Annotated in this window: 84 protein-coding genes and 1 pseudogene (1 of these 85 only partly in view); 49 read left to right on the top strand and 36 right to left on the bottom strand. The window is 65.5% G+C overall.

Annotated features, from left to right (window positions below; all coding sequences use genetic code 11):
- The 5 genes and pseudogenes from TL10_RS31955 to abc-f all read left to right on the top strand — a co-directional run.
- On the top strand, nt 1–129 hold a 129-nt coding region (locus TL10_RS31955; protein WP_043986381.1), incomplete at its 5' end, for a DUF3237 family protein.
- A 49-nt stretch (nt 130–178) separates the two neighbouring features.
- Nucleotides 179–1,111 carry an alpha/beta hydrolase gene (locus TL10_RS10255; RefSeq protein WP_043985564.1) on the top strand — a complete coding sequence of 311 codons (933 nt, stop codon included), beginning with the start codon at nt 179–181 and terminating at the stop codon, nt 1,109–1,111.
- Nucleotides 1,112–1,479: 368 nt separating this feature from the next.
- Nucleotides 1,480–2,043: pseudogene (locus tag TL10_RS10250) on the top strand (class I SAM-dependent methyltransferase); the annotation flags it as partial.
- 18 nt (nt 2,044–2,061) lie between these two features.
- Complete coding sequence (locus TL10_RS10245; protein WP_043985563.1) at nt 2,062–2,460, top strand: VOC family protein; 399 nt, start codon at nt 2,062–2,064, stop codon at nt 2,458–2,460.
- Between the two features lie 15 nt (nt 2,461–2,475).
- Nucleotides 2,476–4,122, top strand: coding sequence for a ribosomal protection-like ABC-F family protein (gene abc-f / locus TL10_RS10240; RefSeq protein WP_043985562.1), 1,647 nt, complete (start codon nt 2,476–2,478; stop codon nt 4,120–4,122).
- Nucleotides 4,123–4,136: 14 nt separating this feature from the next.
- On the opposite strand, the gene TL10_RS10235 is transcribed toward abc-f, so the two are convergent.
- Nucleotides 4,137–4,934, bottom strand: coding sequence for a DUF1906 domain-containing protein (locus TL10_RS10235; RefSeq protein ID WP_043985561.1), 798 nt, complete (start codon nt 4,932–4,934; stop codon nt 4,137–4,139).
- Between the two features lie 180 nt (nt 4,935–5,114).
- On the opposite strand from TL10_RS10235, the gene TL10_RS10230 reads away from it, so the two are divergent.
- On the top strand, nt 5,115–5,633 hold the full coding sequence (locus tag TL10_RS10230; protein ID WP_043985559.1) for a winged helix-turn-helix domain-containing protein: 519 nt from the start codon (nt 5,115–5,117) through the stop codon (nt 5,631–5,633).
- Nucleotides 5,634–5,636: 3 nt separating this feature from the next.
- On the opposite strand, the gene TL10_RS10225 is transcribed toward TL10_RS10230, so the two are convergent.
- Nucleotides 5,637–6,383: a MetQ/NlpA family ABC transporter substrate-binding protein gene (locus TL10_RS10225; protein ID WP_043985558.1), complete on the bottom strand. Its 747-nt coding sequence runs from the start codon at nt 6,381–6,383 to the stop codon at nt 5,637–5,639.
- A 192-nt stretch (nt 6,384–6,575) separates the two neighbouring features.
- Here TL10_RS10225 and TL10_RS10220 point away from each other — a divergent pair, with 192 nt between their 5' ends.
- From TL10_RS10220 to TL10_RS30105, 5 genes are read left to right on the top strand one after another with little or no spacing between them, the layout of a single operon-like run.
- On the top strand, nt 6,576–8,027 hold the full coding sequence (locus TL10_RS10220; protein ID WP_043985556.1) for an APC family permease: 1,452 nt from the start codon (nt 6,576–6,578) through the stop codon (nt 8,025–8,027).
- Between the two features lies 1 nt (nt 8,028).
- Nucleotides 8,029–9,366, top strand: a complete 1,338-nt coding sequence (locus tag TL10_RS10215; RefSeq protein WP_043985554.1) for a glutamine synthetase family protein — start codon at nt 8,029–8,031, stop codon at nt 9,364–9,366.
- Complete coding sequence (locus tag TL10_RS10210) at nt 9,363–10,400, top strand: LLM class flavin-dependent oxidoreductase (RefSeq protein WP_052506369.1); 1,038 nt, start codon at nt 9,363–9,365, stop codon at nt 10,398–10,400. The genes TL10_RS10215 and TL10_RS10210 overlap by 4 nt, the downstream gene beginning before the upstream one ends.
- Before the next feature lie 17 nt (nt 10,401–10,417).
- Nucleotides 10,418–11,617, top strand: a complete 1,200-nt coding sequence (locus TL10_RS10205) for an acyl-CoA dehydrogenase family protein (protein WP_043985553.1) — start codon at nt 10,418–10,420, stop codon at nt 11,615–11,617.
- 4 nt (nt 11,618–11,621) lie between these two features.
- The gene (locus tag TL10_RS30105; protein WP_157850367.1) at nt 11,622–12,467 is read left to right on the top strand and encodes a gamma-glutamyl-gamma-aminobutyrate hydrolase family protein; all 846 of its coding nucleotides are present in this window, start codon (nt 11,622–11,624) and stop codon (nt 12,465–12,467) included.
- Here TL10_RS30105 and kdpA read toward each other — a convergent pair.
- The gene (gene kdpA, locus TL10_RS10195) at nt 12,362–14,023 is read right to left on the bottom strand and encodes a potassium-transporting ATPase subunit KdpA (RefSeq protein ID WP_043985551.1); all 1,662 of its coding nucleotides are present in this window, start codon (nt 14,021–14,023) and stop codon (nt 12,362–12,364) included. The two genes, TL10_RS30105 and kdpA, sit on opposite strands and share 106 nt — an antisense overlap.
- A 186-nt stretch (nt 14,024–14,209) precedes the next feature.
- Here kdpA and TL10_RS10190 point away from each other — a divergent pair, with 186 nt between their 5' ends.
- On the top strand, nt 14,210–14,797 hold the full coding sequence (locus TL10_RS10190) for a DUF6611 family protein (RefSeq protein WP_052506368.1): 588 nt from the start codon (nt 14,210–14,212) through the stop codon (nt 14,795–14,797).
- Between the two features lie 502 nt (nt 14,798–15,299).
- On the opposite strand, the gene TL10_RS10185 is transcribed toward TL10_RS10190, so the two are convergent.
- Nucleotides 15,300–16,097, bottom strand: a complete 798-nt coding sequence (locus tag TL10_RS10185) for a peptidoglycan recognition protein family protein (RefSeq protein ID WP_043985583.1) — start codon at nt 16,095–16,097, stop codon at nt 15,300–15,302.
- 79 nt (nt 16,098–16,176) lie between these two features.
- Between TL10_RS10185 and TL10_RS30100 the strand changes: the two genes are divergently transcribed.
- Entirely contained in the window at nt 16,177–17,706 is a 1,530-nt protein-coding gene (locus TL10_RS30100; RefSeq protein ID WP_082067907.1) for a serine/threonine-protein kinase, read from the top strand.
- 39 nt (nt 17,707–17,745) lie between these two features.
- Entirely contained in the window at nt 17,746–18,549 is an 804-nt protein-coding gene (locus TL10_RS10175; protein ID WP_043985549.1) for an isocitrate lyase/PEP mutase family protein, read from the top strand.
- An 8-nt stretch (nt 18,550–18,557) separates the two neighbouring features.
- Here the strand turns inward: TL10_RS10175 and TL10_RS10170 are convergent, their stop codons facing one another.
- Together TL10_RS10170 and TL10_RS10165 are read right to left on the bottom strand one after the other, a co-directional pair.
- Complete coding sequence (locus TL10_RS10170; protein WP_043985548.1) at nt 18,558–19,715, bottom strand: fatty acid desaturase family protein; 1,158 nt, start codon at nt 19,713–19,715, stop codon at nt 18,558–18,560.
- A 32-nt stretch (nt 19,716–19,747) separates the two neighbouring features.
- Nucleotides 19,748–20,839, bottom strand: a complete 1,092-nt coding sequence (locus TL10_RS10165; protein ID WP_082067906.1) for a ferredoxin reductase — start codon at nt 20,837–20,839, stop codon at nt 19,748–19,750.
- An 85-nt stretch (nt 20,840–20,924) separates the two neighbouring features.
- Between TL10_RS10165 and TL10_RS10160 the strand changes: the two genes are divergently transcribed.
- Nucleotides 20,925–22,181, top strand: coding sequence for a PucR family transcriptional regulator (locus TL10_RS10160; RefSeq protein WP_043985547.1), 1,257 nt, complete (start codon nt 20,925–20,927; stop codon nt 22,179–22,181).
- Here the strand turns inward: TL10_RS10160 and TL10_RS10155 are convergent.
- From TL10_RS10155 to TL10_RS10130, 6 genes are all read right to left on the bottom strand, one after another.
- Nucleotides 22,161–22,643 (bottom strand): M15 family metallopeptidase, encoded by a 483-nt coding sequence (locus TL10_RS10155; protein WP_082067905.1) that lies wholly within the window; start codon nt 22,641–22,643, stop codon nt 22,161–22,163. The two genes, TL10_RS10160 and TL10_RS10155, sit on opposite strands and share 21 nt — an antisense overlap.
- Before the next feature lie 11 nt (nt 22,644–22,654).
- Nucleotides 22,655–23,869: an adenosylmethionine decarboxylase gene (speD, locus tag TL10_RS10150; protein WP_043985546.1), complete on the bottom strand. Its 1,215-nt coding sequence runs from the start codon at nt 23,867–23,869 to the stop codon at nt 22,655–22,657.
- Entirely contained in the window at nt 23,850–24,941 is a 1,092-nt protein-coding gene (locus tag TL10_RS10145) for a type III PLP-dependent enzyme (RefSeq protein WP_052506373.1), read from the bottom strand. The genes speD and TL10_RS10145 overlap by 20 nt, the downstream gene beginning before the upstream one ends.
- 83 nt (nt 24,942–25,024) lie before the next feature.
- On the bottom strand, nt 25,025–25,663 hold the full coding sequence (locus TL10_RS10140; protein WP_043985545.1) for a DUF1345 domain-containing protein: 639 nt from the start codon (nt 25,661–25,663) through the stop codon (nt 25,025–25,027).
- A gap of 41 nt (nt 25,664–25,704) precedes the next feature.
- A complete protein-coding gene (locus tag TL10_RS10135; protein ID WP_043985579.1) occupies nt 25,705–27,063 on the bottom strand; it encodes a serine hydrolase domain-containing protein in 1,359 nt (452 codons plus the stop codon).
- 148 nt (nt 27,064–27,211) lie between these two features.
- On the bottom strand, nt 27,212–28,591 hold the full coding sequence (locus TL10_RS10130) for an amino acid permease (protein WP_052506372.1): 1,380 nt from the start codon (nt 28,589–28,591) through the stop codon (nt 27,212–27,214).
- A 101-nt stretch (nt 28,592–28,692) separates the two neighbouring features.
- Here TL10_RS10130 and TL10_RS10125 point away from each other — a divergent pair, with 101 nt between their 5' ends.
- Entirely contained in the window at nt 28,693–29,223 is a 531-nt protein-coding gene (locus TL10_RS10125; protein ID WP_043985544.1) for a DinB family protein, read from the top strand.
- Here TL10_RS10125 and TL10_RS10120 read toward each other — a convergent pair whose 3' ends face one another.
- Nucleotides 29,224–29,691: an SRPBCC family protein gene (locus TL10_RS10120; RefSeq protein WP_043985543.1), complete on the bottom strand. Its 468-nt coding sequence runs from the start codon at nt 29,689–29,691 to the stop codon at nt 29,224–29,226.
- Between the two features lie 99 nt (nt 29,692–29,790).
- Here TL10_RS10120 and TL10_RS10115 point away from each other — a divergent pair, with 99 nt between their 5' ends.
- From TL10_RS10115 to TL10_RS10105, 3 genes are all read left to right on the top strand, one after another.
- A complete protein-coding gene (locus tag TL10_RS10115) occupies nt 29,791–30,393 on the top strand; it encodes a TetR/AcrR family transcriptional regulator (protein WP_043985542.1) in 603 nt (200 codons plus the stop codon).
- 82 nt (nt 30,394–30,475) lie between these two features.
- Nucleotides 30,476–30,751, top strand: a complete 276-nt coding sequence (locus TL10_RS10110; RefSeq protein WP_043985541.1) for a hypothetical protein — start codon at nt 30,476–30,478, stop codon at nt 30,749–30,751.
- A 110-nt stretch (nt 30,752–30,861) separates the two neighbouring features.
- Nucleotides 30,862–32,229 (top strand): flavin monoamine oxidase family protein, encoded by a 1,368-nt coding sequence (locus TL10_RS10105; protein WP_043985540.1) that lies wholly within the window; start codon nt 30,862–30,864, stop codon nt 32,227–32,229.
- A gap of 1 nt (nt 32,230) precedes the next feature.
- Here the strand turns inward: TL10_RS10105 and TL10_RS10100 are convergent, their stop codons facing one another.
- Genes TL10_RS10100 through TL10_RS10090 form a run of 3 tightly spaced genes read right to left on the bottom strand, consistent with a single transcriptional unit; the run spans nt 32,231 to nt 34,771 of the window.
- Nucleotides 32,231–33,595 carry an ABC1 kinase family protein gene (locus tag TL10_RS10100; protein ID WP_043985539.1) on the bottom strand — a complete coding sequence of 455 codons (1,365 nt, stop codon included), beginning with the start codon at nt 33,593–33,595 and terminating at the stop codon, nt 32,231–32,233.
- 50 nt (nt 33,596–33,645) lie between these two features.
- A complete protein-coding gene (locus tag TL10_RS10095; RefSeq protein WP_043985538.1) occupies nt 33,646–34,542 on the bottom strand; it encodes a hypothetical protein in 897 nt (298 codons plus the stop codon).
- A gap of 7 nt (nt 34,543–34,549) precedes the next feature.
- Nucleotides 34,550–34,771, bottom strand: coding sequence for a hypothetical protein (locus TL10_RS10090; protein WP_131630714.1), 222 nt, complete (start codon nt 34,769–34,771; stop codon nt 34,550–34,552).
- Between the two features lie 141 nt (nt 34,772–34,912).
- On the opposite strand from TL10_RS10090, the gene TL10_RS10085 reads away from it, so the two are divergent.
- Nucleotides 34,913–35,542 (top strand): TetR/AcrR family transcriptional regulator, encoded by a 630-nt coding sequence (locus TL10_RS10085; protein ID WP_043391994.1) that lies wholly within the window; start codon nt 34,913–34,915, stop codon nt 35,540–35,542.
- Here TL10_RS10085 and TL10_RS10080 read toward each other — a convergent pair.
- Together TL10_RS10080 and TL10_RS10075 are read right to left on the bottom strand one after the other, a co-directional pair.
- Complete coding sequence (locus TL10_RS10080) at nt 35,539–36,093, bottom strand: peroxiredoxin-like family protein (RefSeq protein WP_043985537.1); 555 nt, start codon at nt 36,091–36,093, stop codon at nt 35,539–35,541. The two genes, TL10_RS10085 and TL10_RS10080, sit on opposite strands and share 4 nt — an antisense overlap.
- On the bottom strand, nt 36,090–37,196 hold the full coding sequence (locus TL10_RS10075) for an oxygenase MpaB family protein (RefSeq protein ID WP_043985536.1): 1,107 nt from the start codon (nt 37,194–37,196) through the stop codon (nt 36,090–36,092). Before TL10_RS10075 ends, TL10_RS10080 begins: the two co-directional genes overlap by 4 nt.
- Nucleotides 37,197–37,362: 166 nt before the next feature.
- Here TL10_RS10075 and TL10_RS10070 point away from each other — a divergent pair, with 166 nt between their 5' ends.
- The gene (locus TL10_RS10070) at nt 37,363–37,677 is read left to right on the top strand and encodes a nuclear transport factor 2 family protein (RefSeq protein WP_234711418.1); all 315 of its coding nucleotides are present in this window, start codon (nt 37,363–37,365) and stop codon (nt 37,675–37,677) included.
- 15 nt (nt 37,678–37,692) lie between these two features.
- On the opposite strand, the gene TL10_RS10065 is transcribed toward TL10_RS10070, so the two are convergent.
- Nucleotides 37,693–38,715: a fused (3R)-hydroxyacyl-ACP dehydratase subunits HadA/HadB gene (locus TL10_RS10065; RefSeq protein WP_043985535.1), complete on the bottom strand. Its 1,023-nt coding sequence runs from the start codon at nt 38,713–38,715 to the stop codon at nt 37,693–37,695.
- 193 nt (nt 38,716–38,908) lie between these two features.
- Between TL10_RS10065 and TL10_RS10060 the strand changes: the two genes are divergently transcribed.
- A complete protein-coding gene (locus TL10_RS10060) occupies nt 38,909–39,796 on the top strand; it encodes an SCO6745 family protein (RefSeq protein WP_043391692.1) in 888 nt (295 codons plus the stop codon).
- On the opposite strand, the gene TL10_RS10055 is transcribed toward TL10_RS10060, so the two are convergent.
- Genes TL10_RS10055 through TL10_RS10040 form a run of 4 tightly spaced genes read right to left on the bottom strand, consistent with a single transcriptional unit; the run spans nt 39,793 to nt 43,547 of the window.
- Nucleotides 39,793–40,890 carry an LLM class flavin-dependent oxidoreductase gene (locus TL10_RS10055; RefSeq protein WP_043391695.1) on the bottom strand — a complete coding sequence of 366 codons (1,098 nt, stop codon included), beginning with the start codon at nt 40,888–40,890 and terminating at the stop codon, nt 39,793–39,795. The two genes, TL10_RS10060 and TL10_RS10055, sit on opposite strands and share 4 nt — an antisense overlap.
- Nucleotides 40,891–40,900: 10 nt before the next feature.
- On the bottom strand, nt 40,901–41,926 hold the full coding sequence (locus TL10_RS10050; RefSeq protein ID WP_043985534.1) for an ABC transporter substrate-binding protein: 1,026 nt from the start codon (nt 41,924–41,926) through the stop codon (nt 40,901–40,903).
- Between the two features lie 12 nt (nt 41,927–41,938).
- Nucleotides 41,939–42,691: an ABC transporter ATP-binding protein gene (locus TL10_RS10045; RefSeq protein WP_043985533.1), complete on the bottom strand. Its 753-nt coding sequence runs from the start codon at nt 42,689–42,691 to the stop codon at nt 41,939–41,941.
- Nucleotides 42,692–42,701: 10 nt separating this feature from the next.
- A complete protein-coding gene (locus tag TL10_RS10040) occupies nt 42,702–43,547 on the bottom strand; it encodes an ABC transporter permease (RefSeq protein WP_043985532.1) in 846 nt (281 codons plus the stop codon).
- Between the two features lie 416 nt (nt 43,548–43,963).
- On the opposite strand from TL10_RS10040, the gene TL10_RS10035 reads away from it, so the two are divergent.
- Together TL10_RS10035 and TL10_RS10030 are read left to right on the top strand one after the other, a co-directional pair.
- A complete protein-coding gene (locus TL10_RS10035; RefSeq protein ID WP_043391705.1) occupies nt 43,964–44,713 on the top strand; it encodes an SDR family oxidoreductase in 750 nt (249 codons plus the stop codon).
- A 22-nt stretch (nt 44,714–44,735) separates the two neighbouring features.
- A complete protein-coding gene (locus tag TL10_RS10030) occupies nt 44,736–45,647 on the top strand; it encodes an AraC family transcriptional regulator (protein WP_043985577.1) in 912 nt (303 codons plus the stop codon).
- Between the two features lie 387 nt (nt 45,648–46,034).
- On the opposite strand, the gene TL10_RS10025 is transcribed toward TL10_RS10030, so the two are convergent.
- Nucleotides 46,035–46,562, bottom strand: coding sequence for a TetR family transcriptional regulator (locus tag TL10_RS10025; protein ID WP_157850366.1), 528 nt, complete (start codon nt 46,560–46,562; stop codon nt 46,035–46,037).
- A 110-nt stretch (nt 46,563–46,672) separates the two neighbouring features.
- On the opposite strand from TL10_RS10025, the gene TL10_RS10020 reads away from it, so the two are divergent.
- From TL10_RS10020 to TL10_RS09990, 7 genes are all read left to right on the top strand, one after another.
- Complete coding sequence (locus TL10_RS10020; protein ID WP_019344575.1) at nt 46,673–47,986, top strand: IS256 family transposase; 1,314 nt, start codon at nt 46,673–46,675, stop codon at nt 47,984–47,986.
- Nucleotides 47,987–48,326: 340 nt separating this feature from the next.
- Nucleotides 48,327–48,977, top strand: coding sequence for a hypothetical protein (locus TL10_RS10015; RefSeq protein ID WP_234711417.1), 651 nt, complete (start codon nt 48,327–48,329; stop codon nt 48,975–48,977).
- A 57-nt stretch (nt 48,978–49,034) separates the two neighbouring features.
- The gene (locus tag TL10_RS10010; RefSeq protein ID WP_043985529.1) at nt 49,035–50,843 is read left to right on the top strand and encodes a peroxidase family protein; all 1,809 of its coding nucleotides are present in this window, start codon (nt 49,035–49,037) and stop codon (nt 50,841–50,843) included.
- A 6-nt stretch (nt 50,844–50,849) separates the two neighbouring features.
- Complete coding sequence (locus TL10_RS10005) at nt 50,850–52,160, top strand: cytochrome P450 (protein ID WP_043985528.1); 1,311 nt, start codon at nt 50,850–50,852, stop codon at nt 52,158–52,160.
- A 47-nt stretch (nt 52,161–52,207) separates the two neighbouring features.
- Entirely contained in the window at nt 52,208–54,127 is a 1,920-nt protein-coding gene (locus TL10_RS10000; protein WP_043391714.1) for an acyl-CoA dehydrogenase family protein, read from the top strand.
- A 108-nt stretch (nt 54,128–54,235) separates the two neighbouring features.
- On the top strand, nt 54,236–54,670 hold the full coding sequence (locus TL10_RS29530) for a DUF4189 domain-containing protein (protein WP_051954577.1): 435 nt from the start codon (nt 54,236–54,238) through the stop codon (nt 54,668–54,670).
- A gap of 75 nt (nt 54,671–54,745) precedes the next feature.
- On the top strand, nt 54,746–55,015 hold the full coding sequence (locus TL10_RS09990; protein ID WP_043985527.1) for a hypothetical protein: 270 nt from the start codon (nt 54,746–54,748) through the stop codon (nt 55,013–55,015).
- Between the two features lie 126 nt (nt 55,016–55,141).
- On the opposite strand, the gene TL10_RS09985 is transcribed toward TL10_RS09990, so the two are convergent.
- Entirely contained in the window at nt 55,142–55,663 is a 522-nt protein-coding gene (locus TL10_RS09985) for a DUF302 domain-containing protein (RefSeq protein WP_043391719.1), read from the bottom strand.
- A 170-nt stretch (nt 55,664–55,833) separates the two neighbouring features.
- On the opposite strand from TL10_RS09985, the gene TL10_RS09980 reads away from it, so the two are divergent.
- From TL10_RS09980 to TL10_RS09970, 3 genes are read left to right on the top strand one after another with little or no spacing between them, the layout of a single operon-like run.
- Nucleotides 55,834–56,862: a glycoside hydrolase family 6 protein gene (locus TL10_RS09980; RefSeq protein ID WP_231575502.1), complete on the top strand. Its 1,029-nt coding sequence runs from the start codon at nt 55,834–55,836 to the stop codon at nt 56,860–56,862.
- Nucleotides 56,863–56,912: 50 nt separating this feature from the next.
- Nucleotides 56,913–58,016, top strand: coding sequence for an MBL fold metallo-hydrolase (locus TL10_RS09975; RefSeq protein WP_043985526.1), 1,104 nt, complete (start codon nt 56,913–56,915; stop codon nt 58,014–58,016).
- A gap of 14 nt (nt 58,017–58,030) precedes the next feature.
- On the top strand, nt 58,031–59,011 hold the full coding sequence (locus TL10_RS09970) for an amidohydrolase family protein (RefSeq protein WP_043391723.1): 981 nt from the start codon (nt 58,031–58,033) through the stop codon (nt 59,009–59,011).
- On the opposite strand, the gene TL10_RS09965 is transcribed toward TL10_RS09970, so the two are convergent.
- The 5 genes from TL10_RS09965 to TL10_RS09945 all read right to left on the bottom strand — a co-directional run bounded on the left by TL10_RS09965 (nt 59,008) and on the right by TL10_RS09945 (nt 64,440).
- Entirely contained in the window at nt 59,008–59,859 is an 852-nt protein-coding gene (locus tag TL10_RS09965; protein WP_043985525.1) for a hypothetical protein, read from the bottom strand. The genes TL10_RS09970 and TL10_RS09965 overlap by 4 nt on opposite strands.
- Before the next feature lie 114 nt (nt 59,860–59,973).
- A complete protein-coding gene (locus TL10_RS09960; protein WP_043391728.1) occupies nt 59,974–60,747 on the bottom strand; it encodes a glucose 1-dehydrogenase in 774 nt (257 codons plus the stop codon).
- Between the two features lie 74 nt (nt 60,748–60,821).
- Entirely contained in the window at nt 60,822–61,274 is a 453-nt protein-coding gene (locus tag TL10_RS09955; RefSeq protein ID WP_192830206.1) for a WS/DGAT domain-containing protein, read from the bottom strand.
- 302 nt (nt 61,275–61,576) lie between these two features.
- Complete coding sequence (locus tag TL10_RS09950) at nt 61,577–62,962, bottom strand: FAD-binding oxidoreductase (protein WP_043391734.1); 1,386 nt, start codon at nt 62,960–62,962, stop codon at nt 61,577–61,579.
- Nucleotides 62,959–64,440: an APC family permease gene (locus TL10_RS09945; RefSeq protein WP_043985523.1), complete on the bottom strand. Its 1,482-nt coding sequence runs from the start codon at nt 64,438–64,440 to the stop codon at nt 62,959–62,961. The genes TL10_RS09950 and TL10_RS09945 overlap by 4 nt, the downstream gene beginning before the upstream one ends.
- A 272-nt stretch (nt 64,441–64,712) precedes the next feature.
- Between TL10_RS09945 and TL10_RS09940 the strand changes: the two genes are divergently transcribed.
- Complete coding sequence (locus TL10_RS09940; protein ID WP_043391739.1) at nt 64,713–65,510, top strand: L,D-transpeptidase; 798 nt, start codon at nt 64,713–64,715, stop codon at nt 65,508–65,510.
- A gap of 324 nt (nt 65,511–65,834) precedes the next feature.
- On the opposite strand, the gene TL10_RS09935 is transcribed toward TL10_RS09940, so the two are convergent.
- Nucleotides 65,835–66,257, bottom strand: a complete 423-nt coding sequence (locus TL10_RS09935; protein WP_423136062.1) for a hypothetical protein — start codon at nt 66,255–66,257, stop codon at nt 65,835–65,837.
- A gap of 318 nt (nt 66,258–66,575) precedes the next feature.
- Nucleotides 66,576–66,794 (bottom strand): three-helix bundle dimerization domain-containing protein, encoded by a 219-nt coding sequence (locus tag TL10_RS09930; RefSeq protein ID WP_043391743.1) that lies wholly within the window; start codon nt 66,792–66,794, stop codon nt 66,576–66,578.
- Nucleotides 66,795–66,977: 183 nt separating this feature from the next.
- Here TL10_RS09930 and TL10_RS09925 point away from each other — a divergent pair, with 183 nt between their 5' ends.
- Nucleotides 66,978–67,445 carry a DUF1348 family protein gene (locus tag TL10_RS09925; protein WP_192830207.1) on the top strand — a complete coding sequence of 156 codons (468 nt, stop codon included), beginning with the start codon at nt 66,978–66,980 and terminating at the stop codon, nt 67,443–67,445.
- Here the strand turns inward: TL10_RS09925 and TL10_RS09920 are convergent, their stop codons facing one another.
- Nucleotides 67,446–68,048: a TetR/AcrR family transcriptional regulator gene (locus tag TL10_RS09920; RefSeq protein ID WP_043985521.1), complete on the bottom strand. Its 603-nt coding sequence runs from the start codon at nt 68,046–68,048 to the stop codon at nt 67,446–67,448.
- Nucleotides 68,049–68,073: 25 nt separating this feature from the next.
- On the opposite strand from TL10_RS09920, the gene TL10_RS09915 reads away from it, so the two are divergent.
- A complete protein-coding gene (locus tag TL10_RS09915; protein ID WP_043985520.1) occupies nt 68,074–68,838 on the top strand; it encodes an SDR family NAD(P)-dependent oxidoreductase in 765 nt (254 codons plus the stop codon).
- Between the two features lie 189 nt (nt 68,839–69,027).
- Nucleotides 69,028–70,020: an alpha/beta fold hydrolase gene (locus TL10_RS09910; protein WP_043985519.1), complete on the top strand. Its 993-nt coding sequence runs from the start codon at nt 69,028–69,030 to the stop codon at nt 70,018–70,020.
- Between the two features lie 12 nt (nt 70,021–70,032).
- On the opposite strand, the gene TL10_RS09905 is transcribed toward TL10_RS09910, so the two are convergent.
- The gene (locus tag TL10_RS09905) at nt 70,033–71,172 is read right to left on the bottom strand and encodes an acyl-CoA dehydrogenase family protein (protein WP_043985576.1); all 1,140 of its coding nucleotides are present in this window, start codon (nt 71,170–71,172) and stop codon (nt 70,033–70,035) included.
- A gap of 94 nt (nt 71,173–71,266) precedes the next feature.
- Here TL10_RS09905 and TL10_RS09900 point away from each other — a divergent pair, with 94 nt between their 5' ends.
- The gene (locus TL10_RS09900) at nt 71,267–71,851 is read left to right on the top strand and encodes a TetR/AcrR family transcriptional regulator (RefSeq protein ID WP_043985517.1); all 585 of its coding nucleotides are present in this window, start codon (nt 71,267–71,269) and stop codon (nt 71,849–71,851) included.
- Nucleotides 71,852–71,998: 147 nt separating this feature from the next.
- Entirely contained in the window at nt 71,999–73,090 is a 1,092-nt protein-coding gene (locus TL10_RS09895) for a cellulase family glycosylhydrolase (protein WP_423136063.1), read from the top strand.
- A 64-nt stretch (nt 73,091–73,154) separates the two neighbouring features.
- Here TL10_RS09895 and TL10_RS09890 read toward each other — a convergent pair whose 3' ends face one another.
- Complete coding sequence (locus tag TL10_RS09890; RefSeq protein WP_052506371.1) at nt 73,155–74,378, bottom strand: DUF445 domain-containing protein; 1,224 nt, start codon at nt 74,376–74,378, stop codon at nt 73,155–73,157.
- Between the two features lie 242 nt (nt 74,379–74,620).
- Nucleotides 74,621–76,651 carry a PecA family PE domain-processing aspartic protease gene (locus TL10_RS31235; RefSeq protein WP_052506366.1) on the bottom strand — a complete coding sequence of 677 codons (2,031 nt, stop codon included), beginning with the start codon at nt 76,649–76,651 and terminating at the stop codon, nt 74,621–74,623.
- Nucleotides 76,652–77,061: 410 nt separating this feature from the next.
- Here TL10_RS31235 and TL10_RS29520 point away from each other — a divergent pair, with 410 nt between their 5' ends.
- The 9 genes from TL10_RS29520 to TL10_RS09835 all read left to right on the top strand — a co-directional run.
- Nucleotides 77,062–79,008 (top strand): hypothetical protein, encoded by a 1,947-nt coding sequence (locus TL10_RS29520; RefSeq protein ID WP_131630713.1) that lies wholly within the window; start codon nt 77,062–77,064, stop codon nt 79,006–79,008.
- Between the two features lie 301 nt (nt 79,009–79,309).
- Entirely contained in the window at nt 79,310–79,996 is a 687-nt protein-coding gene (locus TL10_RS09870) for an MlaE family ABC transporter permease (RefSeq protein WP_234884465.1), read from the top strand.
- Entirely contained in the window at nt 79,993–80,847 is an 855-nt protein-coding gene (locus TL10_RS09865) for an ABC transporter permease (RefSeq protein WP_043985513.1), read from the top strand. Before TL10_RS09870 ends, TL10_RS09865 begins: the two co-directional genes overlap by 4 nt.
- Nucleotides 80,848–80,852: 5 nt before the next feature.
- Complete coding sequence (locus TL10_RS09860; protein WP_043985512.1) at nt 80,853–82,163, top strand: MCE family protein; 1,311 nt, start codon at nt 80,853–80,855, stop codon at nt 82,161–82,163.
- The gene (locus TL10_RS09855; protein ID WP_043391770.1) at nt 82,160–83,188 is read left to right on the top strand and encodes an MCE family protein; all 1,029 of its coding nucleotides are present in this window, start codon (nt 82,160–82,162) and stop codon (nt 83,186–83,188) included. The genes TL10_RS09860 and TL10_RS09855 overlap by 4 nt, the downstream gene beginning before the upstream one ends.
- Nucleotides 83,189–83,205: 17 nt before the next feature.
- Entirely contained in the window at nt 83,206–84,546 is a 1,341-nt protein-coding gene (locus TL10_RS09850) for an MCE family protein (protein WP_043985573.1), read from the top strand.
- Between the two features lie 2 nt (nt 84,547–84,548).
- Nucleotides 84,549–85,871: an MCE family protein gene (locus TL10_RS09845; RefSeq protein WP_043985511.1), complete on the top strand. Its 1,323-nt coding sequence runs from the start codon at nt 84,549–84,551 to the stop codon at nt 85,869–85,871.
- A complete protein-coding gene (locus TL10_RS09840) occupies nt 85,868–86,989 on the top strand; it encodes a virulence factor Mce family protein (protein ID WP_043985510.1) in 1,122 nt (373 codons plus the stop codon). Before TL10_RS09845 ends, TL10_RS09840 begins: the two co-directional genes overlap by 4 nt.
- Nucleotide 86,990: 1 nt before the next feature.
- On the top strand, nt 86,991–87,806 hold the 5' portion of the coding sequence (locus tag TL10_RS09835) for an MCE family protein (RefSeq protein ID WP_043391785.1). Its footprint extends 654 nt past the window's final position; 816 of the gene's 1,470 nt are visible here — the first part of the coding sequence; the start codon lies at nt 86,991–86,993; its stop codon lies off the right edge, out of view.

Here is an 87,806-nt window from a genome sequence, read left to right as displayed (position 1 = left end):
GTCACCACCCCGCGCCTGGAATGCGGAGACCCCAAGTACGCCTGGGTAAACCAGACGATCTTCGTCGGACAGGGACGGATCCAACCCGGACCTGTCGTCGAATTCCAGGTCTTCCGAGTCACGCTGTGACACCGACTGACGGCGCCACCAGATTTCGGCTCGGGAGGTGAAGTCGCCTATGAGTGTGCTCCATCCGCAGGCCCAACGGCTTGTCGATTCGCTATCCGCGCACGCTGCCGTACCACCGTGGGAAATGTCGGTTTCGGACTACAGAGTCTCCGGCGAGAGGTTGATTGGCTTGGCCGGTGATATTGATCAGCGTTGCACAGTATGCGATTTCACGATCCCTGTGCGTCACGGGTTTGTCACGGCCCGCAGTTACCACCCGCTAGGTGCAGGTTCCGCGCTGCCGGGTGTTGTTTATCTGCATGGCGGGGCATTTGTCCGAGGCAGCCTGGACACGCACGATCGGCTTTGCCGAAAGCTGTGTGTCCGGGGTGAACTCATCGTGATTTCCGTTGCATACGGTCTAGCACCAGAAGGCAGGTTTCCCCGGGCTCACCATGACGCGGCCGACGCCACTTCCTGGGTGAGTGAGTACGGTGATCTCCTCGGCATCGACGTCGAATCGCTTGCGGTCGCGGGCGATTCTTCGGGGGGGTCACTGGCGGCAAGCGTTGCGCTCGCCTCGCGCGAACAGAGCACGCCGATGAAGGCACAAGGCCTGCTGTGTCCCGCACTCGACGCGACCATGAGTAGTGACTCCGTCGAACGGCACCAAGACGGCCCGTTCCTCACCCGTGCTGCACTTGAATGGGCCTACGACATGTACGTGCCTGATATCGACGACCGCCGTTCGAGCCTTGCCTCACCGCTGCTGACCGAAGATCTCAAGGGCGCCCCGCCTGCGGTGATCGTCAGCGCTCAGGTTGACCCCGTTGCCGATGACGCAGACCGTTACGGCAAAAGACTCGCTATCGCAGGTGTTAAGGTTCGCGCCCACGAATACGAGGGCATGCCACACGCCTTTCCCTTACTAGCCGGCGTGCTCGACGCCGGCGATCACGCCATCACTGTCTTCGCCCGAGAACTCGCGGCATTGCTTAGATAAAGACCCCGTACGACTTCGCCGAAGGTCGTCGGCTGATCAAAAGCGCACCGCCACAGAGCTTTTACGGTACCCGTGGTGCTATCCCCGCCCCCAAAGGGTGCGGCGTCACCATCGAGCGGAGTCCGTCGAAACCTGGTTGGAACTGTTTGCATTCAAATGTCGAATTCGACGTCATTTTTCTTGCGCCGCTACTGTTACTGTCCGGCGAACGTCGAACTCCGGATTCAAGAGCGCGTGTGGAGCTGGGCCTGAGCGTCGTAGCGGTTACTTAGGTAATCTCAGCTCTTTGCATTGCGGGTGGCGGATACGCCAAACTCCGCCATCTCGGAATGCAATCCGCCACGGAGAAATGCGACCTACAGGAATCCGCCGAGCGCGACGGGCTGGCCCTGACGTGGCAGCAGGGCGACGCCGAGGCACTTCCATACGGAGACAGCGAGTTTGATGTCGTCATGTCCTGCCTTGGCGTGATGTTCGCCCCGCACCACCAGGCCGGCGCCCTTGAGCTGGTCCGCGTGTGTCGCCCCGGCGGCACCATCGGCCTGATCAACTGGACGCCGGAGGGCTTCATCGGCCAAATGTTCGCCACCATGAAGCCGTACGCACCGTCTCCGCCTCCCGGCGCGCAGCCGCCTCCGCTGTGGGGCAGCGAAGAGCATGTCCGTGCATTGTTCGGCGAGAACGTGACGGACCTGAAGGTCCAACGACAGACGGTCACCGTCGACCACTTCGCCCGGCCCGAAGACTTTCGGGATTACTTCAAAGCCCGCCACGGGCCGACGATCTCCGTCTACCGCAACATCGCCGACGATGCCGACCGCACCGCCGCGCTCGATGCCGACCTCACCGCGCTGGCCCGAAAATTCAACCGGGGCACCGACACCGCCGTGCTCGATTGGGAGTTCCTCCTCATCACCGCGCGAAAGCTCTGAGATCACAAAGGAACTGATATGACGTCATTCACCCCGCTGACCCATGTCGCGGTGACCGTCCGCGATCTCGCGGTCAGCGTCCCGTGGTACCGCGCGCTCTTCGGGACCGAACCGGTGCTGGACGAAGACACCGACGCAGGCTTCCGCCATGCCGTCTTCGCGCTTGGCGACAGCACGCTGTTCGGCCTGCATCAGCACGCCGGAGACGTGTCGGGAGAACGGTTCAGCGAGTTTCGCGTCGGCCTGGACCACGTGGCATTCGGTTGTGCCGACCGCGACGCCCTTGAGGGACGTGCGCGCCACCTCGACGCATTGGGCATCACCCACGGCGGCGTCGTCGACGCCCACTACGGCTCGGGCGTCAGCTTCCGTGACCCCGACGGCATCGCCCCGGAGTTCTTCGCGCCGCCGCCATAATGCGACGATTAGGCCATGACCGCAACGCTTGTCACGAACAATCTGGCCGGCGGATTTGCCCACCGCACGCTCTTCGAGCGGCTCGACCTGACGGTGGCGCCCGGCGACGTGATCGGTGTGGTGGGCTCCAACGGTGCAGGTAAGAGCACGCTGCTGCGGATTCTGGCGGGGGAACTCGCACCGCTCGATGGGGTGGTCAGCCTGGCGCCGGCCGACGCGTTCGTCGGCTGGCTGCCGCAGGAGCACGAGCGGGTGCCGGGGGAGACCGTGGCCGCGTACGTCGCGCGGCGCACCGGATGCGCCGCGGCGACGCTGGCGATGGACGCGGCGGCTGAGGCGCTCGCGGATTCGGCAGCGGACGCCGATAGCTACTCACACGCGCTGGATCACTGGCTCGCGACCGGCGCGGCGGACCTCGATGAGCGACTGCCGGCGGTGCTGGCCGATCTGGGGCTCGATTCCGACGCGGTGCGGCCGGAATCGACCCTGATGACTGCATTGTCGGGCGGCCAGGCCGCGCGCGTGGGGCTGGCGGCGCTGATGCTGTCCCGGTTCGACATCGTCCTGCTCGACGAGCCGACCAACGACCTCGACCTCGACGGACTTACCCGGCTGGAAGAGATCGTCGGCAACCTGCGTGGTGGGGTCGTGCTGGTCAGTCATGACCGAGAGTTTCTGGCCCGCACCGTAACCCGCGTCCTTGAACTCGATTTGGCGCAGAACAGGACCACCATCTTCGGCGGCGGTTACGACAGCTATCTGGAAGAACGCGAGGTCGCCCGTCGGCACCGTCGCGAACAGTACGACGAATTCGCTGATAAGAAGGCCGATCTCGTGGCGCGTGCACGCACGCAGCGGGAGTGGTCCAGTCAGGGTGTGCGCAATGCGATGCGCAAGGCGCCCGACAACGACAAGAACCGGCGCAGCGCACAAACCGAGTCCAGCGAGAAGCAGGCGCAGAAGGTGCGGCAGATGGAGAGCCGGATCGCCCGCCTCGAGGAAGTCGAGGAGCCTCGCAAGGAATGGACGCTCCAGTTCACCATCGGTGCCGCACCGCGGTCGAGTTCCGTTGTCGCGACACTGGACAACGCCGTTGTGCGCCAAGGCGATTACGTGCTGGGGCCCGTGTCTCTGCAGGTCGACGCCGGCGAGCGGATCGGCATCACCGGTCCCAATGGGGCGGGAAAGTCGACCCTGCTGCGGCTACTGCTCGGCCGGCAGCAGCCCGATGAGGGCCGGGCGAGCCTGGGCGCGAACGTCGCCGTCGGCGAAATCGACCAGGCGCGTGCAGATTTCACCGGTGCCAGCCGGCTCGTCGATCGCTTCGAGCAATTCGTACCGTCCTGGACGACCGCGGATGTGCGCACCTTGCTCGCCAAATTCGGGCTGCGCGCCGACCACGTGGAACGCACCGTCGACGAGCTGTCTCCCGGTGAACGAACCCGCGCAGGCCTCGCCTTGTTGCAGGCACGCGGGACGAACGTGTTGGTGCTCGATGAGCCGACCAACCATCTCGATCTGGCGGCCATCGAGCAGCTCGAGGAAGCGCTCGAGAGTTATGACGGGGCACTGCTGCTGGTGACCCATGATCGCCGGATGCTGCAGAACGTTCGGCTGGATCGCTCGTGGCTGGTCGACAACGGGCGTGCTGCAGAGCTATAGCTGGTGCTATCGCCTCAGGGATGCAGGTTCCACTGCCCGACGTCGGAGGCCAGGGCGTCGCTGACGTCCACTTCGAGCCCGCCCACGACCGGGCCCGGGTTCGACGCGGTGCTCACGATGCGTTGGTACATCACGGCGGCCGGGTAGATCTTTCCGCCGGACCAGGATCGGGTCTGCCACGCCCACACGTGACCGGGCGTGGTCGAGCGGCCGATGACACCGTCGGCCGCGGCCCACTGGCAGGTGTTGATGCCGCCGTAGACGCCGGTGCGCTGCGCGCCGATCACCGAGTTGATGCCCCGAAACCAGGGCAACGCAACGTTGTTCCACGTTTCGCGGTTGATGTCGTCGTCGACGGAGAAGAAGATCGGCGCGCTCTGGCCGCCGCCCGCCGCGGTGTGCAGCTGCCAGGCGGTGCGCGCATCGGCGACGCCGCCCGCATATCCACGGGTGAAGTCCGACGGCGCAGTCCCACCCGGCTTGCCGTATTGATAGTTGCTCACGATCGCCAGTCCCGCCGCGGCCAGCGACTTGGCGTAGGGCAGGGTGATCGGCTTGGCGCCCATGGTCGAGCCGGGGCGCGACGTCGAGACGTAGTTGACGACGCCGGCGTGGCCTGCGGCCCGAATATCTTGCGCCGGAATCTGCTTCATGGCGAAGTCGATCAGCGTGGGAGCGGCGGCTGACGCCGTCGGCATGCCGAGCCCTGCTGCGCCGAGGCCGGCCAGCGCCGATGCGGCGCCGGCATAGCGCAGCGCGTCACGTCGCGAGAACGGGCGCCGAAGGCCGGTGGTCTCCGGGAAGTCCTGCATCTCGAGATGTTAACAATGCGACAGATGTGAAAGTTGTGGCCGGTCCTTGCTGAGTTCAGATCGTGACCGGACTGTTTCATCGGTCAACGCGACGGCTCGCTTCGATTCAGAGTGACGCTAACGATGTCGATGGCGACCTTCCTCGCGGACACTTGAGTCCGGATCGACAAGGGAGAGTGGATGTATCAGGGCCGCACTGTCCGGGCATCGCAGCTGGTGCTGACGGTGGAGCTTGCCACCGCGTCCGGCGATGCGCTGGCACAGGTGACGGCCCTGATGGACGAGTTCAGCGCGTATCTCGCGTACCGGGTGCCTGGCGCCCGGGTCGAGAAGTCGGCCGTCGCCGCGGGCCCGGCTCGTAGCGCTCCACCGGCGCCGATAGGTGGATTGGTCATTGACCGAACTACCCGGCAGGTCAGCGCCGACGGTCGCCTGATCGCGATGGCGTACAAAGAGTTCGAACTGCTGGCATATCTGGCGCAACATCCCCGGCGGATCGTCTCGCGAGAAGAGCTGATCGAAAACGTGTGGGACGCGGGGTTCGCCTCGATGCGGACCATCGATACCCATGTGCGACGGCTCCGGGTGAAGCTGGGTGTCCATGCTCTGACGTTGACGACTGTCCGGGGCAAGGGCTATCGCTTTGATCCGCAGCCTTCGACGCGGTTCCGGGATCAGTGTCCGATCCGGTCTGCCTGATCGTCAGAACGCAGGCACGACGAGGTCTCCGTACGACCGGGCGATGAACGAGCGTACGGAATCTGATTGCAAGGCTTGGGCCAACATTCTGATTGGTTCGCTCTCGTGGTTGTCCGGTCGCGCGACCAGGTATTCGGCATAGCCGCGATTCGCGCGATCGCAGTAGAGAGCTGACTGCAGGTCGATCTGGCGGTCCATGGCGTAGTTGCCGAAGAGGAAAACCAGATCGAAGTCCGCGAGGACATCGGCCAGATGAGCACTGGCGATTTCCTTGAACAGCAACTGCTTTGGGTTCTCGACGATCGAGTCGACGCCGGGGGTGGACAGCTCGTCATCACGCAGAGTCACCAGCCCCAGGTCATGAAGGATGCGCAAGGCCCGCCCCACGTTCGCGGGATCGCCGGGCAGCGCGACCTGCGCGTACTGCGGTACCTCGCCAACGGCGGCAATCGATTCTGAATAGAGCGCGAACGGTTCGATGTGTACCGGTGCGACAGCGACCAGCCGCTGGGCCGCCGAGGCATTGAACTCGTCGAGGAATGGCAGGTACTGAAAGAAGTTGGCGTCGACCGCGCCGGCGACCAGGTGCTGGTTCGGTTCGTCGAAGGTATCGAACACTTCGATGTGGAGGTCGATTCCGGCGAGCGCCAGGGCGGGGCGGACGTGCTCGAGGATTTCGGCGTGCGGCACCGGGGTCGCGCCCACGCGTAGGACGCGGCCCGCGCGATGTATCGATCGAATGGTCCCCACGGACAACCCCTTTGGCTATGCGCACACGGCGCTGTGTCACGAAGACTACCGACCCGCTCCCGAATCTGACGTGCCGAGTGTTACCGCATGTGACGCATTGTCAGCGCCGGTGTCCCGCCGGCTGGAGCGGGACGGGTGTGGCCAATAGCTTTTGCATACAACAATATTCGCCGAATAGTGAGGGGTCCGGCCATGTCGGTCGAAGATACTGCGGTGCGTACCGGCGGTGGGCCTCCTGCCGTCGCTCAGCGCCTACGCGGGAATTTGGGCATTCCGGCCATCGTCTTCATGGTGCTGGCCGCGGCGGCACCGCTGGGCGTCATCGGGGGACCGGTGCCGTTGGGCATCGCCACCGGCAACGGACCGGGGTTCCCGGCCACCTTCGTCATTGCCACCGTCGTGCTGCTGCTGTTCGCCATCGGCTTCACCGCGATGACGCCTTTCGTCCGCGAGGCCGGCGCGTTCTTTTCGTATGTGCAGCAGGGCTTTGGGGTTACTGCTGCCATCGGCGCCGCCTTCGTGGCGATCCTCACGTACGCCTCGATGGAGGCTGCGGTCTACGGCTTGTTGGGGCCGCAGCTCGGTGGATTGTTGAGCTTGGTCGGTGTGCCGCAGTTGCCGTGGCCGGTGTGGGCGTTGGCAGGGCTGGCGGTGATCACCTACCTCGGCTATCGCAACATCGAGCTCTCCAGTCGAGTGCTCGCGGTTCTGCTCGTCGCCGAGATCGCCATCGTCGTTGTCCTCGACGCGGTCATCATCGGCCGCGGTGGCGACCATGGACTGTCAACGGGATTGCTCAACCCGGCGCAGATCGCCTCGGGGGCACCAGGAATTGGGCTGCTCTTCGCGATCATCTCGTTCCTCGGATTCGAGGCGACAGCCATCTTCCGGGATGAGGCTCGCGATCCGGACCGCACCATTCCCTATGCGACCTACCTCGCGCTGGCCGTGATCGGCATCTTCTACACGGTGTCGAGCTGGGCACTGATCTCGGCGTGGGGTGATCACGAAGCCGTTGAGCGCGCGACGAATTCGGGTGGCACCATGCTCGTGGACACCGCACAGCGCTACCTGGGTGTGGTGGGAGCCGACGTCATTCAAGTCTTGTTCGTCACCAGCCTCTTCGCTTGCATCTTGTCCTTCCACAACGTGGTATCCCGCTACCTCTTCGCGTTGTCTGGACGTGGCGTGCTGCCCGCTGCCTTCGGTCGGCCGCACACCCGCCACGGCTCGCCGCACGTCGCATCGCTGGCTCTGTCCGCACTGATCCTCGCGGTCATCGGCGTCGCGACGGTGACTCAGCTGGACCCGAGCACGGAGTTCTACACCTGGCTGTCCGGGATCACCACGGTCGGTGTGCTGGTTTTGATGGTCCTCACCAGTGCGGCGGTCCTGACATTCTTCGCGAAGGACCGACGGCATCATTCGGTGTGGCGTGTCCGGGTTGCCCCGGCCCTCGGCTTGGTCGGCCTGGTGGCGTTCCTGGGACTGATCCTGGTGAATCTCAAGGACCTGGTCGGCGGCTCGTCGGGTCTGGCGTTGGCCGTAATCCTGGTTCTCGTAGTGGGTTTCGTGGGCGGTGCCGTGCTGGGCTACCGCCGCGCCCGAACTGAGTCGCTGACGCCGGCCGGAGAGGAGGGCTGAGATGTCTGTGACCACCGAAGCCGCAACGGACCAGCGGCACAGGAGCGTTGTCGATCTGCTCGACTCCGGAGTCATCACCGAGGTCGAGGTGGCGTGGAGTGATCAGTTCGGCCACGCGCTGGGCAAGCGGGTGCCCGCCGACCAGTTCCGCAGTCGCGCCGAAACATCCGGGTTCGGCTTCTGCGATGGCGCGCTCGCGTGGAACTCCAACGCGCGAGTCATCGAAAGCCTCCGGTCGACCAACTGGAACACCGGCTACCCCGACGCTTTCGCGGTTCCCGACCTGAGCACCTTCCGGGAGTTGCCGTGGCGGCCGGGCGTGGGACACGTCATCTCCGACATCGTCAGCCACGACCGGACGCCGTCACCGCTCGATCCCCGCGGTGTCTTGCGGCGCGTCATCGAGCGTCTCGAGGCGCTCGGATACACGGCCAAGGTCGGCGCCGAATTCGAGTTCTACCTGCTCAACCCCGACGGATCGATCTTCCAGAACGACGTCCATGCCTACTCGCTGCAGAACGCCAACACTCTCGAACCCTTACTGAGCGAGCTCTATTCGGTGTTGCGCTCGTTCACCTCCTTGGAGGGCCTGCTCACCGAATACGGTCCCGGACAGGTCGAAGCAAACCTGGTCTACAGCGACGCACTCGATGCCGCCGACAACAGTGCTCGGCTCAAGTACGCGGTCAAGGAGATCGCCCGGCGCAACGGCAAGCTGGCGACGTTCATGCCCAAACCGTTCTCCGAGCACTCTGGAAGCTCTGCGCACCTGCACATCTCGTTGTGGCGAGACGGCGAGCCGGTCCTCGCCGGCGCCGACGGTACCGAGAGCCAGGTCAGCCTCCATGCCATCGGTGGCCTGCTCGAACACCTGCCGTCGATCACGCTGTTCGGGGCCCACTCGGTCAACGCGTACCGCAGGTACGTTCCCGGATCGTTCGCCCCGGCAACCCTGACCTGGAGTCGGGACAACCGCACGTCCGCGGTTCGGTCCCTTCTGGAGTCGACGCCGCAGGCCACCCGAATCGAGCTGCGCACGGGCGCGTCCGACGCAAACCCGTACTGGCTCATCGCATCCGCTTTGGCTGCTGTCGTGGCGGGCCTGGAGGCCAGACGCAATCCGCCCGAACCACTGACCGGCAACCTCTACGACGTGGGGGTGCGGCTACCTGAATCGCTTGGCGTCGCCATCGCGCTGGCGCGTAGCGATGACGCCATCGTGGACATCTTGGGCGGGGACTCCGTGCACGACTTCGCCGAGATCGCACAGAGCGAGTGGGATGAGTATTCCAGTGCGGTCACTGACTGGGAGTTCCGGCGCTACCTGGAGAATTCATGACTGCCACACTGACCGCGCCCCGGTTCGGGGTGTGGGCGCCCGTTTACGGAACTTGGGGCGCCAGAACGCATCCCACCGAGATCCCCGACGCCAGCTACCAGCGGACGCGCGATCTCATCGTCAGGGCCGAGGAGCTGGGCTTCGATTCAACGTTGGTGGCCCAACACGTGCTCCATCCTGGTGGCGCTGAACACGATGTGCTGGAAACCTGGTCGACGCTGGCCGGGCTTGCCGAGGCCACCAGCCGTGTCGAATTGATCGGCGCGATCAAGCCGTTGCTGTTCAATCCGCTGGTCTTCGCGAAAACCGTTGCCAACATTGAACAGATCGCCGCCGACCGATTGGCCATCAACCTCGTCAGCGGTTGGTTCCTCCCCGAGTTGGAGGCGATCGGCCTCGGGGACGTCACCCACGGCGACCGCTACGAATACTCCCGTGAATGGCTCGACGTCGTGGGCCGGCTGTGGCGTGGCGATGCCATCGAGTCGGGACTGGATGGGGCCGTGGCGGCGGGTGCTCAGTTGCGGCCGGCGCTCGAACGCACACCCCGGGTGTACCTCGGCGGCGAATCCGAAGCGGCGCGCGCCTTGGCGGCAGCGCAGGCCGACGTCTTCTTCCTGAACGGACGCCCGCCACAGGACGCCGCAGACCTCATCGATGACATGCGGCGTCGTGAACGGAACAAGCCGGAGCCCTTGCAGTTTGGCTTGTCTGCATTTGTGATCGCCCGAGAGTCGGCGGAGGAGGCGGAGCACGAGTTCCGGTACTTGCAAAGTCTCGTCGGCGGAGAGGGGCAACGGGACCGCACCGCGGGAGCCGATCCCGCCACCGCGATGTTCAAGGTGCATGAGGGTGTCGCGCGGGTGGGCACCAACGGCGGCACCTTGGCCGGTCTCATCGGCAGTTATGAGCAAGTAGCCGAACGGATCACGATCTTCGCCAATCTCGGTATCGACCTGTTCATGCTGCAGTTCCAGCCTCTGGAAACCGAGATGGAACGTTTCGCGACCCACATCCTGCCCCTGTTTCGATGAGCTGAGAAGGAAACCCCATGACCGTTACGGCGTTGGCCGCAGGCTCCGTCGCTGACCGGCGGGCGCTATTGGCGTCCGTCGTCAAAACGCTCGGCGACGACGACGCCCACCATGAACTGAACCGCACCCTGCACCACGAGTCGACTCGGGCGATCGCCGACACCGGCATACTGGCACTGCGGATCCCACCGGAGTACGGTGGCCCAGGCGGTTCCATCGTCGACGTCGTCGAGACGGTGATCGACATTGCGCAGGCCAGCTCCAACGTCGCCCAAGCGCTCCGTGCCCATTTCGGATTCGTGGAACGGCTCCTGGGCAACCGGGGCGATGAAGGTCTGCGTGCCCAGTGGTTTCCTGAAGTCCTCAGCGGAAAGATCGTCGGCAACGCGATCACCGAAGCGGTGGGCGCGTCCCCGGCGGCAGTCGGCACCACATTGCGTTCCACCGGTGACGGTCGATATCGGTTGGACGGCAAGAAGTTCTACTCGACCGGAACCCTGTACGCGGATCTGATCGCGGTCTCCGCCGAACGGGAAGACGGTCGCGAAGTGCACGCGATCATTCCCGTCGACCGGCAAGGCGTGACGCTGTACGACGACTGGGACGGCTTCGGACAGCGACTGACCGCCAGCGGTGCAACAACATTCGATGCCGTGCCGGTCTACGACGATGAGGTCTCGCTGGTCCCTGAGGACCACCGGCTCGCCCACAGCCAGACTTTCCTGCAGCTGTACCTGACTGCGGTGGCAGTGGGAATTGCCAACGGCGTCCTACGCGATGCCATCTGGTTCGTCCAGAACAAGGCGCGCCCTGCGGCACACGCGCTCAGCCCCACAGCGACGCAGGATCCGTTCATCCTGCAGGCAGTTGGGGAGATCGCGGCCTGGACGTCGGCGGCCACGGCGGTCACCCTCCACGCCGCGGAGGCACTGGATCGCGTGGTGGACGCCGGCCAGATCGACGATCAGCGCGCCATCGGTGAGGCCGCGATCGAGGTGGCGAAGGCCCAACTCGTCGCGGAACGACTCACCCTCGACGCCGCGCAGCGGCTGTTCGACACCGGCGGTGCGTCGGCCACCGCGCGAACACTGAACCTGGACCGGCACTGGCGCAATGCGCGAACCATCGCAAGCCACAACCCGCTCGCGTACAAGTCCTGGGCGACTGGAGATTTCGTTGTCAACGGCGCGCTTCCGCCCAACTCCGGATACTTCTGAACCCGTGGCGACAGGAGTGGCCTCGCCCGTTGTTGTCGTGCCGCGCCGGTTCTCACTGGGAGACGACCCACGAGTCGTCGCGGCGAATGAGCTCTTCGACCGGATTGTCGATCTGGTCGCCGATGCCGGACTTACCCCGCTGGTGGTCGACGACCCGTTCGTCGCACTGTCCGGCGTCAGTGGACTCGTGCTGCCCGGTGGCGGCGATATCAACCCGCAACGGTACGGACAGGCCACTACCGATGCGGTGTACGACGTCAACGACGAGCAGGACGAACTCGACTTCACCTTGGCGGCGCGGGCACAGGACGCCGGCTTGCCGGTGCTCGGCATCTGTCGTGGAGCGCAGGTACTGAACGTACTTCGGGGTGGCGATCTCCAGATCGACCTGGTACCAAGCGAAGTCCCGCACCGGAGCGTGACGGCCGGCGAGCTGTTCGGTTGGCACTCGGTTGCCCTGACAGCAGATAGCCGAGTCCACGCCGCACATGACTCTGGCCGGATCGTCGTGGCGTCGGCGCACCACCAGGGCATCGCATCGCTGGGCGCCGGGCTGGTGGCGACGGGCTACGCGGCCGACGGCCTGATCGAGTCGTTCGAGGCCGTCGACGGTTGGGTGCTTGCGGTGCAGTGGCATCCGGAGGCACCGGGCACCAGTGACGCGGTTCAGCGCGCGCCATTCGTGGCGTTGGCGCGGAGGATCGAATCAGCTGCAACGCCCGACCGCAGCGCACCGACAGCCTGCTACGACAGCCGTTCGACGATGGGGCCCAACGCGAGTGCCGGGAGGTACTCCAGTCCGACCACGATCAGGGCTGCGCCGATCATCAGTCCCACGAACGATGGTTGATGAGTGCGCAGAGTGCCGTCGGTGACTGCCCCGGAACTCTGCCTGGCGAAGCTGGCGGCCAGGGCGAGCACCAGCATCATCGGCACGAACCGACCGATGATCATTGCCGCTGCCAGACCGATGTTGAATCCTGTTGTATTTCCGCTGAATCCGCCAAACGCGCTGCCGTTACCCGCGACACAACTGGTGAACGCATACAGCACTTCGGACAGCCCGTGTGGGCCGGCATTGGTCGTGGCGTTGGCGCCGGCCGGCAGCGCCATCGAGATCGCGACACCGGTCAGTACCGTCACCGGCGGGGTGAGCACTGCCAGGCTGACCAACTTCATCTCCCGGGCGCTGACCCGCTTGCCCAGATACTCCGGCGTGCGGCCGATCATCAGACCGCCGAGGAACACGGCGAGCAGCGCGATGACGACCAAACCGTACAGCCCACTGCCCGTGCCGCCAGGGCTGATCTCGCCCAGCATCATGTTGGCCATCAGCACGCCGCCACCAACGCTGGTGAAACTGTCGTACGACGAGTTGGCCGCGCCGTCCGCGGTAGCGGTGGCCACCTGGCCGAACTGCGCACTACCGGGCATTCCGAAGCGAATCTCCTTGCCTTCCAGCGCAGTACCGACCGCACTGGCGACGGTGCCGTGCGGCATCGCTTCCGACATCCCGACGGCTGCGGTGCCCAATCCGAACAGCGTGACAACTACGGCCAGCAAGGCCCAGCCCTGACGCCGGTCGCCGACCATGACACCGTAGGTGCGGACCAGCGATACCGGGATGACGGCCATGGTCACGATCTCGATGACGTTGGTCAGCGGTGTCGGGTTCTCGAACGGGTGCGCGCTGTTGGCGTTGAAGGCACCACCGCCGTCGCCGGACATCAGTTTGATGGACTCCCACGACGCAACCGGCGCGGACGGCAAGGTCTGCGAGCCGCCGGCCAGGCTGCCGATCGCCTGTGCCGGACCGAAGGTCTCCATCACACCGAGTGCGGTGAGCAGAACCGCAATGATCAGCGCCATCGGGATCAGGATCCGGATGATGCCGCGCACCAGGTCCACCCAGAAGTTGCCGAGTTCGAATGTCTGGCGACGCACGATGCCGCGCATCAGCGCGATGGCCACGGCGATGCCGACAGCGGAGCTGGCGAAGGCCTGCACGCCCAGGCCGACGGTCAGTCCGAAATGACCGAGCGTCGACTCGCCTGCATAGTTCTGCCAACTGGTGTTGGTGACGAAGCTGACGGCAGTATTCAGCGCGAGCAACGGCGTCATTCCTGGTGCGCCCCAAGGTGCGGGCAGCTGGGTCTGCAGCATCAGCAGACTGAACAGCGCGGCCACGCTGACCACCGAGAACGCGACCACTGATGCCGCGTACCAGACCCAATGCTGTTCGCGATCCGGCTGCACTCCAACTATTCGATAGATCAATCGCTCAGCGCGCCAATGCCTTTCGCTGGAATAGACCGATGCGATGTAGTTGCCCAACGGCACGTGCAGCAGTGCCAGGATCGCGACGATCGTGATGAGTTGCAGCCACGCCGCCGGTCCCCAATGCATCACTGCCCCTCCTGAGTCAGCCTGCGGCATGCCACGCGCCGCGGGGGCCGACGTTAGACCCGCATCCGAGGAATATGACCTGGTCTTGACGCGATCTGAACACCCGCTGTAAAGATCGCCGCCAGCTGCGTAAGGATTCCGTACACATCCCGTCCGCCCCGCCGGCGAGCGAGTAGACCGACATACATGGAGAACCCGCACCACTGGGTCGGCGGTGATCGCTGGCCCCAGCCGCTGCCCAGTTGGGCGCCTGCCTCCAGGCGGTGGTGGACTCGCCTGCTGGACGGTGACCACGTGTGGGGTTCGTTGAGCGTCTCACCCACCCGCTACGGCGTCACACGCTATTGGCTGGTCGTGTACCCACCTGGCATCGACAATGTCGAGCGCCGTTGGCTGCGCGCGTGGCGGGCGTGGCCGACGTGGGGCACCGTCCTGTGGTTGTTTTCCCTTCTGCTGCTTGGCGCCGCAACATCGTGGATGCAGTTCGCCGTTCCCACCGTCGTGTGGCTGGGAGTTGGGGTCGCGCTCTTCGCCCGGGTCGCACGCTCGCACGCTCAGATTCGGACACGGTGCGTCACACGGTTCGCCGGCCGAACAGACGAACAATTCGAAGCGGAGTACGCCGAGCTGAAAGTACTGGTGGGCAAGCTCCGGGCCGCGGACATGTTGCGTGATCACGGCCGATTGTCGGTAAGCGCTCACGAAGCGATCTGGTGGCAGGTCTACGACCGGCTCGGAGCAGCCCAAACCGCCAACGAACATCACTGTCCCTGAACGGTTTTCACTCGATCTAAGAGACGGCTGTTCCACCTCACATCAAGGAGATTCTCAATGGTCATGGTTGCACGCCACCACCACGCAATGACGACTTCGCTGCCAGCAACGTGGATTGCATTGGCTCGTCAGGGATTTCGACGGCTGTGGGCCCGACGGAACCTGACCCTCCAAGAACGGGCCAACTTGTTCGCCTCCTACACGCCGCCGGCCCTGATCACGGCGTCGCTGGGCGGGCACATCCGCTGATCTGCGGCGGGCCGTCCAAGGGCACATGGCCTGCAACTCAAGGCGCGGTGACGACGCTGCTTCCTGAAGGCGCTTGCGCCGCGGATTGCGGTCACATAGTGACTGCGATCCGCGGCATAGGCGTCGGTAACCGGCCCGCACTCAGCGCGAGCGTGAGGTATGGCGACCTTCGATGCCGAAGATCGGGCTCTCGCCATCCGTGGCCGCGAATTTCGAGTAGTTGATGGACGTCGCCAGCCGCCCGAAGACCATCTCAGCGTTGACCAGATTCGATAGCAGCGACGATTTCTCCGGCCTCCGGTCCGCACACTCGATGTAGGTCAACACCGCCAGCAGTGACGAGATCGTTGATCCGCCGCATTAGATCGCCGGAGGCTAGGTGCGTGTAGAGGTTCGCGCCCGGACATGCGGTCGACGCGAGGTCGCGATGTCCCGCCAAGGTGCTCGGAGCAGCGCCGAATGTCTGTGCGGCCCATGCGAACGCCATTGCAGTGCTGGCGATCTGGGCCTCGGCGAGAGGTTCTTTGTCGAAGTCACCCTCGCAGACAACCAGGAAGTGTCCGGTCGTGTCGTAGTCGGTCGCAGTGTCGCCCGCGAGCTGCGGCGCCCGAAGCTCGTAGATGTGTCCGTTGCGGTCGACGCTAACGTGGTACGCGATGTCGATCCAGCCGTGGCTGTCCTGGTGGTAGCGCTGGTGTTGACGCAGGCGCGACGGTGCATGGGTGTTATCGCCTAGAACGACGCCGCTGTGATGAAGTGTCAGCCGGCTCACGGTATGCGGCAGGCCGCCAGGTCGCGCAGGTCGAGCTCCCCACGAATCGCGACACAGCCACGCCGCGGGCGTCGGCTTCACTACCGGTCCGCCTGGCGAAACTGATGCAGGTGGTAGCGCTTGCGTACTCGCGGCAGAGGACGCGGTTGTCCCGGTGACCACTGTTGGGTTGTTGCCGCAAGCATCGAGTGTGGCAGCGAGTCCTGCACTACCGATCCAACGAAGCGCCTGCCTGCGGGTCACACTGCCGCCGACTGCATCGGCGGTCGGCAGGTTCATGTCGCACACCCTACGTAGGCCCGACGGTGCCGACATCAATTTCGCGAATGGTCGGGGACTCGCTCGATAGGATGCCGGCATGCCGGTCGCTGAGGGGGAAGTATTCGCTGGCTACACGATCGTCCGACTCCTGGGGTCGGGCGGAATGGGCGAGGTGTATCTCGCCCAGCATCCCCGGTTGCCCCGGCGCGAAGCGTTGAAAGTTCTTCCTGTCGCAGTCAGTGTTGATGACGAATACCGGCAGCGCTTCGCCCGCGAGGCTGACATCGCCGCGTCCTTGTGGCATTCGCATATCGTCGCCGTCCACGATCGAGGTGAACAGGACGGTCAGCTGTGGATTGCGATGGATTACGTCGACGGCACTGACGCGGCGCAATTGTTGCGAGAACGCTATCCCCACGGGATGCCACCAAAAGAGGTGGTGGACATCGTGTCTGCGATCGCAGATGCCCTCGACTACGCCCATGAGCGGTACCTGCTGCATCGTGACGTAAAGCCCTCCAACATCTTGATGACCGACCCTCGGGCGGCAGACCGACGAATTTTGCTGGCCGACTTTGGCATCGCTAGAGGTATTCATGACACTGGTGGACTCACCGCAACGAATATGACTGTCGGCTCTGTGGACTACGCGGCCCCTGAGCAGCTCACCGGTGGCGCAGTGGACGGCCGGTCCGATCAATATGCGCTGGCGTGCACGGCATTCCATCTTTTGACCGGTGCGCCGCCGTTTGTTCATTCCAACCCGGCCGTCGTAATTGGCAGCCATCTGTCTTCCGTTCCACCGTCCTTGACGTCGGTGCGCCCCGACCTGGTCGGCATGGAAGAAGCCCTGGTGAAGGCGATGTCGAAGGAACCGGGTCAGCGGTTTGGTACATGCAGGGAATTCGCGACGGCGTTCGCTCGCTCAAGTGTGGGCACAGTTAGTTCGTCCGCTGCAACCCAACTCGCGACACCGGTGTCAGCCTCCTCGATTGGGGCGCAACAGAATCAGGCCACGGCATCACGCCAAAGCGCGAACCGCCGGACGGCGCTGTTCGCCGGCGCGGCTGCACTTCTCGTTGCCGTCGGGTTGGTCGCGTTCTTTGGTGCTCGGTTAGGGGGCACCTCGTCTAGCCCGCCGTCAACGTCGACAACTAGTGCGGCTTCAGGCGCGGCCGACGAGCGAACCATGGCTGAGACGGTGACTATGACAGCGCCTGCTGTGACCGTGACGCAACCCGGTCTACCGCCCGCAACTAGCGCACCGCAATTACCGCGCTCCCAGCCGGTTCCCACTGGTGATCTCGGTTTGGCGACGCCGATGACTTCACCACGGTGCAACGGTCAGGCCATCGTGATTCTGGGTTCGGTGACTACTCCAGGTGAATACGAACAAGGCGTGCAGCGGCTTCTGGATGCCAATCCAGGTGCGGGCTACCTGCGAACAGATATGTCGTGCCCATCTCTTCGACAGGCGACTGACGCTGGGAATCCGATCTACGCCGTGTACGCACCTGGCGGGACTACACAAAGTCAGGTGTGTGCCCGGGTGCGCGCCGTGGGCGGAATTGCTTATGGAAAGTGGCTGGATTCGGCCACCGACCCGGGTTACATCATTCCGTGCTGACTTAGCGGACGGTCATTTGGTGGCTGGCACGATGGACCCATGGACCAGTCTGCCGTCGTCGCGGCCAGCTCTCTGCCGCTGGCTGTGCAGTTCAAGGACCTGCACCACGCCGACGAACCCCTCCTGCTGCCGAACGCGTGGGACTTCGCTTCTGCGGCGGCGTTCGTCCACGCCGGCTTCCGGGCGGTCGGCACAACGAGTCTCGGCGTCGCCGCTTCCCACGGGCTCCCCGATGCGGCCGGCGTCACGGGGCCGGAAACCCTGGCCCTGGCAAGAACATTGGCTCGCCTTCCGGTTCCGGTGACGGTCGATATCGAGGCCGGCTTCGGCATGGACCCGGCAGAGTTGGCCGCGGAGTTGACCGCGATCGGCATCGCGGGGGTCAACATCGAGGACGCCCGCGGCGATCACCTCGCCGCCATCGACGAGCAGTGCGCGCTGATCGCGGCATTCCGGGCGGCCACGCCGGAGCTGTTCATCAATGCCCGCGTCGACACGTACTGGCTCCATCTCCCGACGGACGACACCACCCGACGGGCATTGGCCTACGTCGACGCCGGCGCCGACGGCGTATTCGTGCCGGGTATCGGCGACGAGCGCCAAATAGAGCAGCTCGTCGCCACCCTCGGACGAACTCCGCTCAACCTCCTGGCCCAGCTCCCATTCCAGCGGCTCCGGGAACTGGGCGTGCGACGCGTGAGCACCGGGTCACTGCCGTTCCGCGTCGCCATCACGGCGGCCGCGTCAGCGGCGACGGCATACGCCACCGGCGCCCCGACTCCCGCCGCGATGTCCTACGAGGAAGCCCAGGCGCTCACTGGTGACGTGAATCGCTCACGGTAACAACAGAATTACGCGGCTGCTGCCAGCTCCGGCGTGGCTGCCGGTGCCCGCCGCAACCGGAGGCGCGGCAAGCGCATCGTCGCGTATCGGTTGGGCAGGGAGAGCCGGAACACCTTCCACCACGCCGACGCGACCTGTCGCGGCAGTGAGCCGCTGGTGTAGGTCAACCCGTAGCGTTCGAAGAGTTCGGCGACCTGCGGCGCGATCTCCTGGTAGCGATTACTGGGCAGATCGGGGAACAGGTGGTGCTCGATCTGGAACGACAGGTTGCCGGTCATGAAGTGCATCCACCGCCCGCCGGAGATGTTGGCCGAGCCGAGCATCTGCCGCAGGTACCACTCGCCGCGGGTCTCGCCCTCGATGGACGCCTTCTCGAACGTCTCGACGCCTTCGGGGAAGTGTCCGCACATGATGACCGAGTGGGTCCACCAATTGCGGATGAAGTTCGCCGTCAGATTCGCGGTGAGCGTGGTCAGCGCCGACGGTCCCGACAGAAGCGGGTGCAGGACATAGTCTTTCAGCGCTTGGCGGCCGGTCTTGGCCAGCACTTCCTTGCCCTGACGGCGGAACTCTTCCTTGTCGGTCTTGCCCTTGAGGTAGCGGCCGATCTGCAGGTCGTACGCGGCGATGCCGTATTGGAAGAAGCAGGCGTTGATGAAGTTGGTCAGCGGCTGCATCAGGTAGAAGGGACTCCACCGCTGATCTTCGTCGACGCGCATGATGCCGTAGCCGAGGTCATGGTCCTTGCCGAGCACGTTGGTGTACGTGTGGTGCAGCTCGTTGTGCGAGTGCTTCCACATCGCGGCGGGCGACGCGCTGTCCCATTCCCACGTCGTGGAGTGAATCTTCGGGTCGCGCATCCAGTCCCACTGGCCGTGCATCACGTTGTGGCCGATTTCCATGTTGTCGATGATCTTCGACACGGCGAGCCCGGCGGTGCCGGCGATCCATGCCGGCGGGAACAGCGAGAACAACAACACGGCGCGGCTGGTCAGCTCGAGCTTGCGCTGGCCGGCGATGACCTTGCGGATGTAGGCGGCGTCTTGTTCGCCGCGGCTGGCGATGACATTGGCGCGGATCGCGTCGAGCTCGATGCCGATGTTCTCGATATCGGCCTCAGAGAGGTGCGCGACGGGGTTGTTGAGTTTGCGTTGCAGGGCAGTCATGGCGTAACTCCTTGTGTGAAGGCAGTTTTCGATCAGATGTCGATATCGCAGGCGCCGGCGGCTGCGCTGATGCAGGTTTGGATTACGACGCCGTCGCCTTCGACGGCGGTGGTGAGGTCGCCCGAGCGCACGTCGCGCACTGCTCCGCGGCGGAGGGGGACGACGCAGCCGAAGCACACGCCCATCCGGCAGCCCGAGGGCATCAGGACGCCGGCGGCCTCTCCGGTGTCGAGCAGCGTCTGATCGCCGGCGGCCTCGGTGGTGGTGCCGCTCTTGCTGAATGTCACGGTGCCGCCGTCGCCGGTGGCGAGGATTTCGGCGCGGAAGCGTTCGGTGTGCAACCGGTCGACCATGCCGGCCGCAGTCCAATGCTGTTGCAGCGCATCGAGTAGTCCGGCGGGTCCGCACGCCCAGGTGTGGCGTCCGGTGAGGTCGCCGACCAGTTCCTGCAGGCGCGTCACGTCGAGCCGACCGTCGGTGGCGGTGTGGACCTCGATGAGACGGACCCGGCCGCGCGCAGCCAGTTCGCGCAGCTCCCCGGCGAAGATCATGTCGTCGGGCGTCGGCGCGCAGTGCACGACCACCGCGTCGGTGTCCGTGCTGTCGGCGAGGTTGCGCAGGATGCCCATGATCGGGGTGATGCCGCTGCCGGCGGCGACGAACAGCAGCTTGTCCGGCGCAGCGGCGGGAAGGACGAAGTCGCCGGCGGCCTGGTCGAGGTGCACCAGCGTGCCGACAGTGGCGCGATGCACCAGGTAGTTGCTGACCGTTCCGTCCACGACGGCTTTGACGGTGATCGCGATGTGCCCATCGGGGCGATCGGTGTGCGAGGTCAGCGAGTAGGTGCGCCACTGGCGTACCCCGTCGACATCGATCCCGATGCGGGCGTACTGGCCGGGGATGTGCGATTGCCATCCGCTGCCGGGCTTGATCGTCACGGTGACGCAGTCGCGCGTCTCGGGATGTACAGCGGTGATCCGGCCGCGCAGCGGGGCTCCGGAACGCAGGGGTGCGACGAGGTCGAGGTAGTCGCCGGGCAGCAGTGGGGTGGTGATCCGCTCGGCCAGCTCGAGCACACGCCGGCGCAATCCTGCAGCGGTCGGGCGAACTGATGTCGTGGTCATGCTCTTAGCTTCCATGAGCAAGCGGTACAAAGTCCTATGCTGGGAGGGTGATAGATCCGGAGCAATTTGTTCGGAAAGAACAGTTATGACGGATCCCGCTGCCCGATTCAGTGGCCTGGACCTCGATGAGGAGATAGTCCGGGCCCTGGAAGGGGTGTTGCCTCAGATGGCCGAGCGGACCGTCGCGGCGGTCACGGCCGAGGTGCCGAGCTACACCGACGCGTTCAGCGGACCGATGGGGCAGACCATCGAGAACGCGGTACAGCTGGCGCTGGGCGCGTTCCTGCGTCTGACCACCCGGTCCCATGACACCGATCCGGGGCCGAGGCTGTCTCCGGCGCTCGACGGCGCCTACGACCTGGGTCGGGGTGAGGCCCGCACCGGCCGGTCGATCGATGCCCTGCTGTCGGCCTACCGGGTCGGCGCTCGAGTGTCGTGGCGAGAGCTCTCGGCCACTGCGGTCGCGGCCGGACTCTCGGCGGCGACCACCGCGAGGTTCGCCGAAATGGTGTTCGCGTTCATCGACGAACTGTCGGCGGCCAGCGTGTCGGGCCACGCAGATGAACTCGCCGCCGCCGGCCGGGTCCGGCAACGCCACCTCGACCGGCTCGCCGCGGAACTGTTGGCGGGCGCGCCCATGAACCAGCTGCTCGCCACTGCCGAGCAGGCCGACTGGAAGCCGCCGAAGACGCTGAGCGCCGTGCTGCTGCCGGAGGTTGACACCCGCAAGCTGTCAGTCCTTTTCGCCCAGGAAACCCTCCACACCAGTCTTGACGTGTCCGAGGTGGACGCCGGTGAATCGCTGGCCGTGGTGCTCGTCCCCGACGCCGACGGTCAGCAGCGTCAGCGGGTCCTCGACGCCATGACGGGCAGCCGCGTGATTGTCGGACCCTCGCGTCAATGGTGGCAGGTGAAATCCTCCTACCTGCGCGCGTTGCGCACTCGCGCCTTGGTGGCAGGTGGCTCCGGTGTCGTCGACACCGAAGAACACCTCGTCGACCTGGTGCTCAGTGCCGACCACGACGCCGTCGACGACCTGCGTCGGCGCGTGTTGGCGCCGCTCGCCGGGCTGCGACCGAGCACAGCCGAACGGCTCGAGGAAACGCTACGGGCCTGGGTCCTGCACCTCGGCCGCCGAGATGCCGTCGCCGAGTCGCTGTTCGTGCACCCGCAGACGGTGCGTTACCGCATGACCCAGCTGCGCGACTTCTACGGCGAGCGGCTCGACGATCCAGACGCGGTATTGGAAATCACTGTGGCACTTGGCCTTACCGGCGTGCGGGCACCTGCAGCCACCACGACGCCGGAATCGAGCAGCGGATCAGCTGGCGGCGTTGGGTAGCAACGGAGGGCAGTCCCCGTGGGCATCGGTGGCCAGCTCGAAATGCCAGAGTTCGTTGGCGTAGATCCGACACAAGCCGAAGCGCCCACCATTGGCGATCAGCCACTTGTCGGCGCTCTGGCCGCCGATGTCGACGGCCTGGCCGCTGACATGTTTGGACTGCTGCGGCGTCTGGACGTACTGCCGCGCGGCGTTGTAACTGCCGTAGGTCTGGATCGCGTCGTCGAGCAATTGCTGCTGGAACTCTGGAGAGCGCCAGCCGGAGGTGATCGTCATGGGGATTCCCTCGGCAGCCGCCGCGGTCGTCGCATGCTGGACCGCTGCCAACAAGGCCGGATCAAGCCGGCCGACCGCCGGATCAGAAACATCGAAGGGGCTCGCCGCATCGGCGGACGCGGATGGCATCGGTCCGAGCAGCGTGAGCGCACCTGCCAAGGCCAACGTGGTTGCAGCGAGTCGCATGGGAGCCAACACTACCCGGCCGCGCCGATCCTATTCTCCCGCAGCGAGATCGGCGGCGTAACGGCGGCTGCGAGCGATTGCGCGTCGATCGTCTGACACCGGTACGGGAGTGTCTCCAGCCGTGCCGTCATCGTGCCGAGCGGATCCTCGAGCACCCCGGTGGTTCCCGACAGGAACGCCCACTCGTGCTCGTCGCTGCCGAAATAGACCACGGTGGCGAAGGTTTCGCCGAAGCGCTCCCACGATCGGATGAGCGTCTCGTTGCGCCAGAGCGTGGGGCAGCCCGCCTGGCCGACCACGATGGCGCCGATGTCGCCGCACAGCTTCATGAAATCGGCGCCGTAGAGGCGGTTGTGTTGGGCGGGCTCGGGTCGTTCGTCCGGCAGGTCGATGACGACGACGTCGTAGCGGGGGCCGGTGTGGTTGGCGACGAACTCGTATCCGTCGGTGTAATGCACCGTGACGGGGCCGAGTCCGGCTTCTGCGCTTGCCAATTCAGCGGGGGTGTAACCGTAGGGCAGATGTTCGGCACAGAGCCGGACGGCGTCGCGGTCGATGTCGACGTGATCGACGTGGGTGGCGCCGGCAGCGACCGCCATCTGGCTGGCCACGCCCTCACCGGAGCCGATGATCAGTACCCGATCGACCGCCTCGGCCAGCAGCATCGCCGGCACCATCAGAGCTTCGTGATAGACGAGCTGGCTCAATTCGGTGCTCTGCCGGTCCGAGTCGCTGAACAGTGAAATGCCCTGCTCCGTCTGGCCGATCACCAGATGCTGGAACTCGGTGTGGACGTCACACAGCACGTCGGTCAGCTGCCAGGTGCGGACGATGCCGGGTGCCATCGGCTCGACGATCTGCTTACCGGCGCCGCGAAACACGGTGTGGACGTGAGCATCTGCTGCGCCGACAGCGTGGCGCAGCAGCCGGACGGCCTCCTCGGCGTCGGCGGACTCGCCGCAGGTGAAGACGTCGACGAACATGGCGCCGCGCTCCGGGTAACTGTGGATCGAGGCGTGCGACTCAGCGAGCAACGCCAGCACCGTCACGCCGTGCGGTTCGAAGCGCTTGTCCACCATGTCGCACACAGTGGCTCCGGCGCGTTCGACCGCGGTGCGCAGTAGGTGGCGCAGCCGCACGCGATCGTTGGCCAGTTCGCGATCGACGCCAGTGAATTCGGCCAGCACGTGACAGCCCGCGAAGCTGCTACCCGGTTGTGACTGCATCATCGACCTCCACGAATTCTGTTGCCAAAAAAGCAAATCCATTGAATGACGACGAATAGCTCGTCGTATACGCGCCGGCCGATTCGATCTCGGCCAGATCGCCCGGACGTAGCGTCACCGGCAGCGGATACCGCCGATACAGCACGTCGTCGCCGTCGCACGTGGGGCCGGCGACGACGGCGTCGTCGACAGGATCACCATCGCGGCTGGTGCGCAGCCGGTACCGGATGTATTCGTTCTCGGTTTCGGCGAGCCCGCCATAGCGCCCGATGTCCAGGTACACCCAGCGGCGGCCGTCGGTACCGGTGCGCACCGACACCACTTCGCAGTAGAGCGTGCCCGCAGACCCGACGATCGCGCGGCCCGGTTCGATGACGATGTGGGGGAGCATCGGGAAATGGCGCTCGAATGCGTCGGCGATGGCGTCGCCCACGACCTGGACGCTGGGCACGCGCGATTCGTACGAGACCGGGATGCCGCCGCCCAGGTTGAGCGTGGCCATGCCGGGTACGGCATCGAAAACACCACGTGCGCAACGGATGCCGATCTCCCACGCTCCCGGGTCGAGCTGCTGTGAGCCGACATGGAAGGCCAGCCCGTCCCCCCGCAGACCCAACCGCGCAGCCTGGCTCAGCAGCCCCACCGCCTCGTCCGGTGCACAGCCGAACTTGTGCCCGAACGGTGTCACCGACGACGGGAACGCCGGTGCGATCCGGCATTCGACGCTCGACCCAGGTGCGTTCTCGGCGATCGCCTCCAAGCCGGCCGCGGTGTCGAACGTGAATCGCCGCACGCCCCGCGCAAACGCGTACGCGACCTCGGCGGGCTTCTTGAGCGGGTTCCCGAATGTCATTAGGGCGCCGTCGACCCCGGCTGCCGCGCACAGGTCGATCTCGCCGACGGACGCGACGTCAAACGTGCAGTCAAGGTCGGCGAGGAGCCGGAGGACGGGTTCTGCCGGATTGGCCTTCACCGCGTACCGAATCTCGGCCGTGGGCAGCGCACCGCGCAACGCAGCAACGTTCCTGCGCACCGTCGCGAGGTCGATCCTCAGGTAGGGCCTACTGGGCACAGGCGGCAGACTACTGAACGGATCCATCGGTCGCGCGGTGATGGGCAGTCGCGCTGACACACCGCCAAGATTCACCAACGGACTCAGCCGACGAGGTTGATGACCAGATTGATGGTGCACGCGATGATCACCGTGCCGTAGATGTAACTGAACAGGCAATGCCGAAGAACTTCGGACCGAATCACCGAGGTGGTGACGTTGGTATCGGACACCTGGTAGGTCATTCCGAGGTTGAACGAGAAGTAGAAGAAGTCGCTGTACTGCGGATCGAAATCATGGGTGTTGAAGTCGATGCCGCCCGGGTCGCCGTCGTAGTACAGACGGGCATAGCGCGCCGTGTACATGGTGTGGAGCATTGCCCACGTCGCGAGGATTGCGGCAAGCGACATGCCCGCGTATGAGACTTTGTCCGCGTCGTTGGCGGACCGTAGGAGTATGCCGATGGAGGCAAGGCTGGCGGTCACGATGAGGAGCAGGACGAGATCACCGATCTCGTCGTCGACGTCGGCTTCACTTGCGTGCGCGTTCGTCCGCTCGGGGTCCATTCGCCACAGCACGGCGACCGCCCACACGACGTAGGTCGTGGCGGTGATGATGACGACCGCCAGCAGGCCGACGGGCCAACGATGGGACAGCACCCCAGTTGCGGCGCCGCCGACGAGGCCCGCTGCCAAGCTGACTCGGAATCTGTTGGCGCCTGAGAGTGTCGTCACCCCATGCATTCTCCTGCGGCGACGGTGATTTCGGCGCGCTTCTGGCGGCGTCAGTTCCCGTAGAGCCGCAGGGCTCGGGCGGCCTCCGTGGCGATGTCGCCGCTCAGCCGCGCGATGGGCGGACCGCCGCGTTGGTGGATCACGTTCGCCAGCACCACCACGTAGGTGTCGGATCCAGGGTCGATCCAGAGGGTGACGCCGGTGAAGCCGGTATGGCCGAAGCTGCCGACGGGAAACACCATGCCGCGCGGTCGCGAATGCTCGGTGTCGATGTCCCAGCCGAAGCTGCGCAGTTCCTGTCCCGGGATGGCCGGGTAGCTCGGTGCCAGCAGCGGATCCGTTGTGTTGGGGTGCTTTTCGATGGCATACCGACTTGCGGCATTCGCCGCCTCAGCTTGAGACTCCGTGTGCCCGGGCTGTTGCGGAGTCGCCATCAATGCCGCGGTCGACTGCTGGAGTGGGAACGGGCTCGGGCGGCCGGCGAGACGGTCGAGCAGAGCCTGCGCGTAGCGGCCGATGTCGGCGACCGTCGAGAACACGCCCGCGCTCCCTCCGGTGCCGCCCATGCGTCGGGCCGTCGGGTCGTGCACCGTCCCGCGGATCAGGTGATCGAAGTCAGGGTTGATGCCCGGGGTGTCATCGTCATGCGCCGTCGGCGCGACGCGCGCCAACAGGCCGGTGCTCCACGTCCCCGCCGGGCACGGACCGGAGGGAACGCCCTCGAAAACGATTGCCGTACCGCGCACTTGGTGCGGACCACAGGCCTTGGTGGCCGGGAGGTAGCGGGTATCGGCAAGCCCGAGCGGCGCAAAGACATTGTCCTGCACGTAGTTGTCCAGAGATTCGCCGGTGATCTTCTCGATCAGCGCGCCGAGAATGATGAAGTTGAGGTCGGAGTAGTGGAATCCCTCGCCGGGGCCGAACTCCAAAGGCGCGGTGAGCGCACGACGAATACCCTCGGCCTTGTCGGCACTCGTCAGCCCCCACGGGCCCTGGTGACTGAGGTCGCCGCCGGTACCGGACGTGTGGGTCAACATCATCCGCACTGTCACCTGGGCACGTCGCGGGTCGTTGGTGGCGTTGAATTCGGGAAAGTACGTCTGGATGGGCTCGTCGACCTGCACCAACCCTTTTTCGTACAGCTGCAGGAAAGCCACCGTCGTCGCGATGCTCTTCGACAACGACGCGAGATCGAAAATGGTGTCGTCGGTCATCGGCTCGGCCGGGGACGCAGACCCGTCCAGTCCGGGCTCGTCGCCGAGCCTGCGCGCACCATAGGCCTGCCGGAAGACGACCTGTCCGGCGTGCCCGATCTGAATCACCGCGCCGGGCAACCGATGTGCCGCGATCGCGTCATTGACCAGGCGGGTGACGGCAGCGAATGGGCCGGCGGGGACGACGGTCGGTATCGGGACGGGACTCGGCGCCGCGGCGGCCGCGGGCGAGGCCGGCGGTGACGTGACGGATGCCGGTGGCGGCGTCGGACGCTCGCACGCCGCGAGGGCAAGCGCGACGGCGGCTACCCGTGCGCAGCGAGACACCTTCACAGGTCCGACGCTAGCGCCTGACTCTGCTGAGCACGAACCCGACGATGAGCAGCCCGCAGAACCACAGAGGCAACGCGATCGCTCCGGATTGCGACGACGGGTCCTGGGTCATCAGCAGGTAGATGAGCGCGAAGTACCCGAGGCACAGGTAGTTCGTGATCGGCGACCATGGTGCCTTGAAGACGCCCGCGCCCTCGCGGGCCCGGAATCGCAGGTGGCTCAGCACGATGATGCTCCAGGTGATCAGCTCGCTGCCGACCACGACGGGAATGAGGATCGCGAGGGCCTTGCCGGGCAGCACGATGTTCAGCAGCACTGCCACGGCGACGAATCCGGAGTTGAGCAGGAGCGCGCGCACGGGCACGCCCTGCTTGTTGGTGTGCGAGAGGAACCGGGGGGCCTGGCCGCTGGCGGCGAGGTCGTACAGGACTCGCGCGTTGCTGTAGGTCATGACGTTGGCGACGGACAACGCGGCGGTCAGCACGACAACGTTGAGCAGCGTTGCGGCGCCGCCGATTCCGAGGCCGACCAGCATCAGCACGAACGGGCTGCCCTCGGTGCCCACCTGGTCCCACGGCCAGATGATCAGCATGACGCCGATGGCTCCGACGTAGAAGACCAGGATTCGCAGCAGAACCTGGTTGATGGCGCGGGGGATGTTGCGGGCGGGTTCTTCGACCTCGCCGGCGGCGGTGCCCAGCGACTCGATGCCGCCGAACGAGAAGGTGATCGCGACCAGCGAGATCATGAAGGCGCCGAGCCCCTTCGGGGCGAAACCGCCATGCGCCCAGAGGTTTTGCAGGCCGTGCACGTTGTAGTCGCCCGCGCCGAAGATGATCGCGATGCCGAGCCCGATCATCGCGATGACGGCCGTCACCTTGATCAGCGTGAAGTAGAACTCGAACTCGCCGAATGCCTTGACGTTGATCATGTTTGCGGCGGTGATCAGCACGAGACAGACGGCGGTGGTGATCCAGCGCGGCAGGCCCGGGAACCAGAAGGCCATGAATTCCGAGGCCGCCGTCAACTCCACCATGCAGACGACGACGCAGACGTACCACCAGTTCCAGCCGGCGATGAATCCCGCTGGCTTGCCGAGGTATTCGCGCGCGTAGGCCGACCATGACCCGGCCACTGGATGTGCGACGGCCATCTCGCCGAGCATCCGCATCACCCCGTAGAGCACGATGCCGGCGATGGCGTACCCGACGAGAACGATCGGCCCCGCGGTCTGCACCGACGTACCGGAGATGAGGAACAGCCCGGTCCCGATCGCCGAGCCCAGCGAGATCATCTGCAGGTGCCGGTTCTTCAGCTCGCGGTGCATCGGGGCGTCAGTCGCGGTGACGGCGACCTGCGGTCCCTGAGTGGGACGGGTGCTCGGAGCCATCGGGTTGCCTTCCATTCGCCAGATGAGTCCGTAGAGGCTATCCCGACGCGCTGGTGTACCGATCTGAATCACGGCACCGGAGTGAGTGCCACACTGGTGCCGTGACGACACCGGACCCGATCGAACCCGATACCAAAGACTGGACGTGGGTGCTGTCGCGCGCCTGCCCGGGCTGCGGTTTCGACGCGTCGTCCCTGCAGCCCGCCGACGTCGCCGCCAGGATTCGCGACGATGCCGCCGACTGGGTGCACCGACTCGCATCACCCGCTGTCCGAACTCGACCCCAGCCCGGCGTGTGGTCGACCCTGGAATACGGGTGCCACGTCCGCGACGTGCACCGAATCTTCGAGCACCGCGTCCGGTTGATGCTCACGGAAGATGACCCGCGGTTCCCCAACTGGGACCAGGACGAGACGGCGCTCGCCGATGACTACCCGTCCCAGGACCCTGCCGTCGTCGCGACGGAACTCTTCGATGCGGCGAACATCGTCGCCACCACGTATGCCAACGTGCCCGCTGATTCCTGGGGTCGCCGCGGATTACGCAGCAATGGAAGCGAATTCACCATCGCGACCATCTCGCTGTACCACCTGCACGACGTCGTCCACCACTCCTACGACGTCACCCGCTGACTACTCGGCGGCGGCTTTGATCGCCCGCAGGGTTTGACGCATCCCGTCGCGCATGGATTCGGTGAAGGCGTCCTGACCGCCGAGGTAGGCGTCGATGACCTGGACCGTCGCATCCGGGCTGCCGTCGGGGCTCTCGCGCCGCTGCGTCAGCTTGGTCCCCTCCGGGGTGGGCTCCACGTGCAGAGACCAGATGGCCCAGTTCTCCTTGATCCGGAACGCGATCTCGCGACCACTGTCCAACCGCACCACGGTTCCGTGCGTCGTCCACTGGAAGGAGCCATTGGTGTTCAGGTTGGTGAACTCGACGCCGTCGGCGACCTGCTCGGCGCCGTTGCGCAGCCGGGTTGATTCGACCTGTGGGCTCCAGTCCGCCATGCGGCGGACATCGCTGACCAACGTCCACACCGTGTCCGGAGCGGCGGCAATGTCGACGCTCTCCTCGAGCACCGGTTGCGGATTCGAAGTCATGTGGGCACCCCAATCGCGAAGTTAAGCGTCCGATCGGACGTATTTGGGAGCCTAGCGATCGCAGAGATTTACGTCCAGTCGCACGTATAAAATGCGGAGGTGGCAACCGACGATCAGCTCGATGGGCGACGCGCCCGCGGCGACGCGACGCGGCGGAAGGTCGCTCGTGAGGCGGCCATGATCGCGACGACGCACGGGCTCGACTCGATCACGGTGGGCGCGTTGGCCACTGCCACTGGGGTCAGCAAGAGCGGCATCCTCACGGTGTTCGGAAATCGTGAGGCCATCCAGATCGCCGCGGTGGCCGAGGCACGGCACATCTACCGCGAAACCGTGCTCGCCAAGGTGTATGAGGCCGCCCCCGGGGCGCCGAGACTCCGCGCATTCATCGACATCTGGACCGACTATCTGCTCGCCGGGGTGTTCCGGGGCGGATGCTTCATCGCCGCGACCACGGCCGAATACGGCCGCCGCGACGGCCCGGTCGCGGACGAGGTCAGGAAGCTCAAGCGCGGCTGGCTGACGTTCTTGGAAACCGAGCTGACGGCTGCGGGCTCGCCGAACCCAGCTGTCGACGCATTCAAGATCGACGCGTTTCTCAACGCCGGTAATGCCCGGCGGGAACTGTTTGCCGACGACACCGAGTTGGTGTGCGCCAAGGACCTCGCGCTGGGAGTGGTTGACGTCCTGCCGGGCGGTTAGCCGCAATCCGCAGATTCCGGATACTCGCGCGCTTTGCCGGCGTAGCTTCAGGTGCATCTGACGATGGGAACTGGGGGTTGCTATGGCGTCGAGAACGAGTGGCCTGCTGGCCGCTGGCGTCGGGCTGGTGGCCGTTGCCCTATTGGGCGTGAACCCGCCGGCGCACACGTCGCTGGCGATCCAGCCCGCTCCGGCCTGCTGGCCGTGGGAACCGCACTGTAGTGCCGGGGACTGGAACACGCCGGCAGATGACGGCATTCCGGGAGACAACGCGTCAGAAGGCGGCATCCCCGCCCCGGCCATGGTGCCCAACGTCGACGGTTCCATGAGCCCGCCTGGCATGCCGGGCGACGTGTAGCCCCAACGCGGGTTGGCGGTGCCGTCAATTAATTCGCCAATTCCGATTTCGTGCGGGTTGTCCGGCGTAACTTGAGCTACGCCGAACGTCCGAACGAAGGGACGACTCTCATGGCGGCCGATGTCGACTTTTGTGTCGTGGGTGCGGGCTTCGCCGGGTTGACGGCGGCGCTGCGCCTGAAGCAGGCGGGTCATTCGGTGGCCCTGTTGGAGGCCCGGGACCGGGTTGGGGGCCGCACTTTCACCGAGATGCTCCCGGACGGGACGTGGATCGACCGTGGTGGTGCGTGGGTCGGTCCGGGGCAGGACCGCATCAAAGCGCTGATGGCCGAATACGGGGTCGGCGAATACAAGGAGTACGTCGACGGCGACGCCATGATGATCGTCGACGGCAAGAAGCACAGGTACTCCGGGACGATCCCCTGGGCGATGAGCCCATGGGCCATCGCGAACCTCGGCGCCGGCCTGCTCGAGATCGGCCAGATGTGCAAGGCGATTCCGTTCGATGCCCCGTGGGAGGCCAAGAAGGCCGCCGAATGGGACCGAATCACCTTGGGGGAGTGGCTTCATCGGAACATCCGCTCGCACCAGGCGCGCGAGATGCTCGACATGGCCATGGCCGGCATCTACACCTCGGCGGCTTCGGAGACGTCGTTGCTGTGGGCGCTGCACCAGATGGGCTCGGGTGGCGGACCGACGTTCGTCATCTCCAACTCCGGCGGCGCGCAGGATGCCCGGGTGCGCGGCGGCATGGGAGCCATCTACGGGCCGATTGCCGCCGAACTCGGTGACGCGCTGCATCTTTCGCGGCCGGTGGACCTCATCGCGCAGGACGACGACGGTGTCACGGTGCACGCGGCGCGGCTGACGGTCCGTGCGCGGCACGCGATAGTCGCCGTCCCGCTGGCCGTCGCCACCCAAATCGATTACGAACCAATGCTTCCCGTCGACCGGACCTTCCTGCACCGGCGCATGCCCGGCGGTGCGGTCTACAAGATCTCGATCGTCTATGAAACGGCGTTCTGGCGTACGGACGGTCTGTGTGGGCAGTCGGCCGCACCCGGCAGTCCGGCCACCCTGACCATCGACGCCTGCACGGACACCGGTACCCCGGGCATCATGTGCGTCATCACCGAAGGCCCCGCCGCACGAAAGCTCGGGCTGCTCGATCCGGCGGAACGCAAAGCCGTCGTCATCAACGAGCTGGTCGACCGGTTCGGGCCGAAGGCCTCGTCTCCGATCAGCTACCACGAGCAGAACTGGACCGTCGAGCGCTACTCCGGTGGCGGCATGATCAGTCACGCGCCGCCCGGCGTGCTCACCGAGTTCGGCCACGCTCTGCGCACCCCGTGCGGACGGATCCACTGGGCCGGGACCGAGAGCTCGGCCATCATGTGCGGCTGGATCGACGGCGCGGTGCGGTCGGGCGAACGCGCCGCGGCCGAGGTGATGGCCGCCGAAAGCGTTGTGGCCCAGTAAGTCAGCGACTCGCGCGCCAGCGGGCGATCTCGCGGCCGATCTCGGTCTCCGGTGGGCCGTCGAGGAACCACTCCTGGCCGATCCGGTACCAGTTGTTGGTGCTCTGCAGATGTCCGAGGGTGCCGAACGTGAGGAAGTCGGCGCGCCGGGAAAAGACGTGCTCGGGCGGCAGCATCTGCTGCTTCATCCCGGCGAATTCGGTCTGGCGTGGGTCAATGGCTGACATGACGGCACCGGTGGCCAATTCAGGGGTGATGGTGAGGTCCTCGTCGACCATGTGCCATTCGCTCGCAGCCCAGATGTAGTCCAGGCAATCCTGCGCTGTCACGCCGGATTCCGCGTCGACGATCCCGCGGTCGAGCATCAGGCGGTATAGGTCGTCGGCGCGGCCTTCGATGGCGGTGTGGAAGCAGTCCAGCTCGAATGCGACGTTGGCCGGATCTATGCGGTTGTACAGCCCGAAGTCGACGAAGCCGACCCGGCCGTCGGCGGCCAGCATGATGTTGCCGGGGTGTGGGTCGCCGCAGAACTCGTGGTTGGTGAACAGTGACCCGATGTAGAAGCGGTAGATCAGTTCGCCGATGTGGTTGCGGTCCGCGGCCGGCAGCGTCCGCATGTGCTCGAAGCCGGCGGCGTCGAGGTATTCGGTGACCAGCACCCGCGGCGTACAGAACTGCGGCACGCTGTCGGGGACGACGATGAACGGGTGCCCGCGATACTGCTCGGCCACCAGGTGCTGGGTGTCGGCTTCGCGTAGGTAGTCGAGTTCGCTTTCGAAGTTTCGGGTTATCTCCTCGAGCATCGCGGTGTTCGCCGCCGGCCATAGCCGCCAGAGCTTCATCAGCAGCGCGAGGTTGCGCATGTCGGCCTGGATCGCCCGGTCCACACCCGGGTACTGCACCTTGACGGCGACCTCGCGGCCGTCGTGCAACCGGGCTCGATAGACCTGGCCGATTGACGCTGCGGCCGTGGGGGTTTCGTCGAAATCGGCGAACGCCGCCGACATCGAACCCAGGTCGGCTTCCATCACCTCACGCATGGCGCTGAACGGCGCTTGCGGTGCCTGATCACGCAGTGCGGCAAGCTTTTGCCGGAATTGCTCCCGATGTGATTCGGGCACCAGGTCCAGTTCGATCACCGACAGCATCTGGCCGAGCTTCATCGCGGCGCCCTTCATGGACCCCAGCACCGTCACGAGGTTCTCGGCCATCTCGATGGTGGCGCGCTCCGACAGCAGCTCCTTGGCGCGTTCCGACCGGCCGACCATGGACAGTCGGGTTCGGCCACCGCGCACAGCCTGTTTGGCGGCCAGGGCGCCCAACTTCCCGCCCCGCGCAATACGACCCTCAGGTAGTCGGCGTGCCACGCTGCCTCCCACGGAGTCGGTGCGACGATCCCCTCAACGTACCGGCCCGATCAGGCGGGAGTCTCGTGCGCCCAGGACTCGGCTTCGCGGGCGATGCGTTGCCAGGCTTCCAGGCCCGCGAGCCGGGCCCGGGTTTCACCGTCCAGCACGGCGGAAAGCTCGAGCGCCTCCACAACAACGCCTTCGGCCATGGCCACCTCGAGTACGTGCACCACGACATCGACGTCGGAGTGCCCGAGCAGTTCGGTGACCGCAGGCTTCGCGAGCGCGGGGTCGATCCGGTTCAGCAGCGACAGCAGCGCGGCCAGCACGTCTGGTTTGCCCTCCGCGGCCGTCCGGGCCATCCGCAGCGATCGGTCCGGTCCGGCCGCTCGCATGATGTCGTTCATGACCTTGGTGTCCGATACCAGGACGCCGGTCAGGATGATGCCTTCGTCATCGTCGATGGCCTGCTCGAACGCCACGATGTGGTCATCGGTGGCGAATTCGACGAACCGCGACGCCGTCAGGTAGTCGCGCCGACGCAGCAGCTCCTTCGCTGCCGGGATCAACAGCTTGGCGGGCAGCCGTGGGGCGAAGTGCGGGATGACGCGAGGATCGACGTACGGTGCCGCGTCGGCGAGGTAGGCCGGCTTCATGCCGGACAGGACACCGATGGCGCGGTCTCCGTGCGCCAGTCCCACTGCACCGCCGACGCGCCCCGCGACTTCCGGCGGCACTGCTCGATGAGCGACGGTAACCACCAAGGCATTTGGCACCAGTGGCGCCAGCTTGCTCACGCGTGCGAAGGCCTCGGCCTGTTCGTCGAACAGGGCGTCGGACAGTGCGCTGCGTAGGGCTTTGAGGTCGTCGGCGCCGAGCCGCTCGAGGCTGGTCAGGTTTGCGGCATCGGTCTGCAGCAGCGCGGCGAGCAGTGACAGCTGTGCGCGGGTCAGGATGTCGGCCATCAGTGGGTCACCTTCCGAACAGGATCTTGCGGGCGGCGGGCCGGATGAGCCTGGGCAGGATCTTGAGCCCGTCGTCGAGTGAGTCGTTCAGGCTGCGCTGATGGGCAACCCTGGCTTTCCTGAGCAGACCGAGCAGCTGCGCTGATTCCTCGGGCGTCAGTTTCTCCAGCACCGCCCTTGGTTGTCCGAGCTCGTCGAGCAGGGGATTGTCGGCACCTGCAGTGGCCATGTCCATCCTAAATAACTAGCACATTGGGATTGTAATGCTATCCGAAGGTGTGCGGTCTAATGAAAAAGTGCCCTTAAGCTGGCTCGTTATCTGGATAGCGGTAGTATCGAGGCTCGTTGCACGGAGGAATCGGAGGACGTGGTGGCTGCTCGGAAGGTGCTGACTCGGGCAGAGAGCCAGGCGCAGACGCGGCAGGAATTGCTGGACGCCGCGGAGCAACTGTTCTACGCCAACGGGTACCACGCCACGTCCCTGGCGGCGATTGCGGCGGAGGCCGGACGCACCATCGGCGCGGTGTACAGCAACTTCGAGGGCAAAGAAGCGCTGTGCCTCGAGGTCATCCGTAATCGTTCCATGGCCGAGCTGAATCAACTCCTGGGGCCGCTGGTGGCTGCCGGTGTCTCGACTGACGAGCGGCTCGCGGCCCTCGCGAGCTGGTGGGCGCGCATCGGCGCCGAACCCAACCTCGTCGTGCTGACCGCTGAATACGTGACCAGTACCTTCCACAATCCAGAGCAACTCGCCAAGGCCCGTGAGGCGCTCGAACGGTTCAAGGAATCGACCCGGGTCTTGCTCGAAGATGCGGTGCCGGAAGGGGTTCCGGCCGATCACCCGCTGATGGACGACGCCATCGAGGTGGCCGTGGCCACCGGTGCCGGCATTGCCATGGCGCAGGCGCTGGGGACGATCGACGCCGCGCGGGGTGCCTCGCTGATGGTGGCCAGCATGCGGTTGTGGTTCGACGCGCTCGCCAACGGCACGTCTGACTAGGCCGTCACCCTCGGCCGGGCGGCGACGCGAAGTGCGTCGACCACGTCGGCCCCCGCGGCCAGGTCGGCGGCGTACCGTGCCCGGTGTTCCCAAGTGACCCGTCGGCCGCCTTGTTCGACGACGAACACTCCACCGAGCCGGTTCGGATCGCCGGTGCGTTGGTACGGGTAGATCCCGGCCCGGACGAAGTTGATGAAGGCCGTCGCATTCCGGATCGGATTCAACAGTCGCCGTCGAGAAGTCAATCCCATTGTGCGATAAAGCGTGTGGTCCTGGGTGACCATCACCGGAAAACGGGAACCGGCACGTTTTCGAAAGGTGAAGCCCTGGATCGATGTGCCGATTCCGATCAGGATCACCTGTGCGCCAAGCGCTTCCACTTCGTCGAAACGTGCGGTCAACGCTCTGGCCTGCGCCAGGCCGAAGGTGCTGCCGAACTGCGGCAAGAACGCCAGAGCCACCGGCCCGTCACGCCAGAAGTCCCGAAACTCGTGCAGGTGGTGACGGTCATCGAACACGCGCTCGTTGCTGATGACGTCGACCCGGCTCATATCCCCACTCCCACAACGGTGTTCGTCTCGTCGGCTGAGTCGGGGGTCGCGGGCGCAAAGGGGCACATCGTGCCGCGTTTGCCCTGCTGCAACTTCAGGCCCGGATCGTGCGTCATCTCCACGAAGCCGGTGCTGTCGGCGTGCCGGATGACGTTGTGCAGGTAGCCCCACATCTCGGGGCCGAAGTAGGGGATGAAGATCCGGTCGAAAATCGGATTCTCCAGGGCCTTGACGGTCGCCCGCACCAGGACCGAGCCGAGTCGTGGGCGCATCCGGTAGTCCTCGAGGCCGCAGATCTGTCGCACGTACGGCGTCAGTAGCGGGATGGCTGCCCAGATCGCCACCCGCATGAGTATCCCGATGACCAGATTCGGGTACAGCGGCGTGACCGGCGGATGGGTCATGAAATCGGTGAGTTCCTGCGCCGGCCGCGTGAAGGCCATGAGCTCCTGCTCGGCGCGCTGCACCCAGGCTTCGACATCCTCGGGGGTGTCGGGCAATTCGTCGGCCGGCATCCCCATCAGCTGGCAGACCTTGACCTGCTCCCGGTAGAACTGCCGCTCGTCTGCGTCCGTCGCGTTCGGGTCGCCGAAGGTCTTGTACGCCCGCCACAGGTGCGGCCAGCCGACCACGTAGGTGAACTTGAGCGTCTCGACGTGGTTGGCTTGAAACAGCTCGCCGGTCGCGGGGATCTCGCCGTTGATGTGAGAGTGCTTGCGGAACAGGTCAACTCCCACTTTCTCGGCGTTGACGGTATCGCCGGCGACGGCGCCGGCGAAGAAGTGCAGGCTACGGCGGATTCGGCCGATCGTGTCGTAGTAGTAGGTCGTGTGGTGGCCGACGCCGTACGCACCGTCAGGATCCAGGACCGAGATGAAAAGCCCTGAGAGGGCGCCCATTCCGGCGACCATGACGTTCTCGTAGACCTTCCAGCTGATCGACTCGGGCCCGAAGTAGCCGTTGTCGATCCGCGGGGCCTCTGCGATCGCCAGCGCCTTCTTCCCGTTCTTGCCGTGCAGCTTCAACAAGAAGTCGTACCGCCGGTCGATTCCCTGCCGCTCCGCTTTGGGCATCGCGACGTCCTGCAAGCGAACTGTCTTCATGGTTCCTCCTGCTTTGAGATAGCCATGCTATTCGAATGGCGACGTTACCTCAAAATAGAGCGACCAGACAAGGGTTTCCTGTCGTCTGTTCCGTCTCGCGGGACGAAAGCAGGAGTCGGCATTCGACGCCCCATAAGATGCCGGGGACCAACGCGAGGAGGGTCGGGTGTCAGGAGATGTACTGCCGGTTGCCGTGCAACGGCTGGTGGACACGTTCCGCCGGTACCTCGAAAACTGCGGTGGCACACAGCATCTCATCGGGTCTATCCAAGTCGAGGTGCGCGACGACGATACGGCCGTGACCCGGGCGTATGTGCAGGCCCGCCATCAGGGCCTCGGGCCGCTCGCGGGCGATACCTTCGACACCAACGGTGAATACACCGATACTTGGGCTCGCCGGCCCGAAGGCTGGCGCATCGTCAACCGGATCAGCCGGTGGTCGGCGATGTCGGGCAATCCGGCGGTGCTGTTCGCGCAATAGTGCGCTCGCCCGAGATCAGCGGAAGCGGACGTCCATGGTCGCGAGGCCGAAGATCTTCTTGCCGCCCGACTTCGCGCCGACGATGACCACACCGGTGCGGGTCGCCGGGTCCAGCGACTTGATCTTGCCGGTGAATTCAATGTCGCAACCTTCGGTGGCCGGCACGACCGCGGGCGCGGACAGCCGCACCGTGTAGCGGGTGACGGCGCCGGGGTCGCCGGACCACGCCGACGCGTATCCGCCACCCAGGCCCATGGTGAGCATGCCGTGGGCGATGACGTCGGGCAGGCCGGCCAGTTGGGCCAGCTCCTTGTCCCAGTGAATCGGGTTGGCGTCGCCGGCCACGCCGGCGTAGTTGACGAGGTCGCCGATGGACAATCGCAAGTGGCTGCTGGGCAGCTCATCGCCGACGGCCACGTCATCGAACGACAGAGTGCCCGGCGTGCGCGCCGAGTCCTCGGCGATCCGGACCTCGCCCTCGGGGCGCACCGTCTTGTGGTACGCCTCGCTGCCGATGTCGAGGATGTTCATGTCGTGCATCATGGCCTTCTGCGCGGCTGCCTTGATGTCGGCGTCGACATCTTCGGCCGTCACGCCGACGACGGTGGTGTGCAGGGTGTGGACCCGCTCGCCCTTGGTGTCGGTGAAGGTGTTGGTCACGGTGATGAAGTCGCGACCCGCGGTCCGGCGCACCGCTGTCAGCTCGACATCGATGACCAGTTCATCGCCCGCAACGATCGGGCGGTGCTGCTCGAAGACTTCTTCGGTCTGCAGGTAGGTGTCGTAGCCGACGACAATCGACTCGAACATCCGTCGGTTGCACTTCATGCCGGGGGTGGAGGTGAACGTGATCGGCGCGATGACATCGGCGTAGCCGAGCTCATTGGCAGCAGCGACGTCCCAGTGCGCGGGGTGGTAGTCCTGCACCGCGCGCGCGTACTCCCGGAGCTTCTCGCGGCCGACCAGATAGGTGCCATCCATCTGGTAGTGGTGGCCGATCCGCGCTTCGAGCGGCGACGCGTCTGCTGCTGTCGTCATAACTGTGCCCAACTTTTCTATCGGCATGTTCGCTGAGGCCGACCAAAGCACACTACGTGGCGAGGTGCCGACAACACACGTCGATCAGTCGTCTACCTGCGCCGAACAGGCACAATTGTGCGGAAAACCACGCGATTCACCGGACATCCGTGGCTCTTCGCGGGTGTTGGCGGGTCCGTGCTTGACTGGCAGCATGGCCCGCACACCCACTTTGGCCCGTCGGTTGTTCGAGCGATTCGAACCCGTGCACGCGATCACCTACTTCGCGCCCGAGTCGCGGGCCGCTGCCGTCGACCTCGGCTATCGCAGTTTCTGGAGCGGATACTTCGTCACCCGATCGGCGCCGCTGGGGCCGGTGCCTCCGCAGGTCGTCACGGCGATCTTCTACAACTTCGCCTCCCACCGCGTCGCGAAGTCGCTGGCCGGCGCGTGGGACATCGCCACGCCGCAGCAGGCGCTCGCAGCCAGGGAAACGGGAGCGGTCGCCGCATTGAGCCGGTACGGCCTCACCGCTGACGACAACCTGCGCACCGCCGCCGACTTGCTCGGCCGCGTTGCCCGCGACGCCGCGGTCGACGGCAGGCCGCTGTTCGCCGCACTGTCGGCGGTGCCGTGGCCCGACGAGCCGGTCGCCGCGCTGTGGCACGCGGCGACCCTGCTGCGTGAACAACGGGGTGACGCCCACGTCGCAGCCCTGGTGGCTAGCGGCATCACGGGCCGCCAATCCAACGTGCTGCACGTCGCCGCGGGGCGGACGACCAAGGAGAAGGTCATCACCACTCGCGATTACGACGAAGCCGAGTGGGCGGCGGTGACCGCACAGCTCGTCGAGTGCGGTCTGTTGACGTCCGACGGTGCGCTCACCGACGACGGACGTGCCCTCAAACGCGACATCGAGTACCGCACCGACGCTGCCGCATTGCCCACGCTCGACGTGCTGAGCGACGACGAGGTCGAGACCCTGTTCCAGGTGCTCACCCCGATCGCCCGACAGGTGGTCGCCGGCGGGGACTTACCGGTGATCACCCCGATGGCGCTGCAGCACAGCGATCTCGAGGATCCCAGCGCGCGCCTCGGCTAGGCAGCCAGGGCGCCGCGCTTGCGCAGCAGCGGCAGCACACCTTCGGCGAACCAGTAGGCCTCTTCGAGGTGCGGGTAGCCGGAGAGGATGAACTCGTCGAATCCGAGGTCGTGGTACTCGGAGATCAGCGAGGCCACCTCCTCGTGGCTGCCGACGAGTGCGGTGCCGGCGCCGCCGCGCACCAAGCCGACGCCCGCCCAGAGGTTGGGGTAGACCTCGAGGTGGTCGAGCCGTCCACCGTGCAGCGCCGTCATTCGTCGCTGTCCTTCTGATTCGGAATTGGCATGCAGGGCAGTGGCTTTGGCGATCTGTTCGGGCGTCAACTCCGCGAGTAGGGAATTGGCCACGGCCCATGCGGCCTCGGAGGTGTCGCGGGTGATGGTGTGCAGCCGGATCCCGAACCGCAGGTTGCGTCCGCGGGCCTTGGCCAGTTCGCGTACCTGCGCGATCTTGGCGGCCGCCGCGGCCGGTGGTTCGCCCCAGGTCAGGTAGACGTCGACGTGCTCGGCGGCGATGGGCAGCGCCGCCGGCGACGAGCCGCCGAAGTAGAGCTGCGGCAACGGGTTCGGCGGTTCGGAGACCCGGGCGTCGGTGACGGAGTAGTGCCGGCCGCGGTAGTCGACGGGCTGGCCGCGCCAGACGTCGCGCACGATTTCGAGGAATTCTCCGGTGCGCTCGTAGCGCTGGTCGTGGCTGAGCCAGTCGCCGAATCGGCGCTGCTCGACGTCGTCGCCGCCGCTGACGATGTTGAGCAGCAGCCGGCCTTCCGAGAATCGCTGGAAGGTCGCGGCCTGTTGAGCGGCCAGGGTGGGCGGCACCAGTCCGGGCCGGAAGGCGACCAGGAACTTGAGTCGGTCGGTCTGTTCGAGCAGTGCAGCGGACGTCAACCAAGCGTCCTCACACCAGGTCCCGGTGGGGGTCAGCACCCCTTCGAAGCCGAGCCGGTCGGCGGCCCGGGCCACCTCGCCCAGATAGCGCAGGCTGGGCTTTCGGTATCCGGCAGGGACGGTGTGGTGCGACGACGCGTGCGACGCGCCGACGATCGAGCGGCTGTCACCGTTGGTGGGCAGGAACCAGAAGAACTTGGCAGACAAGGTGACTCTCCTATTTCTCGGTGTTCCAGAACTGCGACAACTGGTCGCCGAAACGGTTGTCGACGAAGTGCGAAAAGGTGGGCTTGTGCTCGATCTGTCCGGACTGTTCGAACACGTCGGCCAGCTGCTGCTCGGACGCGATCACCGCGTCGTTGATGGGGATGGCCAGGCGCAGGCTGCGTGACTGCGCGACGCGGGCCACCTGCGGATCGATTCCGATTGCGGCAGCGTACTTTTGGTACCACTGGTCAGGATGGTCCTTGGCCCAGCGCGAAGCCCGGGCCACTCGCTGGACCAGATCGGCCAACGCGCTGTTGCGCTTGGCGTCCTGCAGGGCGGCCACCGAAGCGATCCCGAATCCGTAGCCATTGGTGACGCCTTGGGCGGTGACCAGGGTGCGCACCTTGAGCTGGTTCTGGGCCAGCGCCGTGTACGGATCCCAGATGGCCCACGCGTCGGCCTGTCCTTGGCTCAGTGCGGTGAAGGCGTCGGCCGGCTGCAGGAACACCAGCTGAATGTCCTTGACCGTCAGGCCGGCCTTCTGCAGTTGGAGCAGCAGATGGCCGTGCGCCGAACTGCCCTTCCCGACAACGACCTTCTTTCCGCGGAGTTCGGCCACCGAGTGGACGGGCGAGTCGGCGGGGATGAGGATCTGGTCGCCGCCCGCATCGTTCGAATATGCGGCTATGACACGAATTTTGGCGCCGGCGGCGGCTCCGAAGACCGGTGGCGTGTTCCCGGTGACGGCGAAGTCGATCTTGCCTGCGGTGGCTGCCTCAACCTGCGGCGGCCCGGAGGTGAACGTCGAGAACTGGACCTTGTAGGGCACATTGTCGAGCTCTCCGGCAGCACGCAGCAGCGCTTCGGTGCCGCCCTTCTGATCGCCCACCTGCAGCGTCAATCCGGACAGGTCCGATACCGGAACCGTTTGGGGCACCGCCAATTCGTCTTTGGCGTCGCGACTGGAAACGCAGGCAGTGAGCAGTGCGCCGGCGGCCAGAACTGATAGCAGCCGCGATATTCGTGAATGCGTCACAGTCTTCTCCTGTCAGACACCGAGTTGCGTCAGCAGCTCGGCGCGGTGTTCGTCGGTGCGTTGGTCCCGTACGCCAGGGGGCCGGCGGGGGTTGTCGATGTGCAGGGTGTGGGCCACTCGCCCGTACTCGAGAACGACGATGGTGTCGGCCAGCGCGATCGCCTCGTCCACGTCGTGCGTGACCAGCAGTACCCCGAAGTTGTGCTGGCGCCAGAGGTTCAGCAGGAGGCGGTGCATGGAGAGCCGGGTCAGCGCGTCGAGTGCGCCGAACGGCTCGTCGAGCAGCAGCAGTTGTGGCTCCGCCACCAGCGCGCGGGCCAGTGACACCCGTTGCGCCTGCCCACCCGACAGGGTCAGCGGCCACGACTCCGCCTTGTCGGCCAGGCCCACCTCGGTCAGGGCCTGGTCGGCTCGTGAAAGTGATTCGCCGCGAGACAATTTGGCCCGCGTCAGGCCGTAGCGCACGTTGTCACGAACGGACCGCCACGGGAACAGCCGCGGCTCCTGGAAGGCGACGGCCGGCGCGCCCTGCACCTCGCGCTGGCCCTGAAAATCACCGGCCAGGCCGGAAAGAACGCGCAGTATCGTCGATTTGCCCGAACCGCTGCGCCCGACCAGCGCGACGATCTCACCGCGTTTCACCTGGAGATCGACGTCATCGAGCACCCGATTGCCGCCGTACCACTTGGATACCGAGCGCAATACCGCCGCGGGCGGCTCGGACACTGCAGGCGTCTCCACGGGTACTTCGTAAAGTGCTGTCATGGTGTGCCTTTCAGACTCGATAGCGCAAGGCGCGGCGCTCCAGGATTCGCACCAGTGCGTCGGTGATGATGCCGAGCAGCGCGTATACGACGAGCCCGAAGATGATCACGTCGATGCGCAGGAAGTCGCGCGCGTTGTTGATGAGGTAGCCGACACCGGAGTCGGCGTTGATCTGTTCGGCGACGATGAGCGTGAGCCACGCGATGGCCAATGACTGCCGCAATCCGACCAGGACCTGGGGAGCGGCGCTCGGGATGACGACGGTCCGTAACCGCTGTAGCGGTGAAAAGCCGAGTACTGCAGCGGTTTCGAACAGCTTCGGGTCGACCTGGCGAATCGCCGAGGACGTATTGAGATAGAGCGGGAATGCCGCGCCCAACGCGACCATCAGCACCTTCGGTAGTTCGCCGATGCCGAACCAGAGGATGAACAGTGGGATCAAGCCGAGGTGGGGCAGCGCGCGGATCATCTGCATCGTCGGATCGACCGTGGCATCGGCCCACCTCGAGAAGCCCACGAGAGCGCCGAGGGCGGCGCCGATGACTCCACCGAGGAACAGGCCTTCGGCCGCGCGGATGCCGGAAATGCGCAGTGCTTCGGCGAGCTGGCCGTTTCCGATCAGCTCGATGCCGGCCTCGGCGATGGTCTGCGGCGCCGGCAGGATCGCGGGATCGATGAGGCCCCAGGCGCTGCCGGCCTGCCACAGGATGAGGATCGCCAGCGGCGACAGCCAGCGGAGGATTTCCCAGCGCCGTGCATGGACGCGGCCCCGCCAGGAAATCGCCTGCACCGCAGCAGGTTCGGTACCGGGGGCCACCTGCGCTACAGCGGCCACCGGGGCCTCGCGGGTGGTCATCACGCTCCTTACGTCGACGGCAGTTGGTCAGGCGGGTACGCCGTGACACCGAACGTAGGAGGCCGGCCGCGGGACGTGAAGATTTTGGGTCGCCCTGATTCCACGGGAACGTCGCGGAGGAGATTGTCGCGGTGTTGGCGTGAGTGATGCGATGGGTTGGTGTGCCTGCCAGCCGATGCTCTGCCGAATGTGTAGGTATCGGTCGATGTTTCACGAATCCACGTCCAAAAGCTGCACATTCGGCGTAGTGCCCGAAAGCGAAGGTCTAGACCTGACGCCTTACGGTCACTGCGTGTCGAGGTCCTTCACCTCTGGTCAGTTGACCAGGCCGGCCGGATCGACAGCCAAGACGATCACGCATGAATCTCGGACGAAAGCGCATTGATCGTCGCGGTTGGCGTGTTTATGTTTGACCTATGAAGACAGTGCTGATCACGGGTTGTTCGTCGGGCTACGGGCTGGAGATCGCGCGTCACTTCCACGCGCAGGGCTGGAACGTCGTCGCGACCATGAGAACCCCACGGCCCGAACTGCTGCCGGACTCGGACCGCATCCGGGTGCTGGCCCTCGACGTGACGGACTCGCAGAGCATCGCCGATGCGATCACGGCGGCCGGCCCGATCGATGTGCTGGTGAACAACGCGGGCGTCGGGGTGGTAGGCGCGTTCGAGGCCACGCCGATGGCGACGACTCGGGAGGTGTTCGAAACCAACACCTTTGGTGTCATTGCGATGACGCAGGCGGTTGTTCCGCAGTTCCGCGAGCGGCGATCTGGTGTCATCGTGAATGTGACCTCCAGTACGACGTTGGCGCCGATGCCGCTCGCCGCGGTGTACACCGCGAGCAAGGCGGCCATCGAGGGCTTCACCGGCTCGCTGGCGCTGGAGCTCGAATTCTTCGGTGTGGCAGCCAAACTCGTCGAACCGGGCTACGGGCCTGGCACCAATTTCACGGCTAACGGCGCTTCCCGGATGGACGGCTTGCTGCCGCCGGAGTACGAGGATTTCGCGGCACCGGTCATGTCCGCGTTCGGGGATATCGACGTGTTCACGACGGCGTCCGACGTCGCCGAGGTCGTCTACGCGGCCGCGACCGATACGTCGGGCCAACTCCGGTTCGCGGCGGGCCCGGATGCGCTGGCCCTGGTCGCTGCGCAGGCCCATTGAGTCTCGCGAGTACCGTGTCGAAATGGCAACGGACCCGCTTGATTTCACCATCGCCGTGTTGCAGCCACGCGCGGTTCGATCGAAGATCGTGGCGGGTGGCGGGCAATGGAGCATCCGCAAGCCTCGATACGCCGATCCGTCCTTCTCTCTGATCCTCGACGGGACGTGTTGGTTCATCCCGGAGGGCGGCGACGCCGTCGAGCTGCGTGCGGGTGACTTTCTGCTCCTGCCGGAGACGCCGAGTTTTGTACTGGCCAGCGATCCGGACCTGGCGCCGACGGACACGCCACTCGGCGCCGACGATGATGCGGCCTACGGCGATGGTGCGGCGACGATGCGAATGCTCGGCGGATACTTCCAATTCGACCGCGCGAACACCGCACTGATCGTGCAGCTGCTGCCGGCCGCGATCCTGATTCGCCGGGACGATCCAGGCGCCGCCAGGCTCGGTCGCATGGTGGAACTGATCGCCGAAGAGGCCGGCGAGCGAAACCGGTGCCGGGACCTCATCCTGGAGCGCCTGGTGGAGGTGCTGCTCATCGAGGCATGGCGATTCGAGACCGAACACGGTGCCGTGGAGCGGGGCTTGCTTGGGGGACTGGCAGATCCAGCGCTGGCCCGCGTCCTGCGCGCGATACACGCTGACCTGGCCGAGCAATGGACGGTCGAGAAACTCGCGCGCACCGCGGGGATGTCCCGGGCCGTCTTCGCCGAGCGGTTCTCCCGCACGGTCGGGATGCCGCCCATGCAGTACCTCACGGAGTGGCGGGTCGTGCGGGCCAAAGAACTGATGTTGGGCGGGAAGCCATCGCTGTCTGCCGTGGCAGGACAGGTCGGTTACGGCTCGGCGAGCGCCTTCAGTGCGGCTTTCACGCGGGTGGTGGGGTGTTCGCCGGCCGAGTTCGCTCGGCGGGCAAACCGCGATCGCGGCTAGCGCCGCACTTCATCGAAAAAGCTTCAGAGCCGGTACATTTCGCGCTCCATCGCGGCGTCACCGAGCAACCCGACCAGTGAGGGCGGGTAGTACTCATGTTGTCGTGGTCTTCGTGGGGCCCGGGTCCGGGACCACGAGGCTTCAGCAATGATTCGTGCGATCCAGCCCCGCAGCTGATGTCCGAGAGCTGGGACGTGTGCCTGTGTCATGTCATCGACGCTACGAACACCCGCGGCCGTAGGCATCGCGCCGCGGACTGATCTTTGTCTCCGCCTACGGTATGGCTCGGCATTCGATCAGGGACGGATGCCGCCGCCCGCGACTGGCCAGATATCACACGCAGCTGCTGAAAAAGCGTGCGCCAACTGGCCGCTCGGCGTTCGGTGCCTAACGCGCGGGACCGACGAAATCGTCGAGCGCCGAATCGATTTCGTGCGCGAGTCGCTGCGGGGCGTCGGCGTCTCCGGTGATCAGGTCGCGCAGTGCGCGGTGGAAGAGGCCATCGGCCGTCGCATAGACGATGGCAGGCGTCACGATGACAGAACTACCGGTCAGCCGCGCGTAGGCGGTGACCGCCTTCCAGGTGAGCGCGGCGAGGCTGTCGTCGATCTCGTTGATGCTCAAGGCGAAGCGATCGTCGAAGAGCGCTTGGGTGCGCAGGTCGTACCAGAGTCGGTGCATCACGGCCGACTCGCGCAGTGAGTTGCTCAGCGCGGTACTGATCCGGGTCTTGAGCTCCGGGCCGGAACCGCCGTCGATGACGATGGAGCTGTACCGGTCGATGAAGTGATCCTTATATTGCTGCACGCAGCACATGACCAGGTCGTCTTTGTCGTCGAAGTAGTAGTGCAGAACGCCGAGTGATATCGCGCAATGCTGAGCGAGCTCGCGCATGCTGGCCCGCGCGAAGAGCAATGATCAGAACCTGTGGATCCCGGGCGGGCGTGCCTTCCCGGAAGATGATCTGCAAGGAATCCGAATTCTGATCAAGACCAGCGTTGGCGCGCTGGCGGGAAGGCACGCCCGTGCTCACGGTAGTAGACAACAACGACGACTCCAACGAGACCCGCAATGCGGCCGGTGCGGGCCGGTCGTTGCTCGACCAGATCGTCCGCGACGGTGCCCGGCAGATGCTGGCCGCGGCGTTGCAGGCCGAGGTCGCCGACTATGTAGCCCGGTATGCCGGTGAGGTCGACGAACACGGCCACCGACTGGTGGTCCGCAACGGATACCACGCCGAACGTGAGGTCGTGACCTCGGCGGGTGCGGTGGCGGTGAAGGCGCCCCGCGTGAACGACAAGCGGATCGACCCCGATACCGGCGAGCGCAAGCGGTTCTCCTCGGCGATCCTGCCCGCCTGGGCTCGCAAGTCCGAGCAGGTATCGGAGGTGCTGCCGCTGCTGTACCTGCACGGCCTGTCAACCAGTGACTTCGGGCCGGCGCTCGAACAGTTCCTCGGCACCGGCGCCGGACTGTCCGCATCCTCGATCACCCGGCTCACGGCCCAGTGGCAGGACGAGGCGAAGGCCTTCGGCACCAGGGACCTCTCGCAGGTCGACTACGTGTACCTGTGGGTCGACGGCATCCACCTGAAAGTCCGGCTCGAGCAGGAAAAGCTCTGCCTGTTGGTGATGCTCGGGGTGCGGGCGGACGGCCGCAAGGAACTCGTCGCCCTGGCCGACGGCTACCGAGAGTCCACCGAGTCCTGGGCGGACCTGCTGCGGGATTGCCGCCGCCGCGGGATGCGCGCGCCGGCGCTCGCGGTCGGGGACGGAGCTTTGGGATTCTGGCGGGCACTGCGGGAGGTGTTCCCCGCCACCCGCGAACAACGCTGCTGGTTCCACAAACAAGCCAACGTTCTTGCTGCACTCCCGAAATCGGCGCATCCGGGTGCGTTGGCGGCGATGAAGGAGATCATCGGGGCCGAGGACATCGACAAGGCGCAGTTGGCGATCGCAGCGTTCGAACGTGACTACAGCGCGAAGTACCCGAAAGCGGTGAAGAAAATCGTCGATGACGCCGACGTGCTGCTCGAGTACTTCCGGTATCCCGCCGAGCACTGGGTGCATCTACGCACCACGAACCCGATCGAATCGACCTTCGCGACGGTTCGGCTTCGGACCAGGGTGACCAAGGGCCCGGGATCACGGGCGGCGGGCATGGCGATGGCCTACAAGCTGATCGAAGCAGCGCAGTCGCGGTGGCGGGCGGTCAACGCACCACACCTGGTGGCGTTGGTGCGGGCCGGCGCAGTGTTCCACCAGGGCAAGCTCCTCGAACGTCCGGTCGACATCACCCCGGAACCATCGCCCGACACCCCAGTGTCCGAGGTCGCCTGACGACCCTCGATCCACAGGATTTGACTATTTCTCCCGCGCGAAACCGAGCTCGGCAAGCCCACTGGTGGCCTGGGTGGCCAGCGCCTGACGGCGCGCAGCGAACTTTTGCCCGCGCGGACCCGTGAGTCGCCCAGCAACGCGGCTCGAAGGGGTATCCACAGGGCTCCAGTGGCAGATGAGGTGTCAGTGAACTGGCGGGAAATTCTAAGTCTATTCCTCTGAGCAGGCACTTCTGCACTCGGCGGCAAAGTTTGGACGATCGTCTTGAAATGCCCCCGAAGAGTGGCGCAGATCACTATCATGCTCCGCGGGTGCTCGATATTCAACGGAAATGGTGCCGATGAGCGAACGAGAAACTGCCGCGAGTTCCGCTGCGGACGACAGGTTGGCGTGGTTGCGGAAATCGGCGGCGGAGGGTCAATCGGGGGCAGTTGACTCGGCATGGAGCTGGATCGTCGAGCTGTCCACGTTGGCCGACAACGATGCGGACGCAGCCGAAGCGCAGCTCAACGACCTTTTCCGGTTGGGGACACCGCCGGTCGATCTGGACGGCCCGACGGAGGGCATCCTGGTCATGACGACAACGAACCCGGCTCTCGACACCGTGACCCGGGCTGTCACGGCCTTGTGGATGCCGTGGCAAGGCAAACGCTTCGACTCGGACAGTGGTACGGGAGACAACCGGCTGACCCGCAGCACTGGCCTGGTCGGCAAATTGTTGTGGCCGCTGTACTCGATGCGTGACGCCGAATCCGGCAAACTCGCTTTCGATTTCGCCACGTACGTCGAGGCCGGTAAGGACGACCCCGACCGCCAGGTGATGGTCATCGACTACGCCAACGTGGAATCCAACCCGCGCCTGGTGATCCGCAGCATTCGCGACGAACTGGTGGAGCTGGTACCCGGCGTCTACCTCGGCAAGATTCTGTTCAATACCGGCTCCGACCGGTACAGCAAGATTGGATATTTTGCGCTGCGCACGCCTCGCTGACGGACCTCAGATGATCCGACGACCACCGACAAACTTCGAAAGAGAAACGGCGACAACATGATTCCGTCCCAGTGGCACGAATACCCCTCTCTCCTGCTGCAGCTGAACGCGCTGGCGAAGACCCGCGATGAGCTGCGCGAGCACAACTTGTACGAGGCCTACGGCATGCGGCCGTCCGACGACTTGGGCCAGCCCAACGACGAGGTGCGCCGCGCTCGTCAGCCTGACGGCACCTGGAACGATCTCCAGGATCCGCATATGGGTGCCAAGGGCACCGGCTTCGGGCGCAACGTGCCGCTGTCGATGACCGTCACCGACGTCAAGCGACTCCTCAAGCCGGATCCGCGCGTCATCAGCCGCAAGCTCATGGCCCGCGACGACTTCAAGCCTGCCGGCATCATCAACGCCCTCGCCGCCGCATGGCTGCAGTTCGAGAACCACAACTGGTTCTTCCACGGCGACGGGGTGCCCGACAAGACCATCGACATCCCGCTGAGCGCCGACGACCAGTTCCCCGAGAACCCGATGAAGATCCGGTGCACCATTCCGCTGCGCGGCGAGATCGCGGATGGTTGTCCCGCACCGGTTTTCGCCAACGCGGAGACGCACTGGTGGGACGGCTCCCAGGTCTACGGCAGTGGCAAGGAACGCCAGTCGGAGGTCCGGACCTTCGCCGACGGCAAGGTCAAGGTTGACCCGAACGGCCGCCTGCCCGAGAGCGACATTCCGGGTATCGACCTGACCGGTATGAAAGAGAACTACTGGGTCGGCACCGGTTTGCTGCACACCATGTTCGCGCGTGAGCACAACGCCGTCTGCGACGCGCTGAAGAAGGCCTACCCGAGCTTCGATGACCAGCGCCTCTTCGAGATCGGGGTGCTCGTCGTCTCGGCGCTGATCGCCAAGATCCACACCGTGGAGTGGACACCGTGCGTGCTGCGCCACCCCGCGTTGCAGATCGGCATGAACGCGAACTGGTATGGCGCACTGGGGGAGACGTTCCAGGAGAAGTTCGGCCGGATCAGCGACAACGAGGCGATCTCGGGCATCCTCGGCTCACCGACCGATCACCACGCGGCGCCGTTCTCGCTGACCGAGGAGTTCGTCTCGGTCTACCGGATGCACCCGCTGATCCCGGACGACTGGAACTTCTTCTCGCTGGAGTCCGGTGAGCACCTGGTCAAGGCGGACTTCACCCAGCTGCAGGGCAGCTACACGCGTGACTTCATGGACAAAATCCAGATGGGCGACATGTGGTACTCGTTCGGCCTGGCCAGCGCCGGTGCCGTGTGCCTGCACAACTACCCGAACGCGCTGCGCAACCTCAAGCGCGTCGACGGGCAGGTCACCGACCTCGCGACCCTCGACATCGTGCGCGACCGCGAGCGAGGTGTGCCGCGCTACAACGACTTCCGTGAAGCATTGCGGATGCCGCGCCGCAAGACCATCGACGACATCACCCCGAACAAGCAGTGGGCGCGGGAGATCAACGAGGTCTACAACGGCGACGTCGACGCCGTCGACCTGCAGATCGGCATGCAGGCCGAGCAGCCGCCGAAGGGATTCGGCTTCTCGGACACCGCTTTCCGCATCTTCATCCTGATGGCGTCGCGCCGGCTCAAGAGCGACCGGTTCTTCACCAACGACTTCAAGCCCGAGGTGTACACGCAGGTCGGGTTCGACTGGGTGAACAACAACACGATGAAGGACGTCATGCTGCGGCACTACCCGGAGCTGGATCCGGTGATCGGCGACGTCGAGCGGGTGTTCGCGCCGTGGCCGAAGCTGGGTGCACCGGTGCCGGGGAAGAAGAACCCGGTGGTGCAGTTGGCCGACTCTGTCCGCGCCTACCTGCCCTGGGGCTGACGAACAATGGCCGAGGATTTCCCGCACGCATCCATCGTCGAAGGTGTTCGGTTCACCGCCCAGATCGGTGTGCCGAATGTCCTTCTGGGACTGTTCAACAAGCGAGAGTTGCCCACGCGCATCGCATCTGGGCTGAGTTCGGACTATCTGGGATACCAGCTGGTCGAAGGCATGGTGCGCAGTTACGGCCCCGGCCCGTTCTACGTCCGGGTCGTCGCCGACGAGGCGCTGCTGGTGCACCACCCTGATGATCTGGAGTTCGTGCTGGGCGGGTCGCCCGACCCGTTCGCCTCCGACCCTAAGCCCAAACGCGAGGGCATGGCGGCGTTCCAGCCGGATGCGCTGACCATCTCCCGCGGTCAGCCGTGGGAGGACCGCCGCCGGTTCGCCGAAGCAGTCCTGGACACCGGGCACCCGGTGCACCGACTGGCGCAGGCGTTCGTCGAGAAGGTCGCGCAGACGGTGGCGGGCCTCGAGCCCGGGGTGCTGAAGTGGTCGGACTGGAATGCCGCATTCCAGCGACTGACCCGGTGTGTGGTGTTCGGGGACAAGGCCGCCGACGACACCCGCCTCACCTCCCAGCTCAGCGAACTGATGTCGGCGGGCAACGGCATGCCCGGCGAGCCCGCGCCGGGATATCCGGAATTCCTGTCGCACATCGAGTCCTATCTGCAAAACCCGGAGCCAAACAGCCTGGCTGCGCTCATCGCGGAGACCACCCCGCCCGAGACCGCGAGTCCCGCGAGCCAGGTGATCCACTGGCTGTTCGCGATGGGGGACACCCTGGCGGCCAACGCTTTCCGTGCCCTCGCGGTGCTGTCCACCCACCCCGAGCAGCTGCGCGAGGTGCGGGCGGAACTGGAGTCGGCCGACATCGCGTCGGGGCAGGGCATCGCCTCGCTGAAGTACCTCGGCGGGTGCCTGCTCGACACCATGAGGCTGTGGCCGACGACGGGGTTGTTCGGCCGCGTCGCGACCCGGGACATCGAATTCCCCAGTGGTGCAGTGCTGCCCGAGGGGAAGCAGGTGCTCATCTACAACGTCTTCAACCACCGGAACCGGGACCGGATCCCGTACGCCGACCGGTTCTCACCGGGTGAGTGGGTCAGCGGGGATGCGGGGAGCGACTGGTCGTACAACTTCTTGAGTCACGGCCCGCAGGGCTGCCCGGGCGCGGGCTTGTCGGTGTTCCTCGGACAGGCCTTCCTGGCGCACGTGTTGAAGGGGACCACTCCGGTGCTGCGCGGGGCTACGCTGAACCCGCAGAAGTCACTGCCGCACAGTATCGATCTGTACGGCATCAGCATCGAACGCTAGATGGACCATTCGGTCGTCAACGCGACCGTGCCACGGAGGGGACCCTTGTGACGACGACCGCCGAACATCTCCGCTATGCCCTCGACGGGCGTTGGCGCGAGGTGAAAGACCGTATTCGGCAAGAGCTTTCGGTTGACCTGTTCAAGCCGCACTACACCCCGGACACCGCGGTGGCCCGAGCCAAGGTCACCGAGCAGATGAAGTACATGGCGTCGCGGGGCGCCGCCGAGGATGCCTTCGCCAAGGGCCACGGCGGCAACGGCGATGCGGGCGCGACCATCGCCCGCATCGAGATGCTCGCCATGAGCGACCTGTCGCTGATGGTCAAGGCCGGGGTGCAGTGGGGTCTGTTCGGCGGCGCGATCGACAATTTGGGCACGGAACGCCATCACGAGGCGTACGTGCGCAAGGCCATCGATCTGGATCTGGTCGGCTGTTTCGGAATGACGGAGACCGGGCACGGCAGTGACGTGCAGTCCCTGGAGACCACCGCGACGTACGATCCGGCCACTCGGGAATTCGTCATCGATTCCCCGACTCCCACCGCGCGCAAGGATTACATCGGCGGTGCCGCCGAATCTGCCCAGGTGTCAGCGGTTTTCGCGCAGCTGATCACCGGTGGCGAGAGCCAGGGCGTGCATTGCTTCATGGTGCCGCTGCGTGATGAGTACGGCAACGACCTGCCCGGTATCCGGACCTCGGACTGTCACTACAAGGGCGGGCTGCCCGGGGTCGACAACGGCCGCATCCAGTTCGATCATGTGCGGATCCCGCGGGAGAACCTGCTCAACCGCTACGGCGACGTCGCCGAGGACGGGACGTACACCTCGCCGATCGACAACCCGAACCGGCGGTTCTTCACCATGCTCGGCACGTTGATCCGCGGCCGGGTGACGGTGGGCGGGAGCGCCGCGGCCGCCGCCCGCGTCGCACTGGACATCGCCACCCGGTATGCGTTGCAGCGCAGGCAGTTCGAGGCGCCGAAGACCGACGACGAAGTCCTCATCATGGACTACCTCGTGCACCAGCGTCGACTGCTGCCGTTGATCGCGAAGTCGTACGCGCTGCAGTTCGCGCAGAACGAGTTGGTGTCGGACCTGCATGATCTGCAGGATGTCGAAGAACCCGACGGCGAGGTGCAGCGCGAACTCGAGGCACGGGCCGCGGGTCTCAAGGCGGCGGCGACGTGGCACGCCACCCACGCCATCCAGGAATGCCGCGAAGCGTGCGGCGGCGCAGGCTATCTGGCGGAGAACCGGCTCATCGCGCTCAAGGCCGACACCGATGTGTTCACCACCTTCGAAGGTGACAACCACGTCTTGACCCAGTTGGTGGCCAAACACCTGCTCACCGAGTACGCCGACGACATCAAGGGCATGAGCCCGTTCGAGTGGGTGAAGTTCGCCACCAGCACGGCCCGCGAGCGCGTGCGCCGGAGCACCGGCACCGAGACCATCCTGCAGAGCCTGCTCGACACCCGGCAGGACAACGAGGAAGCGGGCAGCCTCTTCAACCGGGGCACCCAGGCGAAGATGATGGAAGACCGGGCCGACTATCTGCTGTCGACGGTGGCCCGCCGATTGCAGGCCAATTCCAAAGAGATGAGCGCGTTCGAGGCGTTCAACTCCGTGCAGGACCATGTGTTGCACGCGGCGTCGGCGCACATCGACCGCATCGTGTTCGAGTCCTTCGCCGCCGGCATCGACGCGTGCCCCGATCCTGAGGCCCGCGAGATTTTCGGCCTCGTCTGCGATCTGTACGCGCTGTCGGTGATCGATGCTGACAAGGCGTGGTACATCGAGCACCGCTTCCTGTCCATGGACCGGGCGAAGGCTGTCACCGCAGGGATCAATGACCGCTGCCGCAAGCTGCGGCCCTACGCCGAAGTGCTGGTCGACGGTTTCGGGATTCCCGAGCAGTTGCGCTACGCCGAGATGCTGCATCCGGAGCGGATTCCGGACATCTAGCCGACCGTCAGAAAATTCGTTCCGAAAAAGTGCGGGAATGGCGGCTGATCATCGCTCCTAGGTAGTGAACGGGGCCTACAGAGGCACCGATCAGCTAAGGAGAACGCCATGACCACCAAGCTCGTCCCCTCGGTACGGCGCCGGTCAGCCGCCGCAGCTGCCCTGGTCGCTGCCGGTGCCATCGCCGGTGCGCTCGGTTCCGCCGGTCCGGCCACGGCCGCCGTCAACCGCTATCTCGCCATCGCTTTCTCACCTGCGACCGGGCAGTGGGGTTACACCCAGAGCCTGTTGGACGCCAACCAGGCCAAGTACGACGCCGTGGGCTACTGCCTCAACAAGGGTGGTACCGACTGCCGGATCGTGGTGTGGGGAGACAACGAGTGCGCCGCGCTCGCGACGAGTCCCAACCCGTTCAACCACAGCCTCATGTGGGGCACCGGCGTGGCTCAGACGCAGCAAGAGGCTGAGACGAAAGCCCGGTTGTCGACATCGTTCGGTGCCACCGTCGTCCTGTCGTTCTGCTCGCTGGGTACCCAGCACTGACCGAGCGGCAGCGCACAAACTTGGTCGGGTGACGGTAGCTTCGTCCCAACAGCTTCTGATGGGGAAGGAACCGCCATGGATCTCAAGAAGAGGGCGGCGCTTTTCGCTGCGGCAGGTGTGGCGGCGGGCATCCTTGTCGCCCCGGCCGCGCAGGCCGACATCTGCGACCCGTCAGCCACCGTCTGCCAGGGCAGCGAAGTCGGCGGTGCAACTTCGGTGCCGGCCGCGTCGCCGTCGGTCATCGCGGACAACGACGAGTTCCCGTTCGGCGACGACGAGTGGTACCTCTATCCCGGCGCGGGCGTGATCAACCACTGGGGTGGCGGCGGTGGCGGGCACCGCTAGATCGAGCGCAGCTCTCCGTCGACATGTTTCGTCGGGAGCCGTCAGGCTTTCCTTGACGTCAAGGAAAGCGAAAGCTGACGACCTCAGATCGGGAGTGATGAGGGAGCGCCGACCCGCCGGCCGAGCTCATCCAGCGTCGTCGGTGCTCGCGACCTTCTTGGCCAGGGCGGCGAGTTTGTCGTCCAACACAAGTGCCGCCGCCAGCAGCGGCGGGTTTTCCTCGACCACCATCAGCGTCGACGGCTTGACGTAGGTCAGGGCGCTCCGGTTGTCGTCCTCTTTCGTCAGAAGAACCTCCACAGGAGCGAACAGCCCGGCTGTGAGGTCGTGACGAATCATGGTGATGGCGATGAGCGGATTGCCGAGTATGACGCGGAGGGCCTTGCGTTCTACGCCGGCTGCTGGGAGCCAGGAACCGTGGTCGATCAGGTGCATCAACATGAAACCGCTCGGCCCGGCCTGGCGCTGGACGTCTGCCGCGAACGCGTTCCAGTCGCGATCTGCCAACGCCTGGAGATCCGTTATCTGCGCGGGCCCGGTACCGATATCGGCCAGCAAGTCGGCACTCAGTTCGTCGAACGTCTTGTCACTGTCGAACCGCACCCGGACCCCGCTGAAGGGGAGCTCGTGAGCCTCACTTGTCGCCATACACACATACTCCGACTGTCGGAGGCGCGCAGGAAGGCCGAGATGATCCTGGTGTTCGCGGGGTCAGGATGCGGGTCACCTTGCAGGCGAGTAGGCGTGGCAAGTCGCCACATCGATCACTCGCACACCAACTTTGGCCCCCGATTGGCGCTTATTGACCAACTCGAACTATTTTCCTTGAGGTGATCTCCTCAGCTGTTGGCGTTGTTGCCCGCTGGACTGCTCCTTTCCTCGCTGTTGCCGCCGTCACGAGCGTGGGCCTGTCCGTCGATCCGGCTCCGCGCGCCGACGCCCCGGCGATCCGGCTGGTCGATGGCGGCAACCCGCTGGCCGGCCGGCCCTTCTACGCGGACCCGATCTCGAAGGCCAAGCTTGCCGCGGACCACGCCGACCCGCCCAGCGCCGAGCTCACCGCCATCGCAAATACGCCGCAGGCCTACTGGCTGGATCAGGCGTTCCCCGCCTCCACGGTCGGCGGCACCGTCGCCGGGCTCACCGGTGCCGCGAACGCCGCGGGCGCCACGCCGGTGCTCGTTCTGTACGGCATCCCGCACCGCGACTGTGGCAGCTACGCCGCGGGCGGCTTCGGATCGGCCGACAGCTACCGGGGCTGGATCGACAGCGTCGCGGCTGGCCTGGGTGGCTCGCCCGCGGCGATCATCGTCGAACCCGACGCCCTCGCCATGGCCGATTGCCTGTCCGCGGGTCAGCGTCAGGAGCGTTTCGACCTGATCCGCTACGCGGTCGACACCCTGACCCGCGACCCGGCCGCGGCGGTCTACATCGACGCCGGACACTCGCGCTGGGTCAGCGCCGAGACGATGGCCTCGCGGCTCAACGACGTCGGTGTCGCGAAGGCGCGTGGTTTCAGCCTCAACACGACGAACTACTTCACCACCGGTGAGGAAATCGGCTACGGCGAGGCGATCTCCGGACTGACCAACGGCGCGCACTACGTCATCGACACCTCGCGCAACGGCGCCGGGCCGGCCGAGGGCGACCCGATGTACTGGTGCAACCCCGATGGCCGTGCACTGGGTGCCGCGCCGACCACCGATACCGCCGGCGCACACGCCGACGCGTACCTGTGGGTCAAGCGGGTCGGAGAGTCCGACGGGTCGTGCGGCCGTGGGGAGCCCGGCGCGGGCACCTTCGTGCGGTCGTACGCCATCGACCTGGCTCGCAACGCGGCGCACTGATTCCGCGCGCCGGGACCGCGGTTTCGGCGAAAGGGCGATACCTTGCGGTCATGCATGGGTGTGGCCCTGACTGCGCCGACAGCGTCGACGCGATCTCCCGGCGGACCGCGATTACCGCCTCGGTGTCCGCACTGCTCGGCGGCGCCGCACTGGCGACGTCGGCGGGCAGTTCAGCCGAGCCGCGGGGTAGTGAGCTGCCGCAGAACGCACTGATCACGCTCGGGGTGCAGGCGGGTCCGCCGCCTGTGCCCAACCGGACGGGTATCTCGTCGGCGCTCAAGATCGGTGACGACGTCTATCAAATCGACTGTGGCTTGGGCTCTTTGAACGCATTCACCAATGCGGGCCTGAGGTTCGACCAGCTGCGCAGCCTCTTCATCACGCACCTGCACACCGATCACATCGTCGACTACTACAGCTTCTTCCTGTCCGGCGGCTACACCGCCTCGCCGGGCAAGGGCGCGGTGACGGTGTACGGGCCCGGCCCGGCCGGTGGTCTGCCGCCCAGCGAGGTCGGCAACCCCAACCCACCGACCGTCGAGCCGGCCAGCCCCACGCCGGGGATCGCGGCCATGACCGACGCGTTGCACCGGGCTTTCGCCTACACCAGCAACATCTTCATCCGGGACATGGGCACCGACGACATCCAAAGCTTGGTCAACGTGAACGAAGTCGTCGTGCCGCCCGGGTCGGACTACCGGAACAGGTCGCCGCGCACCGACCCATTCCCGGTGATGGTGGACGACAACGTGCGGGTCACCGCGACCCTGGTGAGCCACTACGACGTGTACCCGGCCTTCGCCTTCCGGTTCGAACTGGTGAAATCTGGTGTGTCGGTGACCTTCTCGGGCGACACGACCAAGTCCGACAATCTGATCGCGCTGGCGCAGGGCACCGACATCCTGGTGCATGAGGCGCAGTTCAGCCTGGCCGACGGCGGTAACAACAGCAGGTTCCCACCGGGATATCTGGTCCGTTCGCACACCTCCGCCGAGCAGGTCGGTGAAGTCGCGGCAGCCGCGGGCGCCAAGCATGTTGTGTTGAGCCACTATTCGCCCACCGACCTGCCCGACTCGAAGTGGCGAGACGCGATCGGCAGCCGTTACCAGGGCAAGATCACCGTCGCGCGCGACGGCCAAGTGTTCGCTCTCTGACCTATCCTCGGCCTATGCATCTGATCGCGCTGGAAGAGCACTACGCCTGGAATCCGGTGAGCGACGGCAACGTGGTCGCGACGTGGCTGGAGTCCAACAACCGAACCGGCTTTGACCGGCTCTACGATCGCGGGCCGCTCCGGCTGGAGCAGATGGACACCGCCGGCATCGACTTCCAGATCCTGTCGCTGTTCGACCCGGGCGTGCAGGAATACGACGACGCCGCGCTCGCAGTCGACTACGCGCGCCGCGCCAACGACGATCTTGCCGAGACCGTGCGCCAGTACCCCAACCGGTTCGGAGGCTTCGCCACGCTCGCCACCCAGGATCCCGAGGCGGCGGTGGCCGAATTACAAAGGGCCGTCGTCGATCTCGGACTGGTGGGCGCCCTCATCAACGGCCACACCCACGGCCGCTACCTGGACGACCCCGCCTATGAGCCGCTGTTCGCCGCCGCTGAGACGCTCGGTGTCCCGCTCTATCTGCATCCGACCACCCCGCACCCGGCGGTGATGGATGCCTGGTTCGCGCCGTACGTCGACCAGGGTCTGCACTTGGCGTCGTGGGGGTTCGCCGTCGAAGCGGGCACGCACGCGCTGCGGCTGATCTACTCGGGGCTGTTCGACCGCCACCCGAACCTGCAGATGATCCTCGGTCATCTCGGAGAGATGTTGCCGTTCACGGCTTTTCGTACCGATCGCTACTACGGGCTGGGCGGCTCGGGCGGCCACTTGGAGAAGCTGCCGTCGGAGTACCTGCGGAACAACTTCTACTTCACCACGAGCGGCAACTTCTCGCCGCCGGCCATGGCATGCACGTTGTCGGTCATGGGCGCCGACCGCGTCATGTTCTCGGTGGATTATCCGATGGACGACAATGTCGATGGGGCGAACTTCCTGGCGTCGTATCCGATGGACGAGCCGGACCGGCGTAAGGTGGGCTACGAGAATGCGTTGCGGCTCTTCGGAGATCGCATCCCGGCAATCGGCGGCTAGAGCGCGCGGCCCAGCCGGCTCAGGTTGAGCGACTTGCCCACCTGGTTGAGTTGGCTGATGGCCTCTTCGATCCGCCGCCGCGGCACCTCGACCCGCCACTGCGGCATCCGGCCGGTCAGCTGCAAGGTTTCCGGACTGAAGCTGACGGACGTCGGTGTGAGTTCGCGGGGCAGCTTCGGCAGCTGAATCCGGTAGGCAGGCAAGCGGTTCGGCAGGTGCCACCGGGCTTTGCGCAGCGCGACCATTTTCGGTTTGATCAACAGCGTCGACCCGTCGATGGTCGCGTCGACCTCGAGGTGACCGATGTCAGGCATTCTGGCCCAACGGATTTGAGCGACCCCATCGGTGTCGATCTGGCCGAGCAGCCCCGGCGCGGCACGACCCAGCAGCGACGACGCCTTGTCGATCATCTTGTCGAGCGCCGTGGTGGAAATTTCGATGGTCAGGTCGAGCGGTGCCGCAACCAGCACCGGCGTGTTGCTGGGTTTGATGTGCACGTTGTGCAGGACGGCAGTGGTCTTGTCGAATTGCCATCCGTTCCAAACGATCTCGGACGCCGAGATGGAGACGTCGCCCAGTTGTCCGACCGACAGACTGCGCATGTCGAGATAGGCGTCGATCGCGGTGACCGTCAGCGTCATCTCGCCGGACTTGAGCTTGACGGTCATCTGGCGGCCGACGACCTGTTTGCGCAACGTGTCGAACAGACTCTTGTAGGCCCCGGCCGGCCCGCTGGTGAGCGCGCTGCCAGCGGTCGATGACAAGAACGACGACAGTGCGTCCAGCGGCTTGAACGCATCCCAGTTGGGGAGCGAGTCCCAGGACGGGAACGGTCCGGAGTTTGCCATGATCAATCATCGCTACTGCGTCAACCGTCGGGACGCGGTGTGTGCCGCTGACCGGGATACCGGACTAGGCGGTGCCCGGCGACTCCCGGAAGCGATGGCCCAGAATTCCGCGAGCTATTGACCCATCACGTACTTGACGGTGGGGCCCGTGGTCCAGCCGCCGTCGACCGCGATCTCGGCGCCGGTGACGTACGAGGCGGCGCGGGAGAGCAGGTAGGTCACGGCGCCGGCGATCTCGTCAGCCTCGCCGACGCGACCCATCGGGGTGTTGGGGTAGTTGCCCTCGCCCTGCAAGATGCCGACTTGCGCGGTCATCGGCGTGTAGGTCATGCCGGGATGCACCGAGTTGACCCGGATCCGGTCGGTGCCCAGTTCGACGGCGGCGATCTTGCTGAGGCCACGCACCGCCCACTTGGAGGCGCCGTAGCCGGCGGTCAGGGCCAGGCCCATCAGGCCGGCGGCCGACGAGATGTTGACGATGGAACCGCCGCCGGCAGCACGCATCGGCGCGATGACGGCCTGGATGCCGTTGAAGACGCCGACCAGGTTGACGTCGAGCACGGTGCGGAAGTGATCCAGCGGCTCGTGCTCGATGAACTGGCCGGTGGAGATGCCCGCGTTGTTGACCAGACCGGTGATCTTGCCGAACTCGGCGACCGACAGTGCGACGGCGGTGTCCCACTGGGCGCGGTCGGTGACGTCGAGGTGCGCGTACCGGGCCGCGTCCCCGAGTTCGGTCGCCAGCTGCTTGCCCTCGTCGTCGAGAACGTCAGCGATGACGACCTTGCCGCCGCCGGCCACGATGTGCCGAGCCATCGACGCGCCGAGACCGCGTGAGCCACCGGTGACGATCGCCACCACGTCCGACAAGCTATCCGAATCTGCCATCGCAGCAACTTCCTTTCGATGTCGTCAGGGCGCGGATCGCTGTCGCGTCCGCCCTCGTGTGCAGGCAATCACATCTATTCGGCGCTGCCGGAAGAACTCCCACCCGGTGGGACTGCGGCGTCTGCTTTTTGCTTGGCGGCCGGAGCGTCCGTCTTCGGTGCGGGCGCCACCCAGCCGGATGCGGCGAGCAGCCGGTCGAGTTCGGCCTTGGCGCCATCGAGGATCTCCCAAGGGTCCTCGACGAGGTCCGGATCAGCCTGAATACCGACGTCGACGTTGCCGTCGTAGCTGAAGACGGTGACGTTGATGCCCATGCCGACGGTGAGTGGACCGACGGGCACGATGTGCTCGATCTTGGCGCCGGCCATGTACAGCTGGAGCTGCGGCCCGGGCACGTTCGAGACGATGAGGTTGCTGGCCAGCGGCAGCTTGTCCTCGAGCTTGGCGGCGCGGAAGCCCTTGAACACCAGGTTCAGCATGCGTCGCTGGGGTCCAGAATCATCAACCCCAGCGTGTGCTGAGGCCATTCGGTGCCCTCCATGGACAAGAACATGGCATCCATGCCGGACAAGCGCTTCACCGAAAACTCCCCTCGCGATACCACGGACGTGTGGCGGCAATAACGTATCGACACGGGCGGGCTTTACAATTGCTACTTCCCAGTCAGCGAGATTGAAACTCGCCGCCTATCAGCGGTTCTCCACTATTCAGCGGGTCGCTGCCAAGTGAACCGAGTTGGTTGTTGCACTTTTTCTGCAATTGTCGGAACGACGTAGAACTATCGCATTCGTGTGGAAAACGTCAGCTTTATGTCTGCTCGCGAGAAATATCATGAATGCGCTTTCGCGGGGGTGATGCCCTGCTCGAACTGGAATGTATTTTCCGGATCGTACTTGGCCTTGATGGCACGCAGCCGGTCGACATTTGCTCCCCAATACGCATGCTCCCAGTCGGGCATCCCGGCGTTGGGGACATTGGTGTAGGCGCCGGTTGTGAAGGGCTGCAAGGCTTCTCCGAACTTGGCGATCCAGGTCAGGCAGGTCGCCGTCAGTGGGTCAACGGATGCGGGAATGTCGCCGCGAACGCCCCACCCCGCGCCGGGTTCGGCGTAGAAGAGGGCGTTGCGGTGAGCGTAGGCCGCGCCGCCGCGTGGCTCGCTGATAGTGACTGCGCCACCCAGCGCATTGGTGAAGTAGTTGCAGGTGGAGGTGGGCGCAGCCGCCATGTAGGTGCCGATGACCTGCACGGCCTCGGGCGGAAAAGGCTGAGAGATGAACTGTGACAAGAACTTCCAATTCGCGGCTTCGTCTTCGGCGGGTATCTGAAAACCGGCGTACGTGCCGGCCCAATCCGCGGCCGTCGCCTCGACGCGGGGTGTGCCCACAGACAGGATCGGCGCCAGGATCTGCAGCGCCTCGGTCTCCGAACCGGACACGAGGACGCCGATCATCGAAATCTGGTCACGCAGGATCTCCAATTGAGTGGTGAGGCGATGATCCAGGAATGGTGCGCAGTGTTGCCATGCCTGGAAAACCGCCGGCAGGTCGTCGAGTCCGGACCACTTGGCGACGATGTAAATGGTCTGTGCCAGTGGATGAATCGCGTAGGTCAGTGACGTCACGATGCCGAAATTGCCGTTGCCGGCGCCCCGGAGGGCCCACAACAGATCCGGGTTGGAGTTCAGGTCCGCGGTAACCGACTCGGCGCCGCCGGTACCTGAGGCGACGACGACCTCGGCGGCGACCAGGTTGTCGCACGCCATCCCGAAGGCCCGGGTAAGTAGCCCGAAGCCGCCGCCGAGCGTCGCGCCGACCAGCCCGACGGTGCCCTCGGTTCCGGTCGCGGTGGCGAAGCCGGCCTCGCCCAGTGCGGCGACCGTCTCGGACTGATTGAGACCGGCGCCGACCGTGGCGGTCCTGGCCGCGGCGTCGACGGTCACCGACTTGATCTCGCTGACGTCGATCACCAGACCGTCGTCGACGGTGGACCAACCTTCGAGGCAGTGCCGTCCGCTGCGCGCGCGGACCGGCATACCGTGGTGGCGTGCCCACGCCAAAGCGTTGACGACATCTGTTGTTTCCCTGGCAAATACGATGGCCGCGGGCCGGTTGGTGTAGAGCAGATTGTATCCGGCGCACGCTGTGGCGTATTCGGCGTCATCCGCGCACACCACCCGTCCGGTGAGCGTCCCCGGTCGGGACGACAACGGGATCATCGGTCGGCCGCTGCCACGGCGAATTCGTCGATACCGGGCTCGGTGTCGAGCACCTCGCGATTGAAGACCAACATCTTGACGAAGTATCCGAGGCCGACGGCGATGAGGCCGAGCACGATGAAGCTGGGTACCCGCGCGGATTCGGGTGTCACGAGAACGAAGAGTGCGAAGACCACCCAGATCAGTGCGACGGCGGCGACGGGCAGTTCGAAGCGGCCCAGCCCAAACCCACCTTCCTTGTGCTCCAGACGTTTCCGGACGGCGAGGTACAGCACGACGATGGCTCCGTAGATCAGCGCCGGCAGGATCGTCGACGCAATGATCAGCTGGATGAGCGCCCCGCCGCGCAAGGTCACCATCAGCACCACCCCGACGATCAGAATCAGCAAGGTCGCGGGAACCGGTGTCTGGGTGCGTGGATTGACCCGACGCATCAGCGCGTGGGCGGGGAAGCGGTCGTCACGTGCCATCGCGAAAACCTGCCTCGAACACGCCGCCATCACCACCATGCCGGCACCGAACATGGCAAAGGCAATGCCTGCCAACAGGATTCGTTCGGTGAAGGATCCGAGCTGCTCGCGGACGATCATGGCCACCGGCGCACCACTGTGGCTCACCGCGCCGACGTCCTTGATCGCGATGGTCAGGGCGATGAGGAACACCAGACCGGCCACACCCGCCGCAATGACCGACGCCACGATGGCGCGCGGCACGCTCCGGAACGGATCCTTGGCCTCCTCGGCCAGGTTCGCGGCCGAGTCGAAACCGACAAGCGTGGTGAGCCCCATGACCATGCCGGCCATCAACCCGCCGCCGACCGCGAAGTAGTCGGGGGAAGACGACGCGATTCCACGGCTGGTCAGGTTGTCGACATTGCTGTCGCCGGTGATGGCCATGACGATCCCCAGCGCGACCACGATCAGCACGATGATGGCGAGTTCCAGTCCCACCGCGCCGGAGGTGATCAGGCCGAGCAGGCGAGTGGAGGCGATGACCAGGATCGTCTGCGCGATCAACACCGCCACCGTGATCACTCGTGCGGTGTCTTCGTTGGCGGACATGCCGAGTAGCGGCATGACGGCCTGGCTGGCCAACGCGTTGTCCACGGCCACCACCGCTATCGCGAGGTACCAGAACGACAGCCAGCCGAACAACCAGCCGACTTTTGGATTGGCCAACCGCGACGCCCACTGATACGACGATCCGCTGAGCGCGATGCGGGCGGCGAACTGTGCGACCACGAGGGCCACCAGAGTCTGTCCGACGGCGACCAGCACCCACAGCCAGATGCCCACTGGGCCCGAAGTACTGAGGAGGTCGTCGTAGGTGCCGAATATGCCGACCGCCACCGACTTGAAGGCGAACGAGACCGCGAAGACCTGAAAGCCGCCGAGGGTCCGTTTCAGCTCTGGTGTGTATCCGCAGTCGACACATTCTTCGTCGGCTGCGGTCTGGACCGCTACTCGCTCGGTTGTCATGGGTTGCCCCTTCCGTGGCGCCGGCCGTAATTGTCGTCCTCGTCAACCTTGGATGTCGGGAAACCGCAGATGTCGGCAGGTATTGCCGGTCGCCGGTGGCGCGCGTCCCGCTGGCCGGCATCTCGATCGTCGTCACATTCCGTGACATCGGGTAGCCAATCCGTGACGAATCTTTGACCGAAATATTGACGCGCCGTACGGATTTCGGCGTTCGTCGGCCCATACCATGACGGAGTTCAACCATGCGGCCAGCGCACGAAGGGGTCGGATAGATGCGGGTGTTTGTACACGGTGTCCTTGCCGTGGTCGTGGTCGCCACGACCACCACTGGCGGCGCGCTCGGTATCGAGACGGCAGGCATTCGACTGCCACTGGGCTCGATCATCGAGTCGACGCAGCCGACGCAGGGCGTTCCGGTGGGCGTCGCACACCCGATCGTGGTGACGTTCAAGCGGCCGATCACCAACCGTGCGGCCGCCGAGCTGGCGCTGGACGTGACATCGACACCCGCGATGACGGGCAAGTTTGAATGGCTGGATAACAAAGTGGTGCAATGGGTTCCAGACGGTTTCTGGCCCGCGCACAGCACGATCAAGTTGACGGTCGGCGGTCAGCCGATGGCGTTGACGACGGGCCCGGCGGTCATCGGGACGGCTCACGTCGCCGATCACACCTTCACCGTCACGATCGACGGTCAGACTCCGCCGGACATGCCGGCGCCGCACCATCTTCCGCATCTCGGCGAGTCGGGCGTGCTGTTGGCGACCATGGGTCGGCCGGAGTACGAGACACCGCCTGGCAAGTACACCGTCTTGGCGAAAGACCGCAATGTACTTATGGATTCGAGCAGCGTTGGCATTCCCGTCGATCATCCGGACGGGTACATGACGGAGGTCGAGTTCGCGGTACGGATCAGCCAACGCGGGCTGTTCGTGCATTCGGCGCCCTGGGCCGTCGAGTCGATGGGCTTCGAGAACGTCAGCCACGGTTGTATTGGTTTGGCGCCCGCGGGAGCCGAGTGGTACTTCAACACCGTCAACGTCGGCGATCCCGTCATCATCGAGCCATAGCCTGCGCCGCAGGACAATTCGCACTCTCGCGCCGCGTTGACCCTGAGGCCACGGCGGTCGTCGCTCGCACAAGTGCGCCCTGAGTACAGGGTCACTGGGTGTGGGCTGCCGCCGTCGGTTGACCCTGAGGCCACGGCGGTCGTCACTCGCACAAGTTCGCCCTCAGTACAGGGTCAACGTGGGGTGACTGTTGACCTTGAGTCCACGGTGCTCGTCACTCGCACAAGTTCACCCTGAATACAGGGTCAACCCCCACAACGCACGAAGCACCCGAGCCGCGAGGGCTCGGGTGCTTCGGTGAAAGCGGTTGTGCAGCTAGATGGTTCAGTTCTGCGGGCCCGGCTGGGTCGGCAGGTTCGGGGTCGGGCCGCCGGCGTCGACGGGACGTAGGGTGCGGGCTTCCTTGCCGTCGGCGATGCCGCCCATGTCCATCGGGATCGCGGCGGGAGCCGCGGCGATCGGGATCGGGGCGCCGAGCGGCAAGCCGGCGGGGATGGGCGGCACGACCGGAGGCACGCCTACCGGGACCGGCGGGACCACCGCAGGAACCGGCGGGACCGCGGCCGGGACCACCGGAGCGGCGGCCAGGGGGCCGATGATGCCCGACGATTCGACGGCGGGGGCGGCGCAGGGCGCGGCAGCTGCTGCCGCGGCGGGTGCCCCGGCTGCAGGCGCTGCGGCGCCCGTGTCGCACGCGTATCCGCCAGTCTTGAGTGGGACTGCCGCTGCAGTCGGGCTCACGGCCACGGCGGCAGCGCACACACCGGCGCTGGCAACTACTTTCACAGCGATTCGACCAAAGCTGATCATCACCGGCGTCTCCTTGAACGTGCCCTTAAATTACCAGCGCCGAAAATTTGCGCAGCTGAACCGTAGGGCACCGCGGGAGGCCGGTTCAAGACATGTTCTCAATCGGATGCGCGCTCGACATGGGACTGAGCTGCGACCGTGACCGCACCGTTTCAATCGCCTCAAAGTCCTCACAGAAAGGTCTCAGAGGGTAACGGGTTGGTACTGGAACCCGTTGTGGCGCCAGCAAACTCGGCGCCATGCCGAGTGAGGAAGTTACCGGGCGTCGGAGCTGTCGGCCAAGAGCCTGGTCAACTCGTCGTCGGCACGTCGCTCGACGAGGAGCGGTACGAAGTCCCGAATCGTGCTGCCGGCGAACTGCTCGCGCGCGCCGTCGATGACGGTAGTCACGCGAGCCGGAGGCAGGTCCGCAAACTTGGCCGTCAGGCGGCTCTCAATTTCGTTGAATACCTGTTCTTCAGTCTTGGCGGACACGCCGTCGATCCTTCTCGGCGGCGTTGACAGCTGTCAACGCAGATGGGGTGACGTGTAGGCGAACTAACAACTACGGGTGACGTGTGAGCCGCAGGAAATGTCGACGGTGCTCCTACGGTTGTGAAGGGCGGCGGGCCGTTGGGTCCCGCCCTTCACCTGACGAGAGGCTCGCCCATGTCCGGCATCCCGGAGTCCCGACCACCCTTCCCGCCGTTCGACGAAATGTCGGCGCTGACGAAGGTGCAAGCGGCCGAGGATGCGTGGAATACCCGCAATCCCGAGCTGGTGGCCACCGCGTACACACCGGACTCGGTATGGCGTAACCGCGACACGTTCGTGACGGGCCGCGCGGCCATCGTGGAGTTCCTGACGGCCAAGTGGGAACGTGAACTCGACTACGTGCTCCGCAAGAGCCTGTGGGGTTTCCGGGGGAACCGCATGGCGGTCCGCTTTCAATACGAATGGCACGACCACGACGGGCAGTGGTGGCGCAGCTACGGCAATGAGCTGTGGGAGTTCGACGACAACGGGCTCATGCGGCGCCGGGAGGCCAGCATCAACGATCTGCAGATCACCGAAGCGGAGCGACGGTGGTTCGGCGTGCGGCCGGAGTCGGAACGCGGTCCGGGGCACGACATTCCGCTGCAATAGCTATCGCTGTCGCAGCGCTCCGATGCCCTCGTCCAGGGCGGCCTCCAGATAGGTGAGGTCGCCGGTCGCGAGCATGATCCCGACGCCGCCCTGGATGCCGGCCAGCAGCGCGGCCGCCGCGCGCTCGGGGTCGACGGTGCCGGCGATCCTCTCCTGTTGCTGCATTGCGGTGATGCCGGCGGCGATGGCGCCCCGCCATGAGTCGATAAGTTCGGTGGTGACGGCCTGCGCGCCGCTACTGGTGCGTCCGATCTCGGACATCAGCACGGCGATCGGGCAGTTCTGGCCCTGTCGGCGGTACCGCTCGACCACGATGTCCCGCCAGCGTTGCCAGGCGGCCCACGAGGTGAGGGAGCTGAGGTGGGGCTGCTGGTCGTCGAGTACCCGCTGCGATTCGAGGGTTGCGACGGCGAGCAGCAGCTGGTCTTTGCCGTGCGGAAAGTAATGGAAAATCTGGCTTTTCGAGGTTCGGGTACGTGCCATCACGTCTTCGATGGTGGTCTGCGCGACGCCGCGTTCCCGGATTTCGGCTGCGGCGCCGTCGACGATCCGGGCGCGGGTGGCCTGCCCCTTGGCCGTCAGTTTCTGGACTTGCAGGTCCATTTTGTCCCGTGCAGCATGTGGACTCATGAGTCCAGAACATACGCGATTGTCCGGCCGCACAGCACTTGTCACGGGTTCCACCGGAGGACTCGGAACAGCCATCGCACGCAGGCTGGCCCAGGAAGGCGCACATGTCGTGGTCAGCGGCCGGAACGCAGAACGCGGTGCCGAGCTGGTGACGGCTATCCGTGTTTCCGGCGGCGACGCGTCGTTCGTCGCGGCAGACCTGGCGGGTGGTGACGACGCGATCCGCGACCTCGCCGAACGCGCCACGGAGGCGGTGGGTGGGCGCCTTGACATCCTGGTGAACAACGCCGCCACGCTGCTGATGCCGACCCCGACGGGTGACATTGCGCCCGCGGTGCTGCGAGAGGCGTTCGAGGTCAACGTCTTTGCGCCATTCCTGCTCACCGGTGTGATCGCCCCGGCGATGGTGCGTGCTGGTGGCGGTGCCGTGGTGAACATCGGATCGATCACCGGGCTGCGTGGGGCAAGCGGGTCGGCGATCTACAACTCCAACAAGGCGGCGATCCATTCGCTCACCACATCCTGGGCCGACGAGTACGGACCGTTCGGAGTTCGGGTCAACGCGGTGGCCCCGGGGCCGATCGCAACCGAGCGGCAACAGGAGTTCGCAGACCACATCAAACCGGTGCTGGACCGGTTGCCCTCTCGGCGGATGAGCACACCGGAGGAGGTCGCCGCATCGGTGGCGTTCCTGGCCAGTGATGACGCCGCCAACATCCACGGCGCCGTCCTCAGCGTCGACGGTGGGTGGGCGGCCGTCTGACGCAACGCTGTGACCAGCCATCATCTCTGAAGTAGATGTCAGCCATCGAAATCTATCGTTGGACACGATGCGCAACGGCGGGTGAGATAGGTGCCGTGCACCGCGGTGGTGAATCGTGGGCAGCCTACCGAGACGCTCTGGAAGGAACGACGAACCGTGAACGGCTTCAGCAGAAGACAGTTCGGCTTGATGGCGACGGCAGCGGTCGGCGCCGCGTCGCTGGCGGCCTGTGGGTCGTCGTCCGAGCAGTCGGCGGCCGTGAAGACGACGCCGCCGCCTGCACCGGAGCACAACCTGAATGCGGTCAAGCAGGTTCGCGCCGGCGACCTGAACGTCGGATACGTCGAAGCGGGGCCGGCGGACGGTCGGCCAGTCATCCTGCTGCACGGCTGGCCCTACGACATCCACAGCTACGCAGACGTTTCCGCGCTCCTGGCGGATCAGGGCTTCCGGGTGATCGTGCCGTATCTGCGCGGCTTCGGATCGACCCGCTTCCTGGCAGATACGACGGTCCGGAACGGGCAGCAAGCCGCGCTGGCCGCGGATGTCATTGCCCTGATGGACGCGCTGAACATCCCGCGGGCGATCCTCGGCGGCTTCGACTGGGGCGGACGGTCAGCGAATGCCGTTGCCGCGCTGTGGCCGCAGCGGGTCGCCGGTCTGGTTGCGGTCAGCGGGTACATCGTGGTCAATCGCGCGGCCAACCTGCAGCCGCTGGAGCCGCAGGCCGAGCTGGGGTGGTGGTACCAGTACTACTTCGCCACGCCGCGCGGTGAACTCGGCTACCGCAAGAACACCAAGGAGTTCAATCGCCTGATCTGGGAGAAGGCCTCACCGCTGTGGCACTTCACCGACGCGACCTACGGACTGAGCGCCGGGTCGTTCGACAACCCGGACCACGTCGCCATCGTGATCCACAACTACCGCTGGCGACTCAGCCTCGCTGAGGGGGAAAGTCGTTACGACGCAGACGAACAACGCCTGCAGACCAAACCGCTGATCCATGTCCCCACCATCACGATCGGCAGCGACTTCGACGGTGCGGCGAAAGACGGCGCGGGATATCGCTCCATGTACACCGCGGCGTACGAGCACCGTGTCCTCGACGGCATCGGTCACAACGTGCCGCAGGAGGCGCCCGCGCAATTCGCGAACGCCATCATCGACGTCAGCCGGATGTAGTCCGGCGGACGGCTACTTCGCCAGGCTCCGGCTGATCACCAACCGCTGAATCTGGTTGGTGCCCTCGAAGATCTGCATGATCTTGGCTTCGCGCATGAACCGCTCCACGCGGTAATCGCGGGTGTAGCCGGCACCGCCGAGTACCTGGACCGCGTCGGTGGTGACCTTCATGGCCGCGTCGGTGGCGACCAGTTTGGCCACCGAGGCGTTGCGTGAGTACGGCAGCCCGGCATCGCGCCGTCGGGCGGCATCCAGGTAGGTGGCCCGTGCGGAGTCAACTGCCGCTGCCATGTCGGCGAGCAGGAAGCCGAGGCCCTGGTGATCGATGATCTTGCGGCCGAACGTCGTTCGTTCCTGGGCGTAGGCCACCGCCTGATCCAGCGCGGACTGGGCCAGGCCGACGGCGACCGCGGCGACACCGAGTCGGCCGGAATCGAGCGCGCTGAACGCGATTGGCAGGCCCTGGCCTTCGGCGCCGATCAGGCGCTCGGCGGGCAGGAAAGCATCGTCGTAGTGCGCGGAGGTGGTGGGGACCGCGTGCAGGCCCATCTTTTCCTCGGGCCGGCCGAAGGACAGTCCCGGTGTGTCCTTCGGCACCAGGAAGCACGAGATGCCTTGGGAGCCTTCGCCGGTGCGGGCGAACAGGGTGTAGAAGTCGGCCAAGCCGCCGTGCGTGATCCATGCTTTCGAGCCGGTGACGCGGTAGCCGTCGTCGGACGGAACGGCCTTGCAGGCCAGCGCCGCGGCGTCGGAACCGGCCTGCGGTTCGGACAGGCTGTAGGCGCCGACCAGGGTGCCGCTCAGCATCTCCGGCAGCCAGCGCTGCCGCTGCTCGTCGGTACCGAACGTCATCAACGGATGGCACGACAAGCTGTGCACGCTGACCGCGATGGCCACCGAAGCCCACCGCGCCCCGAGCTCCTCGAGCACCTGGAGGTAGACCTCGTAGGGCTGGCCTCCGCCGCCCCACTCCTCGGGGTACGGCAGGCTCAGCAGCCCGGCCTCGCCAAGGGTGGGGAACACCCCGTCGGGGTACGTCTCGTCCTTCTCGTGCTGGTCGACGATGGGGTCCAGCACCTTGTCGGCGATGTCGCGGGTGAGTTCGATGAGCGCGTGGGCTTCGTCGTTGGGCAAGAGGCGATCAACAGGCACCGGGTACTCCACTAATACGTCAGACAGTACTGAATTACCTCAAACAGTACTGTTTGAGTAGTACTGAGTAAAGGGTCCGCAGTACTATGCCGATGTGAGTGCGCGCACGTCCCCGGCATTCGGCACCCGCCGACGCACCGAGCTGTTCGACGCCCTGATCACGCTGTTCCTCGACGAGGGATTCGCGCACCTCACGCTCGACGACATCGCCGGGCGGCTGCGGTGCTCGAAGTCGACGCTGTACACCCTGGCCGGCAGCAAGGAACAGTTGGTCAGCGCCGCGACCGTGCAGTTCTTTCGCCAGGCGACCGACGAGGTGGAGCGACTCGTGGCCGGAGTCGATGGCGCCCGGGCCCGGATCACGGCCTATCTGTCGGCGGTAGGGACGGTGCTGGACGCCGCGTCCGACCAGTTCATGGCAGACCTCGACGCCTTCGCCCCAGCTCGCAGCGTCTACGAGAAGAACACCCAGATCGCCGCCGGCCGGGTGCAGGAGATGATCGCCGACGGCGTCGAGAGCGGCGAATTCCGCGATGTCCATGCGGCTTTCGCCGCCGACCTGGCATCGACCATGATGGTGCGCATCCAGCAGCGCCGGGTCCGCGAGAGTACCGGACTCGACGATGCCAGCGCGTATCGCGAGCTGGCCGCGATTCTCACCGCTGGGATCAACGCCTGACCCGTCGGCTTCAGCGTCACTGCCCGACAACTGGTTGATTGCAACTCGATAAGCACGGCCCGATAGCCCCATCAAGATCAGTAGCCTCGTGCGGTGGACCGCAGAACCGCTCTCAAGGTGCCGCTGCTGCTGGCAGCGGGTTCTGCCATGGCCGGATTCTCCGGACCGGCCCTGGCGTCTGCGGCCGGGGCCCGTTGGACGCCCGAGCGGGCCAACAGCTGGTACCAGGGGCAGGGCTGGCTGGTCGGGGGGAACTACATCACCTCCACCGCGGTCAATCAGTTGGAGATGTTCCAGTCGGGTACCTATGACCCGGGCCGGATCAACGCCGAGCTGGGTGCCGCCCGCTGGTTCGGGTTCAATACCGTCCGCGTCTTCCTGCACGATCTGCTGTGGGCGCAGGACCCGCAGGGCTTCTCGCAGCGGTTGACGCAATTCGTCAGCATCGCTTCGAGCAACGGCATCAAGCCGCTGTTCGTGTTCTTCGACTCGTGCTGGGACCCGCATCCCAAACTCGGCGTGCAGCGGGCCCCGACACCGGGCGTCCACAACTCGGGATGGGTGCAGAGCCCGGGCGCCGACCGGATCGGTGATCCGAATTACCGTGCCGTACTGCAGAACTACGTCACCGGTGTGCTGAACCTGTTCCGCAACGACAACCGCGTGCTCGGCTGGGATCTGTGGAACGAGCCCGACAACCCGGCCGCGGTCTATCGCAAGGTCGAGCGCAGCGACAAGATGAAACTCGTCGCCGACCTGCTGCCGCAGGTGTTCGCGTGGGCGCGGGCCGTCGACCCCGTGCAGCCGCTGACAAGTGGTGTGTGGCAAGGCAGTTGGGCCAACCCCGCGCAGCGCAGCGCCATCTCGTCGATCCAGCTGGACAACTCGGACATCATCTCGTTCCACAGCTACGCCAAGCCGGCCGACTTCTCGGCCCGGATCGATGAGCTCGCCCCGATGGGCCGGCCCATCCTGTGCACCGAGTACCTGGCTCGCAATCAGGGCAGCACCGTTGAGGGAATTCTGCCAATTGCCAAGCAGCGCAACGTCGGTGCGTACAGCTGGGGGCTCGTGGCAGGCAAGACCCAGACCTACTTCCCCTGGGATTCGTGGGACCACCCGTACCCGTCGGAGCCCAAGACCTGGTTCAGCGACCTGCTCTACCCCAACGGGCGGGCGTTCCGGGACAGTGAGGTTCTCACCGTCCGCAAGCTGACTGGGGCACCCGGCCAGACCTAGTTCCTCTTGCGATTTCGGCGTGATTCGTAGCGGCGAACGTTACGAATCACGCCGAAATCACCGGTCAGTGCGCCAGCAGCAGGATCAACTGGGCCTGTAGCTCACCGAACAGGAAACCGAGGGTGGCGCCGAGCACGACGACGATCCACTCGTCATCCTTGAACGCCGGCCGCAGCAGGTTCTCGAACGACAGGGAATCCAGCAGCATCATCTTGGTCACCATGACGTTCTCCAGATCGAGGCGATCCCGCATGTATCCCTCGATGTAGGTGGACGTTTCGGGCAGCTTGTCGATGATCGAATCGGTGATCTGCTTCTTCATGTCCACGTACTGGCGGCCGCCGACGGACTTGATGATCTTGCCGGTGAAGCCCATCTGGGTGTCGATGGTCGCGCTGATCTCGGTGGAGATCATGTCGAAGAACCGGTCCGACGACGGGCCGTTCAGCATGCTTTCCATGATGGCCTGGGGCGTGAAGATCTCGCGGGCCATGAGCGCCGCGTAGCCCTCGACGACCTGCGCGCGCTCGCGCTGGAAGACGCCCTGCCATTTGATGCCGAGGAAGACGTTCTTGCGCTCCAGTGGGCGGAAGATCATTTGCAGCGCAACGTAGTCGGTGAGACCACCGGTCAGTAGGCCGAACAGCGGCAGGGACCAGTGCCAGTTGGTGATGCCGAACACCACGGCCTGGACCAGACCGATCAGGAAGCCGAAGAGCAGGCCGGACATGATGAGGAACTTGAACGCCGGCTTGCCGATGTCCTGGAACACCGTGTTGAGCGTGACCTTGTCGCGCACCAGGTTGGTGACGACCATGTGCTTGATGTCGAAGATCTGGTCGACCTGGCCGCGCAGCTTGTCGAACATCGCGGCCATGGCCGTCGGGATGCGCTTCTCGACGTTCTTGACTACGACGTCCTTGAGTTGGTCGGGCGTAGCGCGCCAGACCTGCGGCTGGAACGACATCATGATGGTGTCGACCATCTCCGCCGACGTCTGCCGCAGTGGTTCGGCGAGTTCGTTGATCAGCTCGTTCGGATCGATCTTGTCGAACATCTCCTCGGGTTTGAGAATCTCCGAGGTCAGCGAATCCACCGCTACCGCAGCCATTTTCGGCGCGCGCTTGGGGATCTGGCCCTGCCAGCCGAGGTAGGGCGGGATGCCCTTGAATTCGACGGGATAGAACATCATCTTCAGGGCCATGATCTTGGTGATCCAGCCGACGAACGCCGCGCCCAGCGGGATGGTGACGTACACCCACCAGGGGTAGGCGAACGCGTTCGCCATGAGATTCTCCACCTGGCTGTCTCCCATCAGTCGCGTCCAGCGAGTAGCTGGACTACGTTAACCGGCGACTACGTGCGAGAAGACTAACGGGCACGTCAGATCCTCGGGCGCGGGATCGCGTATTTTGTTAACCCCGCTCGAACCGCCTGATAATTCGGTATTGCGTGCGGAAACTGCGCACAGAAACAGTCCGCTGTTCGCCGCTGAGTGCGGCGAAACAGCGGACGATTTCGCGGCGTGGCCTAGAGGTCGAAGACCGTCGACCCGTTTGCGGTGGAGTAGTCGATATAGATCCGGTTGTGCAGGAACGGCATTGCGCCGGTGTTCATCAACTCGGCGTTGTAGGCGTCGGAGGTCACCACCGGTGTGTACGACGACGTGGTCTTGTACGAGTACAGCAGCGTGCCGTTGCTGTCGTAGACCGAGATGACGGTGCCGACGGGCACGGTGCTGCCCATGATCGTCGACGGCAGGGTGCCGGTGACGCCTCCGGAGTCGATCAGCAGGTTGATCGGCGTCTTCGACCCGTTGTTGATGCTGACGGAACCGATCACGTTCGGTGAACCCGACGTGGTGACGCGGGCCGGCAGCGGGTTGGGGCCGAACGTCAGCGTCTTGGCGGCCTCGTCGATGTAGATGCCGTTCTTCAGTGCGCCGGGCAGGCCGGTGGTGACCAGCCCGGGGCCGGGGCCGACCGCGTTGGTGCCGACACCCAGGACACCCACGACGCCGTTGTTCTTCAGGAAGTTGGCGAACGCGGCCTGCTGCGTCGGGTCGGTGATGACGTCGACCGAGACGGGCGCCGTGACGATGCCGCTGCCGAAGTTCACCGTGGTGTTGTAGGTGTTGTAGTTGTAGGTCAGGCCGCCGCTGTAGGCGCCGGTGCCGGTACCCACCGAGTTGCCGAGGCCGGTCTGGCCGACGTTCTTGGCGTTGACCACCAGGCCGGACGATCCGGTGTCCACCAGCACCTTGATGCTCGGCCCGCCGTTCACCGAGATGGTGACGATCGGCTCGACGCCCGCGTACATGGACAGCGGGACCGAGGCGTAGATGCGCGCGTTGGTGGTGGCGTCGACGATGACGGCCTTGATGTCGCGATTCGCGGCCCAGTAACGCGCTGTCTTCAGCGCGGTCACGGCCTTGCCGACCAGCGCCTCGTTGTCCTTGAGTGCCTTCAGGGCTGTCGTATTGGTGGGATCTGCCGCGTAGGCGTCCATGAGGGTCTGCTGGTTCGCCTGGTACGTCGTGAGATAGGTGGCCGCCATCCTCAACTCGTACCGCGAGTACCCGTTGACCCAACTGGTGCCGAGGAGGGTGCGCGCCTGCGCGATCTCCGTCAGCGCGGTGTTGATGTACTCGTCCGCGGTTACGGTTTGGCCCGGCTGCCACGTCTCGGTGGGTGCCGGCGTGAGAGTCGCTGCGGCACTAGTCTTTTCCGTGGTGGCGGCCAGGGCGGGGGTAATGCCCAGCAGCTTGCTCACGGTCTTGGTCGTGCCGACCACGGCCCCGGACAAGGACTCCTCGGTGGCCAGGGTGGCGGCGCCGAGTGCCTGGCCGACGGCGGCGAGCACCGAGAGCAGTCCGGACACGTTCGCGGGGATGGTCGGTGCCGCGACGCTGCTCAACGCCTTGGTGCTGGGAATGGAAGTGATTGTGGCCGAGGGCGTTTCGGCTGCGGCGACGGTGACGTGCGGGGTGCTGGGTGCTGTTGCTTCCGGTGCCGACGCGGCGGCCGGCGTCACCGAGCTCGGCGCGTCCTTGGCCGCGGTGTCCGTGGTCGGCTTCACCGCGGCCGCGGTCTTCAGCGGATTCTTCGTCGACGGGGTGTTGGCTACTGCCTGGGCGGCGGCCGACGGGAGCTTCGCGACGGTCCCGGCATTGGGGGCGGTCGTCGACCGGCCGTTGTTCTCGGCCTTCGTGCGGCGATTGCGCGCCGGCTTCGCATCGTTGTCGGAATCCGCCGATGCGTCAGCCGAAGCATCGGTGTCCGAGGCGGCCTTGGTGTCCGACGCCGCCTTGGGGGACGTCGCGTCGGCCGCGGCAGCGGCGTCCTTCTTCTTGTTCTTGGTGTTCTTCTGCGCAGGTGGCTTCTTGGGCTGCGCCGGAGCTGACGAGGACGACGAGGAGTCCGAATCGGTGGACGGGGTGGCGCTTGCGACCGCCGCGCTCCCCAGCAGTGCCGCGCTGACGCCGACAGCGGCGACTCCCGTGCCCAGCCACGTCGATACGGCTAACTTCCGCGGCTGCGAACGACGGTGCGCACCAGGCATTTCGGATCCTCCAGAGTCACGCCGCGCGGCCTTCTGACCCCGGCAGATCAACCGCTGCTGCGGCATTACCGCATAGCAGTGTGGCAGACCGGCGTCGTGCCGCAGTACTACAGAAAATTAACAGTTGTGAACGACTGCCGCAGCGCTTCTGGCAAAGAATTTTGTTAACGCCGTCAATATTGTAAGGCGGCGGACAACGGGGATCCGCCGCCGGTAGGTAGTGCCGACTCGCTCTGTAGCTGTGCGCTGGATGAGAGGACTCCGGCAAATCGCCCACGGGTTACCATCCCTCGACGTAAATTTGCCTTGAGCGGTGACTTTCGTGTCGCACCGATGGCACTTTCGAGGGGGTTTCAGTGGCTGGACGGATCGGCAGACTCGGGCGCGGCTTAGCGCACCGGATGTTGACCGTGTTGATTCCGCTGGCGGTGTTCGGCGCGTATGCACTGCAGCCCGTGCAGCCCGTCTCGCATACCGCGGTGACGCCGACAGCGGAGATTGTTTCGGCGCCGTCGACCATCGGGATGGCTGACTCCAGCCTGTATGGGATGTCGCGGCAAGACATCGACACGACTTTGGACATGCTGCAAGCCATGGGAGTGGAGAACGTCCGGGTCTACATCCCCTGGGTGTACACACAGCCGCTGCCGAATCAGTACAACTGGGCGCCGATCGACGACATCATGAATGCGGCGAAGGCTCGCAACATGGGTGTCCTCGCGATGGTCAACAGCACGCCGGTGTGGGCCGGGACGGCAGGGAACTTCCCTGGGGCGAAGACGCCTGACCCGGTCGCCTACGCGAATTTCATGACTCAGGTCGCCACCCGCTACGGCAAGACCATCTCGGCGTACGAGGTGTGGAACGAGGTCAACTGCGTCTGCTTCTACGACCCGATCTCGCCGGCCAGCTATGCCCAACTGCTGCAGGCTGCCTACCCGGCCATCAAAGCGGCCGACCCCACGGCGACGGTCATCGCAGCCGGGCTCGGCAGCGTCTTCACCGTGAACGGAATCACCATGAACCCGGTGGATTACGTGAACGCGATGTACGCCGCCGGCGCCAAAGGCTTCTTCGACGCCCTCGCGTTCCATCCGTACCAGGAGACGTTGAAATTCTCCGACGGTGAGGGTGTGCCACTCTCGCCGCTCACCCAGATTCAGAAGATCTACGACCTCATGGCGGCGAACGGCGACGGGGCTTTGAAGATCTGGATCACCGAGTACGGCGTGCCGACCGATCACGTCAGCGAACAGACGCAAGCCGACTTCATCAAGAACCTCATCGAGACCTGGCAGACGATGTCCTTCGGCGGGCCGCTCTTCATCTACACCACCCGTGACGACCAGCCCGGCAGCGGCAAGTTCGGCGTCTTCTATGCGGACTGGATCCCCAAACAAGCCGCCTTCGTCATCGCACAAGAGATCTTGCGGCTCAATGGCGTCGGAGGTGTCGAGGGCATCTTGGCCCGGGTGTTGGCCGGAGTGCGGCTGGCGATCGGGGCGGTTGTGGACGTGGCTGTCAACATCGGAAAAGCAGTGGTGAAAGTCGTCGATGCCGCCTGGAACGCGTTTGTCGACGTCACCAAGGCGGTGACGCAAGCGGTGGTCAACACGGTCAAATGGGTCACCAACGCCGTCGTTCAAGGCGTGAAATGGGTTGCCAACACAGCGGTCGACGTGACGAAGGCCGTGGTCGCCGGTATCTCGAACGTGATCAAGAAGATCGGCGACATCATTCGTCCGCCGGCATCGGTCGCCGCAGTGAACCCGACGGCGGCGTTGAAGGCAGTGGCCGCGATGAAAGAGGTTGCGGCGGAGTTGGATTCGCCGAAGGCAACTGCTGCCACCAAGTCCGCGGCCGCCCAGGCCGACCTCAAGGTTGCGCCGGGCAAGGGAGCCGTGGCGAAGGACGCCGGCAGTCAGGACGCGGTGAAGTCACCGACCGCGGAACCTGCCAAGGCACCGGCCGCGGAACCTGCCACGGAGCCGACGAAGGAACCGGCGACCGAGCCCGAGGTGAAGCCCGCGGGTGCGAAGAACCCGGCGAGCGGGGAACCTGAGGCGAAGACGCCTGATGCCAAGGACGCGGTGAAGCCGGAGTCCGATGGCAAAAAGTCTGCGGATCAAAAGGATTCGAAGGATCCGACGTCTGACGCGCCGAAGGGCGCCAAGGGCGCGAAGCCCGGCCAGCACGCCGGCGGCAACGACAAGGCGGCGAACAGCGCGGCGTCCGGCGACAGCCCGAAGGGCAAGACCCCGAAGTCGTCGTCGAAGCCGAAGTCCAAGCCAAAGCCGGCGAAGACCGCGGCGGCCACGGACGAAACTGCGCAGGGCGCCAAAGCCGGCCAGAACTGAGCTACGACTGGGCCACGCACAGTAGGTTTTGGCTCAGCGCGATTCAATCCGGGTGAACCGAAGCAATTGCGCCCCGTCGACCTGCATCTTCGGTAATTGACGACGTCTCATGCGACTTCTTTTGCATTGACAGCAAACTGGTGCCTTCCTAACGTCCGGGCCAAGCTCGACGAAAATTGGCACTGGGAGGCAGCTTGTGGCGCAAACGCTTCAGTCGTCTCCGCGCGCCTCCGCGGCCTGGGCGCGTCCCGCTGTGGCGGTCGGCGATTTCATCGTCCTGACCGGCGAGACGTTCGCCGCGATGCTGCGTCCGCCATATGCCTGGCGTGAGCTGATCGAGCAGATCTGGTTCGTCGCCAGGGTCTCCGTCGTCCCGACTGTCGTGCTGTCGATTCCGTACACCGTGCTGATCGTCTTCACGCTCAACATCGTGCTGATCGAGGTCGGTGCCGGCGACCTGTCCGGTGCCGGCGCTGCGCTGGCCTCGGTGACGCAGGTGGGGCCGGTGGTCACCGCGATCGTCGTGGCCGGTGCCGGTTCGACCGCGATGTGTGCCGACCTCGGCGCGCGTACCATCCGCGAAGAGATCGACGCCATGAAAGTCATTGGTGTCAACCCGATTCCGGCATTGGTCGTGCCGCGCGTCCTGGCCGCGACGTTCGTCGCGGCGATGCTCTATTCGATGGTCGCCGTGGTCGGCCTGGCCGGCAGCTACTTCTTCGTCGTTTATATCCAGCATGTGACCCCCGGCGCGTTCATCGCGGGGATGACCTTGCTGACCGGCCTGCCCCAGGTGATCGTCTCCCTGGTCAAGGCGTTGCTGTTCGGTCTGTCGGCCGGATTGATCGCCTGTTACAAGGGGCTTTCGGTCGGTGGCGGCCCGACCGCGGTGGGCAACGCGGTCAACGAGACCGTCGTCTTCTCCTTCATGGCGCTGTTCCTGATCAACATCCTGGCAACCGCCTTCGGCGTGAAAGTCGCGCCATGACAATCGATGTGGATGCCAACCGCCCATCTCAGCTCAGCGAACTGGCGGACCAGGCGATCGCGGCGACCCGTCGGCTGGGGGAGCAGACGGCCTTCTACGGCAGCGCCCTGGCCGCCACCGCAGACGCCGTCCGGCGGTATCCGGGCGAGGTGCTGCGGCTGATCGCCGTGATGGGTATGGGCACCGGGGCACTCGCGGTCATCGGCGGCACCGTGGTCATCGTCGGGTTCCTCACCTTGTCCACCGGCGCGTTGATCGCCGTCCAGGGCTACAACACCCTGTCCAACGTCGGTATCGAAGCCCTCACCGGCTTTTTGGGCGCCTTCCTCAACGTCCGCTTCATCGCGCCGGCCACCGCCGGGGTGGCACTCGCCGCCACGATCGGCGCCGGCGCGACGGCACAACTGGGCGCCATGCGCATCAACGAGGAGATCGACGCCCTGGAAGTGATGGGCATCCGGGTCGTCACCTACCTGGCCGCGACCCGGATCGTGGCCGGTGTGGTGGCGGTCGTCCCGATCTACACCGTCGCGGTGCTGATGTCGTTCCTGGCCACGCGCTTCGGGACCACGATCATCTACGGCCAGTCGCGCGGCGTCTACGACCACTACTTCACGACGTTCCTGCACCCGAACGACCTGGCATGGTCGTTCTTCGAGGCGCTGGCCATGGCCGCCGCGGTGATGGCGGTGCACACCTACTACGGCTTCACCGCCACCGGTGGGCCGGCCGGTGTCGGCGAGGCCGTCGGCCGCGCGGTACGGACCTCGATCACCGCGGGCGTCTTCATCCTGCTGACCATCACGCTGTCCGTCTACGGGCAGTCCGGCAACTTCCACCTGGCGGGCTGAACGGAATGGCGAAGGGCGCTAACGAAACTCGGCGTGAACAGATCGACCCGATCTGGTGGGCGCCGGTGCTGGTGATCGTGGTCGTGGTGATGACCGCGATGACCTGGCTGCTGTTCTCCGGCTCGCTGCGGGGATTCGTGCCGTTGACCCTGGTTTCGGATCGGGCCGGTTTGGTGATGGAAGACGGCGCGAAGGTGAAACTGCGGGGCGTGCAGATCGGCGAAGTGGAATCGATCGGCAGCCGCACCGACACTGCGGGACACGTACTTTCGACCCTGAAACTGCGGATGGACCCCGGTCCCTTCGCGCAGCTGCCCAGCAACGTCGAAGCGCAGATCAGGTCCAGCACCGCGTTCGGCGCCAAGTATGTCGAACTCAACGTGCCCCCGACCGGTCCCAGCGGAGGCCACCTTCGGTCAGGTGCGGTGCTGCAGTCGCGGAATGTGACCGTCGAGGTCAACACGGTGTTCGAGAACCTGCAGTCGGTGGTCCAGGTGATCGACCCGACGAAGCTCAACTCGGTGCTCTCGGCGGTGGCCGAATCATTGCGAGGCAAAGGCGATGTCATCGGACAAGCCATCACCGACGCGAACCAGGTACTGCTGGCGGTGAATCCGCGGATGGACACGGTGCGCAGGGACTGGCAGTTGTTCGGCCAGACCGCGCAGGCGTATTCGACTGCGGCGCAGGACATCGTGTCCACCCTGGACTCGTTCTCGACGACCGCCACCACCATCGCCGGGCAGTCGAAAGAACTCGACGGACTCCTGTTGTCCGCCGTCGGATTCTCCCGCTCGGGCATCGACACCATCGGCGCGAACCAGACCAACCTGGTGCTGGCGACGAATCTGCTGAGGCCGACCACCGCGCTGCTCGACAAGTACTCACCGACCTACACCTGCTTGTTCCAGGGCGCCCAGTGGTTCCTGGACCACGGTGGTCGGTATGCCATGGGCGGCAACGGGAAATCGGTGATCATGGATGCCGCGCTGCTGGCCGGTGCCGATCCCTACCGTTTCCCCGACAACCTGCCCGTCGTCAATGCCAGCGGCGGACCGGGCGGCAAACCGAGCTGCGGTTCGCTGCCCGACGTCAGCAAGAACTTCCCGGTCAAGTATCTGGTGACCGACACCGGTTTCGGTGACGGATTGGACATGCGGCCCAACCCGGGCATCGGATTCCCTGGCTTCGCCAACTACTTCCCGGTGACCAAACCACAACCGGAACCGCCGCGAATCCGGTACCCCGGTGGCCCGGCGCCAGGGCTGCCAGGGGCCACGATGGGTGAACCCCAACCCGATTCGGGGTCACCGTGAGAAGCCGCCTCCGCGGGACCGTCACCCGCGTCGTGATCTTCACCCTGGTCAGCCTGCTCTTCATGTTCGGCCTGCTGACGGTCTTCGGGCAGTTCCGATTCGATTCGCGCGCCAGCTACCAGGCGGTGTTCACCAACGTCTCGGGTCTGAAGGGCGGCAACTTCGTTCGCATCGCCGGCGTCGAGGTAGGGAAGGTCAAGAGCCTCGCCCTGCACAAGGACGGCACCGTCACCATCGACTTCGCCGTCGACCGGCAGCTGACACTGACCGAGGGCACCACGGCGACGATCCGCTACGAGAACCTGATCGGCGACCGCTACCTGTCGCTCGACGAAGGGCCCGGGTCGGTGCGGAAACTCCTTCCGGGCCAGACGATCCCGTTGTCCCGGACCGCGCCAGCCTTGGATGTCGACGCGCTCATCGGAGGCTTCCGGCCACTGTTCCGGGCGCTCGATCCGGACCAGGTCAACGCACTGAGCGGCGAACTGCTTCGGGTGTTCCAGGGTCAGGGCGGCACCATCTCGTCGGTGCTGGCCCAGACCTCGGCTCTGACAACGACATTGGCCGGTCGGGATCAGCTCATCGGTGAGGTCATCACCAACCTCAACACCGTGGTGGGCACCTTCGCCGCCCGCGACACTCAGTTCGCCGACGGCTTGGACAAGCTCTCACAGCTCGTTCAGGGCCTGGCCGAACGCAAGTCCGACATCGCCACCGGGGTCGCCAACATCAACGCGGCGACGAAATCAGTGGCAGATCTGCTGACCGCGGCTCGTGAACCCATCAAACAGACTGTGCAACAGACGGATCGGGTGTCGGGGCAGATCATGGCGGACCACGACTACGTCGACGACCTGGTGAGAACGCTGCCCGACGCATACCAGATCCTCTCGCGCAACGGGCTGTACGGCGACTACTTCGGCTTCTACCTCTGCGACGCGCTGCTCAAGCTCAACGGCAAAGGCGGACAACCCGTGTACGTCAAGGTCGCCGGCCAGGATTCCGGACGGTGCACACCGAAATGACGCGAAAAAGGTTCAACATCAAGCCACTAGCCGAACGCAACCGGTTGGCGGTCGGTGCGACCGGCATCGTACTGATCATCGCCATCGTCGCCGCCGCATTCAGCTACGACAAGATCCCCTTCATCAAGGGGACGTCCGACTATCAGGCGTACTTCGCCGATGCCGGCGGCATCAAGACAGGCAGCGACGTGCGGGTGTCGGGCCTCGGGGTCGGGCGCGTCTCGGGAATCCATCTGGAGGGTGCCAAGGTTCTGGTCGATTTCACGGTGCGTGACGGCGTCGAACTCGGCGACCGCACCGAGGCCGCGATCAAGACCGAAACGGTGCTCGGTACCAAGGTGCTGGAGCTGACACCGCGCGGCGACCGAAACCTGGCCGGTCCCATCCCGATTGAACGCACCACGTCGCCGTACGATCTGCCCGCAGCGCTGGGTGACCTGACCACCACGATCAGTGGCCTGGACACCACCCAGCTGTCGTCGGCGCTCAAGACGCTGGCGCAGACCTTCCAGAACACCCCGCCCGATCTCAAGCTGGCGTTGGAGGGCGTGGCGCGCTTCTCCGATACCCTCGGCACCCGCGATGCGAAGCTGCGCCAGCTGCTCGCTGACGCCAACAAGGTCACCGGAGTGCTGGCGAAGCGCAGCGACCAGATCGCACGACTGGTGGTGAACACGGACGCGCTGCTGGGCGAGATTCTGTCGCAACGCAACTCGGTCGAGACGCTGATGGTCAATGTCAGCGCGGCCACCCAGCAGCTGTCCGGTCTGGTCAAAGACAATCGGACGCAACTCAAACCCGCCGTCGACAAGCTCAACGGCGTACTGGGCATCCTCGACAACCGCAAGAAGGAACTGCAACGCACGCTGTACCTGCTGCGCCGGTACGCGATGTCGTTCGGCGAAGTGCTGGGTGCGGGACCGTTCTTCAAAGCGTCACTGGTCAACCTGTTCCCGGGACAATTCGATCAGCCGTTCGTCGACGCGGCGTTCTCCGATCTGGGTCTGGACCCGAATGTACTGCTGCCGTCGCAGCTGACCGAGCCCGGTGCCGGCCAGCCCGGTATCCCGCCCCTGCCGACGCCCTACCCACGTACCGGTCAAGGGGGACCGCCGAATCTGTTTCTGCCCGACGCGATCACCGGCAATCCGGGAGATCCGCGCTACCCGTATCGCGAGCCGCTGCCCGCACCCGCGCCGGGTTGTCCGCCGCCCGGACCGCCGGCGCTGGCCCCGGCTCCCGGTGAGGTGCCCGCACCGACCGTCCCGCCGCCCACCCCGCTGCCGCCGCCGAACCACTCGCCCAGCGGTTCACCGGGCGTGGTTTCGGATCCGGTTTCCCCGGTGGGAGGGCGGTGACGATGGCTGTCGACCTCGGTACGAAAGATTCTCGCGGACGCGGGATTTGGCGGATTGCCATCGCGGTGAGTCTTGCTGTGACGCTGACCGTCGCGGTCACCGGACTGGCCCGATCCTGGTGGGTCACCGCCACGACGAGCACCTACGTCGCGTACTTCGCGAACACCAACGGCCTGTACACCGGCGACGACATCCGGATTCTGGGCGTCACCGTCGGCACAGTCGAAAAAATCGAACCGCAGCCGCGTGCCGCCAAGGTCACTTTCTCGGTGGACTCGCAATACGCACTGCCCGCCGACGTCCGCGCCGCAATCTTGTCGCCGTCACTGGTCAGCGCGCGGGCGATCCAGTTGGTGCCCGCCTACACCAGCGGCCCGAAGCTCGCCGCGGGGTCCACCATCGCATTGGATCGCACCGTGGTGCCAGTGGAGTGGGACGACTTCCGCCAGCAACTCGAGAAGCTGACGGACTCGCTGCAACCGGCCAGCCCCGGCGGTCCCAGTGCGGTAGGCGAATTCATCAACAGCGCCGCGGACAACCTGCGTGGCCAGGGAGACACCGCACGCGACACCGTGATCAAGCTGTCTCGCGCGATGTCGGCGCTCGGCGACCACAGCACCGACATCTTCAGTACCGTCCGCAATCTGCAGATGCTGGTGTCCGCACTGTCGTCGAGCAGCGACCTGCTCGCGGACTTCAACACCAACATGGCCGCCATCACCACCGCGTTGTCGAGTACGCCGAACAACATCGCCGACGCGACACGCGATCTGAACGCCGCGGTCAAGGATCTGCGCGGGTTCATCGCGGAGAACCGGGAGGGGCTCGGGACCACCTTCGACCACCTCAATGCGATCACCACGGCACTCAACGACAGCCGCACGGACCTCAAACAGGTCCTGCACATCACGCCGACGGTGTTCCAGAACTTCACCAACATCTACGACCCCGCGCAGAGCGCCATCACCGGCATCCTGGCGCCGGTCAACTTCGCCGATACCGTGCAATTCCTCTGCGGCGCAATCCAGTCCGCGGCGCGGGAGAACTTCGCCCAGTCCGCCAAGCTGTGCGTGCAGTATCTGGCGCCGATCATCAAGAACCGGCAGTACAACTTCCTGCCGATCGGCGGGAACCCGTTCGTCGGTGCAACTGCCCGGCCCAACGAGGTCACCTACAGCGAGCCGCGGCTGCGGCCGGGCGGGGCTCCGCCGCAAGAGGCCCCGACGCCGGGTCCGCTGCCGGCAGAGGCGCCCGCGGCCGCGCCGACCGACCCGAGCCAGGGACTGGCCGGCCTCATGGCGCCGCCGCAAGGGACACAGCCATGAAACGACTCGTGACCGTGACGCTCATCCTCGTCAGCGTGCTGGTGCTACCGGGATGCCAATGGCGTGGCCTGAATTCGCTGACGCTGCCCGGCACCGTCGGCGACGGACCGGGCTCGTATGTGATCCAAGCGCAGTTGCCCGACGTCGTGGTGATCCAGCAGAACACCCGGGTGCGGGTCGGCGACGTCAACGTCGGCAACGTCACCAAGATCGAGGTGCAGGACTGGCACGCGCTGGTCACCATGCGGATCGACGGAGATGTCCACCTGCCCGCCAACAGCACCGCCAAGGTCGGGCAGACCAGCCTGCTCGGTTCGATGCACATCGAGCTCAGCCCGCCCACCAACGAGCCGCCGCAGGGACAGCTCACGGGCGGCGCGGTGATCCCGTTGTCCAGGGCCGCAACGTATCCCACCACAGAGCAAGCTCTCGCATCGGCGTCGATCCTGCTCAACGGTGGCGGGTTGGCTCAACTCCAGGAGATCAACCAGACCTTCGCGAAAGCGTTGGCCGGGCGCGAGAACGACATGCGCAGCCTGCTGACCCAGCTCGACACGTTCATCGCCCGGCTCAACGCCCAGACCGACGACATCATCTCTGCCACAGAGAATCTGAACTCCCTGGTCGGCCAGGTCGCGGCGAACCGGCACACCGTCGACAAGGCGCTCACCACCATCCCGCAGGCATTGGCTGTGCTGGCCGAGCAGCGCGCGAACCTGGCCAACGCGATCGACGCCGTCGGGCGGTTCGGCGCCGTTGCCTCGTCGACGGTGACGCAGACCAAGGAGAGCCTGGTCGCGAATCTGCGGAGCATGGTGCCCGTGCTGCGGTCGTTGGCCGATTCAGGGCCCGCGCTGACCAAGGGACTGGACTTCCTGTCGACGTACCCGTGGGTGAAGAGCAATCTGGGCAACTGGTTCCGGGGCGACTTCGCCAACATCACGATGGTCATCGACCTGACTCTGAGCAGGCTCGACAGCAGCCTGTTCACCGGAACCCGGTGGGAAGGCAACCTCACCGAACTGGAGATGCAGTGGGGCCGCACCATCGGTCAGATGCCCAGCCCGTACACCGCGGGCAACCCACTGATCGCTCCCTACCACTTCGGGGGGTACTGACATGTTGCGTCTGCGCTTGTCCCGCACCGTCTGGACCCAGCTGGCAATCCTCGGTGCCGTCACCGTAATTGCTTGCAGCGTCATGGCATTCGGGTTCGTGCACGTGCCGACGTTGCTCGGGTACGGCCGCTATACCGTGACCGTCGAACTGCCCGAATCGGGTGGCCTGTATCCGACATCGGTGGTCACATACCGCGGCACCGAGATCGGCCGGGTCAGCGCGGTCGATGTCACCGCGGGTGGCGTCCGCGCCGAGCTGAACCTCGACTCGTCGATCAAGGTGCCTGCGGACGTGTCGGCCGCGGTCCACAGCCGCTCGGCCGTCGGCGAGCAGTTCGTCGAATTGATCCCTGCTGCAGGCCAATCCGGCAGTGGATCGGAACTGCGTAGCGGCGCGACCATCCCGGTCGCGAAGGTACGAATTCCGCCCGATATCGGCAACCTGCTCGACGCCACCAACCGGGCGTTGGAAGCCATCCCGCAGGACAACCTGCGCACCGTCGTCGACGAAGCCGACAAGGCGGTCAGTGGGCTCGGCCCCGAGTTGTCGCGCGTCGTCAACGGCTCGACGGCGCTGGCCATCGAGGCCGGCAAGAACGTCGGCCCGATCACGCAGCTGATCGACCAAAGCCCCGCGGTGCTGAACTCCCAAGTGCAGACCGCGGATTCGATCGCGACCTGGGCGCAGCGGCTGGCCTCGATCACGGGCCAGTTCAAAGCTCAGAACGTCGCATTCGCCGAACTGCTGAAGCTGGGGCAGCCGACCCTGGACGAGGGCCGGGCCCTGTTCGACAGGTTCGCCCCCGCGCTACCGCTG

This window comes from Mycolicibacterium llatzerense (assembly GCF_000878195.1).
In the GTDB taxonomy this organism is placed as follows: Bacteria; Actinomycetota; Actinomycetes; order Mycobacteriales; family Mycobacteriaceae; genus Mycobacterium; species Mycobacterium llatzerense.
The sequence above is the reverse complement of the archived record's forward strand: the minus strand, read 5'-3'. Positions and strand labels throughout refer to the sequence as shown.

Coding starts and splice junctions, on each gene's coding strand:
- TL10_RS10255 (WP_043985564.1), top strand. CDS start 179: ATGAGTGTGCTCCATCCGCAGGCCCAACGGCTTGTCGATTCGCTATCC.
- TL10_RS10245 (WP_043985563.1), top strand. CDS start 2,062: ATGACGTCATTCACCCCGCTGACCCATGTCGCGGTGACCGTCCGCGAT.
- abc-f (WP_043985562.1), top strand. CDS start 2,476: ATGACCGCAACGCTTGTCACGAACAATCTGGCCGGCGGATTTGCCCAC.
- TL10_RS10235 (WP_043985561.1), bottom strand. CDS start 4,934: ATGCAGGACTTCCCGGAGACCACCGGCCTTCGGCGCCCGTTCTCGCGA.
- TL10_RS10230 (WP_043985559.1), top strand. CDS start 5,115: ATGTATCAGGGCCGCACTGTCCGGGCATCGCAGCTGGTGCTGACGGTG.
- TL10_RS10220 (WP_043985556.1), top strand. CDS start 6,576: ATGTCGGTCGAAGATACTGCGGTGCGTACCGGCGGTGGGCCTCCTGCC.
- TL10_RS10215 (WP_043985554.1), top strand. CDS start 8,029: ATGTCTGTGACCACCGAAGCCGCAACGGACCAGCGGCACAGGAGCGTT.
- TL10_RS10210 (WP_052506369.1), top strand. CDS start 9,363: ATGACTGCCACACTGACCGCGCCCCGGTTCGGGGTGTGGGCGCCCGTT.
- TL10_RS10205 (WP_043985553.1), top strand. CDS start 10,418: ATGACCGTTACGGCGTTGGCCGCAGGCTCCGTCGCTGACCGGCGGGCG.
- kdpA (WP_043985551.1), bottom strand. CDS start 14,023: ATGCATTGGGGACCGGCGGCGTGGCTGCAACTCATCACGATCGTCGCG.
- TL10_RS10190 (WP_052506368.1), top strand. CDS start 14,210: ATGGAGAACCCGCACCACTGGGTCGGCGGTGATCGCTGGCCCCAGCCG.
- TL10_RS10185 (WP_043985583.1), bottom strand. CDS start 16,097: ATGAACCTGCCGACCGCCGATGCAGTCGGCGGCAGTGTGACCCGCAGG.
- TL10_RS30100 (WP_082067907.1), top strand. CDS start 16,177: ATGCCGGTCGCTGAGGGGGAAGTATTCGCTGGCTACACGATCGTCCGA.
- TL10_RS10175 (WP_043985549.1), top strand. CDS start 17,746: ATGGACCAGTCTGCCGTCGTCGCGGCCAGCTCTCTGCCGCTGGCTGTG.
- TL10_RS10170 (WP_043985548.1), bottom strand. CDS start 19,715: ATGACTGCCCTGCAACGCAAACTCAACAACCCCGTCGCGCACCTCTCT.
- TL10_RS10165 (WP_082067906.1), bottom strand. CDS start 20,839: ATGACCACGACATCAGTTCGCCCGACCGCTGCAGGATTGCGCCGGCGT.
- TL10_RS10160 (WP_043985547.1), top strand. CDS start 20,925: ATGACGGATCCCGCTGCCCGATTCAGTGGCCTGGACCTCGATGAGGAG.
- TL10_RS10155 (WP_082067905.1), bottom strand. CDS start 22,643: ATGCGACTCGCTGCAACCACGTTGGCCTTGGCAGGTGCGCTCACGCTG.
- speD (WP_043985546.1), bottom strand. CDS start 23,869: ATGCAGTCACAACCGGGTAGCAGCTTCGCGGGCTGTCACGTGCTGGCC.
- TL10_RS10140 (WP_043985545.1), bottom strand. CDS start 25,663: ATGCATGGGGTGACGACACTCTCAGGCGCCAACAGATTCCGAGTCAGC.
- TL10_RS10130 (WP_052506372.1), bottom strand. CDS start 28,591: ATGGCTCCGAGCACCCGTCCCACTCAGGGACCGCAGGTCGCCGTCACC.
- TL10_RS10120 (WP_043985543.1), bottom strand. CDS start 29,691: ATGACTTCGAATCCGCAACCGGTGCTCGAGGAGAGCGTCGACATTGCC.
- TL10_RS10110 (WP_043985541.1), top strand. CDS start 30,476: ATGGCGTCGAGAACGAGTGGCCTGCTGGCCGCTGGCGTCGGGCTGGTG.
- TL10_RS10105 (WP_043985540.1), top strand. CDS start 30,862: ATGGCGGCCGATGTCGACTTTTGTGTCGTGGGTGCGGGCTTCGCCGGG.
- TL10_RS10095 (WP_043985538.1), bottom strand. CDS start 34,542: ATGGCCGACATCCTGACCCGCGCACAGCTGTCACTGCTCGCCGCGCTG.
- TL10_RS10090 (WP_131630714.1), bottom strand. CDS start 34,771: ATGGCCACTGCAGGTGCCGACAATCCCCTGCTCGACGAGCTCGGACAA.
- TL10_RS10080 (WP_043985537.1), bottom strand. CDS start 36,093: ATGAGCCGGGTCGACGTCATCAGCAACGAGCGCGTGTTCGATGACCGT.
- TL10_RS10075 (WP_043985536.1), bottom strand. CDS start 37,196: ATGAAGACAGTTCGCTTGCAGGACGTCGCGATGCCCAAAGCGGAGCGG.
- TL10_RS10065 (WP_043985535.1), bottom strand. CDS start 38,715: ATGACGACAGCAGCAGACGCGTCGCCGCTCGAAGCGCGGATCGGCCAC.
- TL10_RS10060 (WP_043391692.1), top strand. CDS start 38,909: ATGGCCCGCACACCCACTTTGGCCCGTCGGTTGTTCGAGCGATTCGAA.
- TL10_RS10045 (WP_043985533.1), bottom strand. CDS start 42,691: ATGACAGCACTTTACGAAGTACCCGTGGAGACGCCTGCAGTGTCCGAG.
- TL10_RS10040 (WP_043985532.1), bottom strand. CDS start 43,547: ATGACCACCCGCGAGGCCCCGGTGGCCGCTGTAGCGCAGGTGGCCCCC.
- TL10_RS10035 (WP_043391705.1), top strand. CDS start 43,964: ATGAAGACAGTGCTGATCACGGGTTGTTCGTCGGGCTACGGGCTGGAG.
- TL10_RS10030 (WP_043985577.1), top strand. CDS start 44,736: ATGGCAACGGACCCGCTTGATTTCACCATCGCCGTGTTGCAGCCACGC.
- TL10_RS10015 (WP_234711417.1), top strand. CDS start 48,327: ATGAGCGAACGAGAAACTGCCGCGAGTTCCGCTGCGGACGACAGGTTG.
- TL10_RS10010 (WP_043985529.1), top strand. CDS start 49,035: ATGATTCCGTCCCAGTGGCACGAATACCCCTCTCTCCTGCTGCAGCTG.
- TL10_RS10005 (WP_043985528.1), top strand. CDS start 50,850: ATGGCCGAGGATTTCCCGCACGCATCCATCGTCGAAGGTGTTCGGTTC.
- TL10_RS29530 (WP_051954577.1), top strand. CDS start 54,236: ATGACCACCAAGCTCGTCCCCTCGGTACGGCGCCGGTCAGCCGCCGCA.
- TL10_RS09990 (WP_043985527.1), top strand. CDS start 54,746: ATGGATCTCAAGAAGAGGGCGGCGCTTTTCGCTGCGGCAGGTGTGGCG.
- TL10_RS09985 (WP_043391719.1), bottom strand. CDS start 55,663: ATGGCGACAAGTGAGGCTCACGAGCTCCCCTTCAGCGGGGTCCGGGTG.
- TL10_RS09975 (WP_043985526.1), top strand. CDS start 56,913: ATGCATGGGTGTGGCCCTGACTGCGCCGACAGCGTCGACGCGATCTCC.
- TL10_RS09970 (WP_043391723.1), top strand. CDS start 58,031: ATGCATCTGATCGCGCTGGAAGAGCACTACGCCTGGAATCCGGTGAGC.
- TL10_RS09965 (WP_043985525.1), bottom strand. CDS start 59,859: ATGGCAAACTCCGGACCGTTCCCGTCCTGGGACTCGCTCCCCAACTGG.
- TL10_RS09960 (WP_043391728.1), bottom strand. CDS start 60,747: ATGGCAGATTCGGATAGCTTGTCGGACGTGGTGGCGATCGTCACCGGT.
- TL10_RS09955 (WP_192830206.1), bottom strand. CDS start 61,274: ATGGCCTCAGCACACGCTGGGGTTGATGATTCTGGACCCCAGCGACGC.
- TL10_RS09950 (WP_043391734.1), bottom strand. CDS start 62,962: ATGATCCCGTTGTCGTCCCGACCGGGGACGCTCACCGGACGGGTGGTG.
- TL10_RS09945 (WP_043985523.1), bottom strand. CDS start 64,440: ATGACAACCGAGCGAGTAGCGGTCCAGACCGCAGCCGACGAAGAATGT.
- TL10_RS09940 (WP_043391739.1), top strand. CDS start 64,713: ATGCGGGTGTTTGTACACGGTGTCCTTGCCGTGGTCGTGGTCGCCACG.
- TL10_RS09920 (WP_043985521.1), bottom strand. CDS start 68,048: ATGGACCTGCAAGTCCAGAAACTGACGGCCAAGGGGCAGGCCACCCGC.
- TL10_RS09915 (WP_043985520.1), top strand. CDS start 68,074: ATGAGTCCAGAACATACGCGATTGTCCGGCCGCACAGCACTTGTCACG.
- TL10_RS09910 (WP_043985519.1), top strand. CDS start 69,028: ATGGCGACGGCAGCGGTCGGCGCCGCGTCGCTGGCGGCCTGTGGGTCG.
- TL10_RS09895 (WP_423136063.1), top strand. CDS start 71,999: ATGGCCGGATTCTCCGGACCGGCCCTGGCGTCTGCGGCCGGGGCCCGT.
- TL10_RS09890 (WP_052506371.1), bottom strand. CDS start 74,378: ATGGCGAACGCGTTCGCCTACCCCTGGTGGGTGTACGTCACCATCCCG.
- TL10_RS31235 (WP_052506366.1), bottom strand. CDS start 76,651: ATGCCTGGTGCGCACCGTCGTTCGCAGCCGCGGAAGTTAGCCGTATCG.
- TL10_RS09870 (WP_234884465.1), top strand. CDS start 79,310: ATGCTGCGTCCGCCATATGCCTGGCGTGAGCTGATCGAGCAGATCTGG.
- TL10_RS09865 (WP_043985513.1), top strand. CDS start 79,993: ATGACAATCGATGTGGATGCCAACCGCCCATCTCAGCTCAGCGAACTG.
- TL10_RS09860 (WP_043985512.1), top strand. CDS start 80,853: ATGGCGAAGGGCGCTAACGAAACTCGGCGTGAACAGATCGACCCGATC.
- TL10_RS09845 (WP_043985511.1), top strand. CDS start 84,549: ATGGCTGTCGACCTCGGTACGAAAGATTCTCGCGGACGCGGGATTTGG.
- TL10_RS09840 (WP_043985510.1), top strand. CDS start 85,868: ATGAAACGACTCGTGACCGTGACGCTCATCCTCGTCAGCGTGCTGGTG.